At 61.2% G+C, this 115343-nt stretch carries 102 protein-coding genes and 2 tRNA genes (2 of these 104 running past the window's edge); 65 read left to right on the top strand and 39 right to left on the bottom strand.

The genetic code is table 11. The features are described from left to right. Both glnL and ntrC read left to right on the top strand, forming a co-directional pair. Nucleotides 1–841 carry the 3' portion of a nitrogen regulation protein NR(II) gene (glnL, locus tag PSFL_RS17410; protein WP_057437145.1) on the top strand. Its footprint begins 245 nt before the window's first position, so 841 of the gene's 1086 nt are visible here — the last part of the coding sequence; its start codon lies beyond the left edge, outside the window; its stop codon occupies nt 839–841. Next, entirely contained in the window at nt 838–2274 is a 1437-nt protein-coding gene (gene ntrC / locus PSFL_RS17405) for a nitrogen regulation protein NR(I) (RefSeq protein ID WP_057958041.1), read from the top strand. Before glnL ends, ntrC begins: the two co-directional genes overlap by 4 nt. A 352-nt stretch (nt 2275–2626) precedes the next feature. On the opposite strand, the gene PSFL_RS17400 is transcribed toward ntrC, so the two are convergent. Further along, nucleotides 2627–3067: a hypothetical protein gene (locus PSFL_RS17400; RefSeq protein ID WP_057958040.1), complete on the bottom strand. Its 441-nt coding sequence runs from the start codon at nt 3065–3067 to the stop codon at nt 2627–2629. Between PSFL_RS17400 and PSFL_RS17395 the strand changes: the two genes are divergently transcribed. After that, nucleotides 3066–3521: a tRNA (cytidine(34)-2'-O)-methyltransferase gene (locus tag PSFL_RS17395; protein WP_057437141.1), complete on the top strand. Its 456-nt coding sequence runs from the start codon at nt 3066–3068 to the stop codon at nt 3519–3521. The genes PSFL_RS17400 and PSFL_RS17395 overlap by 2 nt on opposite strands. Before the next feature lie 157 nt (nt 3522–3678). Here PSFL_RS17395 and secB read toward each other — a convergent pair whose 3' ends face one another. The 3 genes from secB to PSFL_RS17380 are packed head-to-tail and all read right to left on the bottom strand — an operon-like array spanning nt 3679 to nt 4878. Next, nucleotides 3679–4164 (bottom strand): protein-export chaperone SecB, encoded by a 486-nt coding sequence (secB, locus tag PSFL_RS17390; protein WP_057437139.1) that lies wholly within the window; start codon nt 4162–4164, stop codon nt 3679–3681. A 44-nt stretch (nt 4165–4208) separates the two neighbouring features. Then, nucleotides 4209–4463, bottom strand: a complete 255-nt coding sequence (gene grxC, locus PSFL_RS17385; protein ID WP_115127178.1) for a glutaredoxin 3 — start codon at nt 4461–4463, stop codon at nt 4209–4211. Between the two features lies 1 nt (nt 4464). Then, a complete protein-coding gene (locus PSFL_RS17380; protein ID WP_029295907.1) occupies nt 4465–4878 on the bottom strand; it encodes a rhodanese-like domain-containing protein in 414 nt (137 codons plus the stop codon). A 151-nt stretch (nt 4879–5029) separates the two neighbouring features. Here PSFL_RS17380 and gpmI point away from each other — a divergent pair, with 151 nt between their 5' ends. The 4 genes from gpmI (at nt 5030) to PSFL_RS17360 (ending at nt 10152) form a co-directional block, all read left to right on the top strand. Next, nucleotides 5030–6556, top strand: coding sequence for a 2,3-bisphosphoglycerate-independent phosphoglycerate mutase (gene gpmI / locus PSFL_RS17375; protein ID WP_057958038.1), 1527 nt, complete (start codon nt 5030–5032; stop codon nt 6554–6556). Between the two features lie 197 nt (nt 6557–6753). Beyond that, complete coding sequence (locus PSFL_RS17370) at nt 6754–8040, top strand: murein hydrolase activator EnvC (RefSeq protein WP_169959946.1); 1287 nt, start codon at nt 6754–6756, stop codon at nt 8038–8040. A 29-nt stretch (nt 8041–8069) separates the two neighbouring features. Then, nucleotides 8070–9377: a S41 family peptidase gene (locus PSFL_RS17365; RefSeq protein WP_057958036.1), complete on the top strand. Its 1308-nt coding sequence runs from the start codon at nt 8070–8072 to the stop codon at nt 9375–9377. A 1-nt stretch (nt 9378) separates the two neighbouring features. Then, nucleotides 9379–10152, top strand: a complete 774-nt coding sequence (locus PSFL_RS17360; RefSeq protein ID WP_057958035.1) for a divergent polysaccharide deacetylase family protein — start codon at nt 9379–9381, stop codon at nt 10150–10152. A 3-nt stretch (nt 10153–10155) separates the two neighbouring features. On the opposite strand, the gene PSFL_RS17355 is transcribed toward PSFL_RS17360, so the two are convergent. The 7 genes from PSFL_RS17355 to PSFL_RS17325 form a co-directional block, all read right to left on the bottom strand. Then, nucleotides 10156–10911 (bottom strand): ABC transporter substrate-binding protein, encoded by a 756-nt coding sequence (locus PSFL_RS17355; RefSeq protein ID WP_057444609.1) that lies wholly within the window; start codon nt 10909–10911, stop codon nt 10156–10158. Between the two features lie 66 nt (nt 10912–10977). Beyond that, nucleotides 10978–11748: an imidazole glycerol phosphate synthase subunit HisF gene (gene hisF, locus PSFL_RS17350; protein WP_003171107.1), complete on the bottom strand. Its 771-nt coding sequence runs from the start codon at nt 11746–11748 to the stop codon at nt 10978–10980. 9 nt (nt 11749–11757) lie between these two features. After that, nucleotides 11758–12495 (bottom strand): 1-(5-phosphoribosyl)-5-[(5-phosphoribosylamino)methylideneamino]imidazole-4-carboxamide isomerase, encoded by a 738-nt coding sequence (gene hisA, locus PSFL_RS17345; protein ID WP_038445290.1) that lies wholly within the window; start codon nt 12493–12495, stop codon nt 11758–11760. 39 nt (nt 12496–12534) lie between these two features. After that, nucleotides 12535–12792 (bottom strand): DUF2164 domain-containing protein, encoded by a 258-nt coding sequence (locus tag PSFL_RS17340; protein WP_029295898.1) that lies wholly within the window; start codon nt 12790–12792, stop codon nt 12535–12537. Beyond that, the gene (gene hisH / locus PSFL_RS17335; RefSeq protein ID WP_397470322.1) at nt 12792–13430 is read right to left on the bottom strand and encodes an imidazole glycerol phosphate synthase subunit HisH; all 639 of its coding nucleotides are present in this window, start codon (nt 13428–13430) and stop codon (nt 12792–12794) included. Before hisH ends, PSFL_RS17340 begins: the two co-directional genes overlap by 1 nt. Then, the gene (gene hisB, locus PSFL_RS17330) at nt 13430–14023 is read right to left on the bottom strand and encodes an imidazoleglycerol-phosphate dehydratase HisB (protein WP_003218037.1); all 594 of its coding nucleotides are present in this window, start codon (nt 14021–14023) and stop codon (nt 13430–13432) included. Before hisB ends, hisH begins: the two co-directional genes overlap by 1 nt. Before the next feature lie 254 nt (nt 14024–14277). Continuing rightward, nucleotides 14278–15939, bottom strand: coding sequence for an OFA family MFS transporter (locus tag PSFL_RS17325; RefSeq protein WP_057958034.1), 1662 nt, complete (start codon nt 15937–15939; stop codon nt 14278–14280). Nucleotides 15940–16235: 296 nt separating this feature from the next. On the opposite strand from PSFL_RS17325, the gene PSFL_RS17320 reads away from it, so the two are divergent. The 6 genes from PSFL_RS17320 to PSFL_RS17295 all read left to right on the top strand — a co-directional run bounded on the left by PSFL_RS17320 (nt 16236) and on the right by PSFL_RS17295 (nt 23222). Then, the gene (locus PSFL_RS17320; RefSeq protein ID WP_057958033.1) at nt 16236–18455 is read left to right on the top strand and encodes an AsmA family protein; all 2220 of its coding nucleotides are present in this window, start codon (nt 16236–16238) and stop codon (nt 18453–18455) included. Continuing rightward, nucleotides 18452–19519 (top strand): A/G-specific adenine glycosylase, encoded by a 1068-nt coding sequence (gene mutY / locus PSFL_RS17315; protein WP_057958032.1) that lies wholly within the window; start codon nt 18452–18454, stop codon nt 19517–19519. The genes PSFL_RS17320 and mutY overlap by 4 nt, the downstream gene beginning before the upstream one ends. Beyond that, nucleotides 19516–19788, top strand: coding sequence for an oxidative damage protection protein (locus PSFL_RS17310; RefSeq protein WP_038445278.1), 273 nt, complete (start codon nt 19516–19518; stop codon nt 19786–19788). The genes mutY and PSFL_RS17310 overlap by 4 nt, the downstream gene beginning before the upstream one ends. 103 nt (nt 19789–19891) lie before the next feature. Next, nucleotides 19892–19967, top strand: a tRNA-Phe gene (locus tag PSFL_RS17305). Between the two features lie 207 nt (nt 19968–20174). Next, nucleotides 20175–20843, top strand: coding sequence for a hypothetical protein (locus tag PSFL_RS17300; RefSeq protein WP_057437122.1), 669 nt, complete (start codon nt 20175–20177; stop codon nt 20841–20843). 303 nt (nt 20844–21146) lie between these two features. Beyond that, nucleotides 21147–23222 (top strand): TonB-dependent siderophore receptor, encoded by a 2076-nt coding sequence (locus tag PSFL_RS17295; RefSeq protein WP_252117527.1) that lies wholly within the window; start codon nt 21147–21149, stop codon nt 23220–23222. Nucleotides 23223–23251: 29 nt separating this feature from the next. On the opposite strand, the gene PSFL_RS17290 is transcribed toward PSFL_RS17295, so the two are convergent. Then, nucleotides 23252–24892 carry an ArnT family glycosyltransferase gene (locus PSFL_RS17290; RefSeq protein ID WP_397470321.1) on the bottom strand — a complete coding sequence of 547 codons (1641 nt, stop codon included), beginning with the start codon at nt 24890–24892 and terminating at the stop codon, nt 23252–23254. A 321-nt stretch (nt 24893–25213) separates the two neighbouring features. On the opposite strand from PSFL_RS17290, the gene PSFL_RS17285 reads away from it, so the two are divergent. Both PSFL_RS17285 and PSFL_RS17280 read left to right on the top strand, forming a co-directional pair. Further along, entirely contained in the window at nt 25214–26122 is a 909-nt protein-coding gene (locus PSFL_RS17285) for an alpha/beta fold hydrolase (RefSeq protein ID WP_057437120.1), read from the top strand. 70 nt (nt 26123–26192) lie between these two features. Beyond that, complete coding sequence (locus tag PSFL_RS17280; RefSeq protein WP_397470320.1) at nt 26193–26606, top strand: hypothetical protein; 414 nt, start codon at nt 26193–26195, stop codon at nt 26604–26606. A 255-nt stretch (nt 26607–26861) separates the two neighbouring features. Here the strand turns inward: PSFL_RS17280 and gabP are convergent, their stop codons facing one another. Continuing rightward, the gene (gene gabP, locus PSFL_RS17275; protein WP_169989243.1) at nt 26862–28253 is read right to left on the bottom strand and encodes a GABA permease; all 1392 of its coding nucleotides are present in this window, start codon (nt 28251–28253) and stop codon (nt 26862–26864) included. Nucleotides 28254–28806: 553 nt separating this feature from the next. Between gabP and PSFL_RS17270 the strand changes: the two genes are divergently transcribed. From PSFL_RS17270 to PSFL_RS17250, 5 genes are all read left to right on the top strand, one after another. Further along, nucleotides 28807–29580 (top strand): ABC transporter ATP-binding protein, encoded by a 774-nt coding sequence (locus tag PSFL_RS17270; protein ID WP_057437115.1) that lies wholly within the window; start codon nt 28807–28809, stop codon nt 29578–29580. A gap of 13 nt (nt 29581–29593) precedes the next feature. Next, nucleotides 29594–30346, top strand: a complete 753-nt coding sequence (locus PSFL_RS17265) for an ABC transporter substrate-binding protein (RefSeq protein WP_057437113.1) — start codon at nt 29594–29596, stop codon at nt 30344–30346. A 74-nt stretch (nt 30347–30420) separates the two neighbouring features. Beyond that, the gene (locus PSFL_RS17260; protein WP_057437111.1) at nt 30421–31116 is read left to right on the top strand and encodes an ABC transporter permease; all 696 of its coding nucleotides are present in this window, start codon (nt 30421–30423) and stop codon (nt 31114–31116) included. Between the two features lie 38 nt (nt 31117–31154). Next, on the top strand, nt 31155–31844 hold the full coding sequence (locus PSFL_RS17255; RefSeq protein WP_029295855.1) for an ABC transporter permease: 690 nt from the start codon (nt 31155–31157) through the stop codon (nt 31842–31844). Continuing rightward, nucleotides 31825–33048, top strand: coding sequence for a methyltransferase (locus tag PSFL_RS17250; RefSeq protein WP_397470319.1), 1224 nt, complete (start codon nt 31825–31827; stop codon nt 33046–33048). Before PSFL_RS17255 ends, PSFL_RS17250 begins: the two co-directional genes overlap by 20 nt. Before the next feature lie 230 nt (nt 33049–33278). Here the strand turns inward: PSFL_RS17250 and bcsQ are convergent, their stop codons facing one another. Next, nucleotides 33279–34130, bottom strand: a complete 852-nt coding sequence (bcsQ, locus tag PSFL_RS17245) for a cellulose biosynthesis protein BcsQ (RefSeq protein ID WP_115129343.1) — start codon at nt 34128–34130, stop codon at nt 33279–33281. Between the two features lie 190 nt (nt 34131–34320). Next, the gene (locus PSFL_RS17240) at nt 34321–35169 is read right to left on the bottom strand and encodes an SDR family NAD(P)-dependent oxidoreductase (RefSeq protein WP_397470318.1); all 849 of its coding nucleotides are present in this window, start codon (nt 35167–35169) and stop codon (nt 34321–34323) included. Between the two features lie 253 nt (nt 35170–35422). Between PSFL_RS17240 and PSFL_RS17235 the strand changes: the two genes are divergently transcribed. From PSFL_RS17235 to PSFL_RS17220, 4 genes are all read left to right on the top strand, one after another. Beyond that, nucleotides 35423–35498: transfer RNA gene (locus tag PSFL_RS17235), tRNA-Thr, on the top strand. 449 nt (nt 35499–35947) lie between these two features. Then, nucleotides 35948–36628, top strand: coding sequence for a hypothetical protein (locus PSFL_RS17230; protein ID WP_397470317.1), 681 nt, complete (start codon nt 35948–35950; stop codon nt 36626–36628). A gap of 38 nt (nt 36629–36666) precedes the next feature. Continuing rightward, nucleotides 36667–37710, top strand: coding sequence for a hypothetical protein (locus PSFL_RS17225; RefSeq protein WP_397470316.1), 1044 nt, complete (start codon nt 36667–36669; stop codon nt 37708–37710). Between the two features lie 494 nt (nt 37711–38204). Then, nucleotides 38205–38495 (top strand): DUF3077 domain-containing protein, encoded by a 291-nt coding sequence (locus PSFL_RS17220; protein WP_057437100.1) that lies wholly within the window; start codon nt 38205–38207, stop codon nt 38493–38495. A 43-nt stretch (nt 38496–38538) separates the two neighbouring features. On the opposite strand, the gene PSFL_RS17215 is transcribed toward PSFL_RS17220, so the two are convergent. Continuing rightward, on the bottom strand, nt 38539–39336 hold the full coding sequence (locus PSFL_RS17215) for an AraC family transcriptional regulator (RefSeq protein ID WP_397470315.1): 798 nt from the start codon (nt 39334–39336) through the stop codon (nt 38539–38541). Nucleotides 39337–39455: 119 nt separating this feature from the next. On the opposite strand from PSFL_RS17215, the gene PSFL_RS17210 reads away from it, so the two are divergent. From PSFL_RS17210 to PSFL_RS17195, 4 genes are all read left to right on the top strand, one after another. Next, nucleotides 39456–40334, top strand: a complete 879-nt coding sequence (locus PSFL_RS17210) for an EamA family transporter (RefSeq protein WP_057958020.1) — start codon at nt 39456–39458, stop codon at nt 40332–40334. A 136-nt stretch (nt 40335–40470) separates the two neighbouring features. After that, nucleotides 40471–41817, top strand: coding sequence for a CHASE2 domain-containing protein (locus PSFL_RS17205; RefSeq protein ID WP_397470314.1), 1347 nt, complete (start codon nt 40471–40473; stop codon nt 41815–41817). A gap of 37 nt (nt 41818–41854) precedes the next feature. Next, nucleotides 41855–42220, top strand: a complete 366-nt coding sequence (locus PSFL_RS17200; RefSeq protein ID WP_057437096.1) for a hypothetical protein — start codon at nt 41855–41857, stop codon at nt 42218–42220. A gap of 12 nt (nt 42221–42232) precedes the next feature. Further along, entirely contained in the window at nt 42233–43798 is a 1566-nt protein-coding gene (locus PSFL_RS17195) for a M48 family metallopeptidase (protein WP_397470313.1), read from the top strand. A gap of 75 nt (nt 43799–43873) precedes the next feature. On the opposite strand, the gene PSFL_RS17190 is transcribed toward PSFL_RS17195, so the two are convergent. Further along, nucleotides 43874–45169, bottom strand: a complete 1296-nt coding sequence (locus PSFL_RS17190) for an OprD family porin (RefSeq protein ID WP_397470312.1) — start codon at nt 45167–45169, stop codon at nt 43874–43876. 460 nt (nt 45170–45629) lie between these two features. Between PSFL_RS17190 and PSFL_RS17185 the strand changes: the two genes are divergently transcribed. Continuing rightward, a complete protein-coding gene (locus PSFL_RS17185) occupies nt 45630–47696 on the top strand; it encodes a TonB-dependent receptor (RefSeq protein WP_397470311.1) in 2067 nt (688 codons plus the stop codon). Nucleotides 47697–47882: 186 nt separating this feature from the next. On the opposite strand, the gene PSFL_RS17180 is transcribed toward PSFL_RS17185, so the two are convergent. From PSFL_RS17180 to PSFL_RS17165, 4 genes are all read right to left on the bottom strand, one after another. Further along, nucleotides 47883–48095, bottom strand: a complete 213-nt coding sequence (locus PSFL_RS17180) for a hypothetical protein (protein WP_057437095.1) — start codon at nt 48093–48095, stop codon at nt 47883–47885. 243 nt (nt 48096–48338) lie between these two features. Further along, complete coding sequence (gene aguA / locus PSFL_RS17175; protein ID WP_057437092.1) at nt 48339–49445, bottom strand: agmatine deiminase; 1107 nt, start codon at nt 49443–49445, stop codon at nt 48339–48341. Nucleotides 49446–49450: 5 nt separating this feature from the next. Further along, a complete protein-coding gene (gene aguB / locus PSFL_RS17170) occupies nt 49451–50329 on the bottom strand; it encodes an N-carbamoylputrescine amidase (protein ID WP_057437091.1) in 879 nt (292 codons plus the stop codon). 211 nt (nt 50330–50540) lie between these two features. Next, nucleotides 50541–53450: an aminotransferase gene (locus PSFL_RS17165; protein ID WP_397470310.1), complete on the bottom strand. Its 2910-nt coding sequence runs from the start codon at nt 53448–53450 to the stop codon at nt 50541–50543. A 198-nt stretch (nt 53451–53648) separates the two neighbouring features. Between PSFL_RS17165 and rfbB the strand changes: the two genes are divergently transcribed. The 6 genes from rfbB to PSFL_RS17135 are packed head-to-tail and all read left to right on the top strand — an operon-like array spanning nt 53649 to nt 60194. Beyond that, nucleotides 53649–54731, top strand: a complete 1083-nt coding sequence (rfbB, locus tag PSFL_RS17160; RefSeq protein WP_057437087.1) for a dTDP-glucose 4,6-dehydratase — start codon at nt 53649–53651, stop codon at nt 54729–54731. Continuing rightward, nucleotides 54728–55603, top strand: coding sequence for a glucose-1-phosphate thymidylyltransferase RfbA (gene rfbA, locus PSFL_RS17155; protein WP_057437086.1), 876 nt, complete (start codon nt 54728–54730; stop codon nt 55601–55603). The genes rfbB and rfbA overlap by 4 nt, the downstream gene beginning before the upstream one ends. Further along, on the top strand, nt 55600–56490 hold the full coding sequence (gene rfbD, locus PSFL_RS17150) for a dTDP-4-dehydrorhamnose reductase (protein WP_057444603.1): 891 nt from the start codon (nt 55600–55602) through the stop codon (nt 56488–56490). Before rfbA ends, rfbD begins: the two co-directional genes overlap by 4 nt. Before the next feature lie 35 nt (nt 56491–56525). Continuing rightward, the gene (locus PSFL_RS17145) at nt 56526–58334 is read left to right on the top strand and encodes an ATP-binding protein (protein ID WP_057437680.1); all 1809 of its coding nucleotides are present in this window, start codon (nt 56526–56528) and stop codon (nt 58332–58334) included. Then, on the top strand, nt 58331–59713 hold the full coding sequence (locus PSFL_RS17140) for a sigma-54 dependent transcriptional regulator (RefSeq protein WP_057958009.1): 1383 nt from the start codon (nt 58331–58333) through the stop codon (nt 59711–59713). The genes PSFL_RS17145 and PSFL_RS17140 overlap by 4 nt, the downstream gene beginning before the upstream one ends. A 25-nt stretch (nt 59714–59738) precedes the next feature. Beyond that, nucleotides 59739–60194 carry a thioesterase domain-containing protein gene (locus PSFL_RS17135; RefSeq protein WP_057958008.1) on the top strand — a complete coding sequence of 152 codons (456 nt, stop codon included), beginning with the start codon at nt 59739–59741 and terminating at the stop codon, nt 60192–60194. Nucleotides 60195–60275: 81 nt separating this feature from the next. Here the strand turns inward: PSFL_RS17135 and cysQ are convergent, their stop codons facing one another. After that, nucleotides 60276–61112: a 3'(2'),5'-bisphosphate nucleotidase CysQ gene (gene cysQ / locus PSFL_RS17130; RefSeq protein ID WP_397470309.1), complete on the bottom strand. Its 837-nt coding sequence runs from the start codon at nt 61110–61112 to the stop codon at nt 60276–60278. Beyond that, complete coding sequence (gene nudE / locus PSFL_RS17125) at nt 61109–61675, bottom strand: ADP compounds hydrolase NudE (RefSeq protein ID WP_057958006.1); 567 nt, start codon at nt 61673–61675, stop codon at nt 61109–61111. Before nudE ends, cysQ begins: the two co-directional genes overlap by 4 nt. Nucleotides 61676–61766: 91 nt before the next feature. On the opposite strand from nudE, the gene yrfG reads away from it, so the two are divergent. Beyond that, nucleotides 61767–62429, top strand: a complete 663-nt coding sequence (gene yrfG, locus PSFL_RS17120; protein WP_057958005.1) for a GMP/IMP nucleotidase — start codon at nt 61767–61769, stop codon at nt 62427–62429. Between the two features lie 127 nt (nt 62430–62556). Here the strand turns inward: yrfG and lysM are convergent, their stop codons facing one another. Continuing rightward, nucleotides 62557–62997, bottom strand: a complete 441-nt coding sequence (lysM, locus tag PSFL_RS17115; RefSeq protein ID WP_057958004.1) for a peptidoglycan-binding protein LysM — start codon at nt 62995–62997, stop codon at nt 62557–62559. Between the two features lie 133 nt (nt 62998–63130). Here lysM and PSFL_RS17110 point away from each other — a divergent pair, with 133 nt between their 5' ends. The 4 genes from PSFL_RS17110 to PSFL_RS17095 all read left to right on the top strand — a co-directional run bounded on the left by PSFL_RS17110 (nt 63131) and on the right by PSFL_RS17095 (nt 68003). Next, nucleotides 63131–64000: a LysR family transcriptional regulator gene (locus PSFL_RS17110; RefSeq protein ID WP_057444600.1), complete on the top strand. Its 870-nt coding sequence runs from the start codon at nt 63131–63133 to the stop codon at nt 63998–64000. Between the two features lie 115 nt (nt 64001–64115). Further along, a complete protein-coding gene (gene fdhD, locus PSFL_RS17105) occupies nt 64116–64955 on the top strand; it encodes a formate dehydrogenase accessory sulfurtransferase FdhD (RefSeq protein WP_169959970.1) in 840 nt (279 codons plus the stop codon). Next, complete coding sequence (locus PSFL_RS17100) at nt 64952–67300, top strand: FdhF/YdeP family oxidoreductase (protein ID WP_120731248.1); 2349 nt, start codon at nt 64952–64954, stop codon at nt 67298–67300. The genes fdhD and PSFL_RS17100 overlap by 4 nt, the downstream gene beginning before the upstream one ends. 223 nt (nt 67301–67523) lie before the next feature. Further along, complete coding sequence (locus PSFL_RS17095) at nt 67524–68003, top strand: glycine zipper domain-containing protein (protein WP_057437072.1); 480 nt, start codon at nt 67524–67526, stop codon at nt 68001–68003. A 134-nt stretch (nt 68004–68137) separates the two neighbouring features. On the opposite strand, the gene PSFL_RS17090 is transcribed toward PSFL_RS17095, so the two are convergent. The 3 genes from PSFL_RS17090 to PSFL_RS17080 form a co-directional block, all read right to left on the bottom strand. Further along, nucleotides 68138–68569, bottom strand: coding sequence for a thioesterase family protein (locus PSFL_RS17090; RefSeq protein WP_057437070.1), 432 nt, complete (start codon nt 68567–68569; stop codon nt 68138–68140). Between the two features lie 23 nt (nt 68570–68592). Beyond that, entirely contained in the window at nt 68593–70530 is a 1938-nt protein-coding gene (locus PSFL_RS17085; protein WP_273871273.1) for an ATP-dependent DNA helicase RecQ, read from the bottom strand. Between the two features lie 273 nt (nt 70531–70803). Further along, nucleotides 70804–71979 (bottom strand): tetratricopeptide repeat protein, encoded by a 1176-nt coding sequence (locus PSFL_RS17080; RefSeq protein WP_057437068.1) that lies wholly within the window; start codon nt 71977–71979, stop codon nt 70804–70806. A gap of 292 nt (nt 71980–72271) precedes the next feature. On the opposite strand from PSFL_RS17080, the gene PSFL_RS17075 reads away from it, so the two are divergent. Beyond that, the gene (locus PSFL_RS17075) at nt 72272–72754 is read left to right on the top strand and encodes a hypothetical protein (protein ID WP_170059473.1); all 483 of its coding nucleotides are present in this window, start codon (nt 72272–72274) and stop codon (nt 72752–72754) included. 4 nt (nt 72755–72758) lie between these two features. Then, on the top strand, nt 72759–73394 hold the full coding sequence (locus PSFL_RS17070) for a DUF1493 family protein (RefSeq protein ID WP_233092020.1): 636 nt from the start codon (nt 72759–72761) through the stop codon (nt 73392–73394). Nucleotides 73395–73509: 115 nt separating this feature from the next. Here PSFL_RS17070 and PSFL_RS17065 read toward each other — a convergent pair whose 3' ends face one another. Both PSFL_RS17065 and hslO read right to left on the bottom strand, forming a co-directional pair. Continuing rightward, nucleotides 73510–75051, bottom strand: a complete 1542-nt coding sequence (locus PSFL_RS17065) for a phosphoenolpyruvate carboxykinase (protein ID WP_057437065.1) — start codon at nt 75049–75051, stop codon at nt 73510–73512. A 179-nt stretch (nt 75052–75230) separates the two neighbouring features. Continuing rightward, a complete protein-coding gene (gene hslO / locus PSFL_RS17060) occupies nt 75231–76133 on the bottom strand; it encodes an Hsp33 family molecular chaperone HslO (protein WP_397470308.1) in 903 nt (300 codons plus the stop codon). Nucleotides 76134–76259: 126 nt separating this feature from the next. On the opposite strand from hslO, the gene PSFL_RS17055 reads away from it, so the two are divergent. Further along, nucleotides 76260–77060, top strand: a complete 801-nt coding sequence (locus tag PSFL_RS17055) for a phosphatase PAP2 family protein (RefSeq protein WP_273871278.1) — start codon at nt 76260–76262, stop codon at nt 77058–77060. Between the two features lie 41 nt (nt 77061–77101). On the opposite strand, the gene PSFL_RS17050 is transcribed toward PSFL_RS17055, so the two are convergent. Further along, a complete protein-coding gene (locus tag PSFL_RS17050; protein ID WP_057437060.1) occupies nt 77102–77509 on the bottom strand; it encodes an RNA-binding S4 domain-containing protein in 408 nt (135 codons plus the stop codon). 300 nt (nt 77510–77809) lie between these two features. On the opposite strand from PSFL_RS17050, the gene PSFL_RS17045 reads away from it, so the two are divergent. After that, entirely contained in the window at nt 77810–78274 is a 465-nt protein-coding gene (locus PSFL_RS17045) for an ATP-dependent zinc protease (protein ID WP_374067400.1), read from the top strand. Then, nucleotides 78271–79176, top strand: a complete 906-nt coding sequence (rimK, locus tag PSFL_RS17040) for a 30S ribosomal protein S6--L-glutamate ligase (RefSeq protein WP_057957998.1) — start codon at nt 78271–78273, stop codon at nt 79174–79176. The genes PSFL_RS17045 and rimK overlap by 4 nt, the downstream gene beginning before the upstream one ends. Nucleotides 79177–79304: 128 nt before the next feature. Here rimK and PSFL_RS17035 read toward each other — a convergent pair whose 3' ends face one another. Both PSFL_RS17035 and ompR read right to left on the bottom strand, forming a co-directional pair. After that, a complete protein-coding gene (locus PSFL_RS17035) occupies nt 79305–80618 on the bottom strand; it encodes an ATP-binding protein (protein ID WP_057437058.1) in 1314 nt (437 codons plus the stop codon). Nucleotides 80619–80734: 116 nt separating this feature from the next. Further along, nucleotides 80735–81475 carry a two-component system response regulator OmpR gene (gene ompR, locus PSFL_RS17030; protein WP_032856582.1) on the bottom strand — a complete coding sequence of 247 codons (741 nt, stop codon included), beginning with the start codon at nt 81473–81475 and terminating at the stop codon, nt 80735–80737. Nucleotides 81476–81809: 334 nt separating this feature from the next. On the opposite strand from ompR, the gene PSFL_RS17025 reads away from it, so the two are divergent. The 7 genes from PSFL_RS17025 (at nt 81810) to tauD (ending at nt 90019) form a co-directional block, all read left to right on the top strand. Continuing rightward, nucleotides 81810–84146: a Tex family protein gene (locus PSFL_RS17025; protein ID WP_115127153.1), complete on the top strand. Its 2337-nt coding sequence runs from the start codon at nt 81810–81812 to the stop codon at nt 84144–84146. After that, entirely contained in the window at nt 84146–84529 is a 384-nt protein-coding gene (locus PSFL_RS17020; protein WP_057437056.1) for a PaaI family thioesterase, read from the top strand. Before PSFL_RS17025 ends, PSFL_RS17020 begins: the two co-directional genes overlap by 1 nt. Before the next feature lie 215 nt (nt 84530–84744). Continuing rightward, nucleotides 84745–86328: a glutamate--cysteine ligase gene (gene gshA, locus PSFL_RS17015; protein WP_057437054.1), complete on the top strand. Its 1584-nt coding sequence runs from the start codon at nt 84745–84747 to the stop codon at nt 86326–86328. Between the two features lie 244 nt (nt 86329–86572). After that, a complete protein-coding gene (gene tauA, locus PSFL_RS17010) occupies nt 86573–87550 on the top strand; it encodes a taurine ABC transporter substrate-binding protein (RefSeq protein WP_057437052.1) in 978 nt (325 codons plus the stop codon). A gap of 16 nt (nt 87551–87566) precedes the next feature. Further along, entirely contained in the window at nt 87567–88346 is a 780-nt protein-coding gene (tauB, locus tag PSFL_RS17005) for a taurine ABC transporter ATP-binding subunit (protein WP_057437050.1), read from the top strand. Further along, nucleotides 88343–89170, top strand: coding sequence for a taurine ABC transporter permease TauC (tauC, locus tag PSFL_RS17000; protein ID WP_057957994.1), 828 nt, complete (start codon nt 88343–88345; stop codon nt 89168–89170). The genes tauB and tauC overlap by 4 nt, the downstream gene beginning before the upstream one ends. A 12-nt stretch (nt 89171–89182) precedes the next feature. Then, nucleotides 89183–90019, top strand: coding sequence for a taurine dioxygenase (gene tauD, locus PSFL_RS16995; RefSeq protein ID WP_057437048.1), 837 nt, complete (start codon nt 89183–89185; stop codon nt 90017–90019). 49 nt (nt 90020–90068) lie between these two features. Here tauD and betT read toward each other — a convergent pair whose 3' ends face one another. Continuing rightward, on the bottom strand, nt 90069–92033 hold the full coding sequence (betT, locus tag PSFL_RS16990) for a choline transporter BetT (RefSeq protein WP_162947780.1): 1965 nt from the start codon (nt 92031–92033) through the stop codon (nt 90069–90071). 408 nt (nt 92034–92441) lie between these two features. Further along, nucleotides 92442–93368, bottom strand: coding sequence for a serine O-acetyltransferase EpsC (gene epsC, locus PSFL_RS16985; protein WP_057957992.1), 927 nt, complete (start codon nt 93366–93368; stop codon nt 92442–92444). A 166-nt stretch (nt 93369–93534) separates the two neighbouring features. On the opposite strand from epsC, the gene PSFL_RS16980 reads away from it, so the two are divergent. The 12 genes from PSFL_RS16980 to PSFL_RS16925 all read left to right on the top strand — a co-directional run bounded on the left by PSFL_RS16980 (nt 93535) and on the right by PSFL_RS16925 (nt 105281). After that, nucleotides 93535–94527: a D-cysteine desulfhydrase gene (locus PSFL_RS16980; protein ID WP_057437042.1), complete on the top strand. Its 993-nt coding sequence runs from the start codon at nt 93535–93537 to the stop codon at nt 94525–94527. Nucleotides 94528–94704: 177 nt separating this feature from the next. Continuing rightward, nucleotides 94705–95499, top strand: coding sequence for a cystine ABC transporter substrate-binding protein (gene tcyJ, locus PSFL_RS16975; RefSeq protein ID WP_057437040.1), 795 nt, complete (start codon nt 94705–94707; stop codon nt 95497–95499). Then, entirely contained in the window at nt 95499–96164 is a 666-nt protein-coding gene (gene tcyL, locus PSFL_RS16970) for a cystine ABC transporter permease (RefSeq protein WP_032884921.1), read from the top strand. The genes tcyJ and tcyL overlap by 1 nt, the downstream gene beginning before the upstream one ends. A gap of 3 nt (nt 96165–96167) precedes the next feature. Further along, nucleotides 96168–96914, top strand: coding sequence for an L-cystine ABC transporter ATP-binding protein TcyN (tcyN, locus tag PSFL_RS16965; RefSeq protein ID WP_057437038.1), 747 nt, complete (start codon nt 96168–96170; stop codon nt 96912–96914). A 305-nt stretch (nt 96915–97219) separates the two neighbouring features. Then, entirely contained in the window at nt 97220–97996 is a 777-nt protein-coding gene (locus PSFL_RS16960) for a hypothetical protein (RefSeq protein ID WP_397470307.1), read from the top strand. Between the two features lie 184 nt (nt 97997–98180). Next, the gene (locus PSFL_RS16955) at nt 98181–99422 is read left to right on the top strand and encodes an SfnB family sulfur acquisition oxidoreductase (protein WP_057957990.1); all 1242 of its coding nucleotides are present in this window, start codon (nt 98181–98183) and stop codon (nt 99420–99422) included. A 23-nt stretch (nt 99423–99445) separates the two neighbouring features. After that, nucleotides 99446–100639: an SfnB family sulfur acquisition oxidoreductase gene (locus PSFL_RS16950; RefSeq protein ID WP_115127149.1), complete on the top strand. Its 1194-nt coding sequence runs from the start codon at nt 99446–99448 to the stop codon at nt 100637–100639. After that, the gene (locus PSFL_RS16945) at nt 100639–102000 is read left to right on the top strand and encodes an LLM class flavin-dependent oxidoreductase (protein WP_170044771.1); all 1362 of its coding nucleotides are present in this window, start codon (nt 100639–100641) and stop codon (nt 101998–102000) included. Before PSFL_RS16950 ends, PSFL_RS16945 begins: the two co-directional genes overlap by 1 nt. 43 nt (nt 102001–102043) lie before the next feature. Further along, nucleotides 102044–102853, top strand: a complete 810-nt coding sequence (locus PSFL_RS16940) for a MetQ/NlpA family ABC transporter substrate-binding protein (RefSeq protein ID WP_170044772.1) — start codon at nt 102044–102046, stop codon at nt 102851–102853. Between the two features lie 2 nt (nt 102854–102855). Then, nucleotides 102856–103971, top strand: coding sequence for a methionine ABC transporter ATP-binding protein (locus PSFL_RS16935; RefSeq protein WP_115127147.1), 1116 nt, complete (start codon nt 102856–102858; stop codon nt 103969–103971). Beyond that, nucleotides 103961–104605 carry a methionine ABC transporter permease gene (locus tag PSFL_RS16930; RefSeq protein WP_057957985.1) on the top strand — a complete coding sequence of 215 codons (645 nt, stop codon included), beginning with the start codon at nt 103961–103963 and terminating at the stop codon, nt 104603–104605. The genes PSFL_RS16935 and PSFL_RS16930 overlap by 11 nt, the downstream gene beginning before the upstream one ends. Before the next feature lie 40 nt (nt 104606–104645). After that, nucleotides 104646–105281, top strand: a complete 636-nt coding sequence (locus tag PSFL_RS16925; RefSeq protein WP_057444596.1) for a bifunctional 2-polyprenyl-6-hydroxyphenol methylase/3-demethylubiquinol 3-O-methyltransferase UbiG — start codon at nt 104646–104648, stop codon at nt 105279–105281. Nucleotides 105282–105681: 400 nt separating this feature from the next. Here PSFL_RS16925 and PSFL_RS16920 read toward each other — a convergent pair whose 3' ends face one another. The 4 genes from PSFL_RS16920 to PSFL_RS16905 form a co-directional block, all read right to left on the bottom strand. Beyond that, nucleotides 105682–107919 carry a glycoside hydrolase gene (locus tag PSFL_RS16920; RefSeq protein ID WP_397470306.1) on the bottom strand — a complete coding sequence of 746 codons (2238 nt, stop codon included), beginning with the start codon at nt 107917–107919 and terminating at the stop codon, nt 105682–105684. A 259-nt stretch (nt 107920–108178) separates the two neighbouring features. Next, complete coding sequence (locus tag PSFL_RS16915; protein WP_120731218.1) at nt 108179–111229, bottom strand: efflux RND transporter permease subunit; 3051 nt, start codon at nt 111227–111229, stop codon at nt 108179–108181. Beyond that, nucleotides 111226–112296 (bottom strand): efflux RND transporter periplasmic adaptor subunit, encoded by a 1071-nt coding sequence (locus tag PSFL_RS16910; RefSeq protein WP_169990527.1) that lies wholly within the window; start codon nt 112294–112296, stop codon nt 111226–111228. The genes PSFL_RS16915 and PSFL_RS16910 overlap by 4 nt, the downstream gene beginning before the upstream one ends. Next, complete coding sequence (locus tag PSFL_RS16905; protein WP_397470305.1) at nt 112293–113396, bottom strand: efflux RND transporter periplasmic adaptor subunit; 1104 nt, start codon at nt 113394–113396, stop codon at nt 112293–112295. The genes PSFL_RS16910 and PSFL_RS16905 overlap by 4 nt, the downstream gene beginning before the upstream one ends. A 152-nt stretch (nt 113397–113548) precedes the next feature. Here PSFL_RS16905 and PSFL_RS16900 point away from each other — a divergent pair, with 152 nt between their 5' ends. Further along, a complete protein-coding gene (locus PSFL_RS16900) occupies nt 113549–114709 on the top strand; it encodes an AAA family ATPase (RefSeq protein WP_115127140.1) in 1161 nt (386 codons plus the stop codon). Nucleotides 114710–114781: 72 nt separating this feature from the next. On the opposite strand, the gene PSFL_RS16895 is transcribed toward PSFL_RS16900, so the two are convergent. Beyond that, nucleotides 114782–115343 carry the 3' portion of a transporter substrate-binding domain-containing protein gene (locus PSFL_RS16895; protein ID WP_397470304.1) on the bottom strand. Its footprint extends 308 nt past the window's final position, so 562 of the gene's 870 nt are visible here — the last part of the coding sequence; the start codon falls outside the window, past its right edge; its stop codon occupies nt 114782–114784.

Raw genomic sequence — 115343 nt, 5'->3', positions numbered from 1 at the left:
CACGGCCCTCACCGGCCAGACCCTGACCGTCGACTACGCGGTAACGCCGATCCTGAGCCACGGCGCCACCTTGCTGCTGCTGGAAGTGCATCCCCGGGATCGCCTGCTGCGCATCACCAAGGAAGAAGCCCAGCTGTCCAAGCAGGAAACCAGCAAGATGCTGGTGCGCGGCCTGGCCCATGAGATCAAGAACCCGTTGGGCGGGATTCGCGGCGCCGCACAGTTGCTGGCCCGCGAGCTGCCGGATGAGAACCTCAAGGACTACACCAACGTCATCATCGAAGAAGCCGACCGCCTGCGTAACCTGGTGGACCGCATGCTCGGCTCCAACAAGCTGCCGTCGCTGGCGATGACCAATATCCATGAGGTGCTGGAGCGCGTCTGCCAGTTGGTGGAGGCCGAAAGCCAGGGCTGCATCACCCTGGTGCGCGACTATGACCCGAGCATTCCCGATGTCCTGATCGACCGCGAGCAGATGATCCAGGCGGTGCTCAATATCGTGCGCAACGCCATGCAAGCCATCAGCAGCCAGAACGAGCTGCGCCTGGGGCGCATCAGCCTGCGCACCCGCGCCTTGCGCCAGTTCACCATCGGCCATGTGCGCCATCGCCTGGTAACCAAGGTCGAGATCATCGACAACGGCCCGGGTATCCCGGCCGAACTGCAGGAAACCATTTTCTTCCCAATGGTCAGCGGCCGCCCGGACGGTACCGGGCTGGGCCTGGCCATTACCCAGAACATCATCAGCCAGCACCAGGGCCTGATCGAATGTGAAAGCCATCCCGGCCACACGACCTTTTCGATCTTTCTGCCACTGGAACAAGGAGCCCCATCGACATGAGCCGTAGTGAAACTGTCTGGATCGTCGATGACGACCGTTCCATCCGCTGGGTCCTGGAGAAAGCCTTGCAACAGGAAGGCATGACCACCCAGAGCTTCGACAGCGCCGATGGAGTGATGAGCCGCCTGGCACGCCAGCAGCCCGACGTGATCATCTCCGATATCCGCATGCCCGGCGCCAGTGGCCTGGACTTGCTGGCGCGGATTCGCGAGCAGCACCCGCGTTTGCCGGTGATCATCATGACCGCGCATTCGGATCTGGACAGCGCTGTCGCGTCCTATCAGGGCGGCGCCTTCGAGTACCTGCCCAAGCCGTTCGACGTCGATGAGGCGGTGGCGCTGGTCAAGCGCGCCAACCAGCACGCCCAAGAACAGCAAGGCCAGGCCGTGGTACCGACCCTGACCCGCACCCCGGAGATCATCGGTGAAGCACCGGCGATGCAGGAAGTGTTTCGCGCCATCGGGCGCCTGAGCCACTCCAACATCACCGTGTTGATCAACGGTGAGTCCGGGACCGGTAAAGAGCTGGTGGCCCATGCCCTGCACCGTCACAGCCCACGGGCGGCCTCGCCGTTTATCGCACTGAACATGGCGGCGATCCCCAAGGACTTGATGGAGTCCGAGCTGTTCGGCCACGAAAAAGGCGCGTTTACCGGCGCGGCCAACCTGCGTCGCGGGCGTTTTGAACAGGCGGACGGCGGCACGCTGTTCCTCGATGAAATCGGCGACATGCCGGCCGACACCCAGACCCGGCTGTTGCGGGTACTGGCCGACGGTGAGTTCTATCGTGTCGGCGGCCATACGCCGGTCAAGGTCGACGTGCGCATCATCGCCGCGACCCACCAGAACCTGGAAACCCTGGTGCACGCCGGCAAGTTTCGCGAGGACTTGTTCCACCGCCTGAACGTGATCCGCATCCATATCCCACGCATGTCGGACCGCCGCGAAGATATCCCGACCCTGGCCCGCCACTTCCTCAGCCGCGCCGCCCAGGAGCTGGCGGTGGAGCCCAAGCTGCTGAAGACGGAGACCGAGGAATACCTGAAGAACCTGCCATGGCCGGGCAACGTGCGCCAACTGGAGAACACTTGCCGCTGGATCACGGTGATGGCGTCCGGGCGCGAAGTGCATATCAGCGACCTGCCACCGGAGCTGTTGAGCCTGCCGCAGGATTCAGCACCGGTGACCAACTGGGAACAGGCCCTGCGCCAATGGGCCGACCAGGCCCTGGCCCGTGGCCAGTCAAGCCTGCTGGACAGCGCCGTGCCGACCTTTGAGCGGATCATGATCGAAACCGCCCTCAAGCACACCGCAGGCCGGCGTCGTGATGCCGCAGTGCTGCTGGGCTGGGGCCGCAACACCTTGACCCGCAAGATCAAGGAATTGGGGATGAAGGTCGATGGCGGGGATGATGATGAGGGCGAAGAGGGCTGAGTACAGCCCTCCAGCACATGAATGACCTAATGTGGGAGCTGGCTTGCCTGCTCCCACATTTGTTTGGTGTGCACCGCTTCAACGCACCATGAACCGGTATCGCGCACAAAACCCAGGCCACTTTCAAATAAATCCTGAGCCCTGAAAACACCAAAGCCCCGTAATCCGGGGCTTTGCGTTTTATAAAAGAAAACTCTCAGACAATCTCGCCACTCTGGCACGCCCCCTGCAATAACCCTGGTACTACCCAGTTTCGGGGACCTTGGTACAGGCAGGCCGAGAATCCCCTCTTTAATTCGAGCGTCAAACCGTTTTGGGAGCCCTGGTACAGGCAGGCCGGGAACTCCCTCTTTTATTGCTCCAGGAGATGGATCTCCAGTCGCCAGCGGTCATCGACCGCCTTGCCCGACCATTCCCCGCGCAGCGGCCGCGCCGCCACCAGGTTCAGCAGCAAGCCAGCATCGGTCTTTCGCACGCGCCAGTTCACATCCTTGTCATTGACCTTCAATTGCCCCGCCTGGGCCTGGCCCTGGGCGTCGAACAGCAGCGCCACGGTGCCGTCGATATGCTCGCCATGCAGCTTCGGCTCGCTGTTGAACCACACCACCAGGCCATCTGCGGCGGGCTCGACCTGCAGCAAGGCAGTCGGGTCCGGGGTGGTCAGGCGACCGATCATCAAACCCACCATCAGGCCGACAATCGCCAGCGAGCCCAGGACGCGAGGCAATAGCTTCGGCCTGGGGTCGTCTTCAGGGGTAGAATGCGCTGCATCTTTATCTTCGGAGCCGTGCATGTTTCACGTCATCCTTTTCCAACCAGAAATTCCGCCGAATACCGGCAACGTTATCAGGCTGTGCGCCAACAGTGGCTGCCACCTGCATTTGATCGAGCCGCTAGGCTTCGAGATGGACGACAAGCGCCTGCGCCGCGCGGGCCTGGACTATCACGAGTACGCCACCCTGCAGCGCCACGCCGACCTCGCCAGTTGCCTGGAGAGCCTGGGCCAGCCGCGCCTGTTTGCGTTCACCACCAAGGGCTCGCGGCCGTTCCATGATGCCAGCTTTGCCGAAGGGGACGCCTTCCTGTTCGGCCCAGAGAGCCGTGGCCTGCCGGCAGACGTACTCGACGCCCTGCCCGACGGCCAGCGCCTGCGCCTGCCGATGCGCGAAGGCTGCCGCAGCCTGAACCTGTCCAACACCGTGGCCGTCGCCGTCTACGAAGGCTGGCGCCAGCTCGGGTTCAAATAACCCCAAAAACCAAATGTGGGAGCGGGCGTGTGTGGGAGCCGGGCTTGCCCGCGATGCAGGCACCTCGGTGTGTCAGTGACACAGAGGTGATGCTATCGCTGGCAAGCCAGCTCCCACACACGCCCGCTCCCACATTTAGAGCAGCGTCGGGTTCAGCTTACTGAACCGTCGGTGCGCCTTCCTGTTGCATGCGCTGCAGCTCTTGCGCATACAGGGCATCGAAGTTCACCGGGGCCAGCATCAGGGCCGGGAACGAGCCACGGGTGACCAGGCTGTCCAGGGTCTCGCGGGCATACGGGAACAGGATGTTCGGGCAGAACGCGCCCAGGGTGTGGCTCATGGACGCATCGTCCAGGCCCTGGATCAGGAAGATACCGGCCTGCTGGACTTCAGCGATAAATGCCACTTCTTCACCGTTCTTCACGGTGACCGACAGGGTCAGTACCACTTCGTGGAAGTCGCCTTCGAGCTGCTTCTGACGGGTGTTCAGGTCCAGGCCGACGCTTGGGGTCCATTCCTGACGGAAGATCGCCGGGCTTTTCGGCGCTTCGAACGACAGGTCACGCACGTAGATACGCTGCAGGGAAAATTGTGGGCCTTGAGCCTCTTCTGCTGCCGCTTCGATGTTCGGTTGGTCAGTCATCTCGCAGATCCTTCTTGATCTTGGGGTCTTTTAGGTTTTTGGAGTCAGACGTGAAGCAGCGCGTCGAGTTTACCGGCGCGCTCCAGGGCGAACAGGTCGTCGCATCCACCGATATGCTGGGTACCGATCCAGATTTGCGGCACAGAGGTGCGCCCCGCCTTCTGGGCCATCTCGGCACGCACCGCAGGCTTGCCATCGACCTTGATCTCTTCGAAGGCAACCTTTTTGCTCTGGAGCAACTGCTTGGCTCGCATGCAATAGGGGCAATAATCGCTGGAATAAACGACAACCTGGCTCATATCACTTCACCAACGGCAGGTTATCGGCGCGCCAGCTGGAGATACCACCCGACAGCTTGGCGGCGGTGAAGCCGCTTTTCATCATTTCGCGGGCATGGCCACCGGAGTGCTGGCCTTGGGCGTCGACCAGGATAATGGTCTTGGCCTTGTGCTTTTCCAGCTCGGCGATGCGGGCGATCAGCTTGTCCTGGGGAATATTCAGCGCGCCGACGATATGACCGGCGGCAAAGTCCTTGGCCGGGCGGATGTCGACGACAACGGCCTGGTCCTTGTTGACCAGCGCGGTCAGCTCGGCGGTGCTGAGGCTACGGCCGCCACGGCTCACTTCATGAGCAATCAGCAGCGCCAGCAGTACGACGAAGGCACCGACCAGCAGATAGTGAGAGGTAGCAAATGCAATCAGGTGATCAACCATCAAGGAGGTTCCAGGGCGTTAAAATGGCGGTAAGTATACACAGCCGCCATGGGGGGCCAACCCCCGTAAAGCGGTGACGGCATCGGAACTTCGCTTTAAACTGCCACTCCCTTTTCAATCGCCTTCCTTTAATAACGCCGCGAGAGGATCTATGACTACCACGCCTAAACCTTTGGTCCTGATGATTCTCGATGGCTTCGGTCACAGTGAAAACCCCCACGACAACGCCGTATTCGCGGCGAACAAGCCGGTACTGGACCGCCTGTGCGCCAGCGTACCCAATGGCCTGATCTCCGGATCGGGCATGGACGTCGGCCTGCCGGACGGCCAGATGGGCAACTCCGAAGTCGGCCATATGAACCTGGGCGCCGGACGAGTGGTATATCAGGACTTCACCCGTGTGACCAAAGCCATCCGCGATGGCGAGTTCTTCGAGAACCCGACCATCTGCGCCGCGGTGGATAAAGCCGTTGCCGCCGGCAAGGCCGTGCACTTCATGGGCCTGCTGTCCGACGGTGGCGTACACAGCCACCAGGATCATCTGGTGGCCATGGCCGAACTGGCCTTTAAGCGCGGTGCCGAGAAGATCTACCTGCACGCCTTCCTCGATGGCCGCGATACCCCGCCCAAAAGCGCGCAATCGTCCATCGAACTGCTGGACGCCACCTTCGCCGCCCTCGGCAAGGGCCGTATCGCCAGCCTGGTCGGCCGCTACTTCGCCATGGACCGCGACAACCGCTGGGACCGCGTGTCCCAGGCCTACAACCTGATCGTCGACGGCAACGCCGAATTCAACGCTGCCACCGCCCAGCAAGGCCTGGAAGCCGCCTACGCCCGTGGCGAGAGCGATGAGTTCGTCAAGGCCACCACCATCGGCGAGCCGGTGAAGGTCGAAGATGGCGACGCCGTGGTGTTCATGAACTTCCGCGCCGACCGTGCCCGCGAGTTGAGCCATGTGTTCGTCGATGAGGGTTTCAAAGACTTCGAGCGCGCCCGCCGCCCGCAGGTCGAATTCGTGATGCTCACCCAATACGCCGCCAACATCCCGGCCCCGTCGGCCTTCGCCCCGGGCAGCCTGGAAAACGTGCTGGGTGATTACCTGGCGAAGAACGGCAAGACCCAGCTGCGCATCGCTGAGACCGAGAAATACGCCCACGTCACGTTCTTTTTCTCCGGTGGCCGCGAAGAACCGTTCCCCGGCGAAGAGCGCATCCTGATCCCGTCGCCCAAAGTCGCCACCTACGACCTGCAGCCGGAAATGAGCGCGCCGCAAGTTACCGATAAAATTGTCGACGCCATTGAACACCAGCGTTATGACGTGATCGTGGTCAACTACGCCAACGGCGACATGGTCGGCCACAGCGGCAACCTGCAAGCAGCAATCAAGGCCGTGGAATGCCTGGACCTGTGCGTAGGCCGGATCGTCGAGGCCCTGGAGAAGGTCGGCGGCGAAGCGCTGATCACCGCTGACCACGGCAACTGCGAGCAGATGTCCGACGAATCCACCGGCCAGGCCCACACAGCCCACACCACCGAGCCAGTGCCGTTCATTTATGTCGGCAAACGCGACTTCAAGGTGCGCGAAGGCGGCGTGCTGGCGGACGTGGCACCGACCATGCTCATGCTGATGGGCCTGGAGAAGCCTGCCGAGATGACCGGCACCTCGATTCTGGTCTGATTTTAAAACCCACCACCAAACAATGTGGGAGCGGGCTTGCCCGCTCCCACATGGGTAAGTGGCGTTTTTGAAGGTGGCTTTTAGCCACACCCCCGCCACTCGGCACCTAACTTGCCCGCCAGCCTGAATTGGGCGTTTTTTTTGCAGCGTGGGGCGGGCATACTAGGCCGTCCCTTTCCCTGGTGTCGCCCGCCTCTATGCTTCGCGCCTTGATTACCCTTGCTCTTGTCTGCGTGCTCCAACCGGCCTTGGCCGACGAACGTGCGCAAACCCAACAACAGTTGGACGCTACGCGTCAGGACATTACCGAGCTGAAAAAGCTGCTCGGCAAGCTCCAGGAAGAAAAATCCGGGGTGCAGAAAGACCTGCGCGGCACGGAAACCGAAATGGGCAAGCTGGAGAAGCAGGTCCAGGAGCTGCAAAAAGAATTAAAGAAGAGCGAGTCGGAACTGGAGCGACTCGACGGTGAGAAAAAAAAACTCCAGAGCGCGCGCGTTGAACAGCAACGCCTGATCGCGATCCAGGCCCGTGCCGCCTACCAGAACGGCCGCCAGGAATACCTCAAGCTGCTGCTCAACCAGCAGAACCCGGAAAAATTCGCCCGCACCCTGACCTACTATGACTACCTGAGCACCGCGCGCCTGGAGCAACTCAAGAGTTTCAACGAGACCCTGCGCCAGTTGGCCAACGTCGAGCAGGAAATCGCTGACCAGCAAAGCCAACTGCTGGCCCAGAAGAGCAGCCTGGACACCCAGCGCGACGAACTGGACAAAGTGCGCAAGGAGCGCCAGCAGGCCCTGGCCAAGCTCAACAACGACGTAAAAGCCCGTGATGCCAAGTTGCAGGCGCGTCAGCAGGACCAGGCCGACCTGGCCAAAGTACTCAAAACCATCGAGGAAACCCTGGCACGCCAGGCCCGCGAGGCCGAAGAAGCGCGGCAGAAAGCGCTGATCGCCCAGCAGGAAGCAGAAAAAAAGCGCCAGCGTGAAGCCGAGGCGCTCGCCAGCGACGCCCCGCGTAAACCGGCGCGTGCAGCACCTGGCCCGCTGGTTTCCAGTGCGGGCGAATCGTTTGGCGGGCCTTTTGCTACTGCCCGAGGCAAACTTCCATGGCCAGTTGATGGTCGACTACTGGCACGCTTTGGTGAAACCCGTGGCGATGACACCCGTACCAAGTGGGACGGCGTGATGATCAGCGCCTCTGCGGGCAGCCAGGTGCACGCCGTCCACGGCGGGCGCGTGGTGTTCGCCGATTGGCTGCGCGGTGCCGGGTTGCTGGTGATTCTTGACCACGGCAATGGCTATTTGAGCCTGTACGGCCACAATCAGACGTTACTCAAGGCCGCAGGTGATGTTGTAAAAGCCGGTGAATCCATCTCCACTGTCGGTAACAGTGGTGGCCAGGACACCCCGGCGCTGTACTTTGCTATTCGTCAGCAGGGCCGCCCGAGCGACCCTGCACAATGGTGTCGCGCCCAAGGATAGGCCGCACCTACATTAGGAGTTCGTTCGACATGCTGCATTTGTCCCGCCTCACTTCGCTGGCCCTGACGATCGCCCTGGTGATCGGCGCGCCTATGGCATTCGCCGACCAGACCGCACCGTCTGCCATGGCCGCGACCACCAAGGCACCGCTGCCGCTGGACGAATTGCGCACCTTTGCCGAGGTCATGGACCGGATCAAGGCCGCTTATGTCGAACCCGTGGACGACAAGACCCTGCTGGAAAACGCCATCAAAGGCATGCTCAGCAACCTCGACCCGCACTCTGCCTACCTGGGCCCGGAAGATTTCGCCGAGCTGCAGGAAAGCACCAGCGGCGAATTCGGCGGCCTGGGCATCGAAGTCGGCGCCGAGGACGGCATCATCAAGGTGGTGTCGCCAATCGACGACACCCCGGCGTCCAAGGCCGGCATCCAGGCCGGCGACCTGATCGTCAAGATCAACGGCCAGCCGACCCGTGGCCAGACCATGACCGAAGCCGTCGACAAGATGCGCGGCAAGGTCGGCCAGAAAATCACCCTGACCCTGGTGCGCGACGGCGGCAGCCCGTTTGACGTGACCCTGACCCGCGCCACCATCGTGGTCAAGAGCGTGAAGAGCCAGTTGCTGGAGTCGGGCTACGGCTATATCCGCATCACCCAGTTCCAGGTCAAGACCGGCGACGAAGTGGCCAAGGCCCTGGCCAAGCTGCGCAAGGACAACGGCAAGAAGCTCAACGGCATTGTCCTGGACCTGCGCAACAACCCCGGCGGCGTGCTGCAATCGGCGGTGGAAGTGGTCGACCACTTCATCACCAAAGGCTTGATCGTCTACACCAAGGGCCGCATTGCCAACTCCGAGCTGCGCTTCTCGGCCACCGGCAAGGACCTCAGCGAAAACGTACCGCTGGCGGTGCTGATCAACGGCGGCAGCGCCTCGGCCTCGGAAATCGTCGCCGGCGCCCTGCAAGACCAGAAACGCGGCGTACTGATGGGCACCACCAGCTTCGGCAAGGGCTCGGTGCAAACCGTGCTGCCACTGAACAACGAGCGGGCGCTGAAGATCACCACGGCGTTGTACTACACGCCTAATGGTCGCTCGATCCAGGCCCAGGGCATCGTGCCGGATATCGAGGTGCGCCGGGCCAAGATCACCAACGAAAGCGACAACGAGTACTTCAAGGAAGCCGACCTGCAAGGTCACCTGGGCAATGGCAACGGCGGCGCCGACCAGCCAACCGGCAGCGGCCCGAAAGCCAAGCCGATGCCACAGGACGACGATTACCAACTGGCCCAGGCGCTGAGCCTGCTCAAGGGCTTGAGCATTACGCGCAGCCGTTGATATGCGTTTTGCGCTAATCCTTGCAATGTTGTGCAGCCTGGCCGGAGTCGCCCAAGCGACGCCGGCCGACAAGCCCCACAAAGCCTACCTGACCCTGATCATCGACGACCTTGGGCAAAACCTGCCCAGGGATCGTCGTGTGCTGGCCCTGCCCGGCCCGGTGACGGCGGCAATCATGCCCGACACGCCCCACGCTGCTGAAGTCGCCCGCGAGGCCCACCGCGCCGGCAAGATCGTGATTCTGCACATGCCCATGGACCCGGCCACCGGCCCCTTCGCCTGGCACCCCGAGCTGCCCATCGAAGAACTGGGCAAGCGCCTGGATGCAGCGTTCAAGGCCGTGCCCTACACCGCCGGCATCAACAACCACATGGGCAGCCGCATGACCGCCGAGCCTGGCGCCATGGCGTGGTTGATGGGCGAGCTGCAGCGTCGGCACAAGTTTTTCGTCGACAGCCGTACCAGCGCCAAGACCGTGGCGGCCGCCGAGGCTCAGAAAATCAACCTGGCCCACGTCTCACGGGATGTATTTCTGGATGACGAACGGACCGAAGCGGCCATCGCCACGCAGTTGCAGACGGCTATCAAGCTGGCCCACAAACAGGGCTCGGCGGTGATGATCGGCCATCCTTATCCACAGACCCTGGCGGTGCTGGAGCGCGAGCTGCCCAAGCTCAAGGCCCAGGGTATCGAGTGGATTGATATCAAGCTGATGATCAGTGTGCGCAGCAATCGGGCGATGGCTGGGCACGGCAAGGATGGGGTTTACCGCTGAAACCTACAGATAGCGCGCCATGATCTGATCCACCACACCTTCCTTGCGTAGCTGGTCCAGCGCCGCCTGCAGCTTGGCCACCACCTCATCCGGCACCTCCTTGTTCAGCGCCAGGTACAACTGGGCGCTATTGAAGCGCAGCACCGTCTTGAGCCCGGAAACCCCCACCTGGCGCGCCAGATAGCGCCCGGCCGGGTCGCCGGTGGCCCAGAGGTCAATCTGCCCCTCCATCAGCTTTTGCGCATTGTCCTGGTCGCGCAGCACGATGATCGGCTTGAGCCCGCGCTTTTCCAGGGTCTGGGCAATGGCATCGCCTTTGTAGGCACCAATCTTGTAGCTACGGGCGTGCTCAAGGTCGGTCAGCTGGATCTTGCTGTCAGCCTTGGCCAGCAGCACCCAGTCATCCGGGCCGATGGGGCCGACCCACTTGAACAGCGCTTCGCGGTCCGGCAGGCGCGCCATGACGAACACGCCGTAGCCTGGCTTTTCCAGGGCGAGTTTATAGATCCGCTCCCAAGGGAAGCGCAGCGTGAGGTTGTAGGAAATGCCAGCCTGCTTGAAAGTCTCGCGGACAATGTCCACCGCAATGCCTTCGATGTTCTCGTCCTTGGCGAAGTTCTTGCCGTTTTTCGCCATGTTGTAGGGCGGAAAGTTCTCCGTCAGCAGCACCAGAGAAGTGCCAGACGGCTCAGCGGCATTGGCCGAGCCCGCCAACAGAATGGAAGAACTGGCGAGGGCAAGCAGCAGGTCTTTGAGCATGTAGGGGTACCGGAATCCATGGCAGGCCCCAGAGTGCCGCGAGCCTGCCATGGTGTCCAGTGACGTTTAGCGGACGACGATTCCGCGTGCTGCCATGTAGGCCTTTGCCTCAGGCACGGTGTATTCGCCAAAGTGGAAAATACTCGCCGCCAGCACCGCGCTGGCGTGGCCTTCGATAACGCCGTCGGCCAGGTGTTGCAGGTTGCCCACACCACCGGACGCAATCACTGGAATGCCCAGTGCGTCACTGATGGCGCGGGTCACGCCCAGGTCAAAGCCGTTTTTCATGCCGTCCTGATCCATGCTGGTCAGCAGGATTTCACCGGCGCCCAGGCCTTCCATCTTCATCGCCCACTCCACCGCATCCAGGCCGGTCGGCTTGCGCCCGCCGTGGGTGAAGATCTCCCAGCGCGGGGTTTCACCCGGGCCGGAGACTTTCTTGGCGTCGATGGCGACGACGATGCATTGCGAACCGAAGTGCTGCGCCGCTTCGCCGACAAACTCCGGGTTGAACACCGCGGCCGTGTTGATCGAGACCTTGTCCGCACCCGCGTTAAGCAGGTTACGAATATCCTGCACGGTGCGTACGCCACCGCCCACGGTCAGCGGGATAAACACCTGGCTGGCCATGCGCTCGACGGTATGCAGCGTGGTATCGCGGCCGTCGACGCTGGCGGTGATGTCGAGAAAGGTAATCTCGTCGGCACCCTGCTCATCGTAGCGACGGGCGATTTCCACCGGGTCGCCGGCGTCACGGATGTTCTCGAACTTGACGCCCTTGACCACCCGACCGTTGTCGACGTCCAGGCAAGGGATGATGCGTTTGGCCAGCGCCATGGTCAGTCCTCAGCCTTTGTAGGCATCGCAGTAAGCCTGGGCTTCGGCGACGTCCAGGGTGCCTTCGTAGATCGCCCGGCCGGTGATGGCGCCGATGATCCCCGGCGCCTTGGCGTCCAGCAGCGACTTGATATCGCCCAGGTTGTGGATACCGCCGGAAGCGATCACCGGGATTTTGGTGGCGGCGGCCAGCGCAGCGGTAAACGGTACGTTGCAGCCCTGCATCATGCCGTCTTTGGCGATGTCGGTATAAACGATAGCGGACACACCGTCGGCCTCAAACTGCTTGGCCAGGTCGATCACCTGCACGGTGCTGATTTGCGCCCAGCCGTCTGTAGCGACGAAACCATCCTTGGCGTCCAGGCCCACGATGACCTTGCCCGGAAACGCACGGCAGGCTTCGGCGACGAAGGCCGGGTCTTTCACCGCCTTGGTGCCGATGATCACGTAGCTCACGCCCGCCTTGACGTAGTGCTCGATGGTTTCCAGGGAGCGGATACCGCCACCGATCTGGATCGGCAGGTTCGGGTAGCGCTTGGCGATGGCCGTCACCACTTCGCCATTGACCGGTTGGCCTTCAAAGGCGCCGTTCAAGTCCACCAGATGCAGGCGACGGCAGCCGCCCTCCACCCACTTGGCAGCCATGCTCACCGGGTCATCGGAAAACACCGTGGAATCTTCCATGCGGCCCTGGCGCAGACGTACACAAGCGCCGTCCTTGAGATCGATAGCGGGGATAATCAGCATCTGGCAAACCTTATTCGATATTCAGCATTGCTCGGAAAATCAGGGTTTTTCGAGCGCCCACAAGTCGCTTTCGATGCTTTCGAACCTTTCTTTAAGGTGCGTCTGCACATCGAAAATCGCCCTGTTGTAATAGTGCGGAGCAATTTCAGTGGTGAACAGCTCGAGGATCTCAGCCACCTCGAACGACCCGAGACGGAGCTCGAAGCGATCTTCCATGAAACGCTTGATCTTGTCGGTCGCCTCACTCTCCTGCTGGGGAGTGAGATTGAGGATCGGTGGCTTGATCTTCTTGGCCATTACCAGCGCCCGTCCCAACTGGCGAAGTTCTGCAACAGTTGCAGGCCATGGGTATGGCTTTTCTCCGGGTGGAACTGCACGGCAAAGCGCGAACCTTCGGCCAGCGCTGCGGCGAAATCGACGCCGTAGTGCCCGCCACCCACCACCTGGCGCGGGTTACCGGCGGCGATGTAGTAGCTGTGGACGAAGTAGAAACGCGCCATGTCCGGGATGTCATGCCACAGCGGGTGGTCGACGGTGCGGCGCACTTCGTTCCAGCCCATGTGCGGGACTTTCAGATGCTCGTCGTCTTCGTGCAGATCCTTGCCGAAAAACTTCACCGCGCCTGGGAACAGACCGATGCAGTCGACGCCGCCGTTCTCTTCACTGCGGTCGAGCAAGGCTTGCATGCCCACGCAGATCCCGAGGAACGGCCGGTCCTGGCTGACTTCGCGCACCAGGCTGTCAAAGCCCAGGCGGCGGATTTCGGCCATGCAGTCGCGAATCGCGCCCACACCGGGGAACACCACACGGTCGGCTTCGCGGATCACCTGCGCATCGCTGGTGATCAGCACCTTGCCGGCACCGACGTGCTCGAGGGCCTTGGCCACCGAATGCAGGTTACCCATGCCGTAGTCGATAACCGCGACCGTCTGCATTACAGAACGCCCTTGGTCGACGGCATTTGCCCGGCCATGCGGTCATCAAGCTCCACGGCCATGCGCAGGGCGCGGCCGAAAGCCTTGAACACGGTTTCGATCTGGTGGTGGGTGTTGGTGCCACGCAGGTTGTCGATGTGCAGGCTGACCAGGGCGTGGTTGACGAAGCCCTGGAAGAATTCCTGGAACAGGTCCACGTCAAAGCCACCCACCGTGGCGCGGGTGTAAGGCACGTGCATCTGCAGGCCTGGGCGGCCCGAGAAGTCGATGACCACACGCGACAGCGCCTCGTCCAGCGGGACATAGGCATGGCCGTAACGGCGGATGCCCTTTTTGTCGCCGATGGCCTTGGCAAACGCCTGGCCGAGGGTGATACCGACATCCTCCACGGTGTGGTGGTCGTCGATATGCAGGTCACCCTTGCTGACGATATCCAGGTCGATCAGCCCATGACGGGCGATTTGATCCAGCATGTGCTCAAGAAAAGGAACACCGATATCAAATCGGGCCTTTCCGGTGCCATCCAGGTTGATCGAGGCTTTGATCTGGGTTTCCAGAGTGTCGCGCTCGACGGACGCCTTACGTTCGGCCATCACCAGCTCCGCAAAATCATTGGGCGAAAAAGGTGGCCATTATAGGGGCTGCGGGCGCTAAACAGAAACATCGAAGGGGATAAGACTGACGGCCTGTCGGGCATAGACATGTCAGTACAAGTGCGGGAGCTGGCGTGTGTGGGAGCTGGCTTGCCTGCGATGCAGACGCCTGCGTACTACAGATACACCAAGCGGGTTCTATCGCGGGCAAGCCCGGCTCCCACAGGAACCGGGCCCACACGGGTTATGCGGTGTTAGTGGAACAGCACTGCAGTCTTCTGCAAGGTCACCCACACGCCCCACGCCAGCGGAATACCCACCACCAGCCACGCAGCAATTGCCAATGGCACGGTGCCGGAAGCGGCTTTCCACTCCAGGGAAGTGCTGGCATCGGCGCCCTTGTCATGGCCCAGCGCCTGTTCGGCGGCCAGTTCGGCGTCGGTCATGAAGTACTTGTCGGCCACCGGACGCACCAGCAGGTTGCAGATAAAGCCCAGCACCAACAGGCCGGCGAGGATGTACAAGGTGATGTCATAAGCCGCAGCACGCTCCACGCCAATGCTCAGCTGATACTCACGCAGGTAGTTGACCAGCACCGGGCCCAGCACGCCGGCCGCCGCCCAGGCAGTCAGCAGGCGACCGTGGATCGCACCGACCATTTGCGTACCGAACAGGTCCGCCAGGTAGGCCGGCACGGTCGCGAAGCCGCCGCCGTACATCGACAGGATGATGCAGAACGCCGCCACGAACAGCGAGACGTTGCCCAGGTGGCCGAGGTTCGGGATCAGCGCATACAGGGCAAAGCCCAGGGCGAAGAACACGAAGTAGGTGTTTTTACGGCCCAGGTAGTCAGAGAACGACGCCCAGAAGAACCGCCCACCAATGTTGAACAGGCTCAACAACCCGGTGAAACCGGCAGCGATGGCTGCGATGGAGGCCAGTTGCCCGGCATCCAGTTGGCCAAATGGCACATCCACACCCAGCAACTTGCCACCAAACACTTCCTGCAACAGCGGCGACGCCATGCCGAGAATGCCTATACCGGCCGATACGTTCAGGCACAGCACCAGCCACACCAGGCGAAATTGCGGGGTTTTCCAGGCCACGTTCACGTGCACATGGCGATGGGTAATCATCGCGTTGCTGGCTTTTTTCGCCGGCGCGGTCCAGCCCTCAGGCTTCCAGCCGGTCGGCGGGACGCGGTAGGACAAGGCGCCGCCGATCATGAACACGAAGTAGATCGCGGCCATCACCAAGAAGCTCTGCCATACGCCTACGCCCGTCGGCGAAGCGAAGTGGCCCATCAGTGCCGCTGCCAGGGGGGCGCCGACCATCGCACCACCACCAAAGCCCATGATCGCCATGCCGGTGGCCATGCCGCGCTTGTCCGGGAACCACTTGATCAGGGTCGAGACCGGCGAGATATAGCCCAGGCCCAGGCCGATACCGCCGATGACCCCGGAGCCGAGCCACATCAGCCAGATCTGGTGGGTATAGATCCCCAGCGCCGAGATCAGCAGGCCACCACACCAGCACAGTGCCGAGACCACACCGGCCTTGCGCGGCCCGGCGTGTTCCAGCCAGCCGCCCCAGATCGCTGCCGAGCAGCCCAGGAAGATGAAGAACAGGGTGTAGATCCAGCCCAGCATGGAGATCGGCCAGTCGCAGGACGACGAGAAGATCTGCGCGATAAAGCTCATGTCCGGCGCGCACGCCACCGGCGCGGTGACGCCCAGCGCCTTGGACAGTGGCAGCCAGAACACCGAAAAGCCGTAGGCCATGCCGATGCACAAGTGGATAGCCAGGGCGGCCGGCGGAACCAGCCAGCGGTTAAACCCTGGCTTGGCGATGATGCGTTCCTTGGACAGGAACGCAGGCTGCGCAGCAGGAATGCCGGCCGCAGTGCTAGTGTTCATTGGTGTTTCCCCCAGTTGTTGGTCTGTGTTCGCCAGGCGCTCTCCTCCTCGGCCTTTGCACGCAATGCGTGGCCGTTTTGTCGAGTGAAGCTCCCTGTAAGCGCGACGTTTCGTCGCAGAAGGCGGGCGAACGCGCAAAGATTAGCATTTGGCGCCGCGAGAAAAACCAAACTGACACTACCTTTTTCGGCTCATCTGTTTTGTTTGACACTATGTAACGATGCGTAAACAGCCGCAGGTCCAGCGGCGTTATACTCTGCGGCTAAATTTTGAAATCGACATACAAGGACTCGCCCATGAAAGCGTTCGGCAAAATCCTGGGTCTGGTACTTCTCGGGCTGTTGCTGATCATTGTGGCTCTGGGCTTTGCCCTGACCCACCTCTTCGATCCCAACGACTACAAAGACGAGATTCGCCAGATTGCCCGCGACAAGGCCCACATCGAGCTGACGCTCAATGGCGATATCGGCTGGAGCCTGTTCCCGTGGCTGGGCCTGGAGTTGCATGAAGCCAGCGTGGCCACCCTGAGCAATCCTGCCCAGCCGTTTGCCGACCTGCAGATGCTCGGCCTGTCGGTACGGGTGCTGCCGCTGCTGCGTCGTGAAGTGCAGATGAGCGATGTGCGCGTCGAGGGCCTGAACCTGCGCCTCAACCGCGACAAGCAAGGCCACGGCAACTGGGAAGATATCGGCAAGGCACCGCCCGTTGCAGCCACCGGCACCGCCGAGGCACCCGTGACGACTGCGCCAACCACGGCGCCAGCGCCGGACAAACCGGCTCAGCCGATCCGCCTGGATATCGACAGCCTGACGGTCAACAACGCCCGCATCGAGTACAACGACGAGCAGACCGGCAAGCAATTCAGCGCCGAGAGCATTCAGTTGAGCACCGGTGCCGTGCATGAAGGCGCGAGCATCCCGGTCAAACTCACTGCCTTCTTCGGCAGCAACCAGCCAGTGATGCGGGTCAAGAGCGAACTCAGCGGCGAGCTGCGTTTTGATCGCGCCCTCAAACGCTATCAGTTCGAAGACATGAAAGTTGCAGGCGAAGCCACCGGCGAGCCGCTGCAAGGCAAGACCGTGACCTTTGCCACCCAGGGCCAGTTGCTGGTGGACCTGTCGGCGAACATTGCCGAGTGGACCGGCCTCAAGCTGTCGCTCAACCAACTGCGGGCACTGGGCGAAGTAAAGGTCAACGACCTGGATAAAACCCCACAGATCAGCGGCGCCCTGTCGATTGCCCAGTTTGACCTGGCCAAGTTCCTCGACAGCGTCGGCCAGCCCCTGCCGGCCATGGCCCCAGGGAGCCTGAGCAAGGTCGAACTGGTCAGCCGCCTGCAAGGCACTCCGTCGAGCATGGCCCTGGAAGACCTCAACCTGAAAGTCGACGGCAGCACCTTTACCGGGCGCCTGGCGGTGGAGGACTTTGCCAAGCAATCCCTGCGCGTGCAGCTCAAGGGCGACACGTTCAATGCCGACCATTACCTGCCCGCCAAGTCCGAAGCAGCCAACAGCGCCGCCGTCGCACGCCAGGCCGAAGTGCAAAGCAGCGAAGCCGGGGCCATGGCCGCCGGTGGCACCACGCCGTTGCCGGACGCGCCGACCAAAGGCGCCTGGAGCACCGACAAACTGCTGCCCCTGGCGCGCCTGCGCAGCCTGGACGTGATTGCCGACCTGTCCTTCGGCCAACTGACCCTGAGCCAGTTGCCCATCGAGAATGCAGCCCTCAAGGCCTCCGGCCAGGGTGGCCAGTTCAAGCTCGACACCTTGAGCGGTGGCCTCTATAACGGCACGTTCCAGGCCAACGGCAGCCTCGATGCACGGGAAGATGTGCCGGTGCTGGCGTTGCAGACCAAAATCAAGCAAGTACCGGTCGAGCGCATCCTGCAAGCCCAGGGGCAAACCCCGCCGGTCAAGGGCCAGATCACCCTCGACAGCAACCTGAACGGGCGTGGCAACAGCCAGAAAGCGCTGATCGACAGCCTCAACGGCACCGCCAGCTTCGTCATCAACAATGGTGTGCTGCTCAATGCCAACCTTGAGCAACAACTGTGCACGGGTATCGCCCTGCTCAACCGCAAGACCTTGGCCACCACACCGCGCAGCAAGGACACACCGTTCCAGGAACTCAAGGGCAACCTGACCTTCCGTAACGGCGTGGCGAGCAACCCGGACCTGAAAGTGCGCATCCCCGGCCTGACCGTCAACGGCAATGGCGACGTGGACCTGCGTGTACTGGGCATGGACTACCGCGTGGGCATCATCGTCGAGGGCGACAAGCGCGACATGCCGGACCCGGCCTGCCAGGTCGGCTCGAACTTCCAGGGTATCGAAGTGCCGCTGCGCTGCCGTGGCCCGCTGGAACTGGGCGCCAAAGCCTGCCGCCTGGACAAGGACGGCCTGGGCCAGGTGGCCGCCAAGATGGCGGGCAACAAGCTCAGCGAGAAACTTGAAGAGAAGCTCGACAAGGTCAACCCCAAGCTCAAAGACGCCCTCAAAGGTTTGTTCAACCGATGAGAAACGAGCAATTTTCAGCGGCCGTGCTCGACTGGTACGACCGCCACGGTCGCCATGACTTGCCCTGGCAACAGGGCATCACCCCGTATCGGGTGTGGGTCTCGGAAATCATGCTGCAACAGACCCAGGTCAGCACCGTGCTCAATTACTTCGACCGCTTCATGGCTTCGCTGCCTACGGTCGAGGCCCTGGCGGCCGCGCCGGAAGATGAAGTACTGCACCTGTGGACCGGGCTGGGCTACTACACCCGGGCGCGCAACCTGCAGAAGACTGCCAAGATCGTGGTGGCCGAATACGGCGGCGAGTTTCCCCGCGATGTAGAGAAACTCACCGAACTGCCGGGCATCGGCCTGTCCACCGCCGGTGCCATCGCCAGCCTGAGCATGGGCCTGCGCGCACCGATCCTCGACGGCAACGTCAAGCGCGTGCTGGCACGTTTTACTGCCCAGGAGGGCTATCCGGGCGAGCCCAAGGTGGCCAAGCAGTTGTGGGCCACTGCCGAGCGCTTTACCCCCCACGACCGCGTCAATGCCTACACCCAGGCCATGATGGACATGGGCGCCACCCTCTGTACCCGCAGCAAGCCCAGTTGCCTGCTGTGCCCCCTGGAAAAGGGCTGCGAGGCGCACATGCTGGGCCTGGAAACCCGCTACCCGATCCCCAAGCCGCGCAAGACCATCCCGCAAAAGCGCACGCTGATGCCAATGCTGGCCAACCAGGAGGGCGCGATCCTGCTTTACCGTCGCCCCTCTACGGGCCTGTGGGGCGGGCTGTGGAGCTTGCCGGAGCTGGACGACCTGAACGACCTGGAACACCTGGCCAACCAGCACTCACTGGCGCTGGGCAAGCATCAGGCGCTACCTGGGCTGGTCCACACCTTCAGCCACTTCCAGCTGGCTATCGAACCCTGGCTGGTGCAGGTCGAGGAATCGGCCCATCACGTGGCCGAGGCCGACTGGCTCTGGTATAACCTCGCCACCCCGCCGCGCCTGGGCCTTGCCGCCCCGGTGAAAAAACTGCTGAAGCGCGCGGCCGACGTATTGAACGCAGGAGTTTCGTCATGACCCGCACCATCATCTGCCGCAAGTATCACGAAGAACTGCCAGCCCTGGAGCGCGCCCCATTCCCGGGCGCCAAGGGCCAGGACATTTTCGACCACGTCTCCGCCAAGGCCTGGGCCGACTGGCAGAAGCACCAGACCCTGCTGATCAACGAAAAACGCCTGAACATGATGAACGCCGAAGACCGCAAATATCTGCAGGGCGAGATGGACAAGTACTTTTCCGGCGAGGATTACGCCAAGGCCGACGGCTACGTGCCGCCTGCTCAATAATTGAGCAAAAACCGGGGTTGGCACGTAAGCGACGGTAATAATTAAATATTTTTTGAAAACTTGCTTGACGACCCCCTGAAAAACCCGTTTAATGCGCCCCGTTGCCCAGATAGCTCAGTCGGTAGAGCAGGGGATTGAAAATCCCCGTGTCGGCGGTTCGATTCCGTCTCTGGGCACCACTTATTAGTTTCAGGTGGTGCAAAAATCATCTGGAACACCCAAGAAACCCGCCTAGTGCGGGTTTTTTGTTGCCTGCGATTTAGTATCGCCAGCGCCCCTCTGGTTACTTTTAGGTTAACGCCAAGCCTTGCTGGCACCTGATGTGTTATTTATTTCCCTGCTCAACCGTCTAGCCTTAATCCAATCTTCAACAAGGTAGTTACGTCATGACCCGGTACTTGTTATGCACGCTGTTAATGCTGACAGCGCTGCTCAGCGGATGCGCTACTACGATGGACGTCGCGATCAACGCAACCCCTGACCCGGACTATCACTTTGACCGACAGGCGACGGTGCTGGTGACGTCGGTCGGCGGCAATGCCGAGAACGCGCTCAATGCCCGCTACTACCTGCGCGATATGGTCAGCGCCATGAAGGACCAGGGGTTTCGCGAGGTGTATACCGACGTGTCCCTGCCCAAGAACCGCACGCCGAAAATCACGATCACCCTCGACATCGACAGTCACCAGGTGACCTACCGCTATACCGCCACCGAGTATGGGCAGGTGCCAACCAGCACCTCCACCGTGTGCAAGAACAGCAAGAAAAAAAGCGACCAGATGATCTGCACCAGCACGCCAAACACCACCTATGGCCCGGTAGGCAGCTCGGAGCGCACCGGCTACACCACCCTCACCACCTTCACCGCCACGGCCCGGGATGAAGCGAGCAAACGCGCGGTGTACCTGCTGCGGGTAACGTCCTATAACGAGGACTGCCAGGCCGCCAAAGTCGAAGCCTTCTTGGTGCAACAGGGCCTGCAGAACCTGAACTTCCAGGATCGCGTGCAGCGCAACTACACCGTCACGATGCCCGAGGGGTATCGCTGCAAATAGTTCGCCGCCCCCCCTCCAGATAGTTCAGGACGAATGTCACTTCGCACTCCTGCCTGACTGCCAGCCTTGATTGCCACTCCCCGCTCAGGGCGACCCCACCCGGTCGCCCGCATCAAACACCCCCGCCAAAAAGCCAGGCTCGACTGAAGCTCATGGTTGCTAATAGCAATTATTATCATTTAAGCTGGCGCGCAAAATCCCCCCTGCCCCACTAACAATAATCAAGGAGCTGCGATGCCCTCTGCACGCGAGTCAGGTTCATGGTTGAAGGCGTTTGGCCTTGCCCCCTTCGGATTCGCTTCGATGCTTGTCCCGGTCGCAGACGCGTCCGAGAAAACAGGCCAGCTCGAACTGCCCAGCCAAAGTATTACGGCAACTGCCTCAGAAGAAACGGCCGACGGCCCGGTCAAAGGCTACGTCGCCAAGCGCAGTACAACGGGGGCCAAGACCGACACCCCCATCACTGAGATCCCCCAGTCGATTTCCGTCATCAGCGCCGACCGCATGCGCGATCAGGGCGCGCTGACCGTGCAAGACGCATTGCGTTATGTTTCCGGGGTTCGGGCCGAAACCTTCGGGCTCGATAGCCGCGGAGACTGGTCGAAAGTGCGAGGCAGCTCGCCGGCCCTGTTCCTTGATGGTTTACAGCAGAGCTTCGGCACTTACACCAACGTGCGCACCGACCCCTTCACCCTGGAACGCCTTGAAGTGCTCAAGGGTCCTGCGTCGATGCTGTATGGGCAAAGCCCGGTGGGCGGCCTGATCAACCAGGTCAGCAAACGCCCCAAAGCCGAACAGCACACCGAACTGCAACTGCAATACGGCAATTACAACCGCAAGCAGGTCGCCGTCGACACCACCGGCGCCCTGAACCCGCAAGGCACGCTGCTGTACCGGCTGGTGGCGATCCAGCGCGACAGCGACACCCAGGTTGATCATGTCAAAGACAACCGCCAGGTGCTGATGCCATCGCTGACCTGGCGCCCCAACGAAGATATCGACTGGACCGTCATGGCCAACATCCAGCGCGATGACAGTGGCTCCACCACGCAGTTCTTCCCACACAAAGGTACCGTCTGGAATGCGCCATATGGCCGGATCCACAGCAACCGGTTTGCCAGCGAGCCAGGGTTCGACGAATACGACAGTGACCAGACAGCCCTGACGTCGCAATTCTCGTGGCACCTGAACGACACATGGACGCTGCGCCAGAACCTGCGCTGGCAGAAAAGCAAAGTCAGCTACCAGTCGATTTATGCGAAATTCGCAAGAAACCCACCGTTTAACGCCGATAACCAGACCCTCGACCGTGTCTATTACGTTTCCAAGCCAGAGGTCAAAGTCTGGGTTGCCGACCAAAACGCCGAGGCCCGATTTGACACCGGCCCGCTACAGCACACGCTGCTGCTGGGGGGCGACTACCAGCATGCGGTCTCCAACCGGGAAGGTGCCAGCGGTAACGCAACACCACTGAACGTGTACGAACCGGTGTATGGCACCTTTGATCCCTCGGTCATTCGCCTCACCGCAGACCCGGAACAACGGGTCATGCAACAAGGGCTGTATGCCCAGGACCAGATCAAATACGAACAGTGGCTGCTGACCCTCGGCCTGCGCAAGGATTGGGCCGCCAGCCAAACCCAAGGCAGCGCCCGGCAAAAAGACGACAAGGTGACCGGCCGCGCGGGCCTGACCTACCTGTTCGACAACGGCATAGCGCCCTACTTGAGCTACAGCGAATCATTCCAGCCCCAAATCGGCCTCAACCGGCGAACGCTGGAGCCCTACGTACCGCTCAAGGGCAAACAGTGGGAGCTGGGGGTGAAATATCAGCCGGTTGGCAGCAACAGTCTCTACACCGCAGCGGTGTATGACATTCGCGAGCAGAACCGCCGCATGCCCGACCCCCTGGATGCGATGAATACCCTGCAAAGTGGTGAAACCCGCGCCCGTGGCCTGGAGCTCGAAGCGCTGGTGACGGTCACGCCCGACTGGGACCTGATTGGCACCTACAGCTACACCGACACCACCGTCATCAAGGGCGCGCCCGCCGAGCAAGGCAAACGCCTGTCCAGCGTTCCAGAGAACATGGCCTCGGTATGGAGCCAACATCGGTTCAGTATCGGCGACATTTCCGGGTTCAGTGTCGGTGCCGGTATTCGCTATGTGGGAACCAGCTGGGATGGCGCCGACCGCCTGAAAACGCCGTCTTCTACCCTGGTGGATGCGATGCTCGGGTACCGCTACCAGAACTGGAACCTGACGCTCAACGCGACCAACCTTGAAGACAAGACCTACTACACCACATGCCTGGCGCGAGGCGACTGCTTTATCGGCAACCGTCGTACGCTCGTCGGTACGCTGGCCTACAACTTTTGATTGAGCTGTAAATCCACGGCGGCGGCTGATCATGGCACCCGGAACACCAGCAACGGGTTGTCATTAAGCCGCCCATTAAAAGCCGGTACCAGATGCTGCAGCGGCGTGCCCTGCAGCAGTTCGGTTTCCTTGCGCGCGACAATCACCCAGGACGAGCGCGGCAGTGCGTTCAGGCGCGCAAGGTTATCGCGCCCGATAAACAGCGGCTGCTCGTCATGATCCAGGTTCATGATGTAGCGAATGGCCCAGGTGTCTTTGCCAAGGTTGAGAAACACCAGCGGCCCGGGGTGCTCGGCCCGCAGGGTTTCCACTGCACCCACAAAGTTTTTGGTGTCGAATTGCAGATCCTTGGCCGGCTCCACGACCGTCACCAGCACCAGCCATTGGGTGGCCAGCGCGATCAGGCTGAGCACCACCAGTCGCGCCCCCACACGGCTGCGCCAGCGACGCCAGGCCACCACCGCCGCCAACTGCAGGGCGATCAGCAGCGCAATCAACCCCGGCACTGAAACATCAGGCCAGTAACCGTGTTTGCTCCACAACTGGCGGCAGACCAAGACCACGACAACCCCCAGCAGCGGCAGGATCGCCACCAGCCACTCATAACCCCGACGCACCCCAAGCAACCAACCCCGGGCCTGAAGCAGCCCATAAGCCGCCACTGCGGCAAACATCGGGACCATCGGCAGGATGTAGTAGGCACGCTTGAAGTTCGGCACCGACAACCCCAGCAGGATCATCAGGCCACAGCCGCCCAGGCGCAGCATCAGGCGCACATCGGCATCATCATTGCGCGCCGACCAGGTGTGGCGCAGGGCAATCAACGTCGCCAGCGCCAGCGGGATCACCGGGAAATAGCGATACAGGCTCAGCTTGAAATAGAAGTAGAACGGCTCGCCGCTTTCATCCAGGCGACCGGCCACCTGCATCTTCATCACCTCGTCGGCAAAAGCATCACCCCCGCTGATCCGCGCCAGCTTCAGCAACACCCACCAACAGGCAAGGAGCAGGACCAGGCCGATCACGCCGTGGGCAAGCACCTTTTTCAGCAAGCCAATCTTCTCTTCCCGCGTGCGGGCAGGCCCCAGCGCCCAGTACACGCAAGCAACCCCACAGACCTCGATCAAGCCCAAAGGCCCACGCATGGCAAACGCCGCCACGAACAAGGGAAAGATTGCGTATTGGCGCAGCCGCGAGCCCAGGCGCTCGCCGGTGTGCAGCAAGTAGAAACAGCCCAGGCACAGCAGGGAGACCATCTGATCCAGGCAGACTGAGCGCGACTTCTCCAGCCATTGCGCGGTCAATGCCGTCAGCACTACCGTCAGCAACGCCCAGGTCCGGCCGCAGGGCACCAGCAAGCGGTAGACCAGGGCCACGACCCCAGCCGACGCCAGAGCGGTGGGCAACACGTTAGCCAGGTCGTTAGGCACACCGAACAGCCGGGCAAAGAGCAGGCTGAAATAGGTCGCCGTGCCCGGATAATCCGGGTAAGGCTCACCGTAGGTGGTGGGGAAGAGGCTCGCGCCGTGGCGAAACATCTCCTGCATAAACACCGCCCAACGCCCGTCAAACCCTTGCGGCGACTGATCCCAGATGCCCAGGGTAAATAACAACAAGGCCACCAGGAAAACACCCAGGGCCTCCACACGAAAACGGTTGCGGTGTTCCATGGTTTAACCTGCCAGGGCGGGGGAGATGCTGGCGTATATTGCCGGCAGCACGGCTGAATCACGCCTGAACCGAATGCAACATTTACCTGTACACACCTGTGGCGAGCGAGCTTGCCCGCGCGGGGCTGCATGGCTGTCCCATTTTTGGGGCCGCTGCGCGACCCAACGCGGGCAAGCACGCTCGCCACAACCGCCTTTTTTACGGGATTGGCTGGCAGGTATTGCGCGCCTTTGGCTGGCGATTTTGTTAGTGTCAGCCTCCAATAAGAACTGCGCACGGGTCGTCACCCCCCATCGAAAGCGCATGGATCGAGGCCAGTGATGAACCTGCCCAGCCGCCCACACCCCGAGACATTCCACGAGCCCGCCGCCGACCACTACCCCATTGGCGGCTTCACCTGGCGCCATATCCGCAGCGATATCGAACGCCCAGTGGTGATCATCAACGCCGCCACCTCAGTGCGCTGCCGCCACTATTCGCGCTTTGCCGAGTACCTGTTTGCCAAGGGTTTCGATGTCATCACCTACGACTATCGCGGCATCGGCGAGTCGCGCAGTGGCTCGTTGCGTGGGTTCAAAGCCTCGTGGTCAGACTGGGGCCGACTGGATTTCGAGGCCATCCTGCGACGGGCGCAACGCGAGTTTGCCGGGCAGCCCATTGATGTAGTCGGCCACAGCTTTGGCGGCTGCGCGGCCGGCCTCGGGGCCTCCGGCGCCGCGATCAGGCGCCTGGTAACGGTGGGCGCGCAGTTCGCCTACTGGCGTGACTATCAAGCGAGCGGGCGCTGGCGGATGTTTGCCAAGTGGCACCTGGTAATGCCGCTGGTGACTGCTGTATGCGGGTATTTCCCGGGCAAGCGCCTGGGCTGGCTGGAAGACACGCCCGCCGGCGTGGTGCGGGACTGGAGCACGCCCACCCCCACCTACGAGACACGCCCCAGCGGGCGGGCCTTGGACGAGCTGCCCTTTACCCGGGTGCAGGCACAGATCCTGGCGATCAGCATCAGCGACGACCCGTTTGGCACCGTGCCCGCCATTGAGCGTCTGCTGAATTACTTCCAGGCCAGCGAGCGCACGCACCTGCGTATCGCGCCGGGGGATATTGGCGAAGAGGTCGTCGGGCATTTCGCGTTTTTCCGCAGTGAATATCAGGATCGGTTGTGGCCGATTGCACTGGCGTGGCTGCAGCACGGCCAACTGGCGCCCGACACACCGGGCACCCGGCTGTAGAAACCCTTGGGATTTCGCCAGACCTGCGCTTCAATACGCCACCCAGATCCTGAACCAAGGACGTGAGCCCATGGCTTCGCCAGACAAGCAGCAAAAACGTGCCCAACGGGCAAAAGCCAAGGCCAAGCAGAACCGCACCCAGCGCGCCAATGCGCCGAAGCCGGATGCGTTTGCCGGTGACGACGACCGCATTGACCTTGAGTCGGTGGACTTGACCGAACTGTTCGTGGAAATGCGCGCGGCCGGCGAGACCAGCCAGCAGGCGCTGTGTGCGGCATTCCTGGCGCACCCGTTGCTGGCGCTGGTGCTGGAGCAGGAAGGCGAAGAAAACGCCACGGACTTTATCCTGGCGGCGCTGATCGAGTATCGGCAGTGGTCCACCGGCAGCGATGATGAAGCGGCGGCGTTGGCCTGGATTGAATCGCCACAGTTCCAGGCGGACTACGTGGCGGCATCCCAGGCGCTGACCAGCGCGCAGGATTGATACAAAACCAATGTGGGAGCCGGGCAAGCCCTAATGCCGATCAGTTAAGCGAACGCAATGCTCAACGTAGTGAAGATCAAATGTGGGAGCGGGCTTGTCGGATCGCCGCATCGCCGCGAAGACGTCGGCCCAGCCAACATTGATGTTGACTGACCCACCGCTTTCGCGAGCAAGCCCGCTCCCACAGGGGATCTGCGCTTAACTGCCCGGCTCCCACAGTGCTTTGTGGTGCCAGGCAGCAAGCATTTCAACTCGTCAGTTGAGTACCGCAGCCCCCAACTTCTGGGCCCGGCGCCGGCTCGCCACCAGCAACCCCGCCAATACCACCAGCAGGCTCAACACACCGGTCGCAATAATCTCCACCCGGTGCGCTTCCTGGAACAGCATGATGGTCAACGCGCCGACGATAAACACGATCACCGCATAGGTCAGGCCCGGAAACAGCCACATCTTGAAGGCAATCTGCTCGCCCGCCGCTGTACGCTTCTGACGCATGCGCAGTTGCGACACGGCAATCACCAGGTACACCAGCAGCGCAATCGCGCCGGAGCTGGCCAGCAGGAATTCAAACACCGCCGCCGGGGCCACGTAGTTGGCGAATACCGCGAGGAACGCCGCGCCGGTAGACAGCATCACCGCCCAGTAAGGCGTGCCGCTCTTGTTGGTGCGTTTGGCCACTGCCGGCGCATCACCACGACGGCCCAGGGAAAACAGCATGCGCGACGCGGTGTACAGCGCCGAGTTCAAGCAGCTGGTTACGGCGACCAATACCACCAGGTCGACGATCAGCTTGGCATTCGGGATGCCCATGCGTTCCAGCACAGTCTGGTAGGAACCAACGGCTGCCAGGGTCGGATCGTTCCATGGCACCAGGGCCACGACGATGAAGATCGACACCAGGTAGAACAAGCCGATCCGCCAGATCACCGAGTTGGTGGCCTTGGTGATCTGCTGGCCAGGGTTCTTCGACTCTGCGGCCGCGATGGTCACGATCTCGGTGCCCATGAACGAGAACATGGTGGTCAGAATCGCCGCCAGCACCGCGCCCATGCCGTTGGGCAAAAAGCCTTGGGTGTCGAACAGGTGCGAGACGCCGCTGACCTGGCTGCCCGGCAGCAAGCCAAAGATCGCCAGCACGCCGAGGATCACAAAACCGATGATCGCCACCACCTTGATCAGGGCAAACCAGAACTCGAACTCGCCGTAGTTCTTTACGCTGAACAGGTTGGTCGCGGTCAGCAGCAGGGTGATGACCAGGGTAAAGGCCCAGATCGCCACATCAGGGAACCAGGCATGCAGGATGGTTGCGGCGGCGTTGGCTTCCAGGGGAATCACCAGCACCCAGAACCACCAGTACAGCCAGCCGATGGTAAAGCCGGCCCAATGGCCGATGGCCCGGTCGGCGTAGGTGGAAAATGAACCGGTGTCTGGCGAAGCAACGGCCATCTCGGCAAGCATGCGCATCACCAGCACCACCAACGTACCGGCTGCGGCATAGGCCAGCAGCACGGCAGGCCCGGCTGCCGCAATCGCGTGGCCGGAGCCGACAAACAAACCGGCGCCGATCACACCGGCAATCGACAACATGGTGACATGCCGCGGTTTGAGCCCCTGTTCGAGGTCATTGGAGCTTTGCGTACTACTCATTGACACACCTTTGCGAGGAATTGCGTATTCGGTCCACCCGGTTTGCTGAGTCTTCGTGAAAAGAAACAAACGGGGCGTTCTTTATTTTTTACGCAAGATTTGCGCCAAAATGTTACAAAGCCAAGGTTGACGCGGCCTGTAGGACAATCCATCAGCGCTCGCAAGCCATTGAGATTACTGGCAATCCGCCACAGCGTTACCGCTCGACTCACTTCAAGAACGAATGAGTGCACCAAAAACACACACAAAAAGTCAGTGACGCCCAATTAAAGGGCCGATAGGTGCCGTTTACCCGTTTAACCCTTCCAACACCCGACCAAAGCTGGCACCATCGCGCCCTTTTTTACGCGACTGCCACGGGTTTATCGGTTAAAACGGCTGTTCGGTTGTTGATGGCGCGACACGCTACTGTGCCGATGCGACAACCTGTCACACACCGCCTGTTTAACGCCCGTGGCGCTGTTGGCTGTCATCCGAACGCTATGCTAGCTTGGCGCCACGCCAGGAAGGCGACCCAACAGCAGGAACGCAATGAACACAATGAGGACCGCACATGGCTTTGGCCGCGCCCGCGCTTGAAATCCGCAACTTGCATAAACGCTATGGTGAGCTGGAGGTGCTTAAAGGCATCTCGCTGACCGCTCGCGACGGCGATGTGATCTCGATCCTGGGTTCGTCCGGTTCCGGCAAGTCCACATTCCTGCGCTGCATCAACCTGCTGGAAAACCCGCACCAGGGCCAGATCCTGGTGGCCGGCGAAGAGCTCAAGCTCAAGGCCGCGAAAAACGGCGAGCTGATGGCCGCCGACGGCAAGCAGATCAATCGCCTGCGCAGCGAAATCGGTTTTGTCTTCCAGAATTTCAACCTCTGGCCGCACATGAGCATCCTCGACAACATCATCGAGGCCCCACGCCGCGTGCTCGGCCAGAGCAAGGCCGAAGCCATCGAAGTGGCCGAAGCGCTGCTGGCCAAGGTGGGCATTGGCGACAAACGCCACGCCTACCCGGCGCAATTGTCTGGCGGCCAGCAACAACGCGCGGCCATCGCTCGCACCCTGGCGATGCAACCTAAAGTCATTCTGTTCGATGAGCCCACTTCGGCACTTGACCCGGAAATGGTTCAGGAAGTACTTAATGTGATCCGCGCGCTGGCCGAAGAAGGCCGCACCATGCTGCTGGTCACCCACGAAATGGGCTTTGCCCGCCAAGTGTCCAGCGAAGTGGTGTTCCTCCACCAGGGGCTGGTCGAAGAGCAAGGATCGCCACAGCAGGTGTTTGACAACCCGCTTTCGGCGCGCTGCAAACAATTCATGTCCAGCAACCGCTAACGGAGCAACATGCATGCAGAACTATAAAAAATTCCTCCTGGCCGCCGCCGTTTCCATGGCGTTCAGCGCCACGGCCATGGCCGAGACTTTGAAAATGGGGATCGAGGCGGCTTACCCGCCGTTCAACAATAAAGACGCCAGCGGCAACGTTGTCGGCTTCGACAAAGACATCGGCGACGCCCTGTGCGCCAAGATGAAAGTCGAGAAGTGCGAAGTGTATGTCTCGGACTGGGACGGCATCATCCCGGCCCTGAACGCCAAGAAGTTCGACTTCCTGGTGTCGTCGCTGTCGATCACCGACGAGCGCAAGCAGGCCGTTGATTTCACCGACCCGTACTACTCCAACAAGCTGCAATTCATCGCGGCCAAATCCATCAAAGACTTCAAGACCGACGCCGACTACCTCAAAGGCAAGATCATCGGTGCCCAGCGCGCGACATTGGCCGGTACCTACCTGGAAGACAAACTGCCAGACACCACCGCCAAGCTCTATGACACCCAGGAAAACGCCTACCTCGACCTGACGTCCGGCCGCCTGGACGGGATGCTCGCCGACAAGTACGTGCAATACGAGTGGCTCAAGAGCAAAGACGGTTCGGCCTACGAGTTCAAAGGCGATCCGGTTGTAGAAAGCGACAAGATCGGCATCGCCGTGCGCAAAGGCGACCCACTGCGCGAGCGCCTGAACAAGGCCCTGGCGGAAATCAAGGCCGACGGCACCTACAAGAAGATCAACGACAAGTACTTCCCTTTCAGCATCGAATGATCCTGATTGGCCAGTCCGGCGCGCTCGCTTGAGCGCGCCGGCTTTTCGCAAGCCTTGCGCGATATGAAAAAACCATGAATTTCGATCTCTACGGATTCGGCCCCGCACTCGCTGCCGGCGCGCTGATGACCGTCAAACTGGCACTCACGGCGTTATGCCTGGGGCTGGTGCTCGGCCTGGCCGGCGCCTTGGCCAAGACTTCCCCGTACAAGTTCCTGCAATGGCTTGGCGGCGCTTACTCGACCATTGTCCGGGGCATTCCCGAACTGCTGTGGGTCCTGCTGATTTATTTCGGCACGGTCAATATGATGCGTGCCCTCGGGGAGTTCTTCGGTAACCCCGACCTGTCGCTCAGCGCCTTCGCTGCCGGCGTGATTGCCCTGGGCCTGTGCTTTGGCGCCTACGCCACCGAAGTGTTTCGTGGCGCGATCCTGGCGATCCCCAAAGGCCATCGTGAAGCGGGCATCGCCCTGGGCCTGTCGAAGCTGCGTATTTTCACCCGGTTGATCATGCCGCAGATGTGGCGCATCGCCCTGCCGGGCCTGGGCAACCTGTTTATGATTTTGATGAAGGACACCGCGCTGGTCTCGGTGATCGGCCTGGAAGAAATCATGCGCCACGCGCAAATCGGCGTGACCGTTACCAAGCAGCCTTTCACCTTCTTCATGGTCGCGGCCTTCATGTACCTGGGCCTCACCGTGCTGGCCATGGTCGGCATGTACTTCCTGGAAAAACGCGCCGCTCGCGGCTTTGCGAGGAGCACGCAATGAACGGCGACTACAGCTGGCTGTCGCATTTCGACCTGGGCCTGAACTGGGCCGTGATCATCAAGTGGCTGCCACGACTGGCCCAGGGCGCGACTCTGACCCTGGAACTGGTGGCCATCGCGGTCATCGCCGGGCTGCTGCTGGCGATCCCCCTGGGCATCGCCCGCTCTTCGCGCCTGTGGTACGTGCGCACCCTGCCCTACTGCTACATTTTCTTCTTCCGTGGCACACCGTTGCTGGTGCAGCTGTTTTTGGTCTACTACGGCCTGGCGCAGTTCGACGCCGTGCGCGAGAGCGCCCTGTGGCCCTACCTGCGGGACCCGTTCTGGTGCGCCACCGTCACCATGACCCTGCACACCGCCGCTTACATCGCGGAGATCCTGCGCGGCGCGATCCAGGCCATCCCGCCCGGGGAAATCGAAGCGGCGCGGGCACTGGGCATGTCCAAGCCCAAGGCGCTGTTCTACATCATCCTGCCGCGTGCCGCGCGCATCGGCCTGCCGGCCTACAGCAACGAAGTGATCCTGATGCTCAAGGCCAGCGCCCTGGCCAGTACCGTGACCTTGCTGGAACTGACCGGTATGGCCCGCACCATCATTGCCCGCACCTACCTGCCGGTGGAGATCTTCTTTGCCGCCGGGATGTTCTACCTGCTGATGGCCTATGTGCTGGTGCGCGGCTTCAAGCTGCTGGAACGCTGGTTGCGGGTCGATGCCTGCCAGGGACGCTGACAGCGGGTTGACGGGCGAGCGACTGCTGGCCCGTTTTCTCGCGCTGGATGCGTTCCTCACCGAACATCAAGGGCTGTGGCGACCACGGCCCTTCACCCATCTGCAATTGCCTTGGGAAGCCCAGCATCCAGCGCTGGCCCAATGGTTGCGCCGGCGCTCCCTGGCAGAAGCCGAAAGCAGCCATAACCTGCCCACCGAACTCCAGGCCCCAGCGCCGTTTCCCCAATGGGCGCAGCTGGCCGCCCAGCTCAGTGCTGTGGATAAGTTACCGGAGGGCGCGCTGCATGCGCCGTCGGCACGCCTGAATGTCGATGTACCGGGCCGCAAATGGCAGCAAATCGAGGCGTTTGGCAGCGCTCTGCAGTTTGCCGAGCGCCCCACCCATTGGCTCGACTGGTGCGCCGGTAAAGGCCACCTCGGCCGGCGGCTGCTGCAACCGGGGCAACACCTGACCTGCCTGGAGTACGACCCGGCGTTGATCGACGCAGGCCAGGCCCTCAGTGACCATCATCAAATGCCCGCCCGCCACCACCCGCAAGACGTGATGGCCGAGGACGCCGTGCAACAACTGCGCAGCGAACACACCCCCGTCGCCCTGCACGCCTGTGGCGATCTGCACGTACGCCTGCTGCAATTAGCCAGCGCCGCCGGCTGCAAGCACCTGGCCGTGGCGCCCTGCTGTTACAACCGCATCAGTAGCGAGCAGTACCAGGCGCTGTCGGCCCCGGCCCGCGCCTCGGCGCTGCGTTTGTCGCGGGAAGACCTGGGCCTGCCCCTGAGCGAAACCGTCACCGCCGGCTTGCGGGTACGCCTGCAACGCGACACCTCCATGGCCCGGCGCCTGGGTTTCGATCAGTTGCAGCGGCAGCTGCGCGGGTGCGATGAGTATCTGCCCACGCCTTCGTTGCCCAGCGAATGGCTGCATCGGTCCTTCGCTGACTACTGCCAGCACCTGGCGGCGCTCAAGGGGTTATCCACAGGCGAGCAGGACTGGGCCGCGCTGGAGCAGCACGGCTGGCAACGCCTGGCACAGGTACGAAACCTGGAGTTGGTGCGTGGGCTGTTTCGCCGCCCGTTGGAAATGTGGCTGGTTCTGGATCGGGCACTGTTTCTTCAAGAGAACGGCTACCAGGCTCAAGTAGGCCGCTTCTGCGAAACAGCACTGACCCCGCGCAACCTGATGGTGCTCGCCGAGCGCGATTAAAGGGCAGAACGCCCTGTGGATAAGTCTGTTGATGAAATTCTGTCGAGTGCCGTAAAGACGGGCGCCACAGGCACAAATGCTGACTGGTCATTATTTGTTCACAAAATAAAACGCACGCAAAACAGGCAGTTGCAGCGTAATGAGAACATCTTCACAAAATGGCTGTTTCAACACTTGTGCGACCAACAAATTGTGCATAAGCATTTGCGCCTAACCGTATAAGACGTGGTTCAGGCCGCGCCTGGAGGGCCATCCAGTAACTGGCACAGCCCATGGATATCGTCACAGGCCAGGCTCGCGGCCTCGTTATCCAGGGGGTCCTCGCCAAAGGCCAGCGCCTCGCTGATCTGCGGGTCACGATGGATCACTTCCACGCCACCTTCCCCAAGACGCTGCTTGAACAGGTCCAGCATATCCAGGCTGAAGGCACTGCCCTCATCCAGCTGGTTGACCAACACCAGGCAACGTGGCGCCGACGGGCGCGCAAGATACGGCGCCAACAATCGCTGCATCTGCTCCAGCGTCCCCAGCGACGCCGCGTCTGCCAGGGCCAGCACCACCACGGTATCGGCGACGTGTAAGGCCTGGTGCAGGTAAACATTATTGCCGGCAGGGGTGTCGATGATGACCGTGTGTTGCTCACTCAAACCCAGGCGTGACAAGTGCTGGGCCAGCCACTCCGGGTCCTGCTTGAGCCAGCGCTGCAGGTCTTCCTGCTGCTGCATATCGGTCTCGCCGAAGACCACCACCTGGCAGCCGCAGAAACCGGGCTGGGCGAGCTGATCCCAAGGTTGATTACACAGGCTGGCACGACCGAGGCCCGGGGTGCCTTGGGGCAGGTCAAAGTGCAGGTACAGGGCGTTTTGCGGATCCAGCTCCAGCACCGTCACCGCCCGCCCGAGACGCTGCAAGCCGCTGCCCAGTGCCGTCGCCAGCGTGCTGCGGCCCACCCCACCATTGACCGAGGCCAACACCACCACCCGTGGGCGTTTTGCTGAAGCGTCGATTGGCTGGGGTTGTTCCGCAGGGGAAGGCGCGTCGTCGATGGGGGTGTCTTCGAAGAACTGCAATGTCGCCGTCATCGGGTGATCCTGACGGATAGCATGCGTTGCAAAACCTTCGTCGGCCTGGCTCACAGCCCCTCCTTGTCCCGGCACCGCTTGCAGAGCATGGGCGCACATGTTGTTCAGGCAGTCTGGGACAGGTCGGTGGAGGTGTCATTATTTTGGTGTTTTTTATCATGTTCATTTAGACGAGCGGTCGAAAGTCAATCTAGTGACTCTGCTTTATGCGCTCCCACTGCTGCGCAACGTGCTCGGCACTGGACGCACTCACCCGCGCCAGGTCGACGGGATACTCCCCCCCCTGATTCTCGACAAACCGCGTCGCGGTAAATTGACCATTACTGGCACGCAGTATGTAGCCCGTGTCCTGGCATTGCACCGACGCCAGGAACACCACCCCCGGCGCCACCCATTCCGGCTTGAGATTGTCCGGTTCCCCCTCGATGCCCCACATGCGCGTCTTGGCCACCGGCGACACCGCATTGACCAGGATCCCGTCCTTCGCGCCTTCCATACTCAGGGCATTCATGATGCCCAGTTGCGCCATCTTGCCCGCCGCATAGGCCACCAGCCCGGGCTGGGCATATTGCTGGTACATCGCCCGATCAGACGACGTCAACACCACCCGCGCGGCAGCGGATGGCTTGAGGTATTGCCAGGCATGTTTGCATAGCCAGATGGGCGCATAGACATTGATACCCAGCGCACGCCCGATAAACGCCGCGTCCGCCTCCTCAATGGATTGATAACCCACCCAACCGGCGTTATGAATCAGGATATCCAACTGCCCAAACGCCGCGATGGCCGTCTCGACCAATTGCCGACAGCCTTGCTCGCTGGACAAGTCACCCTGATGAGCAACCGCGCTCAACCCCTGGGCCTCAAGGCGGCGTGCCGCGACCAGGGCGATGGCGTTGTCGCTTCCCGAACCGAGGTTATCGGCGCCGATATCACTGATCACCACATTGGCCCCGCGCTGGGCCAGTGCTTGTGCATAGATAAACCCCAAGCCACGGCCTGCGCCGGTGATAACGGCGGTTTTCCCTGCGAAATTCATTGGCTTTTCCTCATTGAGTGCCACCTCAACTTAGCAATGAACAACGGCGTTGTTTAATACTGATCAAGGGGCGGTTTGATACCTTCTGCGTATCAAGCCCCACGCCACCCCAAGGCCTCGGCACCGGCACGCATCACCCTTTGCCAAAGCGCTGGAGCGTGCGACCGGCAGCGGAAAAACCACGTTCTGAAAAATAGTCAGAATTCAGGGGTTTACAGAACCTTTCCAATCGCTATAATCGTCGCCCTAACACGCCGGTATAGCTCAGTTGGTAGAGCAACTGACTTGTAATCAGTAGGTCCCGGGTTCGACTCCTGGTGCCGGCACCATACAAAACGAAGCCTCCACAGAAATGTGGGGGCTTTGTTGTTTCTGGGGTTTGGTTTTTTTTCCACTCTGCCGTTTACGCCCTCGCCGTCCTCACCTGGCTATTTACCACCCGACGTACTCACTGCCTGCATATTACGGGTGAAAATAAATCCGTCCCCTTTTCCATTGTGCAACCTCGCTGCATTTTTCTTCCAAATTTTGCAATTTGTGAAATTGCCGGTCGGCGGAAGAGACGCCCTGCCCGCCTGGTCTGCAGGGGCAGTTGCACTACATCTGGATTTGCACAAAAAAACGACGCAAACCCCGTCGGCGGGAGGGGGATAAGTGCTTTTTCGTTGGTTTTTTCTTTCGCCATGATTTTTTTTACTAGAAGGCAGCATACTGTCACCTGATTAGAGGATCCGCCGCGCTCCGTCGATGGCGGAAGAAATGCCAGTGAGGGCCAGTCATGCAAGCTGTCGACATCCTGCTAGAAGTAAAAAACCTTCTGGATGAGATATTTTCTAACCAAGCGGTGGTTGCTTTTGTATCTGCTTTATTAGGTGGTTGGTTTACAAGCAATGCCACTAAAAAGGCGCATAAATTCAATGAGGACAAAAGCAAGAAAGAACTGATAGAGAATACAAGAAACTCGCTAAAACTCATTAAAGTAGAATTGCTTTCCGCGTGGACGATATTCAATCAGGAGTACTCGCCGGAGTTAATGGCGTTGCCTGATGGGGAACCCTACATATGTGATTTTGCAATTGGGGACAATCCATTCCCTATCTTTGACTCTTCTCCTTCGTGCCTAGCTAATATTGATCCGGAAACATCTGAAAAAATAGTGCGTGCATACATGCGAGTGAAAGGTTTAATTGCGATGATAAAGCACAATAATGAAAATTCAGAAGTGGTAGCACTAGCCGGGCGCGTCAAACTCGATGCTGTTTTAAACAGCAATATCAGCCTTACTGAAAAAAGCATAGAAGAACATCAAAAATACTATGACAGCTATGTCCACTGGGAGGCAAAAAAAATCGGAATGGGTGAGTATGCCAACGCGATGAAACTTTTAACGAGTGAGCTTATTTCATTACATGAAAGTCTTTTTGTAGATATTGAAAATACCATACAAGAGCTCTCCTAAATCAATAAAACAGACATCAAAAACACATCAGGTGCAAAATGGATTTGTTTTGGTTTTTTTTAGCAATAATATCTCCCGCAGCAGTACCGCTTTTAATTATGATATTTCTAGAGCCTGGCGAAAGCTTTTTGAGTAAGTGTCAATCAACCCTAAAACTAAATTCCCAGGCAGGGTTGCTAGAGCAGAAGATCTTCTGGTTAAGCATCTCAATACCCACATGCTACTTTCTGATGTTCGGAACAATTATCTGGAAAGACTATGTTCCTGATCTATCCAGCACAGGACTAAACGTTTTTATTGGTATCAGTAAATTTCCATTAGCGATGTTATCCATAGCAGTACCACTAGCGGTTACTGTGGCGAGCTTTCACTCAACGCAACAAACCGCAGAGCAAATATCTATTGCAATGAGAAAAAGCAATTTGGAATCGTATTACTTGCATAGAACTGAATTCTTTTCTTATTTTGAGAGATACAAAAAGGCCATATATCTAGATTGCCTCGTAGCAAACTTCGAAGTTAACCCTCGATTATACGACAATTGTTTTAAAGGGAGGCCTGAGGAAGGAACACCAGAAGTCGAAAACGACTTCTTTGTCAGGATTGAAATTTCATTTATGACATTTGAAAAGCATATGGATACAGCAATAAGAGGAAAGCGAGATGAAAGGCAAGTTATCGGTAGCTATTTAATCAACGCATGCCCGAATCTACTCTACCTTAGTGTTACGCTTGGTCTCTCTGAGATATACGAAACGTTATCAGAGAAAGTAAAACTCATCCCGGTCAGTCTAGAGTCAAACGAGGCAAGGCTACATGCTACCTTAGGTGACAGCACCAAAGAGGCCATTGCTGCATATAGATACGCTCGGGATTACTACGATATTTTATGTAAATATGCTGGCAGAGAACTTTATCAACAGGTAGAAGAATATAACTACTTGGCCTGGGGAAAACACCCTGATTTAGAGGGAGGTAATATTGAGTGGTTTCACCGTGAGGTCGCACCTCGCATGCACGCACACGCACAAGTATTAGGTTTAAAAACCAATACAACTCACTTCAATCAAACTATAAAGTAACTGGGGCCAGGGCTCGATACCGTGCCATCAACCTCTCGGCACTATTTGTGAAATAAACTGCATTTTCCGGAGGTGGTGTCGGTCCGTGCGTGTGTCCCGCCGATATTCAGGAGAACTGCTCCACCAGAAAAATCCCACACCCTGCAAGTTGCACCCCATACGCCGGCGCGCTAACCTCCCCAACGTCGCTGCTCATCAGTGACCGGGCGTGGAATCCCGAGTAAGAAGACGCTACAGCGTCGTCAAGCAATCAGCGGGCGCTTTTTTTGTGCCTGTTTTTTGTGCTTTTTTGGCGGCTGTACGTGGGAGGCCCCGTGCCTGCCGAGTCGCTTCTTCTCGGATTCCAACCTGCGTACAGCTGCCACCCTCACGCTTGGAATCGTGACTGGCAGCTCTTTTTGGTTGTACCAAAGGAGCAAGCTTATGCCGTACGAAAAGACCTCAAGACACACTGCACTCCCCGCTTATGGCCTTCCGTATTCCGGAGGCCAGCAATGAACACCTCACCCCCAGCAACCACCCTCGGTGCCGTAACCTTCGCAGACTGTGGCGAAAGCAAACACGATATGAAGGTCTTCCGCGTCAATGCCGGCATTCCCTTCCAGGAAGCCCTTGAACACGCCTCCCACCTGCTCTACTACGCCAATGTTCTCTCGCTCGATGCCGCCATGGATGTAGACGGGGAAAAGTATGCGTTTTCTTCGCACTACCTGGGCGAGATGGGTAAAGCGATCCTCGACGATGTGCTCCTGGCCATGCAGCCCGAGGGGCCTGAGCCGCAGTAAGCCGTTCACGCCCGATGCTGTGCGTCGGGCGCCTAAATGCTCATTAGGCCTGAGCCCAAGCAACCGAATCCTTCGCAAAATACCGACTAGGCACCTCCCCCAACACCCGCCTGAAAACACTCGTAAACGCACTCGAGCTGCTATACCCCAAATCAATCGCCACCCGCGTCACCGACTCCCCATTCCCCAACCTGGCCACCGCCGCCAACAGGCAGGCTTGCTGGCGCCATTCCACAAAGCTGATGCCCGTCTGCTGGCGAAACAAGCGGGTGAAGGTGCGGCGGCTCATGCCGAGGCGTTGGGTCATGTCGTCGATGCTGGTTTCCAGTGATGGCTGTTCCAGCAGGTGACGGCAGATGTTGGCCAGCCGGGGGTCGTTGGGGAGTGGGGCGTTGAGTGACAGGGGGCGCATGTCGGCTATTTCGTCGAGCAGCAGGGTCATCAGGCGGCCATGCAGATGGTCCTTTTCGTACAGCGCCGGTATGTCGATGGCGCGGGTCAGCAGCTCGCGCAGCAGCGTCGATATGCCGAATACCTGGCACTGCGCGGGCAGGTTCAGGCGGGTTGCAGCGTGGGGGCGGATGTAGGTGTTGAGCATGGTCACCGGGCCGCTCATGCTCATTTCGTGGGGCACGCCCGCCGGGACCCAGATGGCGCGGTGGGGTGGCACCACCCAGTTGCCCTGTTGGGTGAAGACGGTGATCACGCCGCAGGCGGCGTAGGCGAATTGCCCGCGGCGATGGGTATGCACCGCAAAGTGCTGGCCATCGGCATAGTCGTTGGCGGTGACTACGGCGTCGCGGGGGGTGTTTTCGTAGGGGTCGATGTCAGTTTGGCGCATGGCCCGAATTTAATGATTTATGACCTGATAGTGCAAGCGAGCCATCGCGCCTATTGCGCATAGTTGCGCCTTGGCTGGCGCACACAGGTGCCGGCGCTGCTTTGTGGAATCAGAACACCATGCAAAAGAAGCATCTGGCCCTGGCCGTGTTGGTGACGGCTGTCTGGGGGCTGAATTTTCCGATTACCAAGTTGGGGCTGGCGGGGGTTGATCCGCTGTTGTTGACTGCACTGCGCTTTACGTTGGCGGCGTTGCCGTGGGTATTTTTTGTGCGGCGCCCGGCCATTGCCATGAAGTGGTTGGTGGCCTACGGGCTGATTTTCGGGGTGGCAATGTGGGCCTTGATCAACCTGGGGATTGAATGGGGTGTACCGCCAGGCACGGCAGCCTTGTTGATCCAGTTCAGTGCGTTTTTTACCCTGGGTTGGGGGGTGTTGTTGTTTCGCGAGCAACTGAGCGTCGGCCAGATCCTCGGGGTGGGGCTGGCGGCTGTAGGACTGGTCGGTATTATCGCCAGCAGTCCGGGCGAGGCGACAACCCTGGGTTATGGCCTGTTGCTGGTAAGTGCGTTCAGTTGGAGTGTGGGCAACGTCATCATCAAGCAATCAAAAGTGCGCGAGATGTTTGCCTTTGTGGTGTGGGCCAGTCTGTTCCCGCCGCTGCCGTTGTTACTGCTGACGTGGCTGGCCCATGGATCGGCGCCGTTCACTGCGCTGGTCACCCATATGGAGTGGTTGACGGTGTTCTCGCTGTTGTTCCAGGTGTACGCGGCCACGCACTTTTGTTACTGGGGCTGGAACCTGCTGCTGCGCGAGTACCCGGTCTCCAAAGTGGCGCCGTTGTCGTTGCTGATCCCGGTGTTTGGCGTCACCGGCTCCATGCTGTTGCTGGGGCATCAGGTCGATCTCAACGAGGGAATCTCGATTGCGCTGATTTTGTCGGCCTTGGCAGTAGGGCTGGTGAAATCGCGCCCAGCGAGGACGTCATCTGCCGCTTGATGCCAAGGGCGATGCGCGCGAGATGGCATTTAGCCATATTTCTAATTGACACCCCCCTCCCCGTCCTTTAAAACCCATGCATTCGCTGCGGGAACCCTGCCCCCAACAGCACCCGCCGTTTTTTATCGAGACATGGATGTCGAAGAACCCGCCGCTTTTTAATCGTCGTCGCTATTTGCTCGCGTTTTTTATCGTGTTGCTGGCGGTGCTCGACCCTTTCGGCCTGGCCAGTTCCAGTGACAAGGCATCCGCCCAGTGGCTCAACCGGATGTTCTCCAGCAATTACCCGAGCACCGGCCAGCAACATATCACCGTGGTGTTGATCGACGACGCCTACCTGATGCGCAACAACACCTCATGGCCGATGCCGTATAGCGAGCAGAGCAAGTTGTTCAAGCGCTTGCTGGCCTACAAGCCCAAGGCGGTGTTTGTGGATTTGCTGTACAGCCACGATCACTCCCTGGGCGACCCGACGCGGGGCAGCCAGTTGTTGGCGAATGTGTTCGAGCGCTATCAGCGCCGGGGCATTCCGTTGCTGCTGGCCAACACCGGGGTGACACGGGGCGAGAATGGGCAGGCCAATACCCTTGAGCAATTTGCCGCGTTCAGCCAGCCAGGGCTGGTGGTCTGGGACGGTGTGGACGACAAGTACCCCTTGGCGATGCCGACCGCGCTGGGGGTAATGGAAACCCCGGCCCTGGCGCTGTACCGCCAGTTCTGCAAGGGCCAGCCGTGTGCCGACCAACTGCCGCGGGATGCTGAAGCCGCTGCACAGCTACAACCGATCGCCGTGCAGTGGGGCTTGAAGCTGGCGCCGCAGCAGGCGCAGATCGCGGATATCCGGCACTGCGCACCACCGCGCAACTTTGTGCTGGATGGGGTGGCGCAATTGTTCCAGGCGGTGTTCTGGAAACTCGACGACTCCGCCCAGGCCCGCTGCCCGTATAGCCTGACCCTGTCGGCCAGCGACCTGGAGGTCAGCTCGCCGGAAGACCAGGCGTTGGTGGCCGGGTTGCTGCGCGACCGGCTGGTGATGGTCGGGGCCAGTATCACATCCACCGGCGACCTGGTGCAGTCGCCCGTGCATGGCCTGATCCCCGGGGTGTACCTGCATGCCATGGCTTTGGACAACCTGATCAACAAGGGCATGGATTACGACCGCGAGCCGGCCAATTTCCCGAGGTTGAACCTGCACTGGGTAGACGTCCTGGAGCTTGGGCTGCTGGCGCTGATTATCGTGCTCAAGGCCCTGCATGCCCGGCGCCTGGCCGGTTTGCAAACCTGGACTCGCTGGCGGGATCAAGAAACCCGCTTCTTCACCTCGCCCTACCCGTCGTGGGGGCTGGTGATGCTGGTGCTGCTGGCTGTGTGCGGGGTGCTGTATCTGAACCACATCACCCTGGTCAACGTGCTGGGTATTGTTTTGCTGTCATTGGCGCTGTTCAGCGAGCGGATCGAAGCTTTCTTCGACCGTGGCCGCTGAGGGTGCCGCCATGTCGTCTCACTCAAGGAAACCAAGGATGAACAGAATCCTCATCGTGTTACTCGCCGCGCTCTACAGCCAGGGTGTACTGGCCGAAACCCACGTCATCAAGGAGTTCCTGGCCGACCCGGTGGAGGTGGTGGACGAGCAGGGCAAGCTGCAGCGGGAAATCGCCCGCAAAGACACCCCCAAGCAACCCGTTCAGGTGTTGAAACTCAACAAGGAACTGGAACTGGTCCAGGTGGAACTGGCTGGGCAGAAAGTCTGGCTGGATACCGGGGACCTGCGCATCGAGCCGCCCTTCCACGTCACCGAACTGCCGTGCCAGCTCATGCCCCAAAGCCTGGCCAAGGACAGTAACAACAAGTCCACCCTCGGCTACGGTGCCGGCTGCAATCAATAAGGGAGTATCGCGGTGAAGGGATATCTATTGCTGGCCAGTGCATTGCTCAGCGGCTGCGCCACCTTGAAGGGGGCAGACCAGGCGTTTATGAACCTGGTGGGGCCATCGACGCAGTCGCGCGTCGAAGGCCACTATGTGGATAACGCCGACGTGCGCCAGTACTACAAGCTCGACCCGCAGCGCGCGGGCCAGCAGCGCTTGAGCTACGACGGGCGCACCGTACCTGCCGCCGAGGCACGCCAGCAGAACCTGGTGGATATCCCGATGCTGCAGGTGTACTTGCAGGGCATCGTCACGCGCCTGGCCAAGGGCTGGCCGGGGCAGTTGCCGCTGTTGCAGGTGAAGATCACCGACAGCTACACCTTCGGGCCGTCGGCGGACCCGTACGGCAATATCTTCGTGCCCCTGGGCATGCTGGAGAACGTCGGCAGCGAAGATGAAATCGCCGCCATGCTCGGCCATGAAATGAGCCATGTGCTGTTGCATCACCATGACCGCGCCGCTGCCTTCCAGCAGCAGAAGGATATGTTCACCACCGTGGCGTCCACAGTGGCCCTGGCAACCGTGGCGGCCAACACCGGGGTGGACCGCAGTTCGGGCACCATGAAACTGTTCAGCAAAGACCCGGCCGGCACGCAAAAAACCATCGGCAATACTGTGCTGTATACCTCGCTGGCCAACAGTTTTTCCGACAACGTGTGGAGCACTGCGTGGGGCCGCAGCCAGGAAGACCAGGCCGATCTGCTCGGCACCGACCTGATGATCCGGGCCGGCTACGCGCCCCGTGCGGCCACCCACAGCCTGGAGCGCCTGAATGATTTCCAGGGCAAGCAGAAACCATTGCTGACGGGCTTTCTCACCGCCCGCAAGGACGCGATGCAAGACTCATTGCAGCAGTTCAACCTCGACCGCTTTACCAAGGAGCTGGACGTGCTGGTCAAGGACGGCCTGACCAATACCATCACCGCTACCACCGATTACTTCAACCGCTCCCACATGTCCGCCATCGACCGTGACACCGAGCTGCGCCAGTACCTGCAACGCGAGTACCGCAAGGAGCGCCGCGCCCGGGTCAACACCACGAACTGGCCGAAGGTGCGTGACGCCGCCCCTGTGGCCAAGGCCATGCAGGGTTACAAGGACGCCTACGCCGCCACCGCCGCCCTGGCAAAAAACAAGGTGCCCGAGGCCGATGCGTTTATCCGGCGCGCCTTGAGCTCGCCGGTCAAGGACCAGCCGAACATCCGCCGCACCGCCTACGCCGTGCGCCTGGCCCAGGGCAAAAACGCCGAGGCGCTCCAGCAATTGCAGGCGATCAGGGACTGGTCCCTGGCCGGGCCTTCGACCTATGACTTGATGATCAGCTACTACCTCAAGCGCGGCGATGGCAAGGCCGCGCTGGCCATGATCGACACAGCCGAGCGCCACCTGGGTTCGGAAGAGTTGTTTATCACCGAGAAGCTGCTGGCCAATCAGCAACTGCAGAACACCCAACAGGTGCAAAGCGTACTGCGCAAATGCGGGCAGTACCCGACACGCAAGGCCAACTGCCAGAAGTTGGCGCAGGTCAAGGCGTAGGGTTTCAGGCAGCCATAAAAAAACCCCGACACGTCGGGGTTTTTTATTGCCTGGTATCAGGCACGACGCACGATCTTAGAACACGTTGATCGGGTAGTCGGCGAACAGACGGATTTCGTTACCACCAACGTTGTAGTTGTTGGCGTTGGTCGAAACACGCAACCAGGAGGCACGGGCACGCAGGCTCAGGTCTTTAGCCGGGCCGCTCTGTACCACGTACTTGAACTGGTTGAAGATTTCACGCTCGGTGCCATCGCCACGGTTGCTACCGTCGTCGATGTTGGTGCCGCGCACGTAAGCGATGTTGTAGCTCAGGCCCGGTACGCCAAAGGTGCTGAAGTCAATGCCGTAGCCGACCTGCCAGGAGCGCTCGTCTTTACCGTTGAAGTCAGACCAGAAGGAGTTGGCCAGCAGGATGGTGTTACCACCGTCGCCGATACCACTACCCTTGGTGTTGTTACGGTAGCCGCCGTACATGTAGCCGGTGTCACCGGTGCTGCGCTGGTGTGCCAGGGTCAGGCTGTGCGGACCGAAGGCCCAAGTGGCGCCCAAACTCCAGATTTTATTGTCGCGAGCGTCGGCATCACCTTGAGTCAGCTGGGCGAAGCTCTTGTCCAGCTTGGTCTTGTAGCCGTTGAAGTCAAACGTCAGGGACTGCTCTTGCGGCAGGGCCAGCACGTAGTTGACATTGACGTATTGCTTCTTCAGCACGTCTTCCATGTCGGATGCGTACAGCGCGGCCGACAGGCTTTCGGTGAATTTGTAGCTACCGCCCAGGTAAGCGATGTTTTTCAGGTTGCCGCTGTCGGTGCCTTCGGCGCCTTTTTGGGCTTCCTTGGTGAAGTAACCGCCTTGCAGCTCCAGACCCTTGATCTCTTTGGAAACGATCGAGGTACCGGTGTAGGTTTCCGACAACAGACGGGAGTTGTCGTACTGCAGGACCGGCACGGCTGGCATCTGGTCACCGTACTTCAGTACGGTGCTGGAGATGCGTGCCTTGACGGCTGCGCCGCCCTTGGCCAGGTCGTGTGGTGCTGCGCCGCTGTCGCCTTGCTTGAAGAAGTTGATGCCACCAGCGCCGCTGCGACCTTTACCACCGTCCAGACGGATGGCGTATTGGCCGATCACGTCCACACCCACACCGACGGTGCCTTGGGTGAAGCCGGACTCAAACTTACCGATAAAGCCTTGGCCCCATTCAGCTTTATCTTTACCGCCGTCTTTGTAATCGCGGCTGATATACGCATTACGCGCCGCGATGTTCAGGTGGCTGTCTTCCACGAAGCCCTTGGATTGCTCCTGGTCGTTTGCCATTGCCTGAGTAGCGCTCAAAATCCCCAGAGCAATCAGACCCATCCGTTTATTCAACATTTTCTTATTCCTTATTACTGGTTGAGTACGCGCTGTGACACCTGGCTCCATTTGGCTTTTTTGGTATCAATTTTCCCCGGATAAAAAAAGGCCCGCGGACGACCGAATATGCCGCGGGCCTTTTTTTATAGGGAAGTCATGGCGGTTAGCCACAGGCGTTGAGGCGAATCCTATCCGCGCCCTCAGCCGCATGTCAATTTCGTGAATCGTCTGTATTTAGGCAAAAAAAGTCTAAGCGATATTATTTAGCCATTATTTACGCGATATATACGCTCGGCCAATTCATCGCCTGAATAAGCCGCTGGTGGGTAACGCATTTTCCCCTGCGGCGTAAAATTCCATAAAAAACACATCTTGAAACATTTGTTTTCGCGGAAGGTCGAGGAATGATTAACGCGCGCAAATAGCAAGCATTATCATTCGCGCGTTTTCTTCCTCCTTCTTACGGATGCGCCCCTCGATGCCTGCCTCTCGCCTGACGCCCATAACCCTTGGGCTTTCCGCACTGCTGTGCGCCGGATTTGCCTGCGCCGCGACCACACTGCCCGCCACCTCCATCAGCGCCGAAGCTGACGAGGACGACCCGCGCGTCAAAGACACCAACACCGCCACGCGCACAAGCACGCCGGTGCGCTACGTGCCCCAGGCGATCGACTCGGTAAAGACCGAGAACCTGCGCGCCTACGGCACCAACGACCTGGGCCAGGCCCTGAGTGGCATCCCCAACGTCAGCAGCGGCGCCGACACGCGCTTCGACAGTTTGCGCATCCGTGGCTTCGAAGCCAGCAACGACTTCTACCTCGATGGCATTCGCGACGACAGCCAGTACGTGCGCGACCTGCACAACATCGAACGCATCGACGTGCTAAAGGGCCCCGCCGCCGTGTTGTACGGCCGTGGTGGCCAGGGCGGGATCGTCAACCGCGTCAGCAAATTGCCCCAGGCCGGGCGTGCTTCCAGCCTCGAGGCCCAGGGCGGCACGAACGGGCTGCGCAGTCTGTACACCGACTTGAGCGCTGACCCGACCGAGAACATCAGCCTGCGCCTGAACATGGGCAACGAGGACACCGACAGCTTCCGCGACGGCATCAGCGGCAACCGCAAACTGTTCGCGCCGTCGATAAGCTGGCAACTGACCCCGCAACTGAACTGGCTGGTGCAATACGAATACAGCCGCTACGACCGCACCCCGGACCGTGGCATCCCCGGCGTGCGCGGGCGCCCGGCCGATGTGAGCCGCGACACCACCTACGGCGACCCACGGGACTATATCGACGACACCACCCAATCCCTGCGCTCCAAGCTCGCCTATGAACTCAACGACAGCTGGCAACTGCGCCACACCCTGGGCGTGTTCAAGCTCGACAGTGACTTCGACAACACCTACCTGACCGGCTACAACCCCGTGACCAACATGGTCGGGCGCCAGCGCTGGCAGCAAGACCTGACGACGCGCAACGTATTCAATAACGTCGAACTCGAAGGTGGCTTCAATACCTTTGGCCTGGAACACCGCCTGCTGACCGGCGTGGAGCTGGGCAGCCAGCGCCGTGATCCGAAGTTGTACAGTGGCCAGGGCGTCCCGGCGCTGGATCTGAACCACCCCAACCGCCACCTGAGCCATACCGGGCCGATGACGATCTCGAGCAACAACCACACCGAGGTCGAAAGCCAAGGCCTGTATGTGCAGGACCAACTGCGCCTGAACGATCAGTGGCAGTTGCTCGCAGGTTTGCGCTACGACCGTTTTGAAGTGGACACCACCAATAAAATCATCAACCTGCGCAAAAAGGTCGACAGCCACAACACCAGCCCCCGGCTGGGCGTGGTGTGGACGCCGGTGGAGAACCATTCGTTCTACGCGTCATGGAGCAAGACGTTTTCCCCCACCGGGGGCGGCCTGATCGGCATCACCCCGAATGCGACGGACAATACCAATGACCTGAGCCCCGAGCTGACCAAGCAAAAGGAAATCGGGGTCAAGAGCGACTGGCTCGACGACCGCTTGAGCACCACCCTCGCCGTGTATGAACTGGAGCTCTACAACCGCCGCACCCGCGACCCGGAGAAGCCACTGATCACCCTGCTCAGCGGAATCCAGCGTTCCCGTGGTATCGAGCTGACCACCACCGGCAAAATCGTCGGCAACTGGTATGTACGCGGCGGCATCGGCGTGCAGGATGCCAAGGTGGTGAAAGACAACAATGGCTTTGAAGGCAAACGCATCAGCGACGTGGCCAAGCGCAACGCCAGCCTGTTCGTTACCTGGAAACCGGAAATGGGCTGGTACGCCGAAACCGGCCTGACCCTGGTGGGTGATCGTTATGCCGATAACGCCAACACCGTGGTGTTGCCGGGCTATGGCCGCTGGGACGCCCTGGCCGGGTTCCGGCACAAGGACTGGGATGTGGAGGCGGCGCTCAATAACATCAACGACAAGACGTACTACGCGTCGGCGACCAGCGCCAACCAGATCCAGTTTGGTGAGCCGCGCAGCCTGGTGGTAACGGGGACGTACAACTTCTAAGCCACATGCGGCTCATGGGGGAGCGGGCTTGTCGGATCGCCGCATCGCCGCGAAGACGTCGGCCCAGCCAACATTGATGTTGACTGACCCACTGCTTTCGCGAGCAAGCCCACTCCCACAGAGGATCTGCGCTTAACTGACTGGCATTAGGGCAAGCCCGCTCCCACACTTGCAGATCAGTGTCAGTCAGTTGCGGATCAATTCGCACAGCACCTGCACTTCATCCTCACTGAACAACCCCAGCGGGTAGCGCTCACTCATCACCCTGCGTGGATCAGCCTGCCGGATCCGGCGCGAGCCGTTTGCCTTCAACCAAAGTGCCAGCGTGTGAATCGCGTCACCTCGCACGACCGAAGGATGGGGCGCGCGTGTATAGACCAGGTTGATATCGGCGTTCATTTCAGCGCTCTCTCCTACTGCTTGAGCGGCTAACTTACTCAAGGTTTATGACAGAACTGTGCAGTCACAAACCCCGATCACTGTCACCACGCCGATACAAGAGCTATGCCAATAAGCCCGATTTACGGGCTTGCACACACAAAAAAGCCCACGGCCCCAATGGGCCGTGGGCTTGCTGTTATTGCCCAGTGCAGTGGCTGGCGATCAGCCGTCGTACGGCGAAATCGCCTGTTACAAGTGCACTCAGTTTTTGTGCGGCGCGGGCTGTTGTTGGGTCAGACAGTGGATATTGCCGCCCCCCAGTAACAGTTCACGACCTGGCACCATCACCACTTCATGTTGCGGGAACAGACCCTGAAGGATTTCCTCGGCGCGACTGTCCAGCGGGTCGTCAAAACTCGGCGCGATGATGCCGCCGTTGACGATCAGAAAGTTGACGTAGGAACCGGCCAAACGCACGGTCGGATTACGCTCCTGGGAACCGTCCACCGGATCGACACCGGCGCACTCTTCCTCAGTGGCGTACAACGGCCCCGGGATCGGCATTTTATGTACGATAAACGCGCGGCCCTTGGCGTCTGTGCTGTTTTGCAGCACGTCCATGGCGGCATGGCAGCGCGCATAGTTCGGGTCTTGCGGGTCGTCGGTCCAGGCCAGCAATACTTCGCCCGGGCGCACGTAGCAGCAGAAGTTATCCACATGGCCGTCGGTTTCGTCGTTGAACAGACCGTCGGGCAGCCAGATGATCTTATCCACAGCCAGGTTGGCGCTGAGGACCGCTTCGATCTCTTCGCGGCCCAGGTGCGGGTTGCGATTACGATTAAGCAGGCATTCCTCGGTGGTGATCAGCGTGCCTTCACCATCAACGTGGATCGAGCCGCCCTCCAGCACAAAACCTTCGGTGCGATAACGCGGGCTGCGCTCGATCTCAAGGATCTTGCCGCCCACCTGGGAATCGCGGTTCCACGGCGCATACAAGCCACCGTCAAACCCGCCCCAGGCGTTGAAATCCCAGTTCACGCCACGCACTTCGCCCTGGTCATTGATCACGAAGGTCGGCCCGCTGTCGCGTACCCACGCATCGTCGCTGGACATCTCCACCACTCGGATATTCGGCACATCCAGGCGCGCCCGGGCGTTTTCGTACTGGCCGGCGGAGACCGCAACCGTCACCGGTTCAAAACGCGCAATGGCCTTGGCCACTGCCGCATGGGCCGCCTGCGCCGGCTTGCCGCCCAGGCGCCAGTTGTCGGGGCGCTCGGGCCAGATCATCCAGGCCTGGGTCTGGGGCGCCCACTCGGCTGGCATATAAAAGCCGTCAGCGCGAGGCGTGCTGTGCAAAGTGGTCATGGCGATCAGGACTCCAGGGAACCGTCGAGGGTCTTGAGCGCGCCGTACAGGTTCGGCCGGCGATCACGGAACGAGCCCCACGCGCTGCGGATGTGCTCCAGCTCATCGAGGTCGAAGCTGTGCACCAGGATGCCTTCTGCGGTTTCGTTGAGCTCTTCGACTTTTTCGCCGAACTGGTTGGCAATGAACGACGAGCCGTAGAAGGTAATGTCGTAGCCGTCCTGCTCTTCGTTGCCGATGCGGTTACTGGCGATCAGCGGCATCAGGTTGGCGCCGGCATGGCCTTGTTGCACGCGCTGCCAGTGGTCGCGGGACGAAATGGTCTTGTCGTGTGGCTCGCTGCCGATGGCGGTCGGGTAGAACAGGATCTCTGCACCTTGCAGCGCCATGCTGCGGGCGCATTCCGGGAACCACTGGTCCCAGCAGATGCCCACGCCGATCTTCGCGTAGCGGGTGTTCCACACTTTGAAGCCGGTATCACCCGGGTTGAAGTAGTACTTTTCGTGGTAGCCAGGGCCATCCGGGATGTGGCTTTTACGATAAATCCCGAGGTTGGAGCCGTCGGCGTCGATGATCGCGATGCTGTTGAAACGCGCACGGCCAGCCAGTTCGAAGAAGCTGATCGGCAGCACCACTTGCAGTTCCTTGGCGATTTTCTGGAAGTGCTTGATGGCCACGTTGTCGTCAACCGAGGTCGCCAGTTGCAGATAGTCCGGGTTAGGCTTCTGGCAGAAGTACGGGCTTTCGAACAGTTCCTGGATCAGGATGATCTGCGCGCCTTTGGCGGCGGCCTCACGGACCAGCTTTTCAGCGGTCTCGATATTGGCTTCGAGGTCCCAGGAACAAGCCATCTGGGTAGCGGCGACGGTAACGATACGGCTCATGAATCATCTCCTGGGCGGTGGTCAGCGGCCAGGATAACCAGGGCCGATGACAGAAAGGGGAATGCTGCGCGACTTTATAGCGGATAAAAATCGGCTTTTAAAGCACGCAAACATCCGACTATCTAAAAAACTCAAAATATTCCCGATAACAATCGGCTTTAAAAGTGAAACCCCAATCAACTGTGGGAGCATTTCAATTTATTGAAGGGGGTTACAACCCTTCATCCAGCACCTTCGACAACATGTCGACAAAGAAATCCACACTGCGTTTAGACGTGACCATCGGCGGCTTGATCTTGAGGATGTTCAAATAGTCCCCGGTCGGCTGCATAAAAATCCCCAGCTCACGCAAGCGATCACACAGCTTGGCGGTTTCTTGCGTCGCCGGCTCCAGAGTCTGCCGGTCCCGCACCAACTCCAGCCCCAGATAAAAGCCCGAGCCATGCACCGCCCCCACCAGCGGATGGCGCTCGATCAGCGCCTCGAGCCGCGCCTTGAAGTGCCCGCCGACCACCTGGGCGTTTTCCCAGAGCTTTTCTTGCTCCATCACATCCAGCACCGCCAGACCAATCTGGCAACTGACCGGGCTGCCGCCGGAGGACGAGAAGAAGTACCCTTCGGCCTCCAGCGCTTCGGCGATTTCCCTGCGGGTAATCACCGCACCCAACGGCTGGCCGTTACCCATGCCCTTGGCCATGGTGATGATGTCCGGCACCACGCCCTGCTCTTCAAAGCCCCAGAAGAAATGGCCCATGCGCCCATAGCCGACCTGCACTTCATCGGCGATACACACCCCACCCTGGGCGCGCACCAGGGCATACACCTGCTGCAAATAGCCCGGTGGCAGGGAGATGCCACCGGCATTGCCATATACCGGTTCGCAGATAAAGCCCGCCAACTGGCGCTGGCTGGCGGCGATTTTCGCCAGGTTGTGCTCAACGCTGCGCACGTAATCCGGTGCAGTGTCCGGGCCACGGAATTCGCCGCGATAGGTATTGGGCGCGGTCACGGGGTGCACCCAGTCGGGCCGGCTGCTCAGGGCCTGGGGGTTGTCGGCGATCGAGGTGGACACCGCATCGGCCGCCACCGACCAGCCGTGATAGGCCTCCAGCACACTGAGCATGTCGCGCCCGCCGCTGTAGGCCCAGGCCAGGCGGATCGCCAGGTCGTTGGCTTCGGTGCCACTGTTGACCAGGAACACGCGGTCCATGGACTCGGGCGCCAGCGCCAGCAGACGCTCGGAAAACTCGGCAATTGCGGCGTAATGAAAGCGTGAGTTGGTGTTGAGCAGCGACCACTGCCGCGCCGCCACCTGGGCCATGCGCGGATGGCCGTGGCCCAGTACCGCGACATTGTTGAGCATGTCCAGGTACGAGCGGCCCTGCATGTCGATCAGATGATTGCGCCAGCCACGCTCGATGCGCGGCGGGTCGACGTAATAGTGCTTCTGCGAGCGGGCGAAGCTGGCATCGCGCCGGGCCAGCAAGGCTTCTGGATCCACCTCCGGCTCGGCGTCACAGGCCAGGCCCAGCAGCGTCGCCGGCGATGGGCACAACGCCTGCCAGGCCGCAGCGCGGGACGGCGTGCAGAACAATGGCGGATCAAGGTCAACCCGGCACAGTTGCACGGTCAATGCCCCGCACGCCTCCCCCAGGACCTGGCCTTTGAGCACCGCGGCACCGGGTTGCAAGGCATTTTTCAGGCCCTGTAGCCGTACATTCAGTTGCGCGCTATGCAGACTTAATACGCCATCGGCGGTGCAGCGCAGGATGCCGGCGAACGGCGCCTCTACGACGCTGCCCTGGGGCACATACAGTTCGACGTGCAGAGCGAACGTGTGCGGTTCGCTCGCGCAGTCCGGGCGCGTGCGGGACAAGCGATACTGGCCATAACGACTGGCCGCCAAGCCGTGGACCGTTGCAGCCTGCTGCAATAGATGTTGGTCGATGCCAGGGGTTTCCCAGTTTCCGGCTTCGAAATGTTCACTGAGTACACCCAGGTCGATCAGCGCGAACTCGCGCCCCACCAGGCCCGGCAGCAGCGGGGCAAAGCCTTCGCCGGCCACTGGTTTGGGGGTTGCACCGACGCACGCCTGGATCGCCGCCTCCATCAATTCAAACGGCACCGAGGTGGCAACGTGGAAAATTTCCCACTCGTGCTCGGCATTCTTCAACAGGTAAGAGTTATCTGGGTCCAGGCGCTGCTGCTGTTCGCTGCTCAGGACTAGAACCGCCGCACGGGCCACAATCAGCGGCCACAACGCCTGCAATTCCTGGGGTTGCAAAGGGGTCAATGCGTGACAGGCCTGGATCGCCGGCAGGATCGCAAACGGGTCGCCGTCAGCGTGGTGCAGTAAAGCGGCGCAGGTCACCGACAGGTCGGCAATCCGCCAGGTATGCACCAAATCACCGAAGTCGATAACGCCCTGCACCTGCCAATGCCGCTCGGCATCCCGCTGCCACACCACGTTGTCATCGGTGATATCCATATGCACCGCCTGCCACGGCAATTGCTCGGCCAGGGGGCGCAGGCGCTGCTCGACCTGGGCGGCGACCTGTTCCAGGGCCGTACGCTGGGGCAGGTTGTCGAGTGTCGAGAGTAAATGACGGATCAGTTCCAGGGCGTGGCGCGGGTCCCACTGCAGGGTGCGCTCCAGGCCCTCATGGGCGAGCCCGGCCAATGCACGGCTCATCTGCCCGCACAGCTGGCCAAACCCGGCGATCAGCTCACGGCCCAGGTGCGGCAGGTGGGTCAGCGGCTGGCCGTCGATATAGTCCAGCACCCGCAGGTGCACCGCCTGCCCGGCCACCGTCAGGCTCAGCAGTTGCTCGCCATCAAGGGTACTGATGACCGTGGGCACCCGAACCGCCGCCTGTGCCTGCAGGTGCGCCAGGGCGGCGTGCTGGGCGTGCAGCTCGACGGCAGCATACTCGCCACGGCAGATTTTCAGGACGAAGCGGCCCCGGTCACTGTCGACCCGGTAATTGAGGTCTTGCTGGCTGCCCAGGGACTGCAGCGTGCCACTGAGGCCGTAATGTTGCTCAAGCAACTGCAAGGCTTGCTCCGGCCCGACTTGAGGGCACGGCAAACTGGCGCGGTGGATCAATGTATCGAGCAACATGTGACGGCCCCTGGTTTTTTTGTCCGGCGCTTATATCGCCATTGTTAATAGGTCGGATGCAACCCTAGCCCATTGTGATGGTCTTCTTTGAGCACGCAAGCCGGGCCAATCTGACCACCGCCCCTTGCACCGCCCATCGCAAGCCCGCAAGCTATGCCCCATTCGCTCAATGTCCGTCTAAGGAAAAGGCCTCTCGACATGCGTATTCTTGTTACCGGTGGTGCCGGTTTTATCGGTTCCGCACTGATCCGCCATTTGATTCAAAACACTGAACATGAAGTTCTCAACCTCGACAAGCTGACCTACGCGGGCAATCTTGAGTCGCTGACCAGCATCGCGACCAACACCCGCTATGAGTTCGTCCAGGCCGATATCATCGACCAGGCCACCGTCAGCGCAGTGCTGGCACGCTTCCAGCCCCAGGCCATCATGCACTTGGCGGCCGAGTCCCATGTCGACCGTTCCATCGACGGTCCGTCGGACTTTATCCAGACCAACATCGTCGGCACCTACAGCCTGCTGGAAGCCACTCGCGCCTACTGGCAACAGTTGGCAGAGCCGGCCAAGAGCGCCTTCCGCTTCCATCACATTTCCACCGACGAAGTGTATGGCGACCTGCATGGTGTGGATGACCTGTTCACCGAAACCACGCCTTACGCGCCCAGCTCGCCTTACTCTGCGAGCAAGGCCGCGTCCGACCACCTGGTTCGCGCCTGGCAGCGCACCTACGGTTTGCCGGTGCTGCTGACCAACTGCTCGAACAACTACGGGCCGTTCCACTTCCCCGAGAAGCTGATCCCGCTGGTGATCCTCAATGCCTTGGCAGGCAAGGCCCTGCCGGTGTACGGCGATGGCCTGCAAGTACGTGACTGGCTGTTTGTCGAAGACCACGCCCGCGCACTGCTCAAAGTAGTCACCGAAGGTGTAGTGGGCGAGACCTACAACATCGGCGGGCACAACGAGCAAAAGAACATCGACGTGGTGCGTGGCATCTGTGCACTGCTCGAAGAGTTGGCGCCACAGCGTCCGGCCGGCGTTGCCCAGTTCACCGACCTGATCACCTTCGTCAAGGACCGTCCAGGCCATGACCAGCGCTACGCTATCGACGCCAGCAAGATCGAGCGCGAACTGGGTTGGGTCCCGGAAGAAACCTTCGAGAGCGGTCTGCGCAAGACCGTGCAGTGGTACCTCGATAACCTGGAATGGTGCCGCCGGGTCCAGGACGGCAGTTATCAGGGCGAACGCCTCGGCAACACCGAAGCGAAGGACCTGATTGCATGATGAAGGGAATCGTACTGGCCGGTGGCTCCGGGACGCGCCTGCACCCCATTACCCTGGGGGTTTCCAAGCAGTTGCTGCCGGTGTACGACAAACCGATGATCTACTACCCGATTTCCGTGCTGATGCTCGCCGGAATCAAGGAGATCCTCGTGATTTCTACGCCGGTGGACTTGCCGCAATACCGCAACCTGTTGGGCGACGGCAGCCAGTTCGGCGTGCAGATCAGCTATGCCGAGCAACCCTCGCCCGATGGTTTGGCACAGGCCTTCCTGATCGGCGAAGCGTTCATCGGCAATGACCCCGTATGCCTGATCCTGGGCGACAACATCTTCCACGGCCAGCATTTCAGCGAGCAACTGCGCGCCGCCGCCAAGCGTCCATCCGGCGCCACGGTGTTCGGCTACTGGGTCAAGGACCCGGAGCGCTTCGGCGTAATTGATTTCGACGGTGAAGGCCGCGCGCTTTCCATCGAAGAAAAACCCGCCAAGCCAAAGTCCAGCTATGCCGTGACCGGCCTGTACTTCTATGACAACGATGTGGTCAAGATTGCCAAGGCCGTCCAGCCCTCGCCACGCGGCGAGTTGGAGATCACCGACGTCAACAATGCCTACCTCAAGCGCGGCGACCTGCATGTCGAGCGCTTCGGCCGTGGCTTCGCCTGGCTCGATACCGGCACCCATGACAGCCTCCTGGAAGCCTCGATCTATGTGCAGACCATCGAGCACCGCCAGGGCTTGAAAGTGGCTTGCCTGGAAGAAATCGCCTACGAAAACGGCTGGATCGACCGCGACCATCTGCTGGAGCGGGCCAAATACTTCGGCAAGACTGGCTATGGCCAGTACCTGTTCTCCCTCGCAGGGGAAACCCAATGAATGTGAGCGGTACACCGTTGAAAATCCTCATCACCGGCCAACACGGCCAGGTTTCCCGCGAGCTGCAACAGCGGCTCCAGGGCCTGGGTGAACTGGTCGTGCTCGGTCGCGACCAGCTCGACCTGGCCAACCCCGAGCAGATCCGCCAACAGGTGCGCAGCCATCGCCCTGGGTTGATCATCAACGCGGCGGCCCATACTGCTGTCGACCAGGCCGAGAACGAGCCCGATGTGGCCTTCGCGATCAATGCCACAGCGCCCGGCATCCTCGCCGAAGAAGCCAAGGCCCTGGGCATCCCGTTGATCCACTACTCCACCGACTATGTGTTTGACGGCAGCAAGCCGGCGCCCTACACCGAGGACGATGCGCCCAACCCGTTGGGTGTCTACGGCCAGAGCAAGCTGGCGGGCGAGCAGGCCATCGCGGCGGTGGGCGGTCAGTACCTGATCCTGCGTACCAGTTGGGTGTATTCGAGCCATGGCAAAAATTTCCTGCTGACCATGCAGCGCCTGCTCCAGGAAAAACCGCAGATGCGTATCGTCGCCGATCAGATCGGTGCGCCGACCTGGGCCGGGACCATCGCCAACAGCACCCGGGCACTGATCGAGCGCTGGCAGGCTGGCCAGGCCGGGGACTGGGGCGTCTATCACTTGACGGCCCAGGGCGAGACCTCGTGGTTCGGCTTTGCCCAGGCCATTGGCGAGCAACTGCTGGCCGAAGGCAAGGCGTGCGCCGAGCTGGAAGGGATTCCCGCCAGCGACTACCCCACGCCCGCCAAGCGCCCGTTGAACTCGCGCCTGGACTGCAGCCGCCTGCAACAACAATGGCACGTCGGCCAACCGCAATGGCGCGAAGCATTGCGCGAGTGTCTTGCACTGCAGCACTAGGCATAATGCGCCTGTACCCACAGGCGCAGACTTACATGACTCCACCCCTTCCACGAAGACCCCGCTGGCGCAGCCTGGCGTTGCTGGCGTTATGCCTGGCACCGCTGCTGTGGCCGCTGGAGCATCTGGCCGAACGTTACTACCGCAGCGAGCTGGCCGGGCAGAACCGCCAGACCCTCGACCTGTACGTCGCCAACCTGCTGGGCACCCTGCACCGCTACGAAGTGCTGCCGCAAATCCTCGGCGAATTGCCGGCCTTGCGTACCGCCCTGGAAGCGCCTCACATCAGCACCAACCTGGTCGCCGCCAACCAGTTGCTCAAGGAGGTGTCAGCCCAGGCGGGCGTGGAAGTGATGTACCTGATGGACACCCGTGGCAAGACCCTGGCCGCCTCGAACTGGGACAAACAGGACAGCTTCGTCGGCCGCAACTTTTCCTTCCGTCCGTATTTCAGTGAGGCCATGGCCGGGCGCCTGGGGCGTTTCTTCGGCCTGGGCACCACCTCGGCCAAGCGCGGGTATTTCTTCGCCGCTGCGGTGCGCGAAGACGAACATGTGATTGGCGTGCTGGTGGTCAAGGTCGACCTGGACCACACCGAGAGTCTCTGGGGGCAGACCCCCGAGCAGCTGCTGGTCACCGACCACAACGGCGTGGTGATCCTGACCTCACGCCCACAATGGCGTTTTCGCGCGACCCGGCCACTGACCGAGGCCGAGCACCAGGCGATCGTCGCGATCCAGCCCTACCCGACCCGCGATCCACAGCCCCTGACTTTCAGCTCCAATGCCTGGCTGCGCCAATCCACCGAAATCGCCGAAACCGGCTGGAAGGTGGAGATTCTTGCGCCGCGCACCCTGATCGACCGCCCTGTGCGCACGGTGGTTGCCGTCGGCGGCGCGACCTTACTGGTGCTGATGCTGCTGCTCGGCCTGATGATGCAGCGCCGTCGCCACTACCTGGAACGCATCGCCTTTGAAGCCAAGGCCCGGCGCGAGCTGGAAATGCGCGTGGCCGAACGCACCAGCGACCTCGAAGGCCTCAACCGTCGCCTGCGCCAGGAAGTGCTGGAGCGCGAAAATGCCCAGCAGGAATTGGTGCGCGCCCAGGATGACCTGGTGCAGGCCGGCAAACTGTCGGCGCTGGGCACCATGTCGGCGAGTATCAGCCATGAACTCAACCAGCCCCTGGCGGCCATTCGCAGCTACGCGGAAAACGCCGAGATTCTCCTCGACCACCAGCGCACCGACGACGCGCGGGGCAACCTCAAGCTGATCAGCGAACTGACCGGGCGCATGGCCTCGATCATCGCCCACTTGCGCGCCTTTGCCCGCCGCGACCGGCATGCCCCGGAAAGCGTGGCCCTGCAACCGGCCCTGGACGATGCGCTGGCATTGCTGGCCAAGCGCCGACGGGCCATGGAAGTGGAGCTGATCCGCGACTTGCCAGAAGCCTCCCTGTGGGTGGAGGCTGGGGAAACCCGTCTGCGCCAGGTGCTGGGCAACCTGCTGGCCAATGCCCTGGATGCGTTGACCGAAAAGGGTCCGCCACGCAAATTGTGGCTGAGTGCCGAATCCACCGAGCAGGGCGTCAACCTGTACATCCGCGACAACGGGCCGGGGTTCTGCATGGAAGCCCTGGGCCGCGCCGGCGAGCCCTTCTACACCACCAAGACCCGCACCCAGGGCCTGGGGTTGGGCCTGGCCATTTGTGACACCCTGATGCGTGCCTTTGGTGGTGAACTGCTGTTCGCCAACCACAAGGAAGGCGGCGCACTGATAACCTTGAAACTGCGCGCCGGAGCACCCGGCGTCAGTCTGCAACCGTCCGAGGACCGCAGTGTATGACTATCGAAAACCAGATTCAGGTGGTGTTGATCGACGATGATCCGCACCTGCGTCAGGCCCTGTGTCAGACCCTGGACCTGGCCGGGCTGAAAGTCCTGCCCCTTGGCGAGGCCACCGGCCTCACGGCGCGCCTGTCGCGGGATTGGCCAGGGGTGGTGGTCAGCGATATCCGCATGCCCGGCATGGACGGCCTGGAGCTGCTCACCGAACTCCACAGCCTCGACCCGGAGTTGCCAGTGCTGCTGATCACCGGCCACGGCGATGTGCCACTGGCGGTGCAAGCAATGCGCGCCGGCGCCTATGACTTCCTCGAAAAACCCTTCGCCAGCGACGCACTGCTCGACAGCGTGCGCCGCGCCTTGTCGCTGCGCCGGCTGGTGCTGGACAACCGCAGCCTGCGCCTGGCCCTGAGTGACCGCCAGCAATTGAGCACGCGCCTGGTCGGCCAGTCGGCGCCGATGCTGCGCCTGCGCGAGCAGATTGGCGCGCTGGCGGCGACCCGCGCCGACGTGCTGATCCTCGGCGAAACCGGTGCCGGCAAAGAAGTGGTGGCGCGCGCCCTGCACGACCTGTCGAACCGCCGCACCGGGCCCTTCGTCGCTATCAACGCAGGCGCCCTGGCCGAGTCCGTGGTCGAAAGTGAGCTGTTCGGCCATGAGCCAGGGGCGTTTACCGGTGCGCAGAAACGGCGCATCGGCAAGTTCGAATTTGCCAACGGCGGCACGTTGTTTCTCGATGAAATCGAGAGCATGAGCCTGGATGTGCAGGTCAAGTTGTTGCGTCTGCTACAAGAGCGGGTGGTCGAGCGCCTGGGGGGCAATCAGCAGATCCCGCTGGATATCCGCATCATCGCCGCGACCAAGGAAGACCTGCGCCAGTCCGCCGACCAGGGGCGCTTTCGCGCAGACTTGTACTACCGCCTGAACGTCGCGCCGCTGCGTATTCCGCCGCTGCGCGAGCGGGGCGAAGATGCCCTGATGCTGTTCCAGCACTTCGCCGACGAGGCCAGCAGCCGCCACGGCCTGCCGCTGCATGAGCTGCAGCCGGGCCAACGGGCAATGCTGTTGCGCCATAACTGGCCGGGCAACGTGCGCGAACTGCAAAACGTCGCCGAGCGCTTCGCCCTTGGCCTGGAACTGGCCCTGGACAACGCACCGGACGGCCCGGCGCCGGGTGTACCGATGTCGACGGGGGGGTTGAGCGAGCAAGTCGAGCACTTTGAAAAAGCCCTGATCGCGGCCGAACTCGGCCGCCCCCACAGCTCTGTGCGCAGCCTGGCCGAAGCCCTGGGCGTGCCGCGCAAAACCCTGCATGACAAGTTACGCAAGCACGGCCTGAACTTTGCCGACAGCGGCAACGCCCACGCTGACGACGATTGACCTTTTCCCCTGCCAAGAGACTGCCATGAGCCGCGATAGCCGTTACCTGGAATCCATTCTGCACCATGACATCCCCCTGACCCGGGAGATGGGCCTCAAGGTGCTCGACTGGCAGGACCGGCAACTGCGCCTGCACTTACCGTTGCAAGCCAATATCAACCACAAGAGCACCATGTTCGGCGGCAGCCTGTATTGCGGCGCGGTCTTGGCGGGCTGGGGCTGGCTGCACCTGCAATTGCGCGAGGAAGGGATTGAAGACGGGCATATCGTGATTCAGGAAGGGCAGATCAGCTACCCATTGCCTGTCACCCAGGACGCCACGGCGATTTGCCAGGCCCCGGAGGACAAGGTGTGGAAGCGCTTTTTGGCGACGTACCGGCGCCATGGCCGGGCGCGGCTGGCGTTGCAGGCGTGGATCGTGAATGAGGGCAGTGAAGCGCGAGCGGTGGCGTTTACCGGGCAGTACGTGTTGCACCGCTAGGCAAGATCATCCAAGGCCTATCTGGGAGCGGGATTGTGTGGGAGCAGGCAAGCCCGCTCCCACATTTGATCTGCATTGCCTTCAAGAACGGGCCAGAGTCAGCAAACGCTCGCGCCAGGCGGCCTTGGCCGGCAAGGCCAGGAAGAACGGGTTCAACAGCGACTCGCGTGCGGGATAGCTGAACGGCTGGCCATTCAACTCCAGCACTTCGCCGCCAGCACCTTCCAGCACACCCTGGGCGGCGGCGGTGTCCCACTGCGACGTCGGCGCCAGGCGCGGATAGCAATCGGCGCTGCCTTCGGCCAACAGGCAGAACTTCAAGGAGCTGCCGATATTGGCCAGCTTCAACTCCCCCAGCCCTTCACTCAACCCATCGAGCAAGCGCTCCTGTTCGGGGCTGGTGTGGCGACGGCTGGCAACCACGGTGAACGCCTCGCCTACGGCCGGCTTCTGGCGCACCTGAATCGGCCGAGGTGCGGCATTCACGTCGGAGCGCCACGCCCCAAGCCCGGCGCCGCCGAAGTAGCAGCGGCCACTGGTGGGCATCGACACCACGCCAAATACCACCTGCCCCTGTTCGATCAAGGCGATGTTGACGGTAAATTCTTCGCTGCCGCTGATAAATTCCTTGGTGCCGTCCAGCGGGTCCACCAGCCACCAGCGTTGCCAACCGGCACGCACGCTCTGGTCGATATCGGCATCTTCTTCCGACAGCACCGGGATGCTTGGGTCCAGCGCAGTGAGGCCGGCGAGAATCAGGTGATGGGCGGCCAGGTCGGCGGCGGTCACCGGCGAATCATCCGCCTTGGCCGTCACGGCTACATCGGCGCGCCAGTACGGCAGGATGACCTCGCCGGCCTGGCGGGCCAGTTCAATCACCGGGGCAATGTACGGGTGGCCGAGGAACAATTCGCTCATGGCTGGAAGGCTCCACGCTGGGTCAACAAGTCCCGCACCAGGTACAACGCGGCCAGGGCCCGGCCTTCGCTGAACTGCGGGTTCTGCGCCAGTTGTGCCAGCTCGCGCAGGTTGACCCGGTCCACGCGCATCGGCTCGGGCTCGTCGCCTTCCAGGCGCTCTTCGTACAGCTCGGTGGCCAGCACCACCTGGATTTTCTGGCTCATGTAGCCAGGGGACAGGGACAGTTCGGTCAGGTGCTCCAACTGCCGGGCGCCATAGCCCGCCTCTTCCTTGAGCTCGCGGTCTGCCGCCGCCAGCACGTCTTCGCCCGGCTCGATCAGGCCCTTGGGCAATGACAGTTCATACTCATCCGTACCACCGCAGTATTCTTCCACCAGCAGCGCGTGGTCAGCGTCGATCATCGCCACGATCATCACCGCGCCATACCCTGCACCCCGGCCCACCAGGCGCTCGTAGGTCCGTTCAACGCCATTGGAAAAGCGCAGTTGCACTTCCTCCACGCGGAACAAACGGCTACTGGCGACAATTTCGCGGGCGAGGACGGTGGGTTTCTGGCGCATAGAGGGCTCCTTGGCGTGATCGGGTTACTATACCGTGGCTTTTCCGATTGTCTGTGTCGGATATATTTACTTACCTGCTTGAGAACCCACCATGCCGCCACTGCCCTGGTCCGATATCGACACCGTCCTGCTGGACATGGACGGCACCCTGCTCGACCTGCATTTCGACAACCACTTCTGGATGGAACACCTGCCCCGGCGCTATGCCGAACTGCACGGTGTGAGCCTTGCCCTGGCGGAGATGGAGTTGCAGCCACTGTTCGAGCGTAACGCCGGCCAGTTGCAATGGTATTGCCTGGATTTCTGGAGCACCGAACTGAAGATCCCGGTGCGCGAACTCAAACTGGAAACCGCCCACTTGATCGCCCTGCGGCCGGACGCCGATACCTTTCTGGCGGCCATCAAGCAGGCCGGCAAGCGCGTGATCCTGATCACCAACGCCCACCGCGATTCACTGTCGTTGAAGTTGGAACGCATTGAGTTGGCGCCGTATTTCGAGCGGCTGATCAGCTCCCACGACTATGGTTTTGCCAAGGAAAACCCGCAGTTCTGGGACGCCCTGCAAGCGGACATCGACTTCGACCCGGCGCGCAGCCTGTTTATCGACGACACTCTGCCGATTCTGCGCAGTGCGCGGGATTTTGGCGTGGGGCATTTGCTGGCGGTGAAAGAGCCGGACAGCCGCAAAGGGCCGAAGGATACGGCGGAGTTTGATGCAGTCGGGGATTACCGGGAATTGATCAGCGGGCTCTAAAACTAGATGTGGGGCCCCTTTGGGAGCGGGCTTGCCCGCGATAGCGGTGGGTCAGAGCTAGATCTGCTGACTGACACACCGCAATCGCGGGCAAGCCCGCTCCCACATTATTCAGTTGCTCCGGGTATTACTCAGGAATACGCAGCGTCTGCCCTGGGTAGATTTTGTCCGGGTGCGACAACAGCGGCTTGTTGGCCTCGAAGATTTTGTTGTACAGATTGGCATTGCCGTAGACCGACAGGGAAATCGCGCTGAGGGTGTCGCCCTTTTTCACCACGACAAAACGGGCAGCCGCAACAACAGGGCCCGACACAGTGATCTGGTCATCCACGGTCGCCACGCCGGCAATGTTGCCCAGCGCCAGCAGAATCTTCTCTTTCTCCTCCTGGGTGGCGACTTCACCGGTCACCGTCACCTTGTCGCCCTCCACGGTGGTCTGCACATTCGGGTTACCCAGGCCGACCTTGGCAACGTGATCCTTCAACTGCTCACTCGCGTTTGCATTACCCGGCGTCAACAGATCAACGATTTTCTCGCCGGCTTCTTTGATAAAGCTAAAAAGACTCATAGTGCGCTCTCCTTGGGATTGGGTTTCCAGATGCCAAAGACTAGACCAGTCTTACAGACCTTGGTTCCAGCCCGACCAATGACGCAAACGCGCTAGAATCCCTGCGCCATTGGAATAAGCCCCCGGAGCGAAGATGGACATCAAACAACTGAAATTCCTCATCGCCCTCGACGAAACCCGTCACTTCGGCCAGGCGGCCGCGCGCTGTCACATCACCCAGCCAACCCTGTCGATGCGCCTGCGCAGCCTGGAAGAAGAGCTGGAGCTGCCGCTGGTCAATCGCGGCCAGCGTTTCGAGGGTTTTACCGCCCCTGGCGAGCGGGTGCTGGCGTGGGCGCGTACGGTGCTGGCCGCCTATGACGGCCTGCAGGCCGAAGCGGCCGCCTGCCGAGGCAACCTGGTGGGGACATTGCGCCTGGGCGTGGTGCCGCTGTCGAGCTTTGATCCGCTGGCCTTGATGCAACAGTTGCACAGGCAGCACCCCAGCCTGCGCTTTGAGCTGTCGGCGTTGAGCTCCGAGCAGATCCTCGAACAACTGGCGAGCAATCGCCTGGACCTGGGGGTGTCCTACCTTGAACGCCTCGACAGCGAGCGCTTTGACTCCCTGGCCCTGGACGAAACCCGCATGGGCCTGTTGTACGACCAACGCTTTTTCAGCTTTGGCGAAAAGCCCCTGAGCTGGGAGGCGCTGATCGAGCTGCCCCTGGGCATGCTCACCAGCGGCATGCATTTTCGCCAGTCCATCGACCATAACTTCCACAGCCGCGGCCTGACGCCACACCCCTTGCTGCAAACCGATGCCGTCCATCAGTTGCTGCAGGCCGTGCATGGCGGCCTGTGTTGTGCGGTGATGCCCCTGGACGGCGGCCTCGACGCCCTGACCGAACACCTGCGCCTGCAACCTATCGAAAACGCGCAAACCCTGGCCAAGCTGGGGCTGATCATGCGGCGCAGCGCGCCACGTTCGGCGTTGGCCGAGGCGTGTTTCGCGCTTTATCAGTAATCGCTACCGGAGCGTTGATCGACGTCATCTATCGGTAGATCAGTATTGGCGATTAGACGCGACCCTTTGTCGCGCCTAGTCTTCACTCTGAACACTTCGCCGGTGACTAGACTTGATGAACGCCCAGCGCCCAGCGTGCGCGGCGCCTGCCCTGACAACGCCCGCGCCTGCCGCCAGCCAGAGTTATCAATATTGCAGCCTCGACCACACGGAACCGGCCAGCACCGCGCTGGCCGAGGAAGTTGCGTTGGCGATTGCCTACAACGACATCAGCCAGGCCGTGATGCTGGTGACGCCCACCGATCTTGAAGACTTTATCGTCGGCTTCAGCCTGGGCAGCGGCATCATCAGCGACATCAGCGATATCTATGACCTGCAACTGAGCGGCGCAGGCTCGGCCCAGTACGCCCAGGTGCAGATCTGCAGCCGCGCCTTCTGGAACCTCAAGCAACAGCGCCGGCAACTGGCCGGCACCAGCGGCTGCGGCCTGTGTGGCGTGGAAGCCGTGGAGCAGGCGTTGCCGGACCTGCAGGTTTTGCCGGGCGCACCGCTGCCGCCTGCCGCCTGGCTCGAGGGCTTGCGCCAGCGCATCAGCGCCTTCCAGCCGTTGGGCCAATACAGTGGCGCGGTGCATGCAGCGGTGTTCATGAATAACCAGGGCGAACTGCTGCTGGGCCGCGAAGATATCGGCCGGCATAACGCCCTCGACAAACTGATCGGCGCCCTGGTGCGCCAGCGCATCCCGACCGAAGGCGGCGTGGCGATTGTCACCAGCCGTTGCAGCCTCGAATTGATCCAGAAAGTCCTGCGCGCGGGCATCCAGACCCTGGTCAGCCTGTCGTCACCCACCGGCCTGGCCCTGCAATGGGCGCGCCGGCACAACCTCAATCTTATCCACCTGCCGCAAAAAAGCGCGCCGCGGGTCTACAGCCCTGCGATGGAGTACCAGCCATGAGCAATCATCACCAAGCCGACCAAACCCCGACCCCGCGCTACAAGCCCTACAAAGGCCCGGCGGGCGGCTGGGGCGCGCTGATCAGCGTGGCGCAGGCGTGGCTGACCAGCGATAACGCGCTGAAAAACCTGCGCATGATGCTCAAGACCAACCAGAACGGCGGCTTCGACTGCCCGGGTTGCGCCTGGGGTGACTCGCCGGAAAGCGGCATGGTCAAGTTCTGCGAGAACGGCGCCAAGGCGGTCAACTGGGAAGCCACCAAGCGCCGGGTGGATGCGGCGTTCTTCGCCAAGCACAGCGTCAGTTCCCTGCTGGAGCAAAGCGATTACTGGCTCGAATACCAGGGCCGCCTGACCGAGCCGATGAGCTATGACGCCGAGACCGACCGCTACAAGCCAATCAGCTGGGAGTCGGCCTTCGACCTGATCGGCAAGCACCTGCAAGCCCTGCCAAGCCCGGACATGGCCGAGTTCTACACCTCGGGCCGCGCCAGCAATGAAGCGGCGTACCTGTATCAGCTGTTCGTGCGCACCTATGGCACCAACAACTTCCCGGACTGCTCGAACATGTGCCACGAAGCCAGCGGCGTAGCCCTGGCGCAAAGTGTGGGGGTCGGCAAAGGCACCGTGACGTTTGACGACTTCGAACACGCCGACGCGATTTTCGTCTGGGGCCAGAACCCCGGCACCAACCACCCACGCATGCTTGAACCGCTGCGCGAAGCAGTGAAACGCGGTGCCCAGGTGGTGTGTATCAACCCGCTCAAAGAGCGTGGCCTGGAACGCTTCCAGCACCCGCAACATCCACTGGAAATGCTCACCAACGGTGATAAACCGACCAACACCGCATATTTCCGTCCGGCGCTGGGGGGCGACATGGCCATCCTGCGCGGCATGGCCAAGTTCCTGCTGCTGTGGGAGCGCCAGGCCCAGGCCGAAGGCAAAGAGGCAGTGTTCGACCACGACTTCCTCAATGAACACACGGTCAACGTGCTGGATTACCTGGCCAAGATCGACGACACCTCCTGGGATGAAATCGTCGAACAGTCCGGCCTGAGCCTGGTGGAGATCGAGCAAGCGGCGCGCATGTACGCCAAAGGCAAGAACGTGATCATGTGCTGGGCGATGGGCATCACCCAGCATCGGCATTCGGTGCCGACCATCCAGGAAATCGCCAACCTGATGCTGCTGCGCGGCAACATCGGCCGCCCAGGTGCCGGCCTGTGCCCGGTGCGTGGCCATAGCAACGTGCAGGGCGATCGCACCATGGGCATCAACGAACGGCCGCCCGTGGCCTTCCTGGATGCCCTGGAGCGTCGCTTCCAGTTCAAGGTGCCCCGTGATAACGGGCATAACGTGGTCGAAGCCATTCACGCCATGCTTGAGGGCCGCGCCAAGGTGTTTATCGGCCTGGGCGGCAACTTCGCCCAAGCCACGCCTGACAGCCCCCGCACCTTCCAGGCCTTGAGCAACTGCGACCTGACCGTGCAGATCAGCACCAAGCTCAATCGCAGCCACTTGGCCCACGGTAAACAGGCTTTGATCCTGCCGTGCCTGGGTCGTACCGACATTGATATCCAGGCCGATGGCCCGCAAGCGGTGACGGTGGAAGACTCGTTCAGCATGGTGCACGCCTCCAACGGCCAATTGCAGCCGCTGTCGAAGCTGATGAAATCGGAACCGGCCATTGTCGCCGGCATCGCCGCCGCCACCCTGGGCAGCAAACCGGTGGACTGGAACTGGCTGGTGGCCGACTACCGCCGCATCCGCGACTTGATCGCCGACACCATTCCCGGCTTCAAGGACTTCAATGAGCGCGTGCAGCACCCAGGCGGTTTCTACCTGGGCAACAGCGCAGGCGCCCGCCGCTGGAACACGCCGTCAGGTCGCGCCAACTTCCGCGCCAACATCCTGCCCAAGGACCTGGTGCATGAACGCACCCGCGCCACTGGCCAGTTACCCGACCTGATCATGCAATCCATGCGCTCCCATGATCAGTACAACACCACTATCTACGGCCTGGATGACCGCTATCGTGGGGTCAAGGGCCAGCGCGACGTGTTGTTTGTCAACGAAGCCGACATCATCCGCCTGGGCTTCAAGCCGGGGCAGAAGGCCGATATCGTGTCGATCTGGGATGATGGCCGTGAACGCCGGGTCAAGGGTTTTACCTTGCTGGCGTTCGATATTCCGGCGGGGCAGGCGGCGGCCTATTACCCGGAGGTCAACCCGCTGGTGCCGTTGGAAAGCACTGGGGATGGTAGCCATACGCCTACTTCCAAGTTCGTGGCGATTCGCCTGGAAGCGGCCAGCGACAATGGTCTGATCATGGCCCGGACCGCCTGATCGTCTCCATGTCTGGGAACGATTTTTACGGGCACAAAAAAGGCCGCTTTTGTATAAAAGCGGCCTTCCCGAAGTAGCTAAGGACCGGCAAAAACGACTTAAGTTCCCTAGATAAAACAGTAACTTAGCTAATTGTATACAACCTGCACCACTGGTCGGAATTCGATTGTAAGAATATTCCGACAACCTCAGGATCGCGCCGTCATCCCCTTGAGGTTCACCTATGAAGTTCTCCTCGATTCTCTTGTTGTCCCTTGGCCTGGTCAGTGGCGCAGCCATGGCCGGTGGCACCACCGAAGCCGGTGTAGGCGGCGCATTGGGCGGGGTTTTAGGTTCGGTCGTCGGCCAGCAGATCGGCGGCAATACCGGTTCGGCCATTGGTGCGGCCCTGGGCGGCGCCGGCGGTAGCGCAGTGGGCGCAGACAAACGCAGCCGTGGCGAAGCAGCCATTGGCGGCGCACTGGGCGCAGCAGGCGGCAACGTGGTCGGGCGCAGTGTCGGCGGTAGCACCGGCAGCCTGATCGGCGCGGCAGCCGGCGGTGGCGCGGGCGGCGCGCTGGGTAACTATATGGGCAATAAGAGCGATGACGACGACCGTCGCTATCGCGGGCGTGATAACCGCCGCTATGACCGTGATGATCATCGTGGCCGTGGGCATGCTTATGGCCATCGCAAGAACAAGCATCACTACCGTCACCGGTAAACACAGCAAACTCAATGTGGGAGCTGGCTTGCCTGCGCTAGCGCAATGCCAGCAACCAATAGGTGGCCTGACACTGCGCTAGCGCGGGCAAGCCCGGCTCCCACATTAGCTCTTCATTGTTTCGCAGGCCGCCGTCAGACCGCCAGGTGTTGCAGTGCTTCGCGCAGTACCTGTGGAATCGTCACCGGCTGGTTAGTCGCCCGATCCACAAACACATGCACAAACCGCCCCGCCGCACAGGCCTCATCTTCGCCGGCCTTGAACACCGCCAATTCGTACTGCACTGAACTGTTGCCCAATTTGCCCACCCGCAGGCCAATCTCGATACGGTCGGGGAAAGCAATCGAGGCGAAGTAGTCGCACGCCGAACTCACCACAAACCCCACCACTTCGCCGTCATGGATATCCAGCCCGCCCTGTTCAATCAGGTATGTGTTCACTGCCGTGTCGAAGAAGCTGTAGTAGGTGACGTTATTCACATGGCCGTACACATCATTGTCGTGCCAGCGCGTAATGATCGGCTGGAAGTGACGGTAATCGGCACGCTGCGGCATTGAGTCAGGCATGGACAAGTCTCGTTGAAGTGAATTTACAGGTCGTTCAGGTGGGCCTCGGCCCAATCCCGCACCTCGGCATACGGATACTCTTCCAGCACCGCAAACCCTGGAATCCCCCGGGCCTTGAGCTTGGTAAACAGTGGCACGCTGATCCCGCATAAAAACCGCGTCAAGCGCTCGGCCCCTGGCAAGCTGCCGGTGTGCTGATGATGCCTGTGGATAAAATCCCCGCACAGCCCCTGGAAGTTTTTATCCACAAGCGGTGCCAGGCCCGGTGGTGCGGGCAGATGGGCGACCTGTCCAGAACAAACCGAGCAATGCCCACACTGGCGGGGGGCGGCTGCATCGCCAAAATACTCGGCCAACCGAAAGCCCAGGCAACGCTCACTGGCGAACAACGCCAACATCCCATGGATCCGCGCCACTTCCGTGGCTTCGTGCTGCTTGAAGCCTGTGTATAACTCGGCGCTCAAGGCCTGGGGATCAAACCGGGTATCGAGCAGGCTATAGACCTCGGTCATCTGCTTGCTCTCCAGCTCGATCAGGCCCTGCTCCTGGAAATAATCCAGCGCCTTGACCACCCGGCCGCGTTCGGCCTGGTGCTGTTGATAAAGCGCATCAAAGTCCACGGTGGCCCAGCTCCTGGCCCGTTTGCACGCTTGGATAATCGCGGCGACAAACTGCTGCCGCTCACCGGAAAAACGCGCCAGCAATACCTCCGGCTCTACCAGGTACTTGAAGCGATACTCGGCATAAAACGCATAGCGCGGTGCAATCACCCCCTTGAGCTCCAACTGCACCAGCAAAGTCTTGAGCGGTAGCTCGCGGATATTGCTCAGTTCCGCTAACGAGCGCAGCAGAAACTCCCATTGCCCGTCATCACCGGCCGCCAGCAGTTCCTCCAGCACCAGGCGGATGCCTTCCTGCTCCGGCGTATCGCCGTACACAAAGTTCTCCAGCACATTGAGGCTGTCGCGGTTGGCCAGCACCAGGCACTCGGAAGGCTGGCCATCGCGACCGGCACGCCCGATTTCCTGGCTGTAGTTCTCGATGGATTTGGGCAGATCGAAATGCACCACATTGCGGATGTCGCTCTTGTCGATGCCCATGCCGAAGGCAATGGTAGCGACGATGCAATTGGACTGGCCGCCCATGAACCGGCGCTGGATGCCTTCGCGCTTATCATGGGGTAAACCTGCGTGATAAGCCTCGGCCTGGATGCCATGGCGATTCAGGTGCTCGGCGATCTGCTCGGCAGTCTTCTGCAAGGTGACATAGACGATGCTCGGCTGGTTGGCCCGCTCGCCCATCCACTCCGCCAGGCGCCGGCGCTTGTCGGCGCCGCTGACCGGCTCCACCCACAGGTTGAGGTTGGGCCGGTAGAACCCCGTGGTGATCACGTCGGCGGGGGCGATGGCGAACTTGGCCTGCATGTCCGCAATGACCTTGGGCGTGGCGGTGGCCGTCAACAGCAGCGCCTGGGGAATGTTGAACTGGTGTTGGTAGTCGGGGAGTTTCAGGTAGTCCGGGCGGAAGTTGTGGCCCCACTCGGAAATACAGTGCGCCTCGTCCACCACCAGTAGCGAAATCGAAACGCTGTGCAAAAAGTTGCGAAAGCGCTCGTTCTTCAGGCGCTCTACGGAAATCATCAGGATCTTCAATTCGCCGGAGCGAGCGCGGGCCATTACGTCATTGGCCTGCTCACGGCTTTGTGTCGAATCAATGCTGCCGGCCGAAATGCCATGGCGCTGCAAAAAGTCCAGTTGGTCCTGCATCAACGCCAACAACGGCGACACTACCAGTGTCAGGTGCGGCAGCAACACGGCTGAGAGCTGATAACAGAGGGATTTGCCGGAGCCGGTGGGAAAGATCGCCGCCGCCGAGCGGCCGGCCAGCACGGCGCTGACAGCCGCCTCCTGGCCTGGGCGAAACTGTGGATAACCAAAGACCTGCTGGAGGGTGTCGTGCATAAGCTGTCACTCCATTGACCGCTGAACAGGCCTAAAACATAGCCCGGGATTTTCAGCGAATCGAGAAAGGTCGCGTGGAAAAGAGAGACAGGATGATACACAGGCGGCGAGGGCGAAGCCGGTAGCAAACGGCAATCTATAAAACACCCCAAAACAAAAGTGGGAGCGGGCCTGCCCGCGATGGTGGTGCCCCAGTCGATACTGCTGTTGACTGTTACACCGCTATCGCGGGCAAGCCCGCTCCCACATTTTCAGATCTTTGCTACAGCTCAATCAGCGGTTTTGCACACGCTCAATGGCTTTGTCATACACCGGGTTGGCCTTCTGTTCCTTGGCCAACTGATAGTGACGCAGCGCATCGGCAAACTGCCCGGCCGCTTCGTAGATTCGCGCAATGTTGTAGTAGGAACCGGCGCGCACGGTGGCCGCTGTCGGGCCACTGGCCAGGGCGATCGCCTTGCGGTTGGCCCAGATCGACTCGGCGGTGTTACCGGCTTTCTGATAGGCCAGGCCGAGGTTGCCGTAGGCTTTACCGAAGGAATTGTCCAGTTCGATAGCCTGACGGAAGTAGTCGATTGCCTGGTCCAGGTTACCGGCCTGGTAGGCCGCTTCGCCTTTGAGGTTCAGCTTCTTCGCATCGCCCTGTACCGCAGAACTGACCACCACCGCATCCACGGCAACGCTGTCGTTGAGCAGGGGTTTGACTTCGTTGAGCACATCCTTGGCTTCGACCAGCACGCCGGTGAAGGTATTGATGTCCTGGAAGTCGCCGCTGCCGGTCATGCGGAACACGGTCCACAGGTTACCGGTACGGTTGGTCGGCACGTAGTAGGTGCGAACCAGGGACTGGCCCATGTACACAAACACCTTGGCCTGGCTCTCGGACAGTGCAGTGGAGCCTGTGTTGGTGCGGTTGGAGAAGTCATGCACGGCGTAGACGTAGCTTTCGCCGTAGTGTTTTTTCTGCAGCGTGATGGTTTCCGGGCCGTAGCTGTCGGTGTCATCCACATCCAGCTCGGCATCGGTGCCGGTCTTGCTGTTGAAGTAGATGTTGTTGCCGGGGAAGATCATGTGGGAGTCGAGGTCCGAAGGCGATTGCCCCCAGGTCAGCACTACACGCAGGCCGTCGAGGTTTTCCATCACCGGGCTGATGGCGTATGTCATGCCTTTGCACGGGCACTTCACCACCAGGTTGGAATAGCCGGGCTTCTTGATGATCAGCAGATTGTCGGCGCCATCGGCAACTTCGCTGGTGAGGGTGACCTGGCCCTGGGCGTTGGTGCGCCCCACCACGTTCTGTGCGCCGTTGCGTTGCAGCAAGACTTCAGCGTCGGCGATTTTCTGGTCCTTGACCACCGCACTGAGCACTTCAATTGGCAACTGCTCGGCCTGGACAGAAAACGCCACCGCACACAATGACATCGCCGAGGCGATACGAAGCAAACCCATGCTTAACTCCCTTTAAGTAGTGGGCGGAATTGCCCTACAAGATTTTGCGGTGAAACATACGCTGAATTCAGGGGTTTTGCCGGGATTTTATACAAAATGTGACGTGGTTTTTATCCCGCCTGCGCCAGGGTGCCCCACAGCCAAATTGCCAATATCAGAAGACTCTGTAGGAAATTGCTTGGTCGGGCACCATACGCTTCCCAAACTGCCTCAGGTGCCCACTCAACCCTCTACAGAATCGGCCGAGACTGACCGAAACTAGCGCCCTCGCAACCTTCTCGGCAAGAAATCCGTGAACCTTGAAAGGACTCAGTACATCGGCCATTACGGCATCACGTTCAGCGTGATTCGTTTCACTGTTTTCCCTGGCGATCGGCAGGGGCTATCCAGCCTGTATCTGCTAGAAGCAGGCATCTGCGCAAACCAGCTGCGCTATCAACTGATGGATCTCTACGAAAAAATGCTCGCACGTGATTTACCCTGCAAAATGGCCGTCGCGATTTGCAAGCCACTCACTCGGCGACAGGCCGACTTACTCAATGAGCGCGGGACTATTGTTGCAGGACTAATTAGTAGCGCCTTTTCCGCCCCCATAAGCCTGGTATCGCCTCTGGTTGGAGGCGCGGTGGGAGGCACTCTTGGCCTGATAATTAAGGGCGCTATTCGCAGTTACCACGCCGGCGATGTTGTTATCGGCCTAGACGCTCAGGTCAATGGCGGGATCGGCCCTCAGCGCTCATTGTCGGCCTTGGTTCGACAGTTTCAGGGCGGGTAATACGATGACCGAATACGCCCCCTGGATCACTCTCTCCATTCTCGTCGCCCTTACCGCTCTGCTCGACAAGAGAATCAAGTGCTCCATACTCAGAACATGGATTGGGTTCGCTCTCGTCGCTATCGGACCAACGCTTTTGTTCGGCGCAACCCGATGGATTAGAGAGTTACAATTAGACAGCCTTCCGATTCTGTCTTTTCTTATAGGCATCGGTTTGCTGCTCACTCGAAACAAATACCATCAGCAACACCTCCCCCCTCACCCACTCCTGCGTGCTCCCACCATGAACCTGGCCCCCCACTTCCCCGAAGACCCTGTCATGCAGCAGCTCCTGCAATTGCTGCATGAAGAAATCGGCCTGCCCAAGCACAAGACCCTCCGCCTTAAAACCTCGCTTAACTTCGACCTCGGCTGCGACGGCGCCGAAGCCAGGCAATTTATGGAGGCGCTGGAGCAGACATTCGATCTCGACCTGGGTGACTATGATGCTTATCGTTACTTCAACCCGCCGGTCTTCGATGTATTCCTCAAACACCGCGCCAAGGGCCGGGGCGAGAAAATGCCGCTCACCATCGGCATGCTCTACCTGGCGATCAAGACTCATAGCTGGGATACACAGACGCTGGAAAATCTGAGCTAAAGAACACTGAGTGGTTAATGTGGGCCTTTTTGCCGCCCTGCTCTACGCTCATCGAGATTTCCACGCGCACAAAAAAGCCGCCCACTAGGGGCGGCTTTTCAACAGCTAGCGAATCTTACAACTTCGGACCCGCTGCCTTGATCGCGTCGCTCACTTCAAATTTCTTGAAGTTCTCGACGAACAGGCCGGCCAGGGCCTTCGCTGCTTCGTCGTAGGCAGCCTTGTCAGCCCAGGTGTTGCGTGGGTTCAACAGGCCGGTCTCAACGCCCGGTACGGCCAATGGCACGTCGAGGTTGATGGTGTCCAGGTGCTCGGTTTGCGCACCGATCAACGCGCCGCTCTGGATCGCTGCGATCACCGCACGGGTGGTCGGGATGTTGAAGCGTTTGCCGACGCCGTAGCCACCGCCGGTCCAACCGGTGTTGACCAGGTAGACCTTGGAGCCGAAGCCACGGATGCGCTTGATCAGCAGCTCTGCGTATTCGCCAGCCGGACGCGGGAAGAACGGTGCGCCGAAGCAGGTGGAGAAGGTCGATTTGATGCCGCTGCCCGACCCCATTTCAGTCGAGCCCACCAGTGCGGTGTAACCAGACAGGAAGTGGTAGGCCGCTTGTTCTTCATTGAGGATCGACACCGGTGGCAGTACGCCAGTCAGGTCGCAGGTCAGGAAGATCACCGCGTTTGGCTCGCCGCCCAGGTTCTTCTCGGAACGCTTGGCAACGTGCTCCAGCGGGTACGCCGCGCGGCTGTTCTGGGTCAGGCTGACGTTGGTGTAGTCGGCGTGCTTGGCATCGTCGATCACCACGTTTTCCAGGACGGCGCCGTGCTTGATGGCTTTCCAGATGACCGGCTCGTTCTTCTCCGACAGGTCGATGCACTTGGCATAGCAACCGCCTTCGATGTTGAACACCACGCCTTCGCCCCAACCGTGTTCGTCGTCACCGATCAGGTAGCGGCTTTCGTCGGCGGACAGGGTGGTCTTGCCAGTGCCGGAAAGGCCGAAGAACAAGGTTACGTCGCCTTCCTCACCGATGTTGGCAGCGCAGTGCATTGGCAGCACGTCAGCGGCCGGCAGCAGGAAGTTCTGCACCGAGAACATGGCTTTTTTCATCTCGCCGGCGTAACGCATGCCAGCAATCAGGACTTTTTTCTGGGCGAAGTTGAGGATCACGCAACCATCGGAATTGGTGCCGTCACGCTCAGGCACACATTCAAAGTTGGCAACGTTGAGCACTTGCCACTCTTCACGCCCGGCCGGGTTGTACTGGGCCGGGTTGATGAACAGGCAACGACCGAACAGGTTCTGCCAGGCAGTCTGAGTGGTCATTTTCACGGCCAGGTAGTGTTCTTCGGCAGAACCTACATGCACGTGGGAAACGAAATGCTCTTGCGCGTTGTTGAAAGCCTCGACGCGAGCCCACAGGGCATCGAACTTGTCGGCCGGGAACTTGCGGTTGATCGGGCCCCAGGCAATAGCGGCCTGGGTGGATGGCTCTTCAACGATGAAACGGTCGACCGGCGAACGACCGGTACGGTGACCGGTTTCTACGACCAGCGCGCCAGTATCGGCAAGCACGCCTTCACCGCGCTGCAGGGCTTCTTTGACCAGATCGTCAACACTCAGATCGGTGTATACGGCGTTATTGGCTTGCGTCATGAGGTTCCCCGTCGGCCTATGGCCGAGTGCTCCAAACGTTTTGTAGTAGAAAGTTGCGCACTACTACCGCGAAAAAAGTGGGCCGGATTATGCCAGAAAAGCCCAAAAAAAGTAGGGCCCTCCCGTCAGAACACCTCTAATCCGGCGTTTGTCAGGTGATTTACCTGTGCTTAAACGTTTTAGTGGTGGGTACCAGAAGGGGTGTCAACGCCAGCGCCAGCGAACAATTGGGCGATATCGGCAGCGTCGAACAGGTAGCGCTGGTTGCAGAACTGGCAGTCGATCTCGATTCTGCCACCGTGCTCCACCGCCAGATTCTGCGCATCCTTAAGGCCCAGGCTCACCAGGGCATTGCCCGAGCGCTCGCGGGAGCAGCTGCAATGGAAACGCAGCGATTGCGCATCGAACAGGCGCACTTCCTCTTCATGGTATAGGCGGTGCAGGATGGTTTCGTTGTCCAGGCCCAGCAGCTCTTCAGCGGTCAGGGTACCCGCCAGGGCAGTGAGGCCACGCCAGCTTTCCTCGCGCTCATCCTCGTCCTTGATACGGTCCGCCGGCAGCTGTTGCAACAGCAGGCCACGGGCGCGCTTGCCGTCCGCATTGAGCCAGAAGCGGGTGCCCACTTGCTGGGACATGACGAAATAGTTGGTGAAGCAGTCGGACAGGGTTTCCCCGTCCAGATCGACAATGCCCTGGTAACGCTGGCCAACGGTCGGGTCGATGGTCAACGCCAGCACGCCGTTGGGCATCAGGTCGGCCAGGGTCGCGTCCGCCGGGATCTGGTCTGCGTCATAACGTGCCAGGCCACGGATTTCCCGCTCACTGGAGCACTCGATCATCAGCATCGGCACCGGGCCTTCGGAGCGCGCCTGGAGGATCAGCAAGCCATCGAACTTCATGGTGCCCACCAGCAGCGACGCGGCGGCCATCAGTTCGCCAAGCAACTGCGCGACCGGCTCCGGATAGGGGTGCTTGGCAAGGACTTCGGCATAGCTGCGCTCCAGGGCAACCAGCTCGCCACGAGCGTCGTTGTCGTCAAAGAGGAAACGTTGGGTGAAGTCGGTATCCGGTAGATCAGTCATAGGTCTGGGTATCTGAATTGATGACAAAGTGATGACAATGTTTCTAAAATTATGCGCTTTAGCACCAATTTGGTGCGCTTTTCTTCTGATAGGTGAAGAGAGTTTAGAGCGAAGAGGAAACAGTTTATGAACAATCCGGGTTTGTTCCAAGCCAAGTGGAACCTCGGGCGATTGGCCCTGTGCAATTTACTCGCTCTGGGGCTGCTGTGTTTTTGGCTATGGCCCGCAGGCCAGATGCTTTGCGTGATATTCGACGAATGGCTGTTTCATCTGCTCAACGACCCGCTGGCCAGCAACTCGACCTGGCTGCATATATGGGCGATCGCCAGCCTGCGGCCATTTGATGCGGTGGTCGGGGTGATCCTGCTGATGCTGCTGATTCGCGGCGAATGGGTGTTCAAGGCGATTGAAGTGCGCCAGGCGTTTTTCGGTTTCCTCGCGATTCTGCTGTTACTGCTGTTTATCCGTATGCTGTTTTCCAAGCTCGCGGCGCAGATGGGCTGGCAGCACAATAGCCCGTCGATGGTGATCAGTGGAGCGATCCATATGAGCGATTACTTCCCGAACCTGGAAAAAACCTGGGAATTGAAAGACCGTTCCAGCCAGAGTTTCCCCGGTGATCATGCTTCAGTGTTGCTGATCTGGGGGATGTTCATGAGCGTGTTTGCCAAGCGGATCGGCCAGGTGGTGCTGATCTGGGGCCTGGCACTGCTGTTTATGATGCCGCGCCTGGTGGCAGGTGCTCACTGGGGGCAGGACGACTACATCGGTGGCGTACTGCTGGCGCTGTTAGCGCTGGGTTGGGGTTATTACACACCGTTTGCGGCGAAGGTCTCGGCTTGGCTGCTACGCATAACCGAACCGCTATTCCGGCTGCTCCAACGGGTACCCGCGATCAATCGCCTGAGCGTGATCCGCAACGCCTGAGCCCAGGTGCAGGAGCCTGATCGGCTCCTGCACGTAACCCCTCAATCATCATTGCCGCTGCCGCGAAACTTGAACAGGTCGCGGCGCTGTTTCTTGCTCGGTTTGCCGTCGGTGCTCATACCCAAGGCTCCGGCCTTGCGCATGGCCGCCGCATTCTCGCGCTTGGCAATACTGGCGGGGGTCTCGGTGTACAGCGCCTGGGCTTCAGGCGCGCCTCGGCGGACGATGGAGAGCGCCTCCACCAACACGGTTTTCTCATCAAAGCCGATGCGAATCTGCAACTCGTCGCCAACACGCGGTTCCTTGCCCGGCTTGCAGCGCTCGCCTCGGCAATGCACCTTGCCGCTCTCGATGGCGGCCTTGGCCAAGGCCCGGGTCTTGTAGAAACGTGCGGCCCACAGCCACTTGTCCAAACGGACTTTTTCGTCCTCTTCCTGCTTTTGAGCCACTTGAATTCCTCGCTCTGAAAAATGTCGCAACTTAACAGTCGAATCCCTTCGACGCACAAACGCCAAGGCTCACCTAAGATACGCCAGGTGTCAGGCAGTTTCCCTTCAGCCGTGGTTTTTTATGGTGTGAAGATATCTGTCGCCATTTGGTGAATATTCTGCGTGAATACCGCGAATTCGGCGCCAAGCGCTCGTCAACGGTCCTGGGTTGTCACAATCCGTGAGCTATTGGACGCTAGTGTCGTATGACGTAGAAACTTCCCTGATTGCCGGTTGTTCATATTGAAGACATTTGACCATTTGACCGTTGTCGGTCTGCGTGAATGGGTGGCGCTTCCCGATTTGGGTGTGGCGGGCCTGCGCGCAAAGATCGACACCGGCGCCAGTACCTCCAGCCTGCATGCCACCGAGATCGAGCCTTTTGAGCGTGACGGTGAAAAATGGCTGCGCTTTACGGCGCACCTGGGCAGCGTGGTGCAACTGCGTCACCGGCGCTGCGAAGCACCGCTGGTGGCCATGAAAACCATTAAAAGCTCCAACGGCCAGGCGCAGGTGCGCTACGTCATCAGCACCACCCTGGCCCTGGGTGATCGGGTATGGAGGGTGGAGTTCACCCTGGCTTGCCGCAAAACCATGCGTTACCGCCTGTTGCTAGGTTCCAAAGCCCTGATCGACGGCCAGTTAGTGGTCAACCCGGGGCTCAAGTACGTTCAAGACAAGCCGGTGTTCCCGGTCTCCACTATTGCTGCCACAGGTGTTGCATGAAGATCGCTGTGCTGTCGCGTAACCCGCGTCTGTATTCCACCCGCCGTCTGGTCGAGGCCGGCACCGAACGGGGCCATGAGATGGTGGTGATCGATACGTTGCGCGCCTATATGAACATTGCCAGTCATAAGCCGCAGATCCACTACCGGGGCAAACCACTGGAAGGCTTCGACGCGGTGATCCCGCGTATCGGGGCCTCGGTGACGTTCTACGGCTGCGCGGTCCTGCGCCAGTTTGAAATGATGGGGGTGTTTCCGCTCAACGAATCGGTGGCCATTGCCCGCTCCCGGGACAAGCTGCGCTCCCTGCAATTGCTGTCGCGCCGGGGCATCGGCTTGCCCGTGACTGGTTTTGCCCATTCCCCCGATGACATTCCCGACCTGATCGAGATGGTCAACGGTGCGCCATTGGTGATCAAGGTGCTGGAAGGCACCCAGGGCATTGGCGTGGTGCTGTGTGAAACCGCCACGGCGGCAGAGTCGGTTATCGAAGCGTTCATGGGCCTCAAGCAGAACATCATGGTCCAGGAATACATCAAGGAAGCCGGCGGGGCCGATATCCGTTGCTTCGTGGTGGGGGACAAGGTGATTGCCGCGATGAAGCGCCAGGCCAAGCCGGGGGAGTTTCGCTCCAACCTGCATCGGGGTGGCAGCGCCAGCCTGATCAAGATCACCCCGGAAGAACGCATGACCGCCCTGCGCGCAGCCAAGGTCATGGGCTTGAGCGTGGCGGGCGTGGATATCCTGCGCTCGAACCACGGGCCACTGGTGATGGAAGTCAACTCGTCACCAGGCCTGGAAGGAATTGAGACCACCACTAACAAGGATGTGGCGGGGATCATCATTCAGCATCTGGAGAAGAACAGCGGGCCAAATCTGACCCGGACCAAAGGCAAGGGCTGAAATACGCCCTTTAGAGCAGCACAAACCAGTGTGGGAGCTGGCTTGCCTGCGATGACTGACTAACATTCAACATCACTGTTAGTTTTTTCGCAGGCAAACCAGCTCCCACATTTGATTTTCGTCGTGGCTTAGACCGCATCCCTTGGCAACATCAGCCCCAACGGCAAGCGCACCCGCGCTTCCAGCCCGCCATCGGCACGGTTGCGCAGTTCAACATTGCCACCATGCATCGAGGCAATCCGCCGCACAATCGCCAGCCCCAGGCCGGTGCCTTTGCCACCACGGGCACGGTCGCCACGGGTGAAGGGGTTGAAAATGCCCTCCAGCTCCGCCGGATCAATCCCGGCGCCACGGTCCATGACACTCAGCACCACATAGGGCGCGTTGGTGTCACCAGACACATAGGCGGCGACTTCCACCTCGGTGCCCGCATGATGCAAGGCGTTGCCGATCAGGTTGTTCAACAGGCGCTTCATCGAGACCCGGCGCAACGCAAAGGGCTGGATCGGCTCCAGGCGCATGTGTACCTGCTCGCCATTCTGGTTATAGGGCGCCACGACCTCGCGGACCAGGTCGGTCAGGTCCACTTCTTCCACCACTTCATCGCGACCATCGCGGATAAACGCCAGGAACTGGTCGAGAATCGCGTCCATGTCTTCGATATCACGGACCATGTCATCGGTCAGGTCGGTGTGGTTACCCATCAGTTCCAGGGACAGGCGCAAGCGTGTCAGCGGCGTGCGCAGGTCGTGGGACACCCCGGCCAGCATCAGCTCACGCTCGCGACCGGCCTGTTCGACATCCTCGGCCATCTGGTTGAACGCGCTATAGACCTCGGTCATTTCGCTGGGCGTATCGCTGATCGGCAGGCGCACGCTGCGCCCCTGCCCCAGTTGCCTGGCGGCGAACACCAGGCGCTTGAGCGGCTGGTTGAGCTGGCGCACGAAAATCCAGGCCGACGCGGTGGAAAGCAGGCCGATGGCCAGGAACCAGCCGAGTACGTTCCAGATCTTCTGCCCCCGCAGCGGGTGCGGATACAGCGGAACCTTGATCCATGCATCGCCCAGGCTCGGCGCGCGCACCCAGAGGGCGGGTGATACATGCATGCGCAAGCGCACCTCGGTGTCTTCACCCAGTTCGGCCTGCATCTGGCGCTGGTAGATCTCGCTGTAAGGCCAATGCTGCTCGCCTTCCGGCACGCCAGCCCCATCCACGCGGGTCAACGTCGACGCCTTGGCGACTTTTTCGCGGTTCTCGGGATCCACAGCCCAGTAGCCACGCAATGTCAGCGCAACACCATGGCTGTACTGCCGGTCCACCAGCACGTCTTCGTTCATCAACAGATAAACGAGGGTCAGCGCCTTGGAAAACAGCACGACGATCAGCACCAGCCAAAGGGTGCGGGAGAAGAAACTTTGAGGGAACCACAGCGGGGTTTTCATAGAAGACAGCTAGACACCTTGCAAGAGCGAGCCACGCTCGCAGAATTGCAGACGCCGGGCATCCGGCCGACCCCTTGGGATCGAACTCCGGAATACCCGCATGTGCAAATCATCGATTACTTGGTTGCCGTGCCGTCCGGCACAAACACGTAACCCACGCCCCACACTGTCTGGATATAACGCGGCTTGGACGGATCCGGCTCGATCATCCGGCGCAGACGGGAAATCTGCACATCGATGGAGCGCTCCAGGGCGTCCCATTCACGACCACGGGCCAGGTTCATCAGCTTGTCACGGGTCAGCGGTTGGCGAGCGTTCATCACCAGCGCCTTGAGCACCGCGAATTCGCCCGTGGTGAGCATGTGGACTTCTTCGCCACGCTTGAGCTCACGGGTAGCCAGCGACAGTTCGTAGTCACCAAAAGTCACGCTTTCATCTTCGCTGCCTGGCGCGCCCGGTACGGGAGCCGCCTGGCGACGCAATACGGCCTTGACCCGCGCCATCAGCTCGTCGGGGTTGAATGGCTTGGCCAGGTAGTCGTCGGCGCCCAGTTCCAGGCCCTTGATACGGCTCAGCTCATCGCCCTTGGCGGTCAGCATGATGATCGGGATCTGGTTGTTGGTGCTGCGCAGGCGCTTGCAGGCGGTCAGGCCGTCTTCGCCGGGCAACATCAGGTCAAGCACGACCAGGTTGAAGACTTCGCGCCCGAGCAGGCGGTCCATCTGCTCGGTGTTCGGCACCGCGCGGGCACGGTAGCCCTTGGAGGTGAAGAACCGCTCCAGCAGGCTGCTCAGCCCCGGATCGTCATCAACGATGAGAATTTTTTCGCCTTCAGCAGTTTGTGCAGTGCTGCTCATTGGATGCTCCTCTTATCTGGCGCGCATTATGGCTTAGCTGCCGTTATACGCACGGTACGCATTGTTAGCAGATTTTTCTCCAACCACCAGTGCGCCGGCGCCTGGCGCAATCCCCCCAAGAACGGATCGCTGGTTATAATGCCGCGCCTCAGTGCCGGGCAATACCGTGGCCGGCCTGGTGTTTTTTCATCTGCTTGTCGTGACTTTTTCGATTTCGAGGGTCAATAGGCTGCCTCTTGACCCAGGCAGCGGCGCCAGTCGGGCCGCTCAACCAGCCGCGCAGAGCCTTGTTTTCCGGGCCTGCGCACTGCTTTCAAGAATTTCAGGTGGTTTTATGGACAGCATCAACAGCCGCATCGCCGAGGAACTCGGTGTACGCCCACAACAGGTCGAAGCGGCCGTCGCTCTACTGGATGAAGGCTCCACCGTGCCCTTCATCGCCCGTTACCGTAAAGAAGTGACCGGCAGCCTGGATGATATCCAGCTGCGGCATCTGGAAGAGCGCCTGCGCTACCTGCGAGAACTCGACGAACGGCGTGTCAGCATTCTCGCCAGCATCCAGGAGCAGGGCAAGCTGACCCCGCAACTCGAACGCGATATCAAGCTCGCCGACACCAAGACCCGCCTCGAAGACTTGTACCTGCCGTACAAGCAGAAGCGCCGCACCAAGGGCCAGATCGCCCTGGAAGCCGGCCTCGGCGAGCTGGCCGACGGTCTGTTCAACGACCCGTCCCTGACCCCGGAAACCGAAGCCGCGCGCTTTGTCGATGGCGAAAAAGGCGTGGCCGACGTCAAGGCCGCCCTCGAAGGCGCCAAGTACATCCTCATGGAGCGTTTCGCCGAAGACGCCAACCTGCTGGAAAAATTGCGTAACTACCTGAAACAGGAAGCCACCCTCAGCGCCCGTGTGATCGCCGGCAAAGAGGAAGAAGGCGCCAAGTTCCGCGATTACTTCGAGCACGACGAACCACTGAAAAGCATGCCGTCCCACCGCGCCCTCGCCATTTTCCGCGGCCGCAACGAAGGCATTCTCAGCTCCGCGCTGAAGGTCGGCGACGAACTGCCGGGCACCATGCACCCGTGCGAAGGCATGATCGGCCAACAATTCGGCATCCAGAATCAGAATCGTCCTGCGGATAAATGGCTCAGTGAAGTCGTGCGCTGGACCTGGAAGGTCAAGCTCTACACCCACCTGGAAACCGACCTGCTGGGCGAGCTGCGCGACGGCGCCGAGACCGAGGCGATCAACGTATTCGCCCACAACCTGCACGACCTGCTGCTGGCCGCTCCGGCCGGCCCGCGCGCAACCCTGGGCCTGGACCCGGGCCTGCGCACCGGTTGCAAGGTCGCCGTGGTCGACGCCACCGGCAAGCTGCTGGACCACGCCACCGTGTACCCGCACGTGCCGCACAACAAGTGGGACCAGACCATCGCCATCCTCGCCGCCCTGTGCGCCAAGCATGCGGTAGACCTGATTGCCATCGGCAACGGCACCGCCAGCCGCGAAACCGACAAGCTGGCCCTGGAGCTGATCAAAAAATACCCAGGCATGAAAATGACCAAGGTCATGGTCTCCGAGGCGGGCGCTTCGGTGTACTCGGCGTCGGAACTGGCCTCCAAGGAATTCCCGGACCTCGACGTGTCGATCCGTGGCGCGGTGTCCATCGCACGCCGCCTGCAGGATCCACTGGCCGAGCTGGTGAAGATCGACCCTAAATCCATTGGCGTCGGCCAGTACCAGCACGACGTGTCGCAGCTGAAACTGGCGCGCGGCCTGGATGCAGTGGTGGAAGACTGTGTGAACAAGGTCGGCGTCGACGTCAACACTGCCTCAGTCGCCCTGCTGGCGCGGATTTCCGGCCTCAACTCCACCCTGGCGCAGAATATCGTCACCCATCGCGATGAAAACGGCGCGTTCAAGACCCGAGCGGCGCTGAAAAAAGTCGCACGCCTTGGCGAAAAAACCTTCGAACAGGCCGCCGGCTTCCTGCGCGTGATGAACGGTGACAACCCGCTCGACGCCTCGGCAGTCCACCCGGAAGCCTATCCGCTGGTACAGCGCATCGCCGCTGAAACCGACCGCGATATCCGCTCGCTGATCGGCGACGCCGCGTTCCTCAAGCGCCTGGATCCGAAGAAGTACACCGACGAAACCTTCGGTGTGCCGACCATCACCGACATCCTGCAAGAACTGGAAAAACCGGGTCGCGACCCGCGTCCGGAGTTCAAGACCGCCGAGTTCCAGGAAGGCGTCGAAGACCTCAAGGACTTGCAACTGGGGATGATCCTCGAAGGCGTGGTGACCAACGTGACCAACTTCGGCGCATTTGTGGATATCGGTGTGCATCAGGACGGTTTGGTGCATATCTCCGCGCTTTCAGAGAAGTTCATCAAGGATCCGCGCGAAGCGGTGAAGGCCGGGGATGTGGTCAAGGTCAAGGTTATGGAAGTGGATATCCCGCGCAAACGCGTGGGCCTGTCGATGCGCATGAGCGATACCCCCGGCGAGAAAATCGACGGTGCCCGTGGCGCACGCCCGGGTTCAGCACCGCGCCAGTCGCAAAACCGTTCGGAAAACACTGCACCGCGTAAGGAAGCCACCACCGCAGCCCCGGCCAATAACGCCATGGCTTCGCTGTTCGCCAACGCCAAGCAGTTGAAAAAGCGCTGATGGAGCTGCCAGCCGGCTTGACCCACAGCGCCTTCAGCGAGCTGCTCGGCTGCCGTCTGCAACGCCTGGACCAAGGCGTTGCCGAGGTTGCCCTGAGCCTGGAGCCACAATTGCGCAACCGCGCGGGCAAGCTCCATGGCGGGGCGATTTTCAGCCTTGTGGACATTGCCATGGGGCTGGCCTGTTCCAGCTCCCACGGTTTTGACCAGCAGAGCGCGACCATCGAGTGCAAAATCAACTACATCCGTGCCGTGTCCGACGGTGACGTGCTGTGCACCGCCCGGGTCATCCACCCCGGCCGGCGCACGCTGGTGGTCGAGGCCGAGGTGTATCAGGACGAAAGACTCGTCGCAAAAGCACAAGGCACCTTCGCTGTCCTATAGCTCCCTGTCATCAATTTGGGTTAATTTCGGCGCTGCGAAAACAGCGTCGGAATTTTCTTCCTGCGCGATAGCCAAATTCAGGGAATGAAGTCGGCACTTTCAGAGCAGGTTGTTCCGGCTCGAAAACCAGGCGATAACGCCAGTTTTAACTTCACCCTTGTAGACCGTCTTGCCCACCCCCATATTGGGGCGACTGACGCGTGAAGGAATCCAACTTGAGCGAACTTCTCAACCGCCGCCTGGCTCTGCTCGGCAAGCGCGAACACCTCTCTTTGCTTGAGCACTGCCTGCACGGCATCGAGCGAGAATGCCTGCGTGTCACCGGCGAAGGCCGCCTGGCTCAAACGCCGCATCCAGAGGCCCTGGGCGCCGCATTGACCCATGAGTCGATCACCACCGACTATTCCGAGTCGCTGCTGGAGTTCATCACGCCGGCACTGCCCAACCCGGCAGATACCCTGCGCAGCCTCGACAAAATTCATCGTTTTGCCTACAGCAAGCTCGGCAACGAGTACCTGTGGAGTCCATCGATGCCGTGCCCGTTGCCGGCCGAGGAAGATATTCCGATTGCCTACTACGGCACCTCCAACATCGGACAGCTCAAGTACGTGTATCGCAAGGGCCTGGCCCTGCGCTACGGCAAGACCATGCAGTGCATCGCCGGTATCCACTACAACTTCTCCCTGCCGGAAGAGCTGTGGCCGTTGCTCAAGGAAGCCGAAGGCTTCGTGGGCACCGACCGTGACTACCAGTCCACGGCCTATATCGCGCTGATCCGTAACTTCCGCCGCTACAGCTGGCTGCTGATGTATCTGTTCGGTGCCTCGCCAGCCCTGGATGCGGGTTTCCTGCGCGGGCGTTCCCACCAGCTGGAACAGTTCGATGCCGACACCCTGTACCTGCCCTATGCCACCAGCCTGCGCATGAGCGATCTGGGTTACCAGAGCAACGCCCAGGCCGGCCTGACCCCTTGCTATAACGATCTGGCCAGCTACACCGACAGCCTGCGCGAAGCGGTGGCAACGCCCTACGCGCCCTACGTCGAAGTCGGCACCCATAAGGATGGTGAGTGGGTACAGCTCAACACCAACATCCTGCAGATCGAAAACGAGTACTACTCCAATATCCGCCCCAAACGCGTGACCTACACCGGCGAACGGCCGATCCAGGCGCTGATGGCCCGTGGCATCCAGTACATCGAAGTGCGCTGCCTGGACATCAACCCGTTCCTGCCGATGGGCATCGACCTGCCGGAGTCGCGCTTCCTCGACGCGTTCCTGCTGTACTGCGCGTTGGACGACAGCCCGCTGTTCGAAAACAACGAGTGCGGCAATGCCACGTCGAACTTCCTCAGTGTGGTCAAGGAAGGCCGGCGGCCGGGGCTGCAATTGCAGCGTCGCGGCCAGGCGGTGGAAATGAAGGAATGGGCCGCCGAACTGCTGGAGAAAATCGCCCCGCTGGCTGCCCTGCTGGACCAGAGCCAGGGCATCAGCGAACACAGCCAGGCACTGGATGCCCAGTTGGCGAAGATCCAGGATTCGTCCCTGACCCCGTCGGCCCAAGTGTTGGCCGCGATGCAGGAGCACAAGGAAAGCTTTGCGCAGTTCTCCCTGCGTCAGAGCGAAGTGCATGCCGAGTACTTCCGTAGCGAGCCGTTGCCGGCAGACGAGCAGGCGCGTTTTGAAGAGCTGGCGCGTACATCGCTGGCGCAACAGGCGGAGCTGGAGCAGAACGAAGTGGGCGATTTCGACGTGTTTGTCGGGGCGTACCAGGCGAGCATCCTGGCGATCAGTAACTGACGCCATCCGATGCCCCCAGTGGGAGCTGGCTTACCTGCGATGAGGCCGTCACATCCAAATAAGATGTCGGCTGTTACACCGCTATTGCAGGCAAGCCAGCTCCCCCATTAATTTCATGGCCCTGAAGCTCTGTTTGCACTTTTCTCCTCATAAGCTAATTCGAAAAGGTTATTTATTTTCGGATTCTTAGATCATTTAGTCTCCTCACACGCCAACGTCTGGCCGCCTGATGAGGAGCTTCTCCATGCTACGACCTTCCCCTTTACGCCTCCTGGCGGCCCTGTCCCTGGCCGGCGCCAGCCTGTTTGCCCAGGCGGCCGACGTGACCATCGCCTACCAGACCACCGTTGACCCGGCCAAAGTCGCCCAGGCCGACGGCGCTTATGAAAAAGCCACGAACGCCACTATCGACTGGCGCAAATTCGACAATGGCGCCGATATCATCGCCGCCATCGCGTCCGGCGATGTGCAGATCGGCTACCTCGGCTCCAGCCCGCTGACCGCAGCCATCACCCGCAAAGTGCCGGTGCAGACCTTCCTCGTCGCCACCCAGATCGGTGGCGCCGAAGCCCTGGTGGCGCGCAACGGTTCCGGGATCAACAGCCCGCAGGACCTGATCGGCAAGAAAATCGCCGTGCCGTTTGTTTCCACCGGCCACTACAGCCTGTTGGCCGCGCTCAAGCACTGGAACATCGACCCGTCGAAAGTCACCGTACTCAACCTCGCCCCGCCGGCCATCATCGCCGCCTGGAAGCGTGGCGATATCGACGCCACTTATGTCTGGGATCCGGCCCTGGGTGTGGCCAAGGAAAACGGCAAGGTGCTGATCACCTCTGGCGAACTGGCCAAGTTCGGCGCTCCGACCTTCGATGCCTGGATCGTGCGTAAGGACTTTGCCGAGAAGCACCCGGAAATTGTCAGCGCCTTTGCCAAAGTCACCCTTGATGCCTACGCCCAATACCGTAAAGACCCACAAGCCTGGCTGGCCGATAAGGGCAACGTCGACAAACTGGTGAAGCTCTCCGGCGCCAAGGCCAGTGATATCCCGCTGCTGCTGCAAGGCAACGTCTACCCACTGGCCGCCGACCAAGTGACGCTACTTGGCGCCCCGACCACCAAGGCCGTGACCGATACCGCCGTGTTCCTCAAGGAACAAGGCAAGGTCGAGGCCGTGCTGCCGGACTACGCCCCTTACGTCAGCGCCAAGTTCATCACTAACTGATCAGGAGTTCATCGCGATGGCCTTGCTACAGCTGGAGCGCATCAGCGCACAGTACCCAGGCGCAACCACGCCCGTGCTGGCGGATATTTCCCTGACCCTCGGCCCCCAGCAATTGCTGGTGGCCCTCGGCCCTTCCGGCAGTGGCAAGACTTCGCTGTTGAACCTGATTGCCGGCTTCGTCGAACCCAGCGCCGGACGCATCACCCTCGATGGCGTGCCCGTGCAAGGCCCGAGTGCCGAGCGTGGCGTGGTGTTCCAGGACGACGCCCTGCTGCCCTGGCAAGACGTGCTGGCCAATGTCGGCTTCGGCCTGGAGCTGGCCGGTGTGCCCAAGGCCCAGCGGCAGGTCCGCGCCCGGGAAATGCTTGCCCTGGTGGACCTGGCCGGCTTTGACAGCCGGCGCATCTGGCAGCTGTCTGGCGGGCAGAAACAACGCGTCGGCCTGGCCCGCGCCCTGGCTGCCGACCCACGGGTGCTGCTGATGGACGAACCTTTCGGCGCCCTCGATGCCTTCACCCGTGAACAGATGCAGGAGCTGCTGCTGCAAGTCTGGCGGCGCACGGCCAAGCCGGTATTCCTGATCACCCATGACATCGAAGAAGCGGTGTTCCTCGCCACCGACCTGATTCTGCTGGCGCCCAACCCCGGGCAAATCGTCGAGCGCCTGAGCCTGGACTTTGGCCAGCGTTACGCGGCCGGCGAGTCGGCCCGTGCGATCAAGTCCGACCCACGGTTTATCGAAACCCGCGAACACGTGCTGGGCAAAGTGTTCTCGCAACGGCAGGAGTCCGCATGAGCAGTTATGAAATCCCGGCCACCGCCGTCAGCCCAGCCACCCCGGCGCTGCGCCGCAACCTGAGCACACGCTGGATCAGCGGGCTGACCCTGGGTGCGCTGCTGGCGCTGTGGTGGGCCGTGACCGCCAGCGGGCTGATCGAGCCGCTGTTCCTGCCGCCTCCGTCTGCCGTGCTGCAAAAGGGCTGGCTGCTGGCGACAAGCGGCTATATGGACTCCACCCTCTGGCAGCACCTGGGTGCCAGCCTTGGCCGTATCGGCCTGGGCCTGGGCTTTGCAGTGCTGACCGCCGTGCCGATCGGCATTGCCATCGGCGCCAACCGCATCGCCCGCGGCATTCTCGACCCGCTGATCGAGTTCTACAGGCCGATCCCGCCGCTGGCCTACCTGCCCTTGATCGTGATCTGGTGCGGCATCGGTGAGCTGTCCAAGGTGTTGCTGATCTACCTGGCGATCTTCGCCCCGATTGCCATCGCCACCGCCACCGGCGTGCGCACGGTCGACCCGGCCAAATTGCGCGCAGCGCAGTCCCTGGGCGCCACGCGGGCGCAGTTGATCCGCCATGTGATCTTGCCCAGCGCCCTGCCCGATATCCTTACCGGCGTGCGCATCGGCCTGGGTGTCGGTTGGTCGACCCTGGTGGCCGCCGAGTTGATCGCCGCCACCAGCGGCCTGGGGTTCATGGTGCAGTCAGCCGCGCAATTTTTGGTCACCGACGTGGTGGTACTGGGCATTCTGGTGATCGCGCTGATCGCCTTTGCCATGGAAATGGGCCTGCGCGCCCTGCAGCGTAAATGGGTGCCTTGGCATGGCCAGGCCCACTAGGAAGAGAACAACATGAGCCACCTGACCGTTACCCCCTTAAGCACCGCCCTGGGCGCCCAGATCAGTGGCGTCGATATCACCCAGGCGCTGAACCTCGAACAGCGCGACGCCATCGAGCGCGCGCTGCTCCAGCATTCGGTGCTGTTCTTTCGCGACCAGCCGATCACCCCGCAGCAGCAAGCGCGCTTCGCGGCGAATTTCGGTGACCTGCATATTCACCCGATCTACCCCAACGTGCCCGAGCAGCCTGAAGTGCTGGTGCTCGACACCGCCGTCACCGACGTGCGCGACAATGCCATCTGGCACACCGACGTGACCTTCCTGCCCACCCCGGCCCTGGGCGCGGTGCTCAGCGCCAAGCTGCTGCCGGCCTTTGGCGGTGACACTTTGTGGGCCAGCGGTATTGCGGCCTACGAGGCACTGTCGGAACCGATGAAGATTTTTTTGACCGGCCTGACGGCAACTCATGACTTCACCCGCTCGTTCCCTCAGGAACGTTACGGCAACACCGCCCAAGACCTGGCCCGCTGGGAAGAAGCGCGCAAAAAGAACCCGCCCCTGTCCCACCCGGTGATCCGCACCCACCCGGTCAGCGGGCGTAAATCGCTGTTTGTCAGTGAGGGCTTCACCAGCAAGATCAACGAACTGGAGCCGGCCGAAAGCGAAGTCATCCTCAAGCTGTTGTTCGCCCACGCCACTCGCCCGGAATTCACCCTGCGCTGGCGCTGGCAAGCCAACGACGTGGCCTTCTGGGACAACCGCGTGACGCAGCACTACGCCGTGGACGACTATCGGCCACAGCGGCGTGTGATGCATCGGGCGACGATTCTGGGTGATGTGCCGTTCTGATCCGACACGCCCTGTAGGCGCCGGCAAGCCGGCGCCTACAAAGGTTGCATCAGCGGACCAGATGCAGGAACTGCAAGTGCCGTTCGTACTGGTCAAGGATGTCGTTGATGATCTGCTCCTTGGTGTAGCCCACCAGGTCGTAATCCTGGCTGCCTTCGCTCAAGTGCACTTCCGCGCGGTAGTAGCGACGGTTGTTGATTGCCTTGGAGCCCAGGCCACCGAGGGCAAAGGACGGCGTGAAGTAGCCGCGCATCTGCACCTGATAGACAAACGGACGCTCTTCGCCGTGGCCGATTTCCAGGCTGACGCTGTCGTTGGAAGGGTCAGGCTGGGTGACGACATTCAGGCCCTTCTCGACAAACACTGCCGTCACTTCTTCAATCGCCGGGCGTACCGTGGTTTCGAGGAAGCGGTACACCTCATCGCGCGACGGGAAATGCACCGCCTGGCTCAGGCGCTGGCGCCAGCCGCCACGGCCCCTGCGGGAGGCCGCCGAGACGGGGGCCAGGGAATGCATCCGGGCGATCTGCTTCTGCGATTCGAGGTAGAACGCCTTGTGCAGCCCCCACATCATCAACAGCAGGATCAACGAGAACGGTAACGACGTCAGCACCACCGCCGACTTGAGCGAGTCAATGCTACCGGCGAACAGCAAGGCGCTGGTCACCAGCGCGGTCATGGCGCCCCAGAACACCCGCAGCCACTTCGGCCCGTCTTCATCGGCATTGCCGCCCTTGGACGACAGGGTCGACAGCACCACGGTGCCGGAGTCGGCCGAGGTGACAAAGAACACAAAACTGATAAACACCGTGACCGCGATGACAGTCTTGCTCCATGGATAGGTTTCCAGCAGCAGGTACAGGCTCATCGACGGGTTGTCGATGGCCGACTGCCCCAGCGCCGCCATGCCGTGGTTGAGCACCTGATCAATCGCACTGTTGCCGAAGATCGACATCCAGGCCAGGGTGAAACCCAGGGGGATCAGGAGCACGCCGAAGACAAATTCGCGGATGGTCCGGCCACGGGAAATGCGTGCGATAAACAGGCCCACGAACGGCGACCATGCGATCCACCAGGCCCAATAAAACACGGTCCAGCCGCCGAGCCAATCGCTGGGCTCGTTGTAGGCGTAGACGTCAAAACTCTTGGTCGGCAGTGCGCCAAGGTAGTCACCGATGTTCTGGATCAGGGTGTTGAGCAAATGCTGGGTGGGCCCGGCGAACAACACAAACAGCAGCAGCGCACAGGCCAGCAGCATGTTGATGTCGGACATGACCCGCACACCCTTGTCGACACCGGCCACTGCGACCAGGATCGCCGCGCCCATCATCAGGGTGATCAGGCCGACCTGGATCCATTGGGTGTGGGCGATGCCGAACAGGTAGTCCAGGCCCGAGTTGAGGTGCAACACCCCAAAACCCATGTCCGCGCCCAGGCCGAACACCGTGGCGATGATGCCGAAGCCATCCACCGCATAGCCGATGGGGCCGTTGATGCGCTTGCCGATCAGCGGGTACAGCGCCGAACGCAAGGCCAGCGGCAGGTTATGCCGGTAGGCGAAGTACGCCAGGGCCATGCCGACGAACGCAAAGACGCCCCAGCCATGCAGGCCCCAATGCAGAAACAGCACCTGCATGGCCTGGCGCGCCGCGTCGGCGTTCAAGGCCTCGCCCTGGGGCGGTTGCACCAGGTGGGTCAAGGGTTCCGAGACGCAGAAGAAAAACAGCGTGATGCTGATCCCGGCGGCAAACAGCATGCCGGCCCAGGACAGGTAACTGAATTCGGGCTCGTCGTGGTCGGCACCGAGTTTGATCTTGCCGTAGCCAGACAACGCGGTGACCACCACGAAGACCAGATACAGGGTCATCGCCAGCATGTAGTACCAGCCGACCGTATTGGCCGCCCAGTTTTGCGCGGCCAGCAACCAGGCGCCGGCCTGCTCGGGGATCGCGATTACGGTGACACCAAACAGCAGGATGAAGCTGGCGGCGAAGTAAAACACCGGTGCATTCATACGCACCTGGCCGCTTGAAGGAACAGACGATGCACTCATGAACGGTGCACCTCGAGGGTATTGGATGTGGCTGTATAAAACGGACTCAGCAAAGGTAAGCCTCCTGTTGTGAGCGGGCAGCGAACCACCGGTTTAACTTGAACGAACGTTCAAGTTAAACATGGATAGGCGGTCTGGGACTAATCGCAGGGCTGAGTGGTAGGTAATTCCTACACTAGCTCAAGGAAGGGTATGACGTGTGGGAAAGGTAAAACGTTCAGCGATTGCTTGCCTAAATTGAAATGCCATCCCCTGTGGGAGCGGACTTGCCCGCGATAACGGTGTGTCAGGTTAGAGGTATTTGACTGGCCTACCGCCATCGCGGGCAAGCCCGCTCCCACACAAGCCCGCTCCCCCATCAGGTCGTCGCTACTTCTGCGTCCCGTCATCATGCTGCAAGTTCGCCTGCGTGATATTCGCCCCCGCCGGCACGCTGCGGGTCAGCCACACGTTGCCGCCAATGGTCGAACCCTTGCCGATGGTGATTCGCCCCAGGATCGTCGCCCCGGCGTAGATCACCACATCGTCCTCGACAATCGGGTGGCGTGGATGGCCCTTCTGCAACTGCCCATCCTCATCCGCCGGGAAACGCTTGGCGCCCAGGGTCACCGCCTGATAGATACGCACCCGCTCGCCAATGATCGCCGTTTCGCCAATCACCACACCCGTGCCGTGGTCGATAAAGAAGCTCGGGCCGATCTGAGCGCCTGGGTGAATGTCGATGCCGGTGGCCGAATGCGCGATTTCCGCGCTGATCCGCGCGAGCAGAGGCAGCCCGGCGCGATACAAATGGTGGGCCAGGCGATGGTGGATTACCGCGAGGATGCCCGGATAGCACAGCAGCACCTCATCCACCGTGCGTGCAGCCGGATCCCCGTGATAGGCCGCCAGCACATCGGTGTCCAACAAGCTGCGCAGCGCCGGCAAAGCCAGGGCAAAGTCCTGGATCAAGCGGATGGCCAGTGCATCGACTTCCTTATCGGCATTGCCGCCCTGGCGCGCGGCATAGCGCAACTCCAGGCGGGCCTGGGCGAGCAAGGCGTTGAGCGCCACATCCAGGGTATGGCCGACGTAGAAGTCCTCACTTTCCTCACGCAGATCCACCGGGCCCAGGCGCATCGGGAACAGCGCACCGCACAGCGCTTCAAGAATTTGCGCCACGGCCTCGCGCGACGGTAACTCGCGACCGCCCTGTTCGCCGCTGACCCGCCCATTGCGGGTACGCCATTGATCCCGGGCGCCGCGCAACTGGCTGACGATGGTCTGTAACTGCCAATGACTGGAACGCTCACTCACGGTATTCCCTCCTGAGGTAATGGCCACACTTTACGGTATGCAACCGGGCGGCCCTTAAGAACCAATGGTGCGATGCTAATAACACTTTGGCATAAGCATCTGGCGGTTGCCCCGGCAAAAAGCCCTGCCTATAGTCCTCCCCATCTTCTATTACCCGTGCGTAACCATGATCAAACAACAGCTCGACCGTTTTAATCGTCTGAACCTGCTGGGCGGCGCCACCGCCCTGGAAAAACTCGAACGACTGTCGACCTGGCTGGGCCGTGATATCTACATCAAGCGCGATGACACCACGCCGCTGGCCATGGGCGGCAACAAGCTGCGCAAACTCGAATACCTCGCCGCCGATGCCCTGGCCCAAGGCGCCGACACGTTGATCACCGCCGGCGCGATCCAGTCCAACCATGTGCGCCAGACCGCAGCCCTCGCCGCCAAGCTGGGCCTGGGCTGTGTCGCCCTGCTGGAAAATCCCACGGGCACCGACGACCCCAACTACCTGGGCAACGGCAACCGCCTGTTGGTCGAGCTGTTCGACGCCAAGGTCGAGTTGGTCGAAAACCTGGACAACGCCGACGAGCAACTCAACGCCCTGGCCGAACGCCTGCGCAGCAATGGCAAAAACCCCTACATAGTGCCCATTGGCGGCTCCAACGCCCTGGGCGCCCTGGGTTATGTGCGGGCCGGGCTGGAACTGGCCGGGCAGATCGAAGACAGCGGCCTGCAGTTCGCGGCAGTGGTCCTGGCCTCCGGCAGCGCCGGCACCCACAGCGGCCTGGCCCTGGCGTTGAGTGAAGTGCTGCCGGACTTGCCGGTGATTGGCGTCACCGTGTCGCGCACCGACGAAGCGCAACGGCCCAAGGTCCAAGGCCTGGCCGAGCGCACGGCGCAGTTGCTGGGGGTGGCGGTACCCGACGCCTTCAACGTGATTTTATGGGACGAATACTTCGCCCCGCGCTACGGCGAACCCAACGCCGGCACCCTGGCGGCAATCAAGCTGCTGGCAAGCCAGGAAGGCCTGTTGCTGGACCCGGTCTACACCGGCAAGGCCATGGCCGGGTTGCTCGACGGTATCGGTCGCCAGGCATTCGCTGAAGGGCCGATTATCTTCCTGCACACCGGCGGCGCGCCGGCGTTGTTTGCCTATGACTCAGTGTTCTGATTGGACACATTGAATCTCTACCTCATATGCAAAAATGGAATATAAAGTTTAATTTATATTATTTTTAACGCTTTCAAACTCGCCCTATAGTCGCGCTCCCACACACCGCGTTTTTAGGGCAGGATACGACCACTGCGTCACCTGCTTCGCTCACCATAAAAAACACAGGGGCTTGTCATGACTATTTCTGTACTGCGTCGCACGTTGCTGGTTGGCACATTGGGCCTGGCGCTTGGCGCCGGCTTGCTGGGCCAGGCAGTTGCCGGCGAGCAACTGGGCAACATCAAGAAGGCCGGCGAGATCAAGATCGGCCTGGAAGGCACCTACCCACCGTTCAGTTTCGTCGATGAAAACGGCAAGCTCAGTGGCTTTGAAGCCGAGCTGTCCGAAGCCCTGGCCAAGGAGCTGGGGGTCAAGGTCAAGCTGCAGGCTACCCCGTGGGACGGCATCCTCGCCGCCCTGGAATCCAAGCGCCTCGACGCAGTGGTCAACCAGGTGACGATCTCCGAAGAGCGCAAGAAAAAATACGATTTCTCCAAGCCCTACACCGTCTCCGGGATCCAGGCGCTGACCCTGGCGAAAAACGTCGACACCATCAAGACCGCCGACGACCTGGCCGGCAAGAAAGTCGGGGTGGGCCTTGGCACCAACTACGAACAATGGCTCAAGGACAACCAGCCCAAAGCCATCATCAAGACCTATAACGACGACCCCACCAAATTCCAGGACCTGCGCATCGGCCGTATCGACGCGATTCTGATCGACCGCCTGGCGGCCCTGGAATATGCGAAAAAAGCCAAGGACACCGCCGCTGCCGGTGAAGCCTTCTCCCGCCAGGAAGCCGGGATTGCCCTGCGCAAAGGCGAGCCTGAGCTGCTTGAGGCGGTCAACCAGGCCCTCGACAAACTGCGCGCCGACGGCACTTTGAAGAAGCTGTCCGAGAAATACTTCAACGCTGACGTCACCCAATAATGGAAGCAGGTTTCCAACTCGCGCTCGATTCCGCGCCCTTTCTGCTCAAGGGCGCGTACTACACGGTGATTCTCAGCCTCGGCGGGATGTTTTTCGGCTTGCTGCTGGGCTTCGGCCTGGCCTTGATGCGCCTGTCGCGCTTCAAGCTCTTGAGCTGGACGGCCAGGGTCTACGTCTCGTTCTTTCGCGGCACGCCGTTGCTGGTGCAGCTGTTCTTGATCTACTACGGCTTGCCGCAGGTGGGCATCGAGCTGGATCCGATCCCGGCAGCGATGATCGGCTTCTCGCTGAACATGGCGGCCTATGCCTGTGAAATCCTGCGCGCCGCCATCGCCTCCATCGAGCGTGGCCAGTGGGAAGCTGCCGCCAGTATCGGCATGACCCGCGCACAGACCTTGCGCCGGGCCATCCTGCCGCAGGCGATGCGCACGGCCCTGCCGCCCCTGGGCAACAGCTTTATTTCGCTGGTAAAAGACACGGCGCTGGCCGCCACCATCCAGGTGCCCGAGCTGTTCCGCCAGGCCCAACTGGTATCGGCACGCACCTTTGAAATTTTCACCATGTACCTGTCCGCAGCCCTGATCTACTGGGTTCTGGCCAGCATCCTGGCGCATTTTCAGAATCGCCTGGAAGACCGGGTCAACCGGCATGACCTGGAGTCTTGAAGCATGATCGTGGTTGAAAAACTGACCAAACAATTCAAGGGTCAGGTGGTGCTCAACGGGATCGACCTGGAGGTCCAGGAAGGCGAAGTTGTCGCCATCATTGGCCCCAGCGGCTCGGGCAAGACCACCTTCCTGCGCTGCCTGAATTTCCTCGAAGAACCCACCAGTGGCCGGATCAAGGTCGGCGACATCGAGATCGACGGCAGCCGCCCGCTCAACCAGCAACAAGGCCTGGTGCGGCGCCTGCGCCAGCATGTGGGTTTTGTGTTCCAGGGCTTTAACTTGTTCCCCCATCGCACCGCCCTGGAGAACGTCATCGAAGGCCCGCTGGTGGTCAAGAAGATGCCACGCGAAGCCGCTGACCGCCTCGGTCGCGCACTGCTGGCCAAGGTTGGCCTGGCGGGCAAGGAAGACGCCTACCCCCGGCGCCTGTCCGGTGGCCAGCAACAACGGGTGGCCATTGCCCGAGCCTTGGCGATGGAGCCGGAAGTGATCCTGTTCGATGAACCGACCTCGGCCCTCGACCCGGAGTTGGTAGGCGAAGTCCTGGCGACCATCCGCAGCCTCGCCGAAGAGAAACGCACCATGGTCATCGTCACCCACGAAATGAGCTTTGCCCGTGACGTGGCCAACCGGGTGATCTTCTTCGACAAGGGTGTGATCGTCGAGCAAGGCGAAGCCAAGGCGCTGTTTGCCAACCCCAGGGAAGAACGCACCCGGCAGTTCCTCAGCAAATTCCTCACCCACTGACCCACCCCCTGTAGGAGCCGGCTTGCCGGCGCCTACAAGGTTTGTGACTTTCGGAAAAATCCCCGTATTCATTCGGCAAAGTGCCTGTCAAAACCCCCTTTAATAACACCCTCCAGTAAGACCCTTCTGAATAATCCCAAACCCGCCGTTTAGCCTTTTGCCGCCATTGACGCCCCCTGGCCAACCCTCTTATCTAGGGTTCAAAGGATTGGATCCCATCCTGGCTTTTCAAAAAAATCGTTCCTTTCGAACCCCACGCCTGAGGTTCGGAACGATCGCTGCTGGCTGCATCAAGGAGATTATTTATGACGCACATCACCCCCCTGACCATGCTCGCCGCGCCGACAGTACCCCAAGCTCATAAACAAGGTATCAACGCGCAGGCCGCCACTCATTTGCAGGTCGATATCGCCCCCTACCCGAACATGGGCAAGGGCGACTTGATCGAGTTGTTCTGGAACAACTGCTTTGCTGCCTCCAAGCGTGTAGGCGCCGCCGATATCGGCTTGACCAGCCATCTGCGGGTGCCCGAAAGCTTTGTGCAAAACGGTGCTGCACGCATTCATTACCGGGTCATGCAAGTGGGGCGCGGCCCGGCGCGCTCCATGATTACCCGGGTGCAGGTCAAGACCGCTTGCCCGGGTGGGCAGCCTTCAGTGCTGTGCGCCGAAGAAAACCAGAACCTGGCCCCCGTCGCCCTGCCCGAAACCATCCGCCGCCATGGCGTCAACCCCAGCCAGATCCGCCGGGGCGTGCCGTTGACCATCGAGCCCTACCTGAACATGGCCGCTGGTGATGCAATCACTCTGCGCTGGGGCGATGCGCGCCTGGACCTGCCCCAGATCCAGGCCGCCGAGGTGGGGCGCCCGGTGCAGGTCTGGGTGCCTTCGGCGCTGATCCTGGAGGCCGGGGACGATGCCCGCCAGGAGGTCACCTACTGCGTGATCGACCGCGTGGGCAACAACTCGCGCTGGGCACCCGGGCGCATCGTGAGCATCGCCCAGGCCAACGCCACAGGCGCAGCCGATGCTTTGTCGGTGTACCAGCCCCGACGTCCTGGCTCGCCGTGCGAACCGGGGTGACAGACCTTCTATGCATATTCCTAAAAGTTAGTTTATTTAAAAAATAAACACGCTTAGGGTATATGCACCGGACCACCGGACATTCCTGATTTTTAGCTTTTCCACGGATGTGAGGTAGGTATGGTCAACATTACCCCGGTGCACAACGCCAGGGCATCACGGGTCGCCACGCAGGGGCGCACCGATGTCTAACTTGGCGCAATCGCCCCTCCAGAGCGATCTGGATATCGCCCCGCTGCTGTTGCCCACCCAGGTGCTGCGCAACGACAGTGAAGCCCTCGCCGCTGCCCACGCGCTTGCCCAGGCCGCCCGCCTGCAAGCCGGGCTGCGCGACCGCCAGCGCAAACTGCCCTGGGCCGAAATCGAACAGTTCACCCGCAGTGGCCTGGGGAGCATTTCCATCCCCCGCGAATACGGCGGCCCGCAAGTGTCGTTTGTGACCCTGGCTGAAGTGTTCGCGATTATCAGCGCCGTCGACCCAGCCCTGGGGCAGATCCCGCAGAACCACTTTGGCATCTTGCACGTGCTGCAAGGCGCCGCCAGCGAATCACAGAAAAAACAGCTGTTCCAAAGCGTGCTCGACGGCTGGCGCATCGGCAATGGCGGGCCGGAACGCGGTACCAAAAACACCCTGGATGTGAAGGCCCGGATCAGCGCCGAGGGTGACGGTTTTGTCATCAACGGCCAGAAGTTCTACTCCACCGGCGCGCTGTTTGCCCATTGGGTCGCGGTCAAGGCCCTGGACGACGAAGGCCGCCAGGTCATGGCGTTTGTGCGCCGTGGCACCCCGGGATTGCGCATCGTCGATGACTGGTCGGGCTTTGGCCAGCGCACCACCGCCAGCGGCACCGTGTTGCTGAACAATGTGCCAGTGGACGCCGATCTGGTGGTACCGATCTGGCGCCTGGGGCAAACCCCGGGCATCCAGGGCGCGGTCTCGCAATTGATCCAGGCGGCCATCGACGCCGGCATCGCCCGTGGCGCCCTCGACGACACCATCAGTTTTGTCCGTGAACGCTCGCGGCCGTGGATCGACGCCAAGGTCGAACGGGCCAGCGACGACCTCTATGTGATCGCCGATATCGGCAAGCTGAAAATCGAACTGCACGCCGCCGAAGCCCTGCTGCGCAAGGCCGGCCAGGTGCTGGACCAGGTCAGCGCCGCGCCCATCACCGCACACTCCGCCGCCCGGGCCTCGATTGCCGTGGCACAAGCCAAGGTGCTGACCACCGAAGTCTCGCTGCTGGTCAGCGAGAAACTCTTCGAACTGGCCGGCAGCCGCGCCACCCTCGCCGAGTTCAACCTCGACCGCCACTGGCGCAATGCACGGGTGCACACCCTGCACGACCCGGTGCGCTGGAAGTATCACGCGGTGGGCGCCTGGCACCTCAACGGAACCTTGCCGGCCCGGCATTCCTGGATCTGACGACCAGACCTCTGGAGAAAAACATGACGCTTTCCCATTCCGTCGCGGTCATCACCAGCGATGAACAAGCCCTGATTGTCGCCAGCGACCTGGCCGAAGACTTTCGCCGCGACAGCGCCCTGCGCGACCGTGAACGCCGCCTGCCGCTCGCCGAACTGGAAGCCTTTTCCCGCTCCGGCCTGTGGGGCATCAGCGTGCCCAAGGCATACGGCGGCGCTGGCGTGTCCAACGTCACCCTGGCCAAGGTCATTGCCCTGATCGCCCAGGCCGATGCCTCGTTGGGGCAGATCCCGCAGAACCATTTTTATGCCCTGGAAGTGCTGCGCATCAATGGCAGCCCGGCGCAGCAACAACGCCTGTATGCCGAGGTGCTGGCCGGCCAGCGCTTTGGCAATGCCCTGGCGGAACTGGGCACCAAGACCGCCCATGACCGGGTGACGAAACTTGTGCGCGACGGCGACGGTTTTCGCATCAGCGGCCGCAAGTTCTACGCCACCGGCGCGATCTACGCCCAGCGCATTCCCACCTCGGTGGTGGATGAACACGGCGTGCAGCAACTGGCCTTTGTGCCACATGACAGCCAGGGCCTGACGGTGATCGACGACTGGAGCGGCTTCGGCCAGCGCACCACCGGCAGCGGTTCGGTGGTGTTCGACAATGTGTGGGTCGCAGCCGAAGACGTGATTCCGTTCCAGAGCGCCTTCGAGCGCCCGACCACCGTGGGCCCGCTGGCGCAGATCCTTCACGCGGCCATCGACACCGGCATCGCCCGCGCCGCCTTTGAAGATGCCCTTCATTTTGTGCGCACCAAGACCCGGCCGTGGATCGACTCGGGCAATGACACGGCCAGCGAAGACCCGCTGACCCTGAAAAGCTTCGGCCACCTGAGCATCCGCCTGCACGCCACCGAAGCCCTGCTGGAGCGCTCCGGCGAATTCCTCGACCGCGCCCAGGCCGACAGCAATGCGCAAACCGTCGCGGCGGCGTCGATTGCCGTGGCTGAAGTACGCGCCCTGAGCACCGAGATTTCCCTGGCCGCCGGCAGCACCCTGTTCGAACTCGCCGGCAGCCAGGCAACCCTCGCCGAGCATGGCCTGGACCGCCACTGGCGCAACGCCCGGGTGCACACCCTGCACGACCCGGTGCGCTGGAAGTACCACGCCGTCGGCAATTATTACCTCAACGATGAAAACCCGCCGCTGCGGGGGACCCTCTGATGTTGAAGAAAAAGATCCTGCTCAATGCCTTCAACATGAACTGCATCGGGCATATCAACCATGGCCTGTGGACGCATCCACGGGACACCTCGACCCAGTACAAGACCGTCGAATACTGGACCGAACTGGCGCAACTACTGGAGCGTGGGCTGTTCGACGGCTTGTTTATCGCCGACATCGTTGGCGTGTACGACGTCTATCAAGGCTCGGTCGAGGTGCCGCTCAAGGAGTCGATCCAACTGCCAGTCAACGACCCACTGCTACTGGTCTCGGCCATGGCCGCCGTAACGAAAAACCTCGGCTTCGGCCTGACCGCCAACCTGACTTACGAGCCGCCGTATCTGTTCGCCCGGCGCATGTCCACGCTCGATCACCTGAGCCGTGGCCGGGTGGGCTGGAACATCGTCACCGGCTACCTGGACAGCGCCGCCAAGGCCATGGGCCTCACCGAGCAGGTCGAGCATGACCGGCGCTACGACCAGGCCGACGAGTACCTGGAGGTGCTGTACAAGCTGTGGGAAGGCAGTTGGGAAGACGGCGCGGTACTCAACGACCCGCAACAACGGATCTATGCCCAACCGGGCAAGGTGCACAAGGTCGAGCACCATGGCGAGTTCTATCAGGTGCAGGGCTATCACCTGTGCGAGCCCTCGCCGCAGCGCACGCCAGTGCTGTTCCAGGCCGGCAGTTCGGAACGCGGCCTGGTGTTTGCCGGGCGCCATGCCGAGTGCGTGTTTATCAGCGGGCAGAACAAGGCTGCGACCAAGGTGCAAGTGGACAAGGTACGCGCCAGCGCGGTCGCAGCCGGACGCAACCCAGACGACATCAAGGTGTTCATGGGGCTCAACGTGATTGTCGGCGCCACCGAGGCGCTGGCCTGGGCCAAGCATGCCGAGTACCTGAGCTACGCCAGCGCCGAGGCCGGCGTGGCACATTTCAGCGCCTCCACCGCCATCGACTTCTCGCAATACGAGCTGGACGAACCGATCCAGTACGTGAAGAGCAACGCGATCCAATCAGCCACTAAAGCCTTGCAGAACAACGACTGGACCCGGCGCAAGTTGTTGGAACAACACGCGTTGGGTGGGCGCTATATCACCCTGGTGGGTTCGCCTGCGCAGGTGGCTGATGAGCTGGAATCCTGGATCAGCGAGACCGGGCTGGATGGCTTCAACCTGACGCGCATTGTTACGCCGGAGAGCTATGTGGATTTTATCGAGCTGGTGATTCCCGAGTTGCAAAGGCGTGGGTCATACAAGACTGCTTATGAGACCGGAACCTTGCGAGAAAAGGTCTTCCACCGCGAAGCGCACTTACCCGAACAACACACCGGTTCCACCTACCGCCACTCCCACATTTAGACCTTTATTGCTCATACCAACACCTTATGACTGGAAATCGACCATGAAAACAACACTGCTCTCCCACCCAGTCAAAGCACTGGCCCTGGCCCTCGGCCTGTTCAGCTCGGCGGTGTTTGCCGCCGATGCGCCGCTGAAAGTCGGCACCACGGCGGCCTTCGCCATTCCCCTCGAAGCCGCCGTCGAAGAGGCCGGCAAGCAGGGCCTGAAAGTCGAGCTGGTGGAGTTCACCGACTGGATCGCGCCCAACGTCAGCCTCGCCGCCGGCGATATCGACGTGAATTACTTCCAGCACATTCCGTTCCTGGAAAACGCCAAGGCCGCCGCCGGTTTTGACCTGGTGCCGTTCAAGCCGGGGATCATCAATAACGTCGGTCTGTACTCGAAAAAATTCAAAAGCTTCGATGAGCTGCCCCAGGGCGCCAGCGTGGCCATCGCCAACGACCCCATCAACAGCGGGCGCGGCCTGCAGTTGCTGGCCAAGGCCGGCCTGATCACCCTCAAGCCGGGCGTGGGCTACAAGGCCACCGAAGACGACATCGTCGCCAACCCGAAACAGCTCAAGATCCTGCAGGTCGAAGCGGTGCAGCTGGTGCGCGCCTATGACGACGCCGACCTGGTGCAGGGCTACCCGGCCTATATCCGCCTGTCCAAGACCTTCAATGCCGAGTCGGCGCTGCTGTTCGATGGCCTTGACCACCCGGAATACGTGATCCAGTTCGTGACCCAGCCCAAGGGCAAAACCGACCCACGGGTGATCAAGTTCGTCGAGATCTACCAGCATTCGCCGGTGGTCCGCGCGGCCCTGGATAAATCCCTGGGCACGCTGTACCAAGTCGGCTGGGAAGGCTGAATATGAGCGCCGCCAATGCCCAACTGCGCGACCTGGGCACACTGCCCAGGGACGCGCAACAGACAGAGCTACACCCTGACTTGAACCACGCCCATGTGCGTTTTATCAACCTGGGCAAAACCTACGACGGCACGGTGCATGCGCTGCAAGGCATCGACCTGGCGATCCAGCGTGGCGAAGTGTTCGGCATCATCGGCCGCAGCGGCGCCGGCAAGTCGTCGCTGATCCGCACCATCAACCGCCTGGAACAACCCAGCAGCGGCCGGGTGCTGATCGACCAGGTGGATATCGGCGATTTCGACGAAGACCGTCTGGTGGCCCTGCGGCGACGCATCGGCATGATCTTCCAGCACTTCAACCTGATGTCGGCCAAGACCGTGTGGCAGAACGTCGAGCTGCCACTGAAAGTCGCCGGTGTGCCCAAGCCGCAACGCGAGCACAAGGTCCGCGAGCTGCTGGAGCTGGTGGGTTTGCAGGACAAGCACCAGGCGTACCCGGCGCAGTTGTCCGGCGGGCAGAAGCAACGGGTGGGCATCGCCCGCTCGCTGGTGCACGACCCGCAGATCCTGCTGTGTGACGAAGCCACCTCGGCCCTGGACCCGGAGACCACCCAGTCGATCCTCGGCCTGTTGCGCGAGATCAATCAGCGCCTGGGCCTGACCATCGTGCTGATCACCCACGAGATGGCGGTGATCCGCGAAATCTGCGACCGCGTGGTGGTGCTGGAACACGGGCGGATCGTCGAGCAAGGCCCGGTGTGGGAAGTGTTTGGCAACCCCAAGCATCAGGTCAGTAAAACCCTGCTCGCGCCCCTGCAACATGGCTTGCCCGAGGAACTGCAAAAGCGCCTGCGGGCCACGCCAGCGTCGGCGGATGCGGCCGTGGTGCTGCGCCTGCAATTTACCGGCGCCAGCGCGGATGAACCGGACCTCGCCGCACTGTTCAGCGCCCTGGGTGGGCGCGTGCGCCTGCTGCAAGGCGGGGTCGAGCGCATCCAGGGCCACGCCCTGGGGCAATTGCTGCTGGCAGTGACCGGCTCCGCCCTGGACGCCGACACATTACGCACCCGCGCCACGCGCTGGGCACAACAGGTGGAGGTGCTGGGCTATGTGGTTTGATCGTTTGTTGCAGGGCGCCATCGACACCTTGTTGATGGTCGGCGTGTCGTCGTTGATCGCGCTGCTGGTGGGTATCCCGCTGGCGGTGTTCCTGGTCACCAGCGACAAGGGCGGCATCTACCAGGCCCCCGCGTTGAATAGGGTGCTGGGGGCGTTCGTCAATCTGTTCCGCTCCATCCCGTTCCTGATTCTGATGGTGGCGCTGATCCCCTTCACCCGGCTGATTGTGGGCACCACCTACGGTGTGTGGGCCGCCGTGGTACCACTGACCATAGCCGCCACGCCGTTCTTTGCGCGAATCGCCGAGGTCAGCCTGCGCGAAGTCGACCATGGCCTGATTGAGGCCGCCCAGGCCATGGGCTGCCGGCGCTGGCATATCGTCAGGCATGTGCTGTTGCCGGAAGCGCTGCCGGGGATTGTCGGCGGGTTCACCATTACTCTGGTGACCATGATCAACTCGTCGGCCATGGCCGGAGCGATTGGCGCCGGTGGCCTGGGGGATATTGCCTACCGCTACGGCTACCAGCGTTTCGACAGCCAGATCATGCTCACGGTGATTGTGTTGCTGGTCCTGCTGGTGGCCGCGATCCAACTGGGTGGCGATCGCCTGGCGCGCGGGCTGAACAAGCGCTGAGGTATAGTCGGCACCTCTCTTTGCCCTGGTGCCGACTGCCATGAAACTCGCCCCCGACGACCTCGACCAGATCACCTCTACCACCCTGGGTCACTACAACCAGGTGGCCGAGGATTTTCGCGAAGGTACCCGCGACCATGATGTGAGCCAGAACATCGACGCGTTGCTGCGGCATATCCAGGCGCAGGCGCCGTTTACCGTGCTGGACTTCGGCTGCGGGCCGGGGCGGGATTTGCAGACCTTCACCCGGCTTGGGCATATCGCCGTGGGCCTGGATGGCGCCGAGCGTTTCGCGCAGATGGCGCGCCAGGACAGCGGCTGTGAAGTACTGCACCAGGACTTCCTCAAACTGGATCTGCCGGCCGCGCGCTTCGACGGGATTTTTGCCAATGCGGTGCTGTTTCATATCCCCAAGCAGGAACTGCCGCGCATTCTCCAGCAACTGCAGGCTGCGCTGAAACCGGGCGGGGTGTTGTTCAGCTCCAACCCCAGGGGGGAAAACCAGGAGGGCTGGAACGGCCCGCGTTATGGCTCGTATCACGACCTTGCGGCCTGGCAGGCGCTGCTGACCACCGCAGGGTTTGTGGAGTTGGAACACTACTATCGCCCGGCAGGGCTGCCGCGCGAGCAGCAGCCTTGGTTGGCCAGTGTGTGGCGTAAGGTAGGGGCTGTCTGAGCGGACGCTATCGCAGCGATGCGGCGACCCGACAAGCCAGCTCCCACATTGTTTTGTGGTGTGTCCAGAATTCCCTGCCGGGTCGAGCCCCCCCCTGTGGGAGCGGGCTTGCCCGCGATGGCAGTAGTACAGGCACTATTTTTGGTGGCTGACATACCGTCATCGCAGGCAAGCCAGCTCCCACATTGGTTTGTGGTGTGTCCAGAATTCCCTGCCTGGTCGAGCCCCCCCCCCTGTGGGAGCGGGCTTGCCCGCGATGGCGGTAGTACAGGCACTATCTTTGGTGGCTGACAAACCGTCATCGCAGGCAAGCCAGCTCCCACATTGTTTTGTGGTGTGTCCAGAATTCCCTGCCGGGTCGAGCCCCCCCCCTGTGGGAGCGGGCTTGCCCGCGATGGCCTCAAGGGCGCTGCTGAGCCACCTGATACACCACCGGACTTTCACCCACCACCCACGCCGTCACACTCTGCCCCGCATACCCGTCCCTTTCCTCCTGCGCAAAGTTGGCCACCAACCGCGTGCCATCGGCAAACGTGGTCTGCTGCACCAGCCGGTCGTTGCTCAGCCAGCGAAAATCCGTCATTGCCTGGGTCGCCAGACGCTCATGCAACGGCCGGAAGAACCCATCCTGACGCTGGATCATCGGCAAGCGCTGCTTCAAGGTAGCGGCGCTCAAGTGATAGAGCGGCGGCACGTTGTACAGCAGTTGGGCCAGCTCGTTTTCCGCCTGCACATTGCTCAGCTTCAGGCTGTCGAACAACCAGTGATGGCTGGTAATGACCGAACCATGGAACACCGCCTGATACAGCGGCAGGCGCATCGCCGGGGCAAAGTACACGCTGCGCAGCGGCTCTTTGAGCGGCACGCGTTTGAAGAACACCGCCGGTTCCTCCGGTGGATACCAGGCCCCCACGTAGTACGGTGATTGCTTGTCCTGGGTCATCTCACGATCACCCCAGCCCATGACCGGGGTTTGCATGCCATGGGCGAACAACACGCCGCGAGCGGTGGTGGCGTTGCCATCTTCGGAACCCACCGACAACTGGAGGTGGCTGGCGATCCAGCGGGCGGCATCGATGTTGCCTTGGGCGTTCTGCGCCTGGGTCATGCCCAGCACCAAGCGATAGCTGTCAAACAGCATGCCGGTGGCATAGGCGTCGAGGAACCAGGCATTGAACCCGGCCTTGGCCTGCACCGCCGTCACCCGCGCCTCCAGCAATGGGCGGACGCAGCGCGGGTCGGTGTAGTGCCCGGACTTCTGGAAGCCGGTCTTGAGCTGGCCGTTCTTCAACATGATCGCGCAGTCGCGATAGGCGCGGCTGCCCAGGTGCGCGGTGGTCCAGTCGGGGTTCTCGCTGGCTGCCAGGGCAGTTTCATAGGAGTCGTAAGGCGCCATCAAGTACCCGGCCGCGACCCCGTAACGCACCGCCTCCGGGTGCCAGAGCCCGCCCTCCCAGCCTTCGCCCAGGGTCAGCAGCAGGCGTGGCAGGCCACTCTCCTGCAGGGTCTTGATCGTCGTCGAGGATAACGTGCTGCCCCAGGTTTCGGGGTTGGCACGCAAGGCACCGGCAAACGCCAGCGCCAGTTGCTGGCGCAGTGCGCCGTAGCCTTGGGCAAGCGCGGGCATGTCGGGCTCGGTCGTGGCTTGCCAGCCCTGGCGCGCCTTTTTGTTGAGCGCCGCGTTGAGCCCTCTGAGCAACACAGCTTGCTGGTAGCGATCCAGAAACGGCTGGGGGGCTTGCACCACCTGTGCCGCCTCCGAATCCAGCAGGCCATTGAGTTGTGCGCCCAAGCCATCGGGTCCACGCAGCACGGTGCGTAACTGCTCCCAATCGCGCACATCGCCCAGGCCCAGCAGGTCATTGCCCCACAGGTAGACGTGGCTGGCACCCAATAGCTTTTCGCCGGCCGGCAGGCGTTGCAGTTTGTCGGCCAACGGCTCGTAGAGCCCCTGTTCCACCAGCCATTGGCGGTAGCGCTTGGCACCGGCCAGCAAGTCGGCCTCGCCCAGGTTCAGGCGCAGGGTCATGGGCGCGGTGGGGTCCAGGGCGGTGAATTCATGATGCAACGACAAGCCCAGGCGCGGGCCCTCGGCCTGCCACTGCAAACGGTTGTTGTAGGGGTTGGTTAGCAGCCAGTTGAGGGTGAAGCTTGCGTGATCGACGCCCCATAACGGCAGGCTCAGGTCCTGGGTGCTGTTGACATCCCCCTGCTCCAGCAAAAAGCGCTGCCAGAGGCTGTTGCCGGCTGGCACGTAATGCCCCTCGGCGAGCGGCCAGATCAGGCCCTTGCCCATGGCGCTGGCCGGCTGGCGGACGATCTCCAGCTCGCCGGCCTCGCGGGCGGTGATGGTCAGGATCAGGTCACGCTGGTCCAGGGTGGCGTTCAGCCGATAGGCACCGTTGTCCCATTGCCAGTTGGCGTGTTGAGTGGACTGCTGCAACTGGCTGACCTTATGGGTAGCCACGCCGCTGGAGGCCTGCACCGGCTCGCCGCCGGAAGGGGTCACGCGCACGGCCAGGTTCGCCGGGTCGAGCTCGATGCGCCATTGGGGGTTTTCCAGAACGGTGCCGGCAACGGCCAGTGGCGACAGCAGCAGCACGCAGATGCACAAGGCTCGGCGCAGGTTAAGGGTCATGACGTGGGCCTTCAGAGGAGCGAAAGCCCGAGGGTAAAACAGTTCGTTGACCGGAACTAATCCAATACACATTTAGAGAGTTTTCCCACTGCCTGCCCCTGTGGCGAGGGGGCTTGCCCCCGTTGGGCTGCGCAGCAGCCCCTGTAAGATCCACCGGGTTGTATCAGACACACTGAGGTGGCCGGTTTTGGGGCTGCTTTGCAGCCCAACGGGGGCAAGCCCCCTCGCCACAGTAGTGATGCCCAACAGCGTGTTTGCCTTATGGCGCGGCCTCAGGCTCGCGGATTTTGTACCAGGCCACATACAACGCCGGCAAAAACAGCAGCGTCAGCAGGGTGGCGATGATGATCCCGCCAATCATCGCGTAGGCCATCGGCCCCCAGAACACTTCCCGGGCGATGGGGATCATGCCCAGGCTGGCCGCCGCCGCCGTCAGCAGGATCGGCCGGCGCCGGTGCTCGGTGGCCTGCACCACCGCGTCCCATGGCGTGTAGCCTTCCTGTTCATAGGCGTCGATCTGGGTCACCAGGATCACCGAGTTGCGGATGATGATGCCGATCAGCGCGAGGATCCCCAGGATCGCCACAAAGCCCATGGGCGTACCCGTGGGAATCAGCGCCAGGACCACGCCAATCAGGCCCAGCGGGGCCACGCTGGCCACCAGGAACATCTTCTGCACGCTGTGCAACTGGATCATCAGGAAGGTCGCCATCAAGAACAGCATCAACGGCACCACGCTGGCAATCGGGCCCTGGGCCTTGCCGCTTTCCTCCACGGTACCGCCGGTAGCGACCGTGTAGCCCACCGGCAAACCGGCGCTGAATTTCTCGATTTCCGGCTTGAGCTGCTTGACCAGATCGGTCGGCTGCATCTCGTCGCGCACGGCGGCCTTGATGGTGATGGTCGGCTTGCGATCGCGACGCCACACCAGCGGCTGCTCCAACTCGTAACGCACGGTGGCAAAGGCCAATAGCGGGATCGAAGTGCCGCTGGGCGTGACGATCTGCAGGTTCTGCAAGGTTTCCGGAGTGCCGCGCTCGGCGTCTTCGGCACGGCCGACCACGTTGATCAGGTAGATATCGTCGTGCACCTGGGTCACCGCCGAGCCGCTGACCACGCTGTTCATCAACTGCGCCACGTCTTCGGACGACAGCCCGAGCTGGCGCGCCTTGTCCTGGGCAATATCGATCCGCAGCACTTTGCCCGGCTCGTTCCAGTCATAGATGATCTCGCCCAGGTGGCTGTTTTTATCCAGCAACGTCGCCAGTTCGATGGCGTGTTTACGCACCTGGTCGATGTCCTTGCCCGACACCCGATACTGGATCGGCCGCCCGACCGGCGGGCCCATTTCCAGGGGTTGGACAAAGCTGCCGACGCCCACGAAATCATCGCGCAAGCGCTGTTGCAGGCGCTCGATCAACGCGCCACGTTCCTCCAGGCCCTTGCTGACGATCACCAGCTGCGCGTAGTACGGGTTCTCCAGTTGCTGGTCCAGGGGCAGGTAGAAACGGATCGCGCCCTGGCCGATGTAGGTGCTCCAGCGCGCGATATCCGGGTCGTCCTTGATGATCGCTTCCAGCCGGTCCACGGCCTTGCGCGTTTCATTGATCGAGGCGTTTTGCGGCAGGTTGAGGTCGACGAGGATCTCCGGGCGATCCGACGACGGGAAAAACTGGTTCTGCACAAACTGCATGGAAAACACCGACGCCGCAAACAGCAGCACCGTCAGGCCAATCGCCCACCAGCGATTGCGCATGGCCCACAGCATGCCGGCGTTGAACACCCGCCCGACCCGCCCCGGCTCGTCACTGTGGGGTTTGACCTTGGTGCTGAGGATATGCACGCCGATCACCGGCGCAAACAACACGGCCACCACCCACGACACCAGCATCGCCACGGCAATCACCGCAAACAGGGTAAAGGTGTACTCACCCGCCGAGCTGGCGTTAAGGCCAATCGGTACGAAGCCGGCCACGGTCACCAGGGTGCCAGTGAGCATCGGGAACGCGGTGGAGGTGTAGGCGAAGGTCGCCGCCTGCTCCAGGGTCTCGCCCTTTTCCAGGCGCGTGATCATCATTTCCACGGTGATCATCGCGTCATCCACCAGCAAACCGAGGGCGATGATCAACGCGCCCAGCGACACCCGCTGCATGGTGATGCCGCTGTACTCCATAAAGACAAATACCAGCGCCAGCACCAGCGGGATCGAGCACGCCACCACCAGCCCGGCGCGCAGGCCGAGGCTGATAAAGCTCACCACCAGCACGATGATCACCGCTTCGAACAGCGCACTGGTGAAGCCACCAACGGCCTCTTCCACCACCTCGGCCTGGTCCGACACCTTATGCACGCCGATGCCCACCGGCAGGTCGGCAGTCAGCTCATCCATACGCTGGTGGAGCGCCTTGCCGAATTCCTGGATATTGCCGCCCTTCTGCATGGCGATGGCCAGGCCGATGGCTTGCTGGCCATTGAAACGAAACATCGGCCGCGCCGGATCCACATAACCACGGCTGATATCCGCGATATCCGCCAGGCGATAAAAGCGGTCATTGAGCCGCAGGTTGACGTCGGCCAGATCCTTCTCCGAGGCAAATTGCCCGGAGGTGCGTACCGAAATCCGCTCCGGCCCGGCCTCGATCACCCCGGCCGGGGTCACCGCGTTCTGCGATTGAAGGCTCTGCACCACTTGCCGTTGGTCAATCCCCAGGGCGGCGAGTTTGCGCGTGGAAAAATTCAGGTAAATCACTTCGTCCTGCTGGCCGATCATCTCGACCTTGCCCAACCCCGGCACCGCCCGGATCTCGGCGCGCACCTGTTCGACGTAGTCGCGCAGTTGGCGCATCGACATGCCATCGGCGGTAAAGGCATACACCGAGCCAAATACATCGCCGAACTCGTCGTTGAACGACGGCCCCTGCAAACCCTGGGGGAAGGTGCCGCGAATGTCGTCGACCTTCTTGCGCACCTGGTACCAGATCTCGGGGATCGCCTTGGCGCTGGTGGTGTCTTTGAGGAACACGAAAACCGTGGACTCACCGGGCCGGGTGTAGCTTTTCACGTAATCCAGCGAGTCCAGCTCTTCGAGCTTTTTCTCGATGCGGTCGGTGACCTGCTTGAGGGTTTCTTCCTGGGTCGCGCCCGGCCAGCGGGTCTGGATCACCATGGTCTTGATGGTGAAGGACGGATCTTCCTCGCGCCCCAGGTTCATGTAGGAAAACACGCCCATCAGCAGCGCAACGAACATCAGGTACCAGACGAAGGACTGATGCTTGAGCGCCCAGTCGGATAAGTTGAAGCTCCCTTTCATCGTGGGCTGTCCTCGTCGGTTTTGACTTTTTGTCCGGGCTTGAGGCTGTTGACGCCGGCGCTGACCACACGCTCGCCAGGCTGCACCCCACCGCTGAGCACAACACTGCTGGCATCACGGCTGACCAGGGTCACGTCACGGGGCTGCACGGTCTGCTGCTGCAGATCCATGACCCAGATGCGGGTCTTGCCCTCGACGTCCTGCACCGCGCTGGCGGGCAGTTCGATACGTGGGGCGATGGCCGAGCTCAAGGTCACACTGATCGCCGTGCCCAACCGGAACGCCGGGGGCGTCTGGGCCAGGGTCAGGCGCGCGCGACGGGTGCGGGTGGCGCTTTGTGCCTGGGGCTCGATCTCGCGCACGGTGGCGGTAGTGTTGATGCCGGGCTCCAACTGGCTGGCTACCAGAAACACCACATCGGGCGGCAAGCGCTCGGCCAGGCCAGCCGGCAGGTCGATCACCGCTTCCTTGATATCCGGGCGGGCCAGGGTCACTACTTGCTGGCCGGCGCTGACCACCTGGCCGGCTTCGGCATTCCAGGCGGTCACGATGCCGCCGTGGTCGGTGCGCAGTTCGGCGTAGTTGAGCTGATCCCTGGCCTGGGCCACCGACGCCTTGGCCTGGTCGAGAGAGGCCTGGGTGGTTTTCAGGTCGGTCTGGGCAATGTCCAGTTGCGCCTGGGCGCCGACGCCACGGTTGAACAGTTCCTGCTGGCGGCGTGCATTGGCCTGGGCATTGATAAATTGCGCCTGGACCCGCGCCAGGTCGCCCTGGGCGGCTCGCAACTGGTTCTGCTGGTCGGTGGGGTCAAGCACCGCCAGCAAGGCGCCCTTGCTCACTTCGGCGCCCACATCCACCGCGCGCCGGGCAATGCGACCGGGCACTCGGAAGCCCAGGTTGCTTTCGTAGCGTGCCTGGATCGTGCCGGCGAAGCGCCCGAGGTTTTCCTGGTCTTCGGCTTTCACCTCGACCCAGAGCACTGGCCTTATTGGCTCCGGCGCCGGCTCTTCCTTGGAACAGGCGATCAGCAACAGGCTGCTGGCGAGGATCAGCGTCAGGCGCTTCATGGCTGCACTCCGCTGGCCTGGCCCTGGTCCGGCGCCTGGGCGATCTCCACCAACATGCCTGGGTGCAGCAATTGCCCGCCGGCCACCACGACTTTTTCGCCGCCTTTGAGGCCATCGCTGATGATCACTTTGCCGGTCAGATAGCGCGCGACAGTGACCTTGTGCAGTTGCGCCTTGCCGTCACCGTCCACCAGCCACACGGCAGGCTCGCTGAGGTCTTTGGTCAGTGCCGCCCAGGGCAGCTCGACGCTGGGTTTGGCTTGCCCGTTGGCAGTGGCACTGACGACCGACCCCAGTTGCATGCCCTTGGGCAAGGCATCCAGGGCGATCTTTACTTGCACCGTGCCGCTGTTGGCGGCGACGGCCGGGGTCACTTCACGCACTCGGCCCACGGCCTTGATGCCCGGGTTGTCCAGCAGGCTGACAGTGATTGGTACATCCGGCACAGGCTCCGCCAGCAGCGATTCGTAGACGTTGAACACCGCATCGCGCTCGCCATCACGGGCCAGGCTGAAAATCGGCACGGTGGCCTGCACCACCTGGCCGACTTCGGCCTGCCGCGCGGTAATCACCCCCGGCGCTTCGGCGATCAACGCCGTATAGCCCAGTTGCTCACGGGCGTTAGCCAACTGCGCCTGCGCGGCCGCCAGGGCACTTTGGCTGCTGCGCAATGCAGCCTGGGCGGCGTCGTATTCGCTGCGACTGGTGTAGCCCTTGGGCAGGAGTTTTTCCTGGCGCACAAAGGCCGCGGCCGTCTGTTTGACCCGTGCCTGTTCCGCCACCACCTGGGCCTGGGCGGAATCGACATTGGTCTGCAAATCCTTGGGATCGAGCTTGGCCAGCACTTGCCGGGCTGTCACGCGGTCGCCGACATCGACCATGCGCTGGATAATTTTGCCGCCGACGCGGAACGACAAATCGGTCTGCACCCGCGCCTGGATATCTCCGGTAAGGGTCACTGCGGCGGCGAAATCGGTCGGCTGCACCGTTTGCACAAACACCCTGGAATGGGCCTTGGGTTCAGGTTTTTCCTGGCCACAGCCGCTCAGCAATGCCAGCAGGGCAAGGCCACAAATAACTGTTGAGGTGGGACCGCCCATGCAGACTCCTTTCGCGTAATACTGACGTGCCAGTGTGTATGCGACTGTGAGCTTAGTTCAGGGTTCCACCTTCATCTGAGTGATTTACAGGCCTGCGATGATGCTGTTCTACACGATAAGATGTTGGTCCATGCCGGCGCGGAACGCCCTCAATGCTCAAGACCTTAGCGGTAGCCAATTACCGCTCGATCAATAAATTGGTGGTACCGCTGGATCGGCTGAACCTGATCACCGGCCCCAATGGCAGCGGCAAGTCCAACCTGTACCGCGCCTTGCGCCTGCTGGCAGAAACCGCCCAGGGCGGTGTGATCAATGCCCTGGCCCGTGAAGGGGGCCTGGATTCGACGTTCTGGGCCGGCCCCGAAAACGTCAGCCGGCGCATGCTCAATGGCGAAATCCCGGTACAAGGCAGCGTGGCCCAAGGCGCCAAGCGCTTGCGCCTGGGCTTTGCCGGGGAGGATTTCAGCTACGCGATTTCCCTGGGCTTGCCAGTACCCAGCTCGTCGTATTTTTCCCTCGATCCCGAGATCAAGAAGGAATGCATCTGGGCCGGTCACGTCTATCGCCCGGCCAGCCTGCTGGTGCAGCGCTCCGGGGCGATGGTGCGCGCCCGAGACGGGCAGGCCTGGGATGTGCTGGCCCAGCACACACCGAACTACCACAGCCTGTTCGACCAGGTCGGCAGCCTGCGCGGCTCGCCGGAAGTGCTGATGCTGCGCGAAAGCATTCGTGGCTGGCGCTTCTACGATCACTTTCGCAGCGACGCCGATGCACCTGTGCGCCAGCCGCAACTGGGCACGCGCACGCCGGTGCTGCATCACGATGGCCGCGACCTCGCGGCCGCGTTGCAGACCATCCGCGAAATCGGCAATCCCGAGGCATTGCAGCAGGCGGTGAGTGATGCGTTCCCCGGCGCACGCCTGCATATCGAGCCGTTGCAGGGCGGACGTTTTGCCATTGAGTTTTATCAGGAGGGCTTGCTGCGGCCACTGTCGGCGGCAGAGTTGTCGGACGGCACCTTGCGTTACCTGCTGCTGATCGCCGCCCTGCTGACGCCACGCCCGCCGACGATGATGGTGCTCAACGAACCGGAAACCAGCCTGCACCCGGACCTGTTGCCGGCCTTGGCGCGCCTGATTATCCAGGCATCAAGGCACTGCCAGGTGTGGGTGGTGTCCCATGCCAGCCGCTTGATTGCGGCGTTGCAGCAGGATGAGGGATGCAATTCGATTGTGCTGGAGAAGGTGCTGGGGCAGACGCAGATTGTGGGGCAGCGGGTGTTGGATGAGCCGGCCTGGCATTGGCCTCAGTAAGCGGCGTCTGTACTGCCGCCATCGCGAGCAAGCCCGCGATGGCAGTAGATCAAATAGCACAGAGGCCGGGGATCAACCCTGCCACTTACCCCCTTCAACAATCACACTCTCAGGCTTGGTCTCATCGCTCAGTTCTTTGCGCACGTACTGGTCATACAGCTTGAGCAAGAACTTCTCTTCGCCCAACTTCGCCAATTCGGCATTCACCCAGTCGCGCAGTTCGATATTGCCCTTCTTCACTGCCGGCGCAATCGGTGCTTCATCACCCAGTTTCTGTTCGAGCACGCGGTAGCCCGGGTTCTGTTTGGCCCAGCTGAACAGCACCAGGTTGTCCTGGGCATAGGCATCGCCACGCCCAGCCGAGAGGGCTTGTAGCGACTCGGTGTTTTTCTCGAACTTGAGCAGTTTCCAGTCCGGGTGGTTCTTGGTCAGCCAGATATCAGCAGTGGTGCCGGTGGTGACGATGGTGGTGCGGGTCGCCAGGTCGTCGAGGCTTTTGACCACGCTGTCGTTAGGCACCAGGGCCTGGACCGCGACTTTCAGGTTGGGGTTGGTGAACTCCACCGCTTCCTTGCGCTCCGGGGTCACGGTCATGTTGGCGAGGATCAGGTCGACCTTGTCGCTCTGCAGGAAC

It is taken from the genome of Pseudomonas sp. DD1 (assembly GCF_044510355.1).
GTDB lineage: Bacteria > Pseudomonadota > Gammaproteobacteria > Pseudomonadales > Pseudomonadaceae > Aquipseudomonas > Aquipseudomonas shahriarae.
This window is presented reverse-complemented; position numbering and strand designations above follow the sequence as displayed.

Excerpts from the sequence above, each read along its gene's own strand:
- PSFL_RS16930 (WP_057957985.1), top strand. The coding sequence starts at position 103,961 with ATGTGGTTTGATCGTTTGTTGCAGGGCGCCATCGACACCTTGTTGATG.
- hisA (WP_038445290.1), bottom strand. The coding sequence starts at position 12,495 with ATGCTGATTATCCCCGCTATCGATCTCAAGGACGGCGCTTGTGTACGT.
- PSFL_RS17250 (WP_397470319.1), top strand. The coding sequence starts at position 31,825 with ATGCCTGCCAGGGACGCTGACAGCGGGTTGACGGGCGAGCGACTGCTG.
- PSFL_RS17080 (WP_057437068.1), bottom strand. The coding sequence starts at position 71,979 with ATGGGTTTGCTTCGTATCGCCTCGGCGATGTCATTGTGTGCGGTGGCG.
- PSFL_RS17055 (WP_273871278.1), top strand. The coding sequence starts at position 76,260 with ATGAACAATCCGGGTTTGTTCCAAGCCAAGTGGAACCTCGGGCGATTG.
- PSFL_RS17230 (WP_397470317.1), top strand. The coding sequence starts at position 35,948 with ATGCAAGCTGTCGACATCCTGCTAGAAGTAAAAAACCTTCTGGATGAG.
- PSFL_RS17020 (WP_057437056.1), top strand. The coding sequence starts at position 84,146 with ATGGAGCTGCCAGCCGGCTTGACCCACAGCGCCTTCAGCGAGCTGCTC.
- aguB (WP_057437091.1), bottom strand. The coding sequence starts at position 50,329 with ATGAGCCGTATCGTTACCGTCGCCGCTACCCAGATGGCTTGTTCCTGG.
- PSFL_RS16940 (WP_170044772.1), top strand. The coding sequence starts at position 102,044 with ATGAAAACAACACTGCTCTCCCACCCAGTCAAAGCACTGGCCCTGGCC.
- PSFL_RS17220 (WP_057437100.1), top strand. The coding sequence starts at position 38,205 with ATGAACACCTCACCCCCAGCAACCACCCTCGGTGCCGTAACCTTCGCA.
- tcyL (WP_032884921.1), top strand. The coding sequence starts at position 95,499 with ATGGAAGCAGGTTTCCAACTCGCGCTCGATTCCGCGCCCTTTCTGCTC.
- bcsQ (WP_115129343.1), bottom strand. The coding sequence starts at position 34,130 with ATGACGGCGACATTGCAGTTCTTCGAAGACACCCCCATCGACGACGCG.
- PSFL_RS17225 (WP_397470316.1), top strand. The coding sequence starts at position 36,667 with ATGGATTTGTTTTGGTTTTTTTTAGCAATAATATCTCCCGCAGCAGTA.
- PSFL_RS17370 (WP_169959946.1), top strand. The coding sequence starts at position 6,754 with ATGCTTCGCGCCTTGATTACCCTTGCTCTTGTCTGCGTGCTCCAACCG.
- betT (WP_162947780.1), bottom strand. The coding sequence starts at position 92,033 with ATGAATGCACCGGTGTTTTACTTCGCCGCCAGCTTCATCCTGCTGTTT.
- PSFL_RS16945 (WP_170044771.1), top strand. The coding sequence starts at position 100,639 with ATGTTGAAGAAAAAGATCCTGCTCAATGCCTTCAACATGAACTGCATC.
- PSFL_RS17185 (WP_397470311.1), top strand. The coding sequence starts at position 45,630 with ATGCCTGCCTCTCGCCTGACGCCCATAACCCTTGGGCTTTCCGCACTG.
- PSFL_RS17300 (WP_057437122.1), top strand. The coding sequence starts at position 20,175 with ATGACCCGGTACTTGTTATGCACGCTGTTAATGCTGACAGCGCTGCTC.
- PSFL_RS16905 (WP_397470305.1), bottom strand. The coding sequence starts at position 113,396 with ATGGGCGGTCCCACCTCAACAGTTATTTGTGGCCTTGCCCTGCTGGCA.
- PSFL_RS17280 (WP_397470320.1), top strand. The coding sequence starts at position 26,193 with ATGGCTTCGCCAGACAAGCAGCAAAAACGTGCCCAACGGGCAAAAGCC.
- PSFL_RS17085 (WP_273871273.1), bottom strand. The coding sequence starts at position 70,530 with ATGCACGACACCCTCCAGCAGGTCTTTGGTTATCCACAGTTTCGCCCA.
- PSFL_RS17320 (WP_057958033.1), top strand. The coding sequence starts at position 16,236 with ATGAAAGCGTTCGGCAAAATCCTGGGTCTGGTACTTCTCGGGCTGTTG.
- PSFL_RS16920 (WP_397470306.1), bottom strand. The coding sequence starts at position 107,919 with ATGACCCTTAACCTGCGCCGAGCCTTGTGCATCTGCGTGCTGCTGCTG.
- PSFL_RS16915 (WP_120731218.1), bottom strand. The coding sequence starts at position 111,229 with ATGAAAGGGAGCTTCAACTTATCCGACTGGGCGCTCAAGCATCAGTCC.
- tauC (WP_057957994.1), top strand. The coding sequence starts at position 88,343 with ATGAGCAGTTATGAAATCCCGGCCACCGCCGTCAGCCCAGCCACCCCG.
- PSFL_RS16900 (WP_115127140.1), top strand. The coding sequence starts at position 113,549 with ATGCTCAAGACCTTAGCGGTAGCCAATTACCGCTCGATCAATAAATTG.
- PSFL_RS17400 (WP_057958040.1), bottom strand. The coding sequence starts at position 3,067 with ATGCACGGCTCCGAAGATAAAGATGCAGCGCATTCTACCCCTGAAGAC.
- hisF (WP_003171107.1), bottom strand. The coding sequence starts at position 11,748 with ATGGCGCTGGCCAAACGCATCATCCCTTGCCTGGACGTCGACAACGGT.
- grxC (WP_115127178.1), bottom strand. The coding sequence starts at position 4,463 with ATGAGCCAGGTTGTCGTTTATTCCAGCGATTATTGCCCCTATTGCATG.
- nudE (WP_057958006.1), bottom strand. The coding sequence starts at position 61,675 with ATGCGCCAGAAACCCACCGTCCTCGCCCGCGAAATTGTCGCCAGTAGC.
- PSFL_RS16955 (WP_057957990.1), top strand. The coding sequence starts at position 98,181 with ATGTCTAACTTGGCGCAATCGCCCCTCCAGAGCGATCTGGATATCGCC.
- PSFL_RS17070 (WP_233092020.1), top strand. The coding sequence starts at position 72,759 with ATGACCGAATACGCCCCCTGGATCACTCTCTCCATTCTCGTCGCCCTT.
- PSFL_RS16980 (WP_057437042.1), top strand. The coding sequence starts at position 93,535 with ATGATCAAACAACAGCTCGACCGTTTTAATCGTCTGAACCTGCTGGGC.
- aguA (WP_057437092.1), bottom strand. The coding sequence starts at position 49,445 with ATGACCACTTTGCACAGCACGCCTCGCGCTGACGGCTTTTATATGCCA.
- lysM (WP_057958004.1), bottom strand. The coding sequence starts at position 62,997 with ATGAGTCTTTTTAGCTTTATCAAAGAAGCCGGCGAGAAAATCGTTGAT.
- hisB (WP_003218037.1), bottom strand. The coding sequence starts at position 14,023 with ATGGCCGAACGTAAGGCGTCCGTCGAGCGCGACACTCTGGAAACCCAG.
- hisH (WP_397470322.1), bottom strand. The coding sequence starts at position 13,430 with ATGCAGACGGTCGCGGTTATCGACTACGGCATGGGTAACCTGCATTCG.
- PSFL_RS17065 (WP_057437065.1), bottom strand. The coding sequence starts at position 75,051 with ATGACGCAAGCCAATAACGCCGTATACACCGATCTGAGTGTTGACGAT.
- tcyJ (WP_057437040.1), top strand. The coding sequence starts at position 94,705 with ATGACTATTTCTGTACTGCGTCGCACGTTGCTGGTTGGCACATTGGGC.
- PSFL_RS17285 (WP_057437120.1), top strand. The coding sequence starts at position 25,214 with ATGAACCTGCCCAGCCGCCCACACCCCGAGACATTCCACGAGCCCGCC.
- rfbB (WP_057437087.1), top strand. The coding sequence starts at position 53,649 with ATGCGTATTCTTGTTACCGGTGGTGCCGGTTTTATCGGTTCCGCACTG.
- mutY (WP_057958032.1), top strand. The coding sequence starts at position 18,452 with ATGAGAAACGAGCAATTTTCAGCGGCCGTGCTCGACTGGTACGACCGC.
- PSFL_RS17145 (WP_057437680.1), top strand. The coding sequence starts at position 56,526 with ATGACTCCACCCCTTCCACGAAGACCCCGCTGGCGCAGCCTGGCGTTG.
- PSFL_RS17095 (WP_057437072.1), top strand. The coding sequence starts at position 67,524 with ATGAAGTTCTCCTCGATTCTCTTGTTGTCCCTTGGCCTGGTCAGTGGC.
- PSFL_RS17210 (WP_057958020.1), top strand. The coding sequence starts at position 39,456 with ATGCAAAAGAAGCATCTGGCCCTGGCCGTGTTGGTGACGGCTGTCTGG.
- PSFL_RS17140 (WP_057958009.1), top strand. The coding sequence starts at position 58,331 with ATGACTATCGAAAACCAGATTCAGGTGGTGTTGATCGACGATGATCCG.
- tcyN (WP_057437038.1), top strand. The coding sequence starts at position 96,168 with ATGATCGTGGTTGAAAAACTGACCAAACAATTCAAGGGTCAGGTGGTG.
- PSFL_RS17260 (WP_057437111.1), top strand. The coding sequence starts at position 30,421 with ATGAATTTCGATCTCTACGGATTCGGCCCCGCACTCGCTGCCGGCGCG.
- yrfG (WP_057958005.1), top strand. The coding sequence starts at position 61,767 with ATGCCGCCACTGCCCTGGTCCGATATCGACACCGTCCTGCTGGACATG.
- PSFL_RS17090 (WP_057437070.1), bottom strand. The coding sequence starts at position 68,569 with ATGCCTGACTCAATGCCGCAGCGTGCCGATTACCGTCACTTCCAGCCG.
- PSFL_RS17200 (WP_057437096.1), top strand. The coding sequence starts at position 41,855 with ATGAACAGAATCCTCATCGTGTTACTCGCCGCGCTCTACAGCCAGGGT.
- PSFL_RS17380 (WP_029295907.1), bottom strand. The coding sequence starts at position 4,878 with ATGGTTGATCACCTGATTGCATTTGCTACCTCTCACTATCTGCTGGTC.
- ompR (WP_032856582.1), bottom strand. The coding sequence starts at position 81,475 with ATGAGCAGCACTGCACAAACTGCTGAAGGCGAAAAAATTCTCATCGTT.
- hslO (WP_397470308.1), bottom strand. The coding sequence starts at position 76,133 with ATGACTGATCTACCGGATACCGACTTCACCCAACGTTTCCTCTTTGAC.
- PSFL_RS17165 (WP_397470310.1), bottom strand. The coding sequence starts at position 53,450 with ATGTTGCTCGATACATTGATCCACCGCGCCAGTTTGCCGTGCCCTCAA.
- PSFL_RS17100 (WP_120731248.1), top strand. The coding sequence starts at position 64,952 with ATGAGCAATCATCACCAAGCCGACCAAACCCCGACCCCGCGCTACAAG.
- PSFL_RS16960 (WP_397470307.1), top strand. The coding sequence starts at position 97,220 with ATGACGCACATCACCCCCCTGACCATGCTCGCCGCGCCGACAGTACCC.
- PSFL_RS17135 (WP_057958008.1), top strand. The coding sequence starts at position 59,739 with ATGAGCCGCGATAGCCGTTACCTGGAATCCATTCTGCACCATGACATC.
- PSFL_RS17295 (WP_252117527.1), top strand. The coding sequence starts at position 21,147 with ATGCTTGTCCCGGTCGCAGACGCGTCCGAGAAAACAGGCCAGCTCGAA.
- PSFL_RS17205 (WP_397470314.1), top strand. The coding sequence starts at position 40,471 with ATGTCGAAGAACCCGCCGCTTTTTAATCGTCGTCGCTATTTGCTCGCG.
- secB (WP_057437139.1), bottom strand. The coding sequence starts at position 4,164 with ATGACTGACCAACCGAACATCGAAGCGGCAGCAGAAGAGGCTCAAGGC.
- PSFL_RS16910 (WP_169990527.1), bottom strand. The coding sequence starts at position 112,296 with ATGAAGCGCCTGACGCTGATCCTCGCCAGCAGCCTGTTGCTGATCGCC.
- PSFL_RS17180 (WP_057437095.1), bottom strand. The coding sequence starts at position 48,095 with ATGAACGCCGATATCAACCTGGTCTATACACGCGCGCCCCATCCTTCG.
- tauD (WP_057437048.1), top strand. The coding sequence starts at position 89,183 with ATGAGCCACCTGACCGTTACCCCCTTAAGCACCGCCCTGGGCGCCCAG.
- PSFL_RS17325 (WP_057958034.1), bottom strand. The coding sequence starts at position 15,939 with ATGAACACTAGCACTGCGGCCGGCATTCCTGCTGCGCAGCCTGCGTTC.
- PSFL_RS17360 (WP_057958035.1), top strand. The coding sequence starts at position 9,379 with ATGCGTTTTGCGCTAATCCTTGCAATGTTGTGCAGCCTGGCCGGAGTC.
- PSFL_RS17365 (WP_057958036.1), top strand. The coding sequence starts at position 8,070 with ATGCTGCATTTGTCCCGCCTCACTTCGCTGGCCCTGACGATCGCCCTG.
- PSFL_RS16925 (WP_057444596.1), top strand. The coding sequence starts at position 104,646 with ATGAAACTCGCCCCCGACGACCTCGACCAGATCACCTCTACCACCCTG.
- PSFL_RS17395 (WP_057437141.1), top strand. The coding sequence starts at position 3,066 with ATGTTTCACGTCATCCTTTTCCAACCAGAAATTCCGCCGAATACCGGC.
- PSFL_RS16950 (WP_115127149.1), top strand. The coding sequence starts at position 99,446 with ATGACGCTTTCCCATTCCGTCGCGGTCATCACCAGCGATGAACAAGCC.
- PSFL_RS17265 (WP_057437113.1), top strand. The coding sequence starts at position 29,594 with ATGCAGAACTATAAAAAATTCCTCCTGGCCGCCGCCGTTTCCATGGCG.
- PSFL_RS17355 (WP_057444609.1), bottom strand. The coding sequence starts at position 10,911 with ATGCTCAAAGACCTGCTGCTTGCCCTCGCCAGTTCTTCCATTCTGTTG.
- ntrC (WP_057958041.1), top strand. The coding sequence starts at position 838 with ATGAGCCGTAGTGAAACTGTCTGGATCGTCGATGACGACCGTTCCATC.
- PSFL_RS17340 (WP_029295898.1), bottom strand. The coding sequence starts at position 12,792 with ATGGCCAAGAAGATCAAGCCACCGATCCTCAATCTCACTCCCCAGCAG.
- rfbA (WP_057437086.1), top strand. The coding sequence starts at position 54,728 with ATGATGAAGGGAATCGTACTGGCCGGTGGCTCCGGGACGCGCCTGCAC.
- PSFL_RS17270 (WP_057437115.1), top strand. The coding sequence starts at position 28,807 with ATGGCTTTGGCCGCGCCCGCGCTTGAAATCCGCAACTTGCATAAACGC.
- PSFL_RS17190 (WP_397470312.1), bottom strand. The coding sequence starts at position 45,169 with ATGTTGAATAAACGGATGGGTCTGATTGCTCTGGGGATTTTGAGCGCT.
- gabP (WP_169989243.1), bottom strand. The coding sequence starts at position 28,253 with ATGAGTAGTACGCAAAGCTCCAATGACCTCGAACAGGGGCTCAAACCG.
- gpmI (WP_057958038.1), top strand. The coding sequence starts at position 5,030 with ATGACTACCACGCCTAAACCTTTGGTCCTGATGATTCTCGATGGCTTC.
- PSFL_RS17035 (WP_057437058.1), bottom strand. The coding sequence starts at position 80,618 with ATGAAAACCCCGCTGTGGTTCCCTCAAAGTTTCTTCTCCCGCACCCTT.
- PSFL_RS16935 (WP_115127147.1), top strand. The coding sequence starts at position 102,856 with ATGAGCGCCGCCAATGCCCAACTGCGCGACCTGGGCACACTGCCCAGG.
- PSFL_RS17025 (WP_115127153.1), top strand. The coding sequence starts at position 81,810 with ATGGACAGCATCAACAGCCGCATCGCCGAGGAACTCGGTGTACGCCCA.
- rfbD (WP_057444603.1), top strand. The coding sequence starts at position 55,600 with ATGAATGTGAGCGGTACACCGTTGAAAATCCTCATCACCGGCCAACAC.
- PSFL_RS17215 (WP_397470315.1), bottom strand. The coding sequence starts at position 39,336 with ATGCGCCAAACTGACATCGACCCCTACGAAAACACCCCCCGCGACGCC.
- fdhD (WP_169959970.1), top strand. The coding sequence starts at position 64,116 with ATGAACGCCCAGCGCCCAGCGTGCGCGGCGCCTGCCCTGACAACGCCC.
- PSFL_RS17110 (WP_057444600.1), top strand. The coding sequence starts at position 63,131 with ATGGACATCAAACAACTGAAATTCCTCATCGCCCTCGACGAAACCCGT.
- tauA (WP_057437052.1), top strand. The coding sequence starts at position 86,573 with ATGCTACGACCTTCCCCTTTACGCCTCCTGGCGGCCCTGTCCCTGGCC.
- cysQ (WP_397470309.1), bottom strand. The coding sequence starts at position 61,112 with ATGAGCGAATTGTTCCTCGGCCACCCGTACATTGCCCCGGTGATTGAA.
- rimK (WP_057957998.1), top strand. The coding sequence starts at position 78,271 with ATGAAGATCGCTGTGCTGTCGCGTAACCCGCGTCTGTATTCCACCCGC.
- PSFL_RS17290 (WP_397470321.1), bottom strand. The coding sequence starts at position 24,892 with ATGGAACACCGCAACCGTTTTCGTGTGGAGGCCCTGGGTGTTTTCCTG.
- tauB (WP_057437050.1), top strand. The coding sequence starts at position 87,567 with ATGGCCTTGCTACAGCTGGAGCGCATCAGCGCACAGTACCCAGGCGCA.
- PSFL_RS17310 (WP_038445278.1), top strand. The coding sequence starts at position 19,516 with ATGACCCGCACCATCATCTGCCGCAAGTATCACGAAGAACTGCCAGCC.
- PSFL_RS17240 (WP_397470318.1), bottom strand. The coding sequence starts at position 35,169 with ATGAATTTCGCAGGGAAAACCGCCGTTATCACCGGCGCAGGCCGTGGC.